This window comes from Microcoleus sp. D3_18_C2 (assembly GCF_036702395.1).
In the GTDB taxonomy this organism is placed as follows: domain Bacteria; phylum Cyanobacteriota; class Cyanobacteriia; order Cyanobacteriales; family Microcoleaceae; genus Microcoleus.
This window is the reverse complement of the sequence record NZ_JAUBTG010000006.1, coordinates 57,672-173,014: the sequence shown is the minus strand read 5'-3', so window position 1 is coordinate 173,014 and position 115,343 is coordinate 57,672. Positions and strand designations below refer to the sequence as shown.

99 protein-coding genes, 3 tRNA genes and 1 pseudogene (2 of these 103 cut by a window edge) are annotated in these 115,343 nt (G+C 45.8%); 56 read left to right on the top strand and 47 right to left on the bottom strand.

Features of this window, described 5'->3' with window-relative positions; all coding sequences use genetic code 11:
• On the bottom strand, positions 1-48 hold the beginning of the coding sequence (locus QUA88_RS06880; protein WP_333053721.1) for a hypothetical protein. It extends 366 nt beyond the left edge of the window; 48 of the gene's 414 nt are visible here — the first part of the coding sequence; the start codon lies at positions 46-48; its stop codon lies off the left edge, out of view.
• A gap of 102 nt (positions 49-150) precedes the next feature.
• Between QUA88_RS06880 and QUA88_RS06875 the strand changes: the two genes are divergently transcribed.
• Entirely contained in the window at positions 151-1,197 is a 1,047-nt protein-coding gene (locus QUA88_RS06875; RefSeq protein WP_333248116.1) for a M42 family peptidase, read from the top strand.
• 87 nt (positions 1,198-1,284) lie between these two features.
• Positions 1,285-1,357: transfer RNA gene (locus QUA88_RS06870), tRNA-Glu, on the top strand.
• An 84-nt stretch (positions 1,358-1,441) separates the two neighbouring features.
• Here the strand turns inward: QUA88_RS06870 and QUA88_RS06865 are convergent.
• A complete protein-coding gene (locus QUA88_RS06865) occupies positions 1,442-1,615 on the bottom strand; it encodes a hypothetical protein (RefSeq protein ID WP_333259250.1) in 174 nt (57 codons plus the stop codon).
• The gene (locus QUA88_RS06860) at positions 1,602-2,093 is read right to left on the bottom strand and encodes a helix-turn-helix domain-containing protein (protein WP_333259253.1); all 492 of its coding nucleotides are present in this window, start codon (positions 2,091-2,093) and stop codon (positions 1,602-1,604) included. Before QUA88_RS06860 ends, QUA88_RS06865 begins: the two co-directional genes overlap by 14 nt.
• Before the next feature lie 222 nt (positions 2,094-2,315).
• Between QUA88_RS06860 and QUA88_RS06855 the strand changes: the two genes are divergently transcribed.
• Complete coding sequence (locus QUA88_RS06855) at positions 2,316-3,167, top strand: hypothetical protein (protein WP_333270946.1); 852 nt, start codon at positions 2,316-2,318, stop codon at positions 3,165-3,167.
• A 64-nt stretch (positions 3,168-3,231) separates the two neighbouring features.
• Positions 3,232-4,677, top strand: a complete 1,446-nt coding sequence (locus tag QUA88_RS06850) for a hypothetical protein (RefSeq protein ID WP_333270944.1) — start codon at positions 3,232-3,234, stop codon at positions 4,675-4,677.
• Positions 4,678-4,770: 93 nt separating this feature from the next.
• On the opposite strand, the gene QUA88_RS06845 is transcribed toward QUA88_RS06850, so the two are convergent.
• The 6 genes from QUA88_RS06845 to QUA88_RS06820 form a co-directional block, all read right to left on the bottom strand.
• Positions 4,771-5,889 (bottom strand): beta-glucosidase, encoded by a 1,119-nt coding sequence (locus tag QUA88_RS06845; RefSeq protein ID WP_333270941.1) that lies wholly within the window; start codon positions 5,887-5,889, stop codon positions 4,771-4,773.
• A gap of 345 nt (positions 5,890-6,234) precedes the next feature.
• Positions 6,235-8,118, bottom strand: coding sequence for a glycoside hydrolase family 2 TIM barrel-domain containing protein (locus QUA88_RS06840; protein ID WP_333231748.1), 1,884 nt, complete (start codon positions 8,116-8,118; stop codon positions 6,235-6,237).
• 199 nt (positions 8,119-8,317) lie between these two features.
• A complete protein-coding gene (locus tag QUA88_RS06835; protein WP_333053731.1) occupies positions 8,318-8,674 on the bottom strand; it encodes an STAS domain-containing protein in 357 nt (118 codons plus the stop codon).
• 104 nt (positions 8,675-8,778) lie between these two features.
• Positions 8,779-10,008, bottom strand: coding sequence for a UDP-galactopyranose mutase (gene glf, locus QUA88_RS06830; RefSeq protein ID WP_333053733.1), 1,230 nt, complete (start codon positions 10,006-10,008; stop codon positions 8,779-8,781).
• Positions 10,009-10,137: 129 nt separating this feature from the next.
• On the bottom strand, positions 10,138-11,439 hold the full coding sequence (locus tag QUA88_RS06825; protein WP_333053735.1) for a glycosyltransferase family 1 protein: 1,302 nt from the start codon (positions 11,437-11,439) through the stop codon (positions 10,138-10,140).
• Positions 11,440-12,271: 832 nt separating this feature from the next.
• Entirely contained in the window at positions 12,272-13,309 is a 1,038-nt protein-coding gene (locus QUA88_RS06820; protein ID WP_333053736.1) for an aldo/keto reductase, read from the bottom strand.
• 422 nt (positions 13,310-13,731) lie between these two features.
• On the opposite strand from QUA88_RS06820, the gene QUA88_RS06815 reads away from it, so the two are divergent.
• From QUA88_RS06815 to QUA88_RS06800, 4 genes are all read left to right on the top strand, one after another.
• Entirely contained in the window at positions 13,732-14,133 is a 402-nt protein-coding gene (locus tag QUA88_RS06815; protein WP_333053794.1) for a fasciclin domain-containing protein, read from the top strand.
• Between the two features lie 535 nt (positions 14,134-14,668).
• On the top strand, positions 14,669-15,808 hold the full coding sequence (locus QUA88_RS06810; RefSeq protein WP_333270951.1) for a GTP-binding protein: 1,140 nt from the start codon (positions 14,669-14,671) through the stop codon (positions 15,806-15,808).
• Positions 15,809-15,963: 155 nt separating this feature from the next.
• Positions 15,964-16,419 carry a D-aminoacyl-tRNA deacylase gene (gene dtd / locus QUA88_RS06805; protein ID WP_333270936.1) on the top strand — a complete coding sequence of 152 codons (456 nt, stop codon included), beginning with the start codon at positions 15,964-15,966 and terminating at the stop codon, positions 16,417-16,419.
• Between the two features lie 162 nt (positions 16,420-16,581).
• Positions 16,582-20,682: an AAA domain-containing protein gene (locus QUA88_RS06800; RefSeq protein ID WP_333270933.1), complete on the top strand. Its 4,101-nt coding sequence runs from the start codon at positions 16,582-16,584 to the stop codon at positions 20,680-20,682.
• 378 nt (positions 20,683-21,060) lie between these two features.
• On the opposite strand, the gene QUA88_RS06795 is transcribed toward QUA88_RS06800, so the two are convergent.
• Positions 21,061-21,312, bottom strand: coding sequence for a hypothetical protein (locus tag QUA88_RS06795; RefSeq protein ID WP_333053739.1), 252 nt, complete (start codon positions 21,310-21,312; stop codon positions 21,061-21,063).
• 43 nt (positions 21,313-21,355) lie between these two features.
• Here QUA88_RS06795 and QUA88_RS06790 point away from each other — a divergent pair, with 43 nt between their 5' ends.
• The 3 genes from QUA88_RS06790 to QUA88_RS06780 all read left to right on the top strand — a co-directional run bounded on the left by QUA88_RS06790 (position 21,356) and on the right by QUA88_RS06780 (position 25,517).
• The gene (locus QUA88_RS06790) at positions 21,356-22,591 is read left to right on the top strand and encodes a HetZ-related protein (protein WP_333053741.1); all 1,236 of its coding nucleotides are present in this window, start codon (positions 21,356-21,358) and stop codon (positions 22,589-22,591) included.
• A gap of 895 nt (positions 22,592-23,486) precedes the next feature.
• Complete coding sequence (locus QUA88_RS06785) at positions 23,487-24,398, top strand: DUF2382 domain-containing protein (RefSeq protein WP_333270929.1); 912 nt, start codon at positions 23,487-23,489, stop codon at positions 24,396-24,398.
• A gap of 300 nt (positions 24,399-24,698) precedes the next feature.
• The gene (locus QUA88_RS06780) at positions 24,699-25,517 is read left to right on the top strand and encodes an ion transporter (protein ID WP_333053743.1); all 819 of its coding nucleotides are present in this window, start codon (positions 24,699-24,701) and stop codon (positions 25,515-25,517) included.
• 18 nt (positions 25,518-25,535) lie between these two features.
• On the opposite strand, the gene QUA88_RS06775 is transcribed toward QUA88_RS06780, so the two are convergent.
• The 5 genes from QUA88_RS06775 to QUA88_RS06755 all read right to left on the bottom strand — a co-directional run bounded on the left by QUA88_RS06775 (position 25,536) and on the right by QUA88_RS06755 (position 31,402).
• The gene (locus QUA88_RS06775; protein WP_333053744.1) at positions 25,536-26,504 is read right to left on the bottom strand and encodes a TIGR03885 family FMN-dependent LLM class oxidoreductase; all 969 of its coding nucleotides are present in this window, start codon (positions 26,502-26,504) and stop codon (positions 25,536-25,538) included.
• A 238-nt stretch (positions 26,505-26,742) separates the two neighbouring features.
• The gene (locus QUA88_RS06770; protein WP_333053745.1) at positions 26,743-27,597 is read right to left on the bottom strand and encodes a DUF1206 domain-containing protein; all 855 of its coding nucleotides are present in this window, start codon (positions 27,595-27,597) and stop codon (positions 26,743-26,745) included.
• Positions 27,598-27,809: 212 nt separating this feature from the next.
• Positions 27,810-28,862: an AI-2E family transporter gene (locus tag QUA88_RS06765; RefSeq protein WP_333270925.1), complete on the bottom strand. Its 1,053-nt coding sequence runs from the start codon at positions 28,860-28,862 to the stop codon at positions 27,810-27,812.
• Between the two features lie 13 nt (positions 28,863-28,875).
• Positions 28,876-29,739: an HAD hydrolase-like protein gene (locus QUA88_RS06760; protein ID WP_333053747.1), complete on the bottom strand. Its 864-nt coding sequence runs from the start codon at positions 29,737-29,739 to the stop codon at positions 28,876-28,878.
• A gap of 241 nt (positions 29,740-29,980) precedes the next feature.
• Positions 29,981-31,402, bottom strand: a complete 1,422-nt coding sequence (locus tag QUA88_RS06755) for an Nramp family divalent metal transporter (RefSeq protein WP_333053748.1) — start codon at positions 31,400-31,402, stop codon at positions 29,981-29,983.
• 69 nt (positions 31,403-31,471) lie between these two features.
• Between QUA88_RS06755 and QUA88_RS06750 the strand changes: the two genes are divergently transcribed.
• From QUA88_RS06750 to QUA88_RS06720, 7 genes are all read left to right on the top strand, one after another.
• Positions 31,472-31,594 carry a hypothetical protein gene (locus QUA88_RS06750; RefSeq protein WP_333053750.1) on the top strand — a complete coding sequence of 41 codons (123 nt, stop codon included), beginning with the start codon at positions 31,472-31,474 and terminating at the stop codon, positions 31,592-31,594.
• A gap of 572 nt (positions 31,595-32,166) precedes the next feature.
• Complete coding sequence (locus tag QUA88_RS06745) at positions 32,167-33,027, top strand: formate/nitrite transporter family protein (RefSeq protein ID WP_333259151.1); 861 nt, start codon at positions 32,167-32,169, stop codon at positions 33,025-33,027.
• A 93-nt stretch (positions 33,028-33,120) separates the two neighbouring features.
• A complete protein-coding gene (locus tag QUA88_RS06740) occupies positions 33,121-33,735 on the top strand; it encodes a hypothetical protein (protein ID WP_333270920.1) in 615 nt (204 codons plus the stop codon).
• Between the two features lie 247 nt (positions 33,736-33,982).
• Positions 33,983-35,023: a hypothetical protein gene (locus QUA88_RS06735; protein WP_333211187.1), complete on the top strand. Its 1,041-nt coding sequence runs from the start codon at positions 33,983-33,985 to the stop codon at positions 35,021-35,023.
• Positions 35,024-35,370: 347 nt separating this feature from the next.
• Positions 35,371-36,210 carry a hypothetical protein gene (locus QUA88_RS06730; RefSeq protein WP_333270917.1) on the top strand — a complete coding sequence of 280 codons (840 nt, stop codon included), beginning with the start codon at positions 35,371-35,373 and terminating at the stop codon, positions 36,208-36,210.
• A 185-nt stretch (positions 36,211-36,395) separates the two neighbouring features.
• Complete coding sequence (locus tag QUA88_RS06725; RefSeq protein WP_333053759.1) at positions 36,396-36,962, top strand: DUF3611 family protein; 567 nt, start codon at positions 36,396-36,398, stop codon at positions 36,960-36,962.
• 422 nt (positions 36,963-37,384) lie between these two features.
• Entirely contained in the window at positions 37,385-39,016 is a 1,632-nt protein-coding gene (locus QUA88_RS06720) for an alpha-amylase family protein (RefSeq protein ID WP_333270915.1), read from the top strand.
• A gap of 23 nt (positions 39,017-39,039) precedes the next feature.
• Here the strand turns inward: QUA88_RS06720 and QUA88_RS06715 are convergent, their stop codons facing one another.
• On the bottom strand, positions 39,040-40,005 hold the full coding sequence (locus QUA88_RS06715) for an S-layer homology domain-containing protein (protein ID WP_333270913.1): 966 nt from the start codon (positions 40,003-40,005) through the stop codon (positions 39,040-39,042).
• 50 nt (positions 40,006-40,055) lie between these two features.
• Positions 40,056-40,979, bottom strand: coding sequence for a DUF2382 domain-containing protein (locus tag QUA88_RS06710; protein WP_333053762.1), 924 nt, complete (start codon positions 40,977-40,979; stop codon positions 40,056-40,058).
• Between the two features lie 505 nt (positions 40,980-41,484).
• Between QUA88_RS06710 and QUA88_RS06705 the strand changes: the two genes are divergently transcribed.
• The 7 genes from QUA88_RS06705 to QUA88_RS06675 all read left to right on the top strand — a co-directional run bounded on the left by QUA88_RS06705 (position 41,485) and on the right by QUA88_RS06675 (position 48,223).
• Positions 41,485-42,096 (top strand): hypothetical protein, encoded by a 612-nt coding sequence (locus QUA88_RS06705; RefSeq protein ID WP_333053763.1) that lies wholly within the window; start codon positions 41,485-41,487, stop codon positions 42,094-42,096.
• Positions 42,097-42,350: 254 nt separating this feature from the next.
• Positions 42,351-43,622, top strand: coding sequence for an RNA-guided endonuclease IscB (iscB, locus tag QUA88_RS06700; RefSeq protein ID WP_333053764.1), 1,272 nt, complete (start codon positions 42,351-42,353; stop codon positions 43,620-43,622).
• Between the two features lie 135 nt (positions 43,623-43,757).
• The gene (locus QUA88_RS06695) at positions 43,758-44,309 is read left to right on the top strand and encodes an SH3 domain-containing protein (RefSeq protein WP_333053765.1); all 552 of its coding nucleotides are present in this window, start codon (positions 43,758-43,760) and stop codon (positions 44,307-44,309) included.
• A gap of 14 nt (positions 44,310-44,323) precedes the next feature.
• Positions 44,324-45,445, top strand: coding sequence for a hypothetical protein (locus tag QUA88_RS06690; RefSeq protein WP_333211180.1), 1,122 nt, complete (start codon positions 44,324-44,326; stop codon positions 45,443-45,445).
• Positions 45,446-45,615: 170 nt separating this feature from the next.
• On the top strand, positions 45,616-46,620 hold the full coding sequence (locus QUA88_RS06685) for a mechanosensitive ion channel family protein (protein WP_333053768.1): 1,005 nt from the start codon (positions 45,616-45,618) through the stop codon (positions 46,618-46,620).
• Positions 46,617-47,942, top strand: a complete 1,326-nt coding sequence (locus tag QUA88_RS06680) for a DUF2254 domain-containing protein (RefSeq protein ID WP_333270908.1) — start codon at positions 46,617-46,619, stop codon at positions 47,940-47,942. Before QUA88_RS06685 ends, QUA88_RS06680 begins: the two co-directional genes overlap by 4 nt.
• Before the next feature lie 2 nt (positions 47,943-47,944).
• On the top strand, positions 47,945-48,223 hold the full coding sequence (locus QUA88_RS06675) for a hypothetical protein (RefSeq protein ID WP_333270906.1): 279 nt from the start codon (positions 47,945-47,947) through the stop codon (positions 48,221-48,223).
• 84 nt (positions 48,224-48,307) lie between these two features.
• On the opposite strand, the gene QUA88_RS06670 is transcribed toward QUA88_RS06675, so the two are convergent.
• The 3 genes from QUA88_RS06670 to QUA88_RS06660 all read right to left on the bottom strand — a co-directional run bounded on the left by QUA88_RS06670 (position 48,308) and on the right by QUA88_RS06660 (position 50,094).
• The gene (locus tag QUA88_RS06670; protein WP_333148509.1) at positions 48,308-48,520 is read right to left on the bottom strand and encodes a type II toxin-antitoxin system HicB family antitoxin; all 213 of its coding nucleotides are present in this window, start codon (positions 48,518-48,520) and stop codon (positions 48,308-48,310) included.
• Between the two features lie 230 nt (positions 48,521-48,750).
• Positions 48,751-49,356 (bottom strand): hypothetical protein, encoded by a 606-nt coding sequence (locus QUA88_RS06665; RefSeq protein WP_333270903.1) that lies wholly within the window; start codon positions 49,354-49,356, stop codon positions 48,751-48,753.
• 192 nt (positions 49,357-49,548) lie between these two features.
• Positions 49,549-50,094, bottom strand: coding sequence for a hypothetical protein (locus tag QUA88_RS06660; RefSeq protein ID WP_333270900.1), 546 nt, complete (start codon positions 50,092-50,094; stop codon positions 49,549-49,551).
• 193 nt (positions 50,095-50,287) lie between these two features.
• Between QUA88_RS06660 and QUA88_RS06655 the strand changes: the two genes are divergently transcribed.
• From QUA88_RS06655 to QUA88_RS06640, 4 genes are all read left to right on the top strand, one after another.
• Positions 50,288-51,670 (top strand): NB-ARC domain-containing protein, encoded by a 1,383-nt coding sequence (locus tag QUA88_RS06655; RefSeq protein WP_333270897.1) that lies wholly within the window; start codon positions 50,288-50,290, stop codon positions 51,668-51,670.
• Between the two features lie 164 nt (positions 51,671-51,834).
• The gene (locus tag QUA88_RS06650) at positions 51,835-52,224 is read left to right on the top strand and encodes a hypothetical protein (RefSeq protein ID WP_333053777.1); all 390 of its coding nucleotides are present in this window, start codon (positions 51,835-51,837) and stop codon (positions 52,222-52,224) included.
• A 76-nt stretch (positions 52,225-52,300) separates the two neighbouring features.
• Positions 52,301-53,086 carry an exodeoxyribonuclease III gene (xth, locus tag QUA88_RS06645; protein ID WP_333053778.1) on the top strand — a complete coding sequence of 262 codons (786 nt, stop codon included), beginning with the start codon at positions 52,301-52,303 and terminating at the stop codon, positions 53,084-53,086.
• A gap of 147 nt (positions 53,087-53,233) precedes the next feature.
• On the top strand, positions 53,234-54,109 hold the full coding sequence (locus tag QUA88_RS06640) for an SDR family oxidoreductase (RefSeq protein ID WP_333053779.1): 876 nt from the start codon (positions 53,234-53,236) through the stop codon (positions 54,107-54,109).
• A gap of 75 nt (positions 54,110-54,184) precedes the next feature.
• Here QUA88_RS06640 and QUA88_RS06635 read toward each other — a convergent pair whose 3' ends face one another.
• Positions 54,185-55,306 carry an EAL domain-containing protein gene (locus QUA88_RS06635; protein WP_333053780.1) on the bottom strand — a complete coding sequence of 374 codons (1,122 nt, stop codon included), beginning with the start codon at positions 55,304-55,306 and terminating at the stop codon, positions 54,185-54,187.
• A gap of 652 nt (positions 55,307-55,958) precedes the next feature.
• On the opposite strand from QUA88_RS06635, the gene QUA88_RS06630 reads away from it, so the two are divergent.
• From QUA88_RS06630 to QUA88_RS06580, 11 genes are all read left to right on the top strand, one after another.
• Positions 55,959-57,392 carry a hypothetical protein gene (locus tag QUA88_RS06630; protein WP_333053781.1) on the top strand — a complete coding sequence of 478 codons (1,434 nt, stop codon included), beginning with the start codon at positions 55,959-55,961 and terminating at the stop codon, positions 57,390-57,392.
• Between the two features lie 231 nt (positions 57,393-57,623).
• A complete protein-coding gene (locus QUA88_RS06625; RefSeq protein ID WP_333053782.1) occupies positions 57,624-58,496 on the top strand; it encodes a hypothetical protein in 873 nt (290 codons plus the stop codon).
• Positions 58,493-59,002: a hypothetical protein gene (locus QUA88_RS06620; RefSeq protein WP_333053783.1), complete on the top strand. Its 510-nt coding sequence runs from the start codon at positions 58,493-58,495 to the stop codon at positions 59,000-59,002. The genes QUA88_RS06625 and QUA88_RS06620 overlap by 4 nt, the downstream gene beginning before the upstream one ends.
• The gene (locus QUA88_RS06615; RefSeq protein ID WP_333053785.1) at positions 59,003-59,266 is read left to right on the top strand and encodes a hypothetical protein; all 264 of its coding nucleotides are present in this window, start codon (positions 59,003-59,005) and stop codon (positions 59,264-59,266) included. It abuts the gene before it with no gap.
• Positions 59,257-59,802 carry a hypothetical protein gene (locus QUA88_RS06610; RefSeq protein WP_333053786.1) on the top strand — a complete coding sequence of 182 codons (546 nt, stop codon included), beginning with the start codon at positions 59,257-59,259 and terminating at the stop codon, positions 59,800-59,802. The genes QUA88_RS06615 and QUA88_RS06610 overlap by 10 nt, the downstream gene beginning before the upstream one ends.
• Positions 59,795-60,067: a hypothetical protein gene (locus QUA88_RS06605; protein WP_333053787.1), complete on the top strand. Its 273-nt coding sequence runs from the start codon at positions 59,795-59,797 to the stop codon at positions 60,065-60,067. The genes QUA88_RS06610 and QUA88_RS06605 overlap by 8 nt, the downstream gene beginning before the upstream one ends.
• 377 nt (positions 60,068-60,444) lie before the next feature.
• Positions 60,445-60,885: a hypothetical protein gene (locus tag QUA88_RS06600; RefSeq protein ID WP_333212844.1), complete on the top strand. Its 441-nt coding sequence runs from the start codon at positions 60,445-60,447 to the stop codon at positions 60,883-60,885.
• 142 nt (positions 60,886-61,027) lie between these two features.
• On the top strand, positions 61,028-64,003 hold the full coding sequence (locus tag QUA88_RS06595) for a DUF5906 domain-containing protein (RefSeq protein WP_333053790.1): 2,976 nt from the start codon (positions 61,028-61,030) through the stop codon (positions 64,001-64,003).
• A gap of 140 nt (positions 64,004-64,143) precedes the next feature.
• A complete protein-coding gene (locus tag QUA88_RS06590) occupies positions 64,144-64,437 on the top strand; it encodes a hypothetical protein (RefSeq protein ID WP_333270890.1) in 294 nt (97 codons plus the stop codon).
• Positions 64,438-64,528: 91 nt separating this feature from the next.
• Positions 64,529-64,822, top strand: a complete 294-nt coding sequence (locus tag QUA88_RS06585) for a hypothetical protein (protein ID WP_333270887.1) — start codon at positions 64,529-64,531, stop codon at positions 64,820-64,822.
• Between the two features lie 32 nt (positions 64,823-64,854).
• Positions 64,855-65,178, top strand: coding sequence for a flagellar alpha dynein (locus QUA88_RS06580; protein ID WP_333231460.1), 324 nt, complete (start codon positions 64,855-64,857; stop codon positions 65,176-65,178).
• Positions 65,179-65,256: 78 nt separating this feature from the next.
• Here QUA88_RS06580 and QUA88_RS06575 read toward each other — a convergent pair.
• Positions 65,257-65,330: transfer RNA gene (locus QUA88_RS06575), tRNA-Pro, on the bottom strand.
• A gap of 91 nt (positions 65,331-65,421) precedes the next feature.
• Here QUA88_RS06575 and lipA point away from each other — a divergent pair.
• The 3 genes and pseudogenes from lipA to QUA88_RS06560 all read left to right on the top strand — a co-directional run.
• Positions 65,422-66,297 (top strand): annotated as a pseudogene (gene lipA / locus QUA88_RS06570) (lipoyl synthase); the annotation flags it as partial.
• A gap of 871 nt (positions 66,298-67,168) precedes the next feature.
• The gene (gene sigC, locus QUA88_RS06565) at positions 67,169-68,434 is read left to right on the top strand and encodes an RNA polymerase sigma factor SigC (RefSeq protein WP_333057963.1); all 1,266 of its coding nucleotides are present in this window, start codon (positions 67,169-67,171) and stop codon (positions 68,432-68,434) included.
• Positions 68,435-68,898: 464 nt separating this feature from the next.
• A complete protein-coding gene (locus tag QUA88_RS06560) occupies positions 68,899-69,426 on the top strand; it encodes a transcriptional repressor (protein WP_006632310.1) in 528 nt (175 codons plus the stop codon).
• A 174-nt stretch (positions 69,427-69,600) separates the two neighbouring features.
• On the opposite strand, the gene QUA88_RS06555 is transcribed toward QUA88_RS06560, so the two are convergent.
• From QUA88_RS06555 to QUA88_RS06505, 11 genes are all read right to left on the bottom strand, one after another.
• Entirely contained in the window at positions 69,601-71,178 is a 1,578-nt protein-coding gene (locus QUA88_RS06555; RefSeq protein WP_333057962.1) for a peptidoglycan-binding protein, read from the bottom strand.
• 657 nt (positions 71,179-71,835) lie between these two features.
• Positions 71,836-72,012 carry a hypothetical protein gene (locus QUA88_RS06550; protein ID WP_242724391.1) on the bottom strand — a complete coding sequence of 59 codons (177 nt, stop codon included), beginning with the start codon at positions 72,010-72,012 and terminating at the stop codon, positions 71,836-71,838.
• A 447-nt stretch (positions 72,013-72,459) separates the two neighbouring features.
• Positions 72,460-72,921 (bottom strand): SH3 domain-containing protein, encoded by a 462-nt coding sequence (locus tag QUA88_RS06545; RefSeq protein ID WP_333057961.1) that lies wholly within the window; start codon positions 72,919-72,921, stop codon positions 72,460-72,462.
• 204 nt (positions 72,922-73,125) lie between these two features.
• On the bottom strand, positions 73,126-74,634 hold the full coding sequence (locus QUA88_RS06540; RefSeq protein ID WP_333270882.1) for an AAA family ATPase: 1,509 nt from the start codon (positions 74,632-74,634) through the stop codon (positions 73,126-73,128).
• Between the two features lie 115 nt (positions 74,635-74,749).
• Complete coding sequence (locus QUA88_RS06535) at positions 74,750-75,262, bottom strand: YceD family protein (RefSeq protein WP_333057959.1); 513 nt, start codon at positions 75,260-75,262, stop codon at positions 74,750-74,752.
• Positions 75,263-75,359: 97 nt separating this feature from the next.
• A complete protein-coding gene (locus QUA88_RS06530; RefSeq protein WP_333039170.1) occupies positions 75,360-75,833 on the bottom strand; it encodes a R3H domain-containing nucleic acid-binding protein in 474 nt (157 codons plus the stop codon).
• Between the two features lie 11 nt (positions 75,834-75,844).
• On the bottom strand, positions 75,845-76,993 hold the full coding sequence (gene yidC / locus QUA88_RS06525) for a membrane protein insertase YidC (RefSeq protein ID WP_333240900.1): 1,149 nt from the start codon (positions 76,991-76,993) through the stop codon (positions 75,845-75,847).
• Positions 76,994-77,197: 204 nt separating this feature from the next.
• Positions 77,198-77,590, bottom strand: a complete 393-nt coding sequence (locus QUA88_RS06520; protein ID WP_333057957.1) for a PH domain-containing protein — start codon at positions 77,588-77,590, stop codon at positions 77,198-77,200.
• The gene (rnpA, locus tag QUA88_RS06515) at positions 77,562-77,966 is read right to left on the bottom strand and encodes a ribonuclease P protein component (protein ID WP_333057956.1); all 405 of its coding nucleotides are present in this window, start codon (positions 77,964-77,966) and stop codon (positions 77,562-77,564) included. Before rnpA ends, QUA88_RS06520 begins: the two co-directional genes overlap by 29 nt.
• A 42-nt stretch (positions 77,967-78,008) precedes the next feature.
• Positions 78,009-78,146 carry a 50S ribosomal protein L34 gene (gene rpmH / locus QUA88_RS06510; RefSeq protein WP_015174196.1) on the bottom strand — a complete coding sequence of 46 codons (138 nt, stop codon included), beginning with the start codon at positions 78,144-78,146 and terminating at the stop codon, positions 78,009-78,011.
• A 687-nt stretch (positions 78,147-78,833) separates the two neighbouring features.
• On the bottom strand, positions 78,834-78,968 hold the full coding sequence (locus QUA88_RS06505; protein ID WP_333231454.1) for a MarR family transcriptional regulator: 135 nt from the start codon (positions 78,966-78,968) through the stop codon (positions 78,834-78,836).
• Between the two features lie 137 nt (positions 78,969-79,105).
• Here QUA88_RS06505 and QUA88_RS06500 point away from each other — a divergent pair, with 137 nt between their 5' ends.
• The 8 genes from QUA88_RS06500 (at position 79,106) to QUA88_RS06465 (ending at position 88,021) form a co-directional block, all read left to right on the top strand.
• Positions 79,106-79,768, top strand: a complete 663-nt coding sequence (locus QUA88_RS06500; RefSeq protein ID WP_333209826.1) for a class I SAM-dependent methyltransferase — start codon at positions 79,106-79,108, stop codon at positions 79,766-79,768.
• Between the two features lie 124 nt (positions 79,769-79,892).
• Positions 79,893-80,117 (top strand): DUF433 domain-containing protein, encoded by a 225-nt coding sequence (locus tag QUA88_RS06495; RefSeq protein WP_333057949.1) that lies wholly within the window; start codon positions 79,893-79,895, stop codon positions 80,115-80,117.
• A 45-nt stretch (positions 80,118-80,162) separates the two neighbouring features.
• The gene (locus QUA88_RS06490; protein WP_333270877.1) at positions 80,163-80,873 is read left to right on the top strand and encodes a M15 family metallopeptidase; all 711 of its coding nucleotides are present in this window, start codon (positions 80,163-80,165) and stop codon (positions 80,871-80,873) included.
• Positions 80,874-81,307: 434 nt separating this feature from the next.
• Positions 81,308-82,378: a glucose-1-phosphate thymidylyltransferase gene (locus QUA88_RS06485; protein WP_333209822.1), complete on the top strand. Its 1,071-nt coding sequence runs from the start codon at positions 81,308-81,310 to the stop codon at positions 82,376-82,378.
• A gap of 304 nt (positions 82,379-82,682) precedes the next feature.
• Positions 82,683-83,216: a hypothetical protein gene (locus tag QUA88_RS06480; RefSeq protein WP_333057946.1), complete on the top strand. Its 534-nt coding sequence runs from the start codon at positions 82,683-82,685 to the stop codon at positions 83,214-83,216.
• Positions 83,217-83,469: 253 nt separating this feature from the next.
• On the top strand, positions 83,470-85,599 hold the full coding sequence (locus tag QUA88_RS06475; protein WP_333270873.1) for a glycosyltransferase: 2,130 nt from the start codon (positions 83,470-83,472) through the stop codon (positions 85,597-85,599).
• 170 nt (positions 85,600-85,769) lie between these two features.
• A complete protein-coding gene (locus QUA88_RS06470; RefSeq protein WP_333057944.1) occupies positions 85,770-86,840 on the top strand; it encodes a glycosyltransferase family 1 protein in 1,071 nt (356 codons plus the stop codon).
• Between the two features lie 98 nt (positions 86,841-86,938).
• Positions 86,939-88,021: a glycosyltransferase family 1 protein gene (locus QUA88_RS06465; protein WP_333057943.1), complete on the top strand. Its 1,083-nt coding sequence runs from the start codon at positions 86,939-86,941 to the stop codon at positions 88,019-88,021.
• Between the two features lie 106 nt (positions 88,022-88,127).
• Here the strand turns inward: QUA88_RS06465 and petG are convergent, their stop codons facing one another.
• Positions 88,128-88,247 (bottom strand): cytochrome b6-f complex subunit V, encoded by a 120-nt coding sequence (gene petG, locus QUA88_RS06460; protein ID WP_006632329.1) that lies wholly within the window; start codon positions 88,245-88,247, stop codon positions 88,128-88,130.
• Positions 88,248-88,427: 180 nt separating this feature from the next.
• Between petG and QUA88_RS06455 the strand changes: the two genes are divergently transcribed.
• On the top strand, positions 88,428-88,808 hold the full coding sequence (locus QUA88_RS06455; RefSeq protein WP_333057942.1) for a cytochrome c: 381 nt from the start codon (positions 88,428-88,430) through the stop codon (positions 88,806-88,808).
• A 64-nt stretch (positions 88,809-88,872) separates the two neighbouring features.
• Here the strand turns inward: QUA88_RS06455 and QUA88_RS06450 are convergent, their stop codons facing one another.
• The 5 genes from QUA88_RS06450 to QUA88_RS06430 all read right to left on the bottom strand — a co-directional run bounded on the left by QUA88_RS06450 (position 88,873) and on the right by QUA88_RS06430 (position 98,777).
• Complete coding sequence (locus tag QUA88_RS06450) at positions 88,873-94,245, bottom strand: DUF4347 domain-containing protein (RefSeq protein ID WP_333270869.1); 5,373 nt, start codon at positions 94,243-94,245, stop codon at positions 88,873-88,875.
• 982 nt (positions 94,246-95,227) lie between these two features.
• Positions 95,228-95,587 carry an NIL domain-containing protein gene (locus QUA88_RS06445; RefSeq protein ID WP_333057940.1) on the bottom strand — a complete coding sequence of 120 codons (360 nt, stop codon included), beginning with the start codon at positions 95,585-95,587 and terminating at the stop codon, positions 95,228-95,230.
• Between the two features lie 214 nt (positions 95,588-95,801).
• Positions 95,802-96,680: a sulfate ABC transporter permease subunit CysW gene (gene cysW / locus QUA88_RS06440; protein WP_333057939.1), complete on the bottom strand. Its 879-nt coding sequence runs from the start codon at positions 96,678-96,680 to the stop codon at positions 95,802-95,804.
• Positions 96,670-97,530 carry a sulfate ABC transporter permease subunit CysT gene (gene cysT, locus QUA88_RS06435; protein ID WP_333057938.1) on the bottom strand — a complete coding sequence of 287 codons (861 nt, stop codon included), beginning with the start codon at positions 97,528-97,530 and terminating at the stop codon, positions 96,670-96,672. Before cysT ends, cysW begins: the two co-directional genes overlap by 11 nt.
• 101 nt (positions 97,531-97,631) lie before the next feature.
• Positions 97,632-98,777, bottom strand: a complete 1,146-nt coding sequence (locus QUA88_RS06430) for a sulfate ABC transporter substrate-binding protein (protein WP_333270864.1) — start codon at positions 98,775-98,777, stop codon at positions 97,632-97,634.
• Positions 98,778-99,299: 522 nt separating this feature from the next.
• Between QUA88_RS06430 and QUA88_RS06425 the strand changes: the two genes are divergently transcribed.
• The gene (locus tag QUA88_RS06425) at positions 99,300-101,456 is read left to right on the top strand and encodes a WD40 domain-containing protein (RefSeq protein WP_333270861.1); all 2,157 of its coding nucleotides are present in this window, start codon (positions 99,300-99,302) and stop codon (positions 101,454-101,456) included.
• A 338-nt stretch (positions 101,457-101,794) separates the two neighbouring features.
• Positions 101,795-101,867: transfer RNA gene (locus QUA88_RS06420), tRNA-Thr, on the top strand.
• A gap of 493 nt (positions 101,868-102,360) precedes the next feature.
• On the opposite strand, the gene QUA88_RS06415 is transcribed toward QUA88_RS06420, so the two are convergent.
• Together QUA88_RS06415 and QUA88_RS06410 are read right to left on the bottom strand one after the other, a co-directional pair.
• The gene (locus QUA88_RS06415; protein ID WP_333056754.1) at positions 102,361-104,274 is read right to left on the bottom strand and encodes an aminopeptidase P family protein; all 1,914 of its coding nucleotides are present in this window, start codon (positions 104,272-104,274) and stop codon (positions 102,361-102,363) included.
• A 16-nt stretch (positions 104,275-104,290) separates the two neighbouring features.
• Complete coding sequence (locus QUA88_RS06410) at positions 104,291-105,460, bottom strand: pyridoxal phosphate-dependent aminotransferase (RefSeq protein WP_333270857.1); 1,170 nt, start codon at positions 105,458-105,460, stop codon at positions 104,291-104,293.
• A gap of 95 nt (positions 105,461-105,555) precedes the next feature.
• On the opposite strand from QUA88_RS06410, the gene QUA88_RS06405 reads away from it, so the two are divergent.
• The gene (locus QUA88_RS06405) at positions 105,556-106,131 is read left to right on the top strand and encodes a Uma2 family endonuclease (protein WP_333056752.1); all 576 of its coding nucleotides are present in this window, start codon (positions 105,556-105,558) and stop codon (positions 106,129-106,131) included.
• A 32-nt stretch (positions 106,132-106,163) separates the two neighbouring features.
• Here QUA88_RS06405 and QUA88_RS06400 read toward each other — a convergent pair whose 3' ends face one another.
• The 4 genes from QUA88_RS06400 to QUA88_RS06385 all read right to left on the bottom strand — a co-directional run bounded on the left by QUA88_RS06400 (position 106,164) and on the right by QUA88_RS06385 (position 112,125).
• Positions 106,164-109,205, bottom strand: coding sequence for an SMC family ATPase (locus QUA88_RS06400; protein WP_333209813.1), 3,042 nt, complete (start codon positions 109,203-109,205; stop codon positions 106,164-106,166).
• A 250-nt stretch (positions 109,206-109,455) separates the two neighbouring features.
• Positions 109,456-110,631, bottom strand: a complete 1,176-nt coding sequence (locus tag QUA88_RS06395; RefSeq protein WP_333270852.1) for an exonuclease SbcCD subunit D — start codon at positions 110,629-110,631, stop codon at positions 109,456-109,458.
• A 193-nt stretch (positions 110,632-110,824) separates the two neighbouring features.
• On the bottom strand, positions 110,825-111,172 hold the full coding sequence (locus QUA88_RS06390) for a DUF433 domain-containing protein (protein ID WP_333209808.1): 348 nt from the start codon (positions 111,170-111,172) through the stop codon (positions 110,825-110,827).
• Positions 111,173-111,231: 59 nt separating this feature from the next.
• The gene (locus tag QUA88_RS06385) at positions 111,232-112,125 is read right to left on the bottom strand and encodes an ion channel (RefSeq protein WP_333056748.1); all 894 of its coding nucleotides are present in this window, start codon (positions 112,123-112,125) and stop codon (positions 111,232-111,234) included.
• Positions 112,126-112,237: 112 nt separating this feature from the next.
• On the opposite strand from QUA88_RS06385, the gene QUA88_RS06380 reads away from it, so the two are divergent.
• Positions 112,238-112,555 (top strand): hypothetical protein, encoded by a 318-nt coding sequence (locus QUA88_RS06380; protein WP_333056746.1) that lies wholly within the window; start codon positions 112,238-112,240, stop codon positions 112,553-112,555.
• A gap of 81 nt (positions 112,556-112,636) precedes the next feature.
• Here QUA88_RS06380 and QUA88_RS06375 read toward each other — a convergent pair whose 3' ends face one another.
• Positions 112,637-114,523, bottom strand: coding sequence for a PAS domain S-box protein (locus tag QUA88_RS06375; protein WP_333056745.1), 1,887 nt, complete (start codon positions 114,521-114,523; stop codon positions 112,637-112,639).
• A gap of 484 nt (positions 114,524-115,007) precedes the next feature.
• Positions 115,008-115,343, bottom strand: the 3' portion of a protein-coding gene (locus QUA88_RS06370; protein ID WP_333056743.1) for a hypothetical protein. The gene runs 999 nt beyond the window's last position; the window shows 336 of its 1,335 coding nt (coding positions 1,000-1,335); its start codon lies beyond the right edge, outside the window; the stop codon is at positions 115,008-115,010.

Genomic DNA, 115,343 nt, shown 5'->3' with positions numbered 1-115,343 from the left:
TTCATTCCTAAGCTCCTCAAAAAGCTCAGCAGGAAGATGTTTTTTCAAGTGGGAAAATGCCTGAATTGAAACTAAGTGTACCGCCGGGAAAGAGTGAGTAAATGTGCTTTAATATATGTCAAAATTCGCTCCTAAAAACGAAAATAAAAAATGTTAGAGTTCGATCGCCTATTCCAAACAATCGAAGAATTAGTAATGCTGCACTCACCCAGCGGTGCGGAATCGGAAATTAACCAGCGGTTGATGGAAAAATTCGCCGCCCTGGGAGTGAATGCTTGGGTCGATCGCGCGGACAATGCGATCGCCCTAATTAAGGGTCGCAATCCCGAAAAGTCGATCGCCATTACCGCCCACAAAGACGAAATTGGCGCCCTAGTTAAAACAATAGGCGAGAGTGGCCGCGTGGAAGTCCGCAGATTGGGCGGCTCGTTTCCTTGGGTTTACGGCGAAGGCGTGGTGGATTTGCTCGGAGACAAGCAAACAATTAGCGGCATTCTCAGCTTCGGTTCCCGCCATGTTTCTCACGAATCTCCTCAGAAAGCTCAGCAGGAAGATGTTTCTTTAAAGTGGGAAAATGCCTGGATTGAAACTAAGTGTACCGCCGAGGAATTAGCCGAGGCCGGAATTCGACCGGGCACGCGGATGGTGGTGGGAAAGCACCGCAAGCGCCCGCTGCGGTTGAAGGACTGGATAGCGAGCTACACTCTGGACAACAAGGCTTCAGTGGCGATTTTGCTGGCTCTGGCGGAATGTTTGAAAGAGCCTGCGGTGAATGTTTATTTGGTAGCGTCGGCGAAGGAGGAGGTTGGGGCGATCGGAGCTTTGTATTTCACCCAGCGCCAGCCGTTGGACGCGCTGATCGCTTTGGAAATTTGCCCTCTGGCGCCGGAATACCCGATTCGTGACAGCGAAAACCCGGTTTTGCTGGTTCAGGACGGCTACGGAGTCTACGATGAAGGATTGAACGCCCAATTGCGCGCAGCCGCCGCAGCAGCCGATGTAGAGGTGCAGTTGGCGGTAATTAGCGGTTTTGGGAGCGATGCTTCGATCGCCATGAAGTTCGGCCACGTAGCCCGCGCCGCTTGTTTGGCTTTCCCCACCCAGAACACCCACGGCTTTGAAATTGCTCATCTCGGGGCGATCGGCAATTGCGCGGCCATCCTCAAAGCCTACTGTGACGTGCTTTGGGACGAGTAGAAAAAAAAGTTTCGCAAAGTAGTTGACAGATTGGGAAAGATTAGTTAAGGTAATAAAGGTGCGGAACACAAGCAAACGCAAAGACGCGCCCCCATCGTCTAGAGGCCTAGGACACATCCCTTTCACGGATGCGACGGGGATTCGAATTCCCCTGGGGGTATTGAAAATTTAAGTCTGATATCAAATTGATATCTAGTATGTGGGGTGGGCATCTTGCCCGCCCTTATTGCTATTAGGACTAACATTAAGTTGATGCGTTCGATCGCACATCTTGCACCATTCTCAAGAACAGGCTTTTCGGCCTGTTCCACAAAGAGTGAATTTTCTTGTGGAACAGGCCGAAAAGCCTGTTCATAAACAAGTAATTGAGAATGGTGCAACATCTCAGTTCGATCGCACTTTCGTTAGTTTGCACCATTGCTATTGATATCAAACTTTTCTATAATGGGAATCTCTGAAGGTGAGGAGGCGACTATTCGCAGGTTTATATCAACTATGATTTGATTTTTATCAAGAACTACATTTGCTTTTTTTATTATAATTTTTGCGGATAAACAATCGCCTGATTCAGGTTCGGGAGATGGCTGAGTTTTATATCCTGCGTCCTCCAGCCATTCACAAATCTTCCTCCAGTTTTCTACCTTTTCATCAGCTTTACCTACAAGATTTTTTACGTATTGGTATAAAGTATTACAGAAATCTACGGCAATTCCCTTGGGGTTTTTACTGAGTCTTTCGGCAATTTCGGCGGGACTGTAGCCGCAGAGTAGACCCCGTAGATGTTGTTTCTCTGTGGGCGTGAGCCGCTTTCCCTTGGCGGATGCTAGGTCTGTGTAAAGAGTTTCTAAGTCCCAGTCGCGGGCAGCTTCGGAGAAGCGATCGTTAGAGGATGCCATTGCAGGGGATAGGTTTCTGGATTTTTTATAATCAAAGTCTAGCACAATTCCTAATGCTGATTAGTTTCTTTGTTAAAGGTAGTTAGATTAGTATCAATGAAAGCAGGATCGTGATTAATTTTACACCTGGAGTGGGGGGAAGGCTCACTGCTTGGGCGGTAGAGTTTTCTGCTCGACAGAGTTATCAACACAAACTCCTCATAATTAGGTATTTACCCGTAAATGTTTAACCACGAATACAAAAAAGAGGCACAAGATAGACTGCGCCGTGCAGTAGAAAAGTACCAAAGAGATTGTGAGTATTTACAAAATGCCGCTGGAAGTCTTTATCAAACGCGAGTCAATCGTGGGGTTGAGATTATCCAACTATGCGAAAATTACATTAACACGTTGGCCAATTCGCCAAAAGAGTTTAGCAAAGTCGTTACAAAACTGAAGTTTCAGCTCAAGGAAATTACTGGCAAAGATTGGGATCTAATTTATGCGGCTCATAACAGCAATGTAGCAGCAGCAGGTGGTGCAGGAGTCATGGCTGGAGCAGGAGTTGCCTGTTTTGGGCCAGCAGCAGCAATGGCAATTGCTACAACTTTTGGAACAGCCTCAACAGGTACTGCGATTGCTTCTCTTTCCGGTGCAGCCGCCGTTAATGCTGCTTTAGCCTGGTTAGGAGGTGGCGCTCTTACTGTGGGTGGTGGCGGTATGGTGGCTGGAAATGCACTGCTGGCACTAGCAGGGCCGATTGGCTGGGGGATTGGTGGTGTAGCTTTGGCTGGTAGTGCTTTTTGGGCAAGTAACGAGAATGAAAAAATTGGTGACGAAGCCAACAACCGCGCTCTTGAAATTGAAGGTGACACAGCTAAAGTCAACATAACCAAGAAAGAAGTCAATCTTCTTGAGGGGGAAACTGTCAAACTAGCTAAGTTGATTCAAAGTGAACTGCAATACTTCAAGCAGAATGCACCTTTGAATTACCTGAATTTTAGCCAAGCTCTCAAACAAAGACTGGGGACTTTAATCAATGCCATTACTTCCCTGAGCGAGTCTATTAAAAAGACCGTAGACCTGAAAATGTAATTATAATTTGGAGTGCAGCATTATCCTCTAGCAATTAGGGAGTAATGCTGCAATTTTTTTAAACATGGAAAACAGAGAAGATAGACATCTGACAACTCAATTCGTTGCTGCAATAGTAGCAGAGGAAAATCTGCGCCATGCAGAACAGCTTGCAACGGAACTCAGTAAACAAGACCGAGCGTTTTTTGCAGCGGTCGGAGAGATTGATAAAGTTCGTGATTTTGTAGGTAGCCCCGAAAAAATTCTGGGAAACACAAGCACAAAACACGGTGAAATAGCTGAGCAAGTGGAAGTTGGTATTCGCAATGCAAAATCTCTTTTGAACTCCTCTGAAACTCGCGCTACTTTTGAGGGAGTGGGTAGAACAGCACCGGAAGATTATTTAATTGATGGTATTAAAGTACAGTCTAAATTTGTGAATGGGGTTGGCAATAATTTAGACCACGTTCTCGACCACATGAAGAAATACGAAAACTTTGGCAGAGATGGGTCATATTACCATATCCCTAAAAACCAATATGAAATTATTGATAAAATATTGAAAGGGCAACAAGTCGAGGGAATAACAAGTCGTACTGCTCAAAAAATACAAGAAAAAGCTCAAGAAATAGAGCAGATGTCGGGTCGTCCTTTCAGTCAGACTGTTCAAGCTGGATCGTCTAACTATGAAGATGTGCAAATAGGCAAAGTTGACGATACGCTAGACCGCAAAGAGCATGAATTAAAGCAAGAACACAAACAAATTAAGGATGGGATACGCTACGAGGCTCAACCTACTCTGGCTGATTTTGGTAACGTTGCTGTTAAAGGCGCGGTTATTGGTGGTAGTATTCGATTTGCTACTAAGCTTTACGCTAAGTATAAGCAAGGTAAAAACGTTTTTAAGGGTGAGTTAACCCCCGAAGACTGGCAAGAAATTGGAATTGATACCGCAAAAGGAGCTGCACTTAGTGGTATATCGGCAACAGTTATTTATGGGTTAACCAATTTTACCCAAATGTCTGCACCCTTAGCTGGTGCTTTTGTTAGTGCCGGCTTGGAAGTTGCTAGTTTAGTCGGTAGTTTGAACCGAGGGGAAATTACTGCCGATCAATTCGTTGAATTAAGTTTATTTGCTTGTGCTGATTCAGCCATTGTTGCTGCTGGAGCTACTATCGGACAAGCTTTGATTCCGATTCCTGTTGTTGGCGCTGTCATTGGTGCGATCGCGGGTCGAATCGTGACTGGTTTTTGCAAGCAGTTATTGGGACAAGATACTCATCTTGCTCGACAAGTGGAACAATATTATCAACAGTCCCTCGCTAAAATTGACCGAGCTTACAAGGTAGCCGTTGCTAATCTTCTTGCTACCTATGAACGACTAGGTAATTTAGCAGAATCAGCTTTTGATCCTAACTTAAACCTCGAAGTGAGATTACAAGCTAGTATCGAATTAGCTGAAGCTTATGGCGTTTCTGATTCCAAGATTATTCACAATGTAGATGAGCTTGACTCTTTTATGCTGAGTTGAGCGAATAAAATATTAGGAAATCATCGGGAATTTTTAACGCAGATTTATTATAAGGTGCGCCACAGCGCACCCTACAGAATTAGATCGCAGCTATCAATCCTGCAACTTCAGCAACGGTTCAATCTGCTGTCTTTGAAACTGCAATTCATCCGCCAAAGGCTGGTAAATTTCCCGATCGCCCGATTCATTGCAATAATCCCACAAACCATTGTAACAGTGCCTGTCGTCGTCCCAACCCGGATGGTTAACAATCGGATACAAGCAGATTCCCTCGATCGGAACCCCTGCTTTCATCGCCGCCGCTACCTCAGTGCACACATAATTAAACCAGACAGGTCTAAAATCGTCTTCAGTGCCTGTTTCTGCTATGAATAAGGGGCGGCCGTAGCGCTCAAACACTTCTTGCAGCAGTTCGCGAAACGGGCGGTACAGCGGATCGGTGTATTTCATGGGCTCTTCATTGTGAATCCACTGATTGCGATCGTAATAATTCACCCCAATAATATCGAGATATTTTTCCTTACCGCCGAGTTCCGGGCGAAAACGTCCAGCCAACATATCCCAAGCTTGATATTGAGATAAGCGATAACCTTCCGCCGCGTCCCGATCCTCCGGTTTGTCAGGGTCAGCAATAATGTTAATTGTGGGGTCGATTTGAACGATCCGGGTGTTGGGATTGACTTCCCAAACTGATTCTATCGCGGCGATCGAAGCTTTGATTAACTGGATTTTTAGCTCGTCTCCCCGCCCTTTCGCAAACGGATTGATGTAGGCGACATCGCCGCCGGCCCAAGCAATAAATGAAATTTCATTGACAGGTGTTACAAAAGGTGTTTGGTCTGTTTCTTCAGTTAGCACTTCCATAAAAGCGCGCACCATGCTTGCAAACCTGGACACAAATTCGGGGCTGAAAATATCAATATCGTCTGGCCAGCCGTAGTGAAACAAATCCCAAATTACCTGCATTTTCATGTCGCGGGCGGCCCGGATAATTGGCAGGGAACTGGAAAAATCATATTTTCCGGGTGTCTGTTCAATTAAGTGCCAGCGGAGGCCTTCGCGGACTGTGTAAATGCCTTGTTCCTGCAAGCGTTGGTAGTCGGCTGCTGCAAATTTATCGTGACCGGTGGCGGCTGTGACATCGAGGCGTTTTCCCGATCGCAATTTGTGGGTAGAGCACTCAAAACCGCCCATGAAAAAACTTTGAAACATCGTTGTTAAATAGTTGATAGTTGACAGTTGACAGTTGACAGTGAGGTTTTAAGGTTCGTAGTAATGACTTTAGTATCGTAGGGTGCGTCGCCCTCGACTAGCTTCAACTCAAAGCAAAAATCTCAGTAGCGACGCACCAGACTAAACCTTAAGTTACGTCAGACTTATGGCGTTATGGTGCGTCGCTAAGGAATCTTTGTAAATAGCTGAGATTGTCGCAGCGACGCACTCTACTTTTAGTTATGGCGTTATGGTGCGTCGCTAAGGAATCTTTGTAAATAGCTGGGATTGTGGCAGCGACGCACCCTACTTTTACTTAAATACCCTCTTGATTCTTTAGTCTATTTAGCATTGAGTAATAGCTTGCGGCTGTGAACTTTCTTCGGGAATATCCCAGCCGAGAGTTGCCGCCGCGATCGCCTCTAGGGGAAACTTGGGAGTGCGATCGGCATACAGCAAACCGTTAGCTTCTTGGAAAGTATCGGTTAACTGCGTGTAACAAAATCCGCTGAACATTTCCACTCGGTTTACCACCTTCAACAACGCGCAGTAGCGCCTTTGCAGTTCCAGCGTGTCCGACGCGCGCACGTAGCCCCAAACCCGGTAAAAATCAGGGTTTTCGCGACCGGCGCAGGCGATGCCGCCGAATTCTGTCAGCATCATCGGCTGTCCTTGGTGCGGGTGGCCGTCGAGGGTGAGGACTCGCCCGCCGGGACGCCCCCGATCGAACAAATCGGCTAGCTGGACTTCGGGCCCGTAGCGCTTGGCTAGGGTTTGCGGGTTGTTGTCGTAGTCGTGAATCGCCAGGATGTCGGTATCGATGCTTTCCCAGCCGTCGTTACCGATGACGGGGCGAGTCGAATCCAGGGTTTTTGTCAAGAAATACAGCGCTTGCACGTAGTTGCGATGGGCTGCCGCTTCGACTAAATTCGGAACTCCCCAGGATTCGTTGAACGGCACCCAGACTACGATACAGGGGTGGCTGGCGTCGCGCTCGATGACTTCTGTCCACTCCCGCGTCAGCCGTTGCACGGCTTTGGGAGTGAAGCGGTAGGCGCTGGGCATTTCTTCCCAAACTAGGAGCCCCAGCACGTCAGCCCAGTACAAAAATCGGGGGTCTTCGATTTTTTGGTGCTTGCGGACGCCGTTGAAACCCATTGCTTTGACTAATTCGACATCCTGCCGCAAAGCTTCGTCTGAAGGGGCAGTCATCATGGTGTCGGGCCAGTAACCTTGGTCGAGCACCAGTCGCAAATAGTAGGGGCGGCCGTTTAGCATGAAGCGATCGCGCTGGATGCTAACCGTCCGCATGGCGGTATAAGATTTAACCTCGTCGAGTAGTTTGCCGTCGGCCCACAACTGCACTTGGGCGTTAATTAGCGTCGGTTTTTCGGGACTCCACAGCAATTCGTTACGGTAGTCGTCGATACCAGGGTCGGAGAGGGCGATGCGACGGTGGATTTCGCCGTTGAGGACTTCGTAGGTGTCGTTGACTAGCAGCAAACAGCCGATCGACAGTTTAACTTTAATCTGGATTCCCGACTGGCGATCGCCCGCGACAAACGCTTCAAAACCGATTTCCCAGCGTTCAAACTGGGGAGTCCAGCGGATGCGCTCGATATAAGTGTGAGGCACCAATTCTACCCAGACTGTCTGCCAAATGCCCGTCGTGCGCGGATACCAAATACTGTGGGGCTCTATTTGCCAGTCTTGCTTGCCCCGCGGTTGCTCCAAATCTTGGGGGTCGTCGTGGGCCCAGACTGTCACCCGCTGCATCCCGTTGAGGTTCACAATTGCTGTAATGTCTGCGGTGAAAGGAGTGTGTCCGCCTTCGTGTTCGATGACAAACTGACCGTTCACCCAGACGCGGGCGCGGTAGTCTACGGCCCCAAAGTGGAGGAGAACTCTGCCTTCTGTGTGGGGTACGTCAAATTCGCGTTCGTACCAGCAGTTGGGGTGAAAATTCGTGTCGCCGATCCCGCTTTTTGCCGATTCTGGAGCAAACGGCACTTCTATAGTGTGAGTCCACTCAGAAATATCGATCGGCTGCACGCAGTGGCCCGCGTCATCGTAAGCAAACCTCCACTTACCATTGAGACAAATCCAGTTGCTCCGGCGCAGTTGGGGGCGCGGATAACCTGTTTTGCGTCCTTGAACTGTCACCTTACTATCAAGAGTTGCAGACTCTTCTATCTCGCAATTTTCTAGTTCTCTACCTAACCAACTCATCGGCACATCTACCCAAAGTTATATTTATAGGTTAGCTACAATTACCCCCACTTTGACAAGTTTTTTGCTAATTAATTTGCCAAAGTTCTGCACATTAAAACAGCCTCATCTAAAGGCTGTCTTGTGCTGAAGTCATTAGTCAGAAGAAGGAACAATAAACCAGGAAGATTTTTCCTATCCCCCCTCTCTCCCTCTCCCTCTAGCTAGCAAGACTTGGCAAACCTCCTAACTGTTCAGTTAGCTCACTTGTGAGAGAAAATTCTTCGGCAAACGGCAAACACTGAAATATTTGCTGTAGTCCCGTGAGTTCAAATAGAATTCTAACTTGTTCGCTCATGGCAGAGATCAAAAGTATACACTGGCTGTCTCTCACTAATTTCACGATCGCCACTACAGCCATTAACTCGGAATTTTTCAGGAAATTTATTTTTGAGAAGTCCAGCATCAGAATTTTGCCACCGCTTTCAATGAGGCGCTGTATTTCTTTCTGAAACTGAGCAAACTGAGAAATTTCCAAAACCTCATGAGACAAAACAATTTTAACTAGAACGTTCATTTTTACCTCAATGCTTGTTTGAATTATTAAATAACTTTTGATGAAAACCGAGTAAGGTGCTCTATGAGCACCTTACCTTTTTACCCGTAACTCGCAGCTTCCAGCTACTTACTAGGAGATTTGCCGTTGCCGTTGTTGACAGCAGCGACTTCTAGAGAAGCTGCGGCTGGGCGATGGGCGACTCCATTGGATGAGCTGACATTAGAGGCAGAACCGTTAACATTTTCTACCAATTCAATCATCGGCTTGGTAGTAAGTTGCGTGTAAGTTGTTAGAGCTTGAGCGACTACTTGATCCATGTTGTAATACCTGTAAGTCGCCAGCCTTCCCACGAAAGAAACTCCCGGAGTTGCATCAGCCAAAGCCTTATATTTCTTGTATATTTCGGCATTTTCTGGACGCGGAACCGGGTAGTAAGGGTCTCCCTCAGCTTGGGGATATTCGTAGACAATGCTAGTTTTTAGATGCTCTTGTCCGGTGAGGTATTTAAACTCGGTGCAGCGAGTATATAAATGCTCGTTGGGGTAATTTACCACCGGTGCTTCTTGGTGTACAGGTACGTTCAGTGTTTCGTGCTTAAATTCCAAGGAACGGTAAGGAAGTTTGCCGTAGCAATAATTGAAATAGGAATCGACTGGCCCGGTGTAAATCATTTCCCCGTAAGGAATAAAACCCTCAATCTCCCGGTAGTCGGTATTCAGCATCACCTTGATGTTTGGGTGAGAAAGCATCTTTTCAAACATCCGAGTGTAGCCGTGCAGGGGCATTGCTTGATAGGTATCGGTAAAATAGCGATCGTCCCGGTTAATGCGAGTGGGTACGCGCGCAATCACTGAGTTGTCGAGTTCCGACGGATCCATTCCCCACTGTTTGCGGGTGTAGTTGCGGAAGAATTTCTCGTAAAGTTCGCGGCCGACTTTGCTGACAACGACATCTTCGGAAGTGCGAATATAATCCTTTGGTTCTGCTACTTTCGCGAAGAAATCTTCTACTTCAAATGAGGTGAGATTCAGTCCGTAAAGTTTGTTTACGGTGTTGAGATTGATCGGAATTGGCAGCAGTTGACCGTCAACGCTGGCGAGGACGCGGTGTTCGTAGGGCCGCCACTCGGTGAAGCGCGAAAGATACTCGAAAACAGGGCGCGAATTGGTGTGAAAAATGTGGGGGCCGTATTTGTGTACGAGGATGCCATGATTGTCGTAGTGATCGTATGCGTTACCGCCGATGTGGTTGCGGGTATCAATTATCAGAACTGTTTTTCCGGCTTCATTTGCTAGTCTTTCGGCAATGACGCTACCTGCAAATCCGGCTCCGACGATTAAATAGTCAAACATGGAAACACCTCTGATTGTGGGTAAGGGTAAGGGTAAGAAATAATTGGTAATTGGACATACAGCGAGGAGTGTTGAGTGTTAATTTTTGAATCCGTAACGTGTAACTCTTTAACTTCAACCTCAACATTCCTAACTTAAAACTTTCATCCTGCCTTCAGCTTTCTGCTTTTTATCGTCGATCGCACTTTCGATCAACCCCAGCATTTCGCCCCAGGTATTGTCCCAAGAATTGTCTGCTAAAAAGGCATCTACTTCACTCAGCCACTTGGTGCGAACGTCCGAACTTTCGTTAAGGATTTCTTCGGCACAAGCAACGAATTCTTCCCAATTGCTAGCAATCCGAACCAAGCCGTTTTCTCCGTAGGGCCGCACCACGTCGCGGATAGGAGTAGAAATGACAGGTTTGCCGGCAGCGAGGTATTCTGGAGTTTTCGTCGGACTAATAAACTTAGTCGATTCGTTAATCGCAAAAGGCAGCATGGCGATATCCCATCCGCCAAGATACGCTGGCAATTCTTGATAAGATTTGCCACCGAGATAGTGAATATTGGGGTGAGTTGGCAGAGTTGCCGGGTCGATTTTCACCACCGGGCCAATGATGACTAAATGCCAGTCTGGCTTTGCTTGGGCCATGCCCGCCAGCAGTTCGATATCCATGCGTTCGTCTATGACGCCATAAAACCCCAAACGCGGGTGAGGAATGTCTTTTTGATCCGCCGGTTCTTCTGAAAGGTTCCTGGCTGTCGCAAAGTGTTCTTTTTCGATGCTGCTGGGGAAGGGGTGAATGTTTGGGTGCTGGTGCTGTTTGGCTTCGTAAAGGTTGTGTCCTCCGGTAAATACTACGCTGGCGCGCTTTAATAGTTGGTTTTCATTGGCTTTTAAATCGGGGTGTGCGCCTTTGAATGCTGACAATTCATCCATGCAGTCGTAGACTACAGCTAGCGGCTTTAAGTGGCTTGTGAAGCTGACAGCCATTGGTGTGTAATACCACAGAATGTACTGGCTAATTTCTGCCGCTCTAAACAAATCATCTAGCATGGCTTGCTGAGCAGTTTGTGCTGTTGCTTCGCTGGTTCCTTCGCTCAGGTGCGGTACTATTACCCAGACTCCGCTTTCGTGGATGCTGACATCAAGCCACCAATCTGTAGCTGCGCTAAAAACAGGTTCTTCTACAAAGAATACGCGACGAGTTTTGGCACAACGACTCAAGAGATGTTGCGGACGCTGATAGACAAAATTCCACCGCAAATGAGACAAGCAAACTAAATCTGGTGCTTCTACAGCCTCAGTTTTTGATAAGTTGGCGCGCACTGCGGGCGAGGGAGCGAATTGAGAGGGGGATTTGGCGGGATCTATAGAGGTAAATCGGATCTCCCATGCTCGCTCTTTATTGCTATAATTATTGTTGACTGAGTTTTCTGGGGGCGACATATTAGCCTCTGGAATTTGTCAATGAAAAATTGTCAGTTAAAATTGGTCAAGAGGATATATTTCTCAGCAGGGTCTTACTGAAAGTCGCAAGCATAAATGTGAGAAGTTTTACGAGCAAGCGCCGCATTCAGTGAGCCAAACAAAGAAACTGTTTAGCTGCGGGAAAAACCGGCTTATCTGCTTTTTTCAGAATTGAAACTTTGAGATAAGTTAATATTGTTAGATTTGCTATTGTTGTTAAATGTAACCCAGTTTTTCTGCCATAACTTCTATCTGAAGGATGACTTTTCTCTCAGGAGACACCTAGCTTGCACGCTGGGTTCAAAAGCCTTTAAAATGCCGATCGACCTTGTAAAATGACTCTTAACTGGCAGGTACGGGGTGAAAAAAGAGCGAGTTTTATTGCTTTATTTGAAGATGAGAGAAAATTTGCCATCAAGTTTATGTTGCTTTTTGATTTGACAAACCTTGCTTTTTTTTAACTCATCCGATCGCTCTTAGGGAAAATTTGTGTCCTAATATACACAGTTTCGTCAAAGATTTCTAACTTCCGATAGATTAACAATTAACAGTTTATGCAGTGGGGTTAAACTGACAAAATATCACCTATCTCAACAATATCAAATAAAACAGGTAACGGCAACGATAAACCTAAGATTTTGCGCGAGTATATGCCAAGAAACCAAGATGATGACATTTGCGCTGTGGGCGTCAGTTTAATCTCGCGCCCACAGCACCAATGTCAATCATCCCTCTAAGGGCGGGTTCGCCGATATCTGCAATCAAACGCCAAATATCCACGTAAACCCGCAACTAGAAAATAGCAGCAACTTTACAGTCGGCGGCTGTCAATTTTGGCCATTCCTCCTCCAAAGGCAAAATCTTGCACCGTCGAACTCTTTAAGAAATCGTGAGGGAAACCCAATTCAATTGCACTTACTTTGTCTAACTGCTGCATTTGTTCGGGGGTTAATTTAAACTCCAAACAAGCCAGATTTTCCTGAAGTTGCGAGAGTTTGCGCGAACCCACAATTGGAATAACTTCGACTGGCTGTTGGATCAGCCAATTTAGGGCTACTTGAGAAGCAGGTTTGCCAATTTCGGCTGCTATTTTGCTAACTTGGTCAGCTATTTTGAGGTCGCGTTCGTTAATTTTTCCCGATTCAGGTGAATTCAGCCGTTTAGCTTCGCTGGCTGTTTCTGAAGTGTTGTATTTTCCTGTTAGCAAACCGCCTGCTAGGGGACTCCAAGCTGTGACGCCAATATCAAAGGCTTTTGCCATAGGGATCAAGTCCCGTTCAGGAGTTCGCTCTTTTAAAGAATACTCGATTTGCAAGCCGATAAATGGTGTCCAACCGCGCAGGTGGGCGATCGTATTTGCTTGAGAAATAATCCAAGCCGGCGTATCGGAAATGCCGATGTAAAGAACTTTGCCGGCGCGTACCAAATCGTCAAAAGCGCGCATTACTTCTTCGACGGGTGTGGTAAAATCCCAAGCGTGCAGCCACAGCAAATCTATGTATTCGACTTGCAATCGCTTCAAACTGGCCTCTACTGCTTGCACCATATTTTTGCGGTGGTTGCCAAAACCATTGATTTCGCCATTCTTCATGTTGAGGCTATACTTAGTGGCAACTACCCATTTTTCGCGATCGGCTGCGATGAACTCACCGACATATTTTTCGCTAGTACCGTTGGTGTAGAGATTCGCGGTATCAATGAAATTGCCGCCCGCTTCTGCAAAGGCGTCGAACATTTTCCGGCTTTCGTCGTAGGAACCGCCCCAACCCCAATCTTCGCCAAAAGTCATGGTTCCGAGGCAGATTTCCGAAACGCGAAGTCCGCTGTGACCTAGTAGTTTGTATCTCATGTCACCCTTCCGCTAGTTAGTGGTTGTTAACAGTTTAGATCGGGATTTCCCAAACTGTTGCCATCAGTCGGGGTGGCAGGCTTTTGTAATGTGTTAGCGCTGCGCTGAAGGTTGAATGTTTTGCCAAGTCAATCAAAATGTCGTAGCAGGGGCGATGCTGTCTCGCCCCTGCGTTTAGTTTAAACAGCGCGCAGGGGCGATCGGCTTACCAATGTATTTAGGATTACATTTCTAAATTAAAATACAGTAAAATCGGTAAATTATAATCTACCTTTAGGTAGGTATTTACTGACATGAGTTATATATAAAAAAATGTTCTATTTTATATAAGAAAACCAAACTGAACGAGAAAAAATATCTGTAGCTAAATTAACTTTTTAGCGTTATAGTGATTTACAGATTACAAAAACTAGGTGACTCACTTGGCTGACATCGTTGATACCGCCGTTTCGGCAGGCTCTTTTACTACCCTAGTTGCTGCCGTCCAAGCCGCTGGTTTAGTAGATACTCTTAAAGGCGCTGGCCCCTTCACTGTTTTTGCGCCTACTGACGAAGCTTTTGCTAAGCTTCCCGCAGGTACTGTAGAAGCACTGCTTAAGGACATTCCTAAGCTGACAAAAATCTTGACTTATCATGTCGTTTCTGGCAAAGTTATGGCCGCTGATGTGGTCAAGCTGAAATCTGCCAAGACAGTGGAAGGTTCAGAAGTTAAAATTGATGCTTCCAATGGTGTCAAAATCAATGATTCTACCGTTACAACAGCCGATGTTGCTGCTGATAATGGTGTCATCCACATTATTGATTCAGTCTTGCTTCCTGCGTAAGCACAGATTTAGATAGCGCAATACTATCTTGAGGGCGGTGGCTGTTGTTAGCCACCGCCCTGTTTTCGTTGAGGTTTAAATATTTTAGGCTGCTCAATAATTAAAACTATTATATAGCCATCCTTGCAGGAGTCGTAAATTTTTTACCCCACCCCAACCCTCCCCTTGGTAAGGGGAGGGAGTAAGAAATTCACAAATGATTTAGGATTGCTATAGAGTAGGGGGAATTGGCCGATCGCACTGGGCTTGAGTCTGTCCCAAATTTGTCGCTGCTGGAGTTAGTGGCAAAAACTGCGACAGGTACTCTGGACAAAATTTTATCAAAAAAATAAAAAAGTGCGATCGCGTTAGCAATTGCCGATAATTAGCGGCCCACTTATTTTGCACTCTCGGGCTGATTCCCGGTTGATGCGTAGATACCATGCCACCAAACCCAACATTTCTCCGAGAAACTGGGTTTACCAGGCCTTGTCCTAATTAAGATACAATAAGAGCCACAAAGAAAGTGCGATCGACATTATTTGACATTCAAGCTATGCAATCTACAACTCAGTCCGAGACAGAACCGGCGATGGACGCTCCCAAACACGGCTTACCCGTTACCATCATTACAGGATTTCTCGGCAGCGGCAAAACAACCCTGCTCAACCACATCCTGACCAACCAGCAGGGTTTGAAAACAGCAGTTTTGGTAAATGAATTTGGCGAAATCGGCATCGACAACGAACTGATTGTCACCACCGACGACAACATGGTTGAGCTGAACAACGGCTGCATTTGCTGCACTATTAATGAAGATTTAGTTAATGCAGTTTACAAAGTTCTGGAACGTCAAGAAAATCTCGATTATCTGGTAGTCGAAACAACCGGACTCGCCGACCCGCTGCCAGTAGCAATGACTTTTTTAGGAACAGAACTGCGCGACCTGACTCGTCTCGATTCGATAGTTACAGTAGTAGACGCAGCCAACTACAGCTTAGATTTATTCAACTCTCAAGCAGCTTACAGTCAAATAGCTTACGGCGATATAATTATCCTCAACAAAACTGATTTGGTTGAAGAAGCAGATTTAGATTTGTTGGAAGTTAAGATTCGGGATGTCAAAGAAGGTGCTCGAATTCTGCGAACAGTAAAATCGCAAGTTCCCCTACCGCTTGTCCTCAGCGTCGGATTGTTTGAATCCGACAAATATTTCCAATCTGAAGAAACTCCTAGCAGTCACGACCACGAACATCACGACCACAGCCATCACGAACATCACGAACATCACGAACATCACGACCACAGCCATCACGACCATCACGACCACAGCCATCACGACCACAGCCATCACGACCACTCCGACCATTTAGAAAATGACGGATTTACCTCAATTTCTTTCCTGAGTGACAAGCCGTTTTCTCTGAGAAAATTTCAATATTTCTTAGACAAACAAATGCCAACAAATGTGTTTCGCGCGAAAGGGATTATGTGGTTTGAAGAAAGTCCCAAACGGCATATTTTTCACTTGAGCGGCAAGCGATTTACGATGGACGATGACCAGTGGAAAGGCGATCGCAAAAACCAGCTTGTTCTCATCGGTCAGGGTTTGGATACCGAGACTTTGCGATCGCAACTCGAAAACTGTCTTTGTATGCCTTCAACCAATCGCGGCAAAGGTTTTGGGAAAAACTAAAGGTTACTGGTTCCCAGGCTCTGGCCTGGGAACCGATGTAAGCGAGGCTCTGCCTCTCTGGTACTTAGGAAGATAGGAGGCAGAGCCTCTGGATCTGCGTTACCAGGCCAGAGCCTGGTAACGAGTAATTACCTATTACCAATTACCGATTTCCCATGCGAGTCATCATCCAGCGAGTAAAATCATCTCAAGTCGAAATTGACGATCGAATTATTGGCAAAATTGGCCGCGGACTTAACTTGCTTGTAGGTATTGCAGACACCGACACCGAAACAGAACTCGATTGGATGGCTCGCAAATGCCTGGAATTGCGTTTGTTTCCCGACTCTGCCACGGATACCGGGCGCTGGGACAAGTCAGTACAAGACATTGGCGGCGAGTTGCTGGTTGTCAGTCAGTTTACGCTCTACGGGGACTGCCGCAAAGGTCGGCGACCTTCCTTTGACCGAGCAGCGGCTCCTGAACGAGCCGAAATTTTTTATGATAAATTTGTCGAAAAGTTGCGCCAGAGCGGCTTAAAAGTCGAAACAGGCTTGTTTGGAGCGATGATGCAAGTCTTTATAGATAATGACGGGCCGGTGACTTTGGTATTAGAGAAAGAATCAGGGTGAATTGTGACTTTATAATATAAATAGTTGCCGTGAGTATGGTCACAATTAAAAGTGATTATTGTCATGTAACTCCTAAGTTAATTGTGAGATGATTACTAAAATTTAGTCGTTCGGCATAGGTTATGCCAGTCAGACTCAGACAAAAATATTATTTTTACATTTATGTTAACCCCAGTAACTAAACCATCTGTCCGAGTTACCGAAATCGGCGAGTACATCCATTATCAATCTTGCGATCGCCGCTTTAAGCTAGAGCATAATAACCGAAAGCTTGCCCGAGAGCTTCCGTTTGCAGAACGCCTCTTCAACTCGTTAGATCCAGTTCTCCAAGAGGCGGGGCGATTGAGGGAGAACGAATGGGAAACTTCTCTCCAAAAAAATGGTCTCATTGACCTCACTTTGTACAGCCAAAAGTCCGCTGACGAAAAGAAGACACCCTGGACTACCTTTGTCGCACAATTGCAAGGTATAAGTTCAGGACAAAGAGCATATGGACGCGAAATTTCTCTTGAAGCAGACGAGGGAGCTTTCCAGATCAAAGGCCAAATTGACTTTGTACTAATTCTGTGGGAAGCCGATCGACCAAAGCTGCGAATTGTTGAATGCAAAGCCAGTCGTCGAGACCGTACCTACCACCGCGTGCAGGTTGCTCTATACCGGATGCTAGTACGGCAGCTTATTCAGGTAAGTCCAGTGGCTATTGGCGGCGTAGAACTCAGACCAGAAGATATCGAGTGCGTGGTTGCTAGGATTGATGAGAGTACAAATAAAAGTCAGCTCATCCTCGATCTAAAACCCTTTAAGCTAGATACAGAAGAAGCGGACATTAATCGCCTCCTGGCATCTGAGGGTGCGCTAAACCGCGTAGTTCAGGCTGATTTAGCTGATTTGGACTATCAAATCGATCCTAAGTGTGATGGCTGTGTTTTTAATATTCACTGCTTATCAGAAAGCGCCAGATTGCGTCGCCTTGAACTAATAGGCTTAGATCCATCAGCAGTACGAGTCTTGCGAGAGGCCGGGATTGATAAAATCGATGACTTGGCTGAACTTGACTTAGACGGACAGCAGGCAGTTCAAGTGCGGCAAGATCCAAGCTTTAGCGATAACCTAGAACTTATCCAGTTAAAAGCAAAAACTCGCAGGCGTACACTTCCAGGCAGAAATATCAAGCCAGATTCCTATGAAGTAATGCCCCTACCTTATGCAGGTCAAGGTCAACTTCCAGAACACATAATTAATGCTGAACGGCTGATTCGCGTTTACCTTTCTGTGGATTACGACTATGTAGAAAACAGGATTGGAGCGCTTGCAGCTCATGTGACCAAGAGCGAGGGACAATTACATACAAGCTTCACGCAGGTAAATGGACACTGGCAGCCAGACCCCACAGTCAAGGAACGGTGGGAGGTAGAGCGCGATCGAAATAATCGCCCAGTCTATGAAGAGCGTTCTCTGCAAAGTAAAGAAGTTATTGAGTTTCAAACCTCTCCGTGGACGGGGGAATACAGAGAAGACACAGGGGCTGAGAAACAGCTAATTCAAGGGTTTCTAATGAAGCTGGTTGAGGCTATTGATGAAGTAGCCGAGACCGAAACGGCTCCCATTCACTTTTATGTCTGGTCTCGATCGGAGATGGATCAGTTGCTGGAAGGATGCTCCCGCGTCAGCTCGCAGTTGCTCGCCAACCTCCGAGAACTTCTAGGATGCCGTGAAAGTTTAGAGCAACTCATCTACTCTTGCTTGCACGATGAAGTCGATCGGCGTTTTGCTTTGGGATGGACAGGGAGAGGCTTAGCTGTCGTTACTTCTCTATCGTGGTTTGGGAGGCGTTATCACTGGCGGCGGCGGGTGTCTGGTGCCGAGGTCGATCTAGAGCAAGCTTTTACACAGGATATTTTCGATTTTAAGACTGATTTGGATTTAGATGCTCAGGGGCAGTGGGCCGATCGAGATTCTGAGCAAGTCAGCAGGCACAAGTTTGAAATCCGCAGTCGCTTTTATGATTCCTTAACCGCACCCTACTGGCGGGCTTACTGGCGAAAATTGCCAGATCCAAAAGACCCAAATCTATCGCCCGCAATTGCTAAGGCAATTGAGCGCTACAACAGCGCCCGGAAACCTAACTATCTCAAGGATTATTTTCGTGCCCGCGTACACGCGCTGCGGTGGGTTGAAGAAAGCATTCGTTTCAAGAACCCAGAGATAGTAAAACCATCTCTTGTCATCGCTGATTTACTGGAATTCACGCTTGGGGTAGATAATGCCGCTCAGGCGGGGATTGACTATCTCCGACTGGATCAGCACGTTAAAGTGACAAACTGGATTGCTACTCACCTAGTCCCGCCTGTCTATCGCGTCCCTCTAGGGCGCACTATTCCTATTAGTGATGTTGTCTCGCACGGCCACAATAGGCTGACAGCCACTATCAACCTTGATCGGTATGGTATTAACTATGAAGTTTTGGAGACTAACTGCACGATCGAAAAAGGCAACTTTGTAAGGATTAGCCCTTGTTTTAACGCTCCACATCGCGGTCAAACATTCGGTCAACTTCTACGCGGTGGAAGTACGTGTGTTGTGGATAATATTGACTGGGAGACTCGACAGATTGAGCTTTCAGTAAGACAAACAAATAAACAAGACCGCTATCAACTCCCCGGTCGGTTTTATAAGCAAGAGGAAGAGATTTTTTCCTATGCTACTTTAGATGAAAGTCCTTCTGATTTTGTAGCCGGAAAGGTTGACGACAGACTAATAAGTGGTTTCGGAAATCATGTATGTCAGTGGTTCGATCCTGAGCGTCCTCAGATTCCTCCACAACAGGCTCTAGCAGCACAGAAGCTAGAACAATATCAGAATCTACTGGAGTCCTTGACATTGCCTAACGGACAGAAATTGGCTACCGATCAAGTAGCTGCTGCTGTCAGCGGCTTAACCGCTAGAATTCAACTTTTACAGGGGCCTCCAGGAACTGGCAAGACCCAGACAACTGCGATCGCTACTTTTTTAAGAATTTTGGCGCGTTGTTCGATCGGAGATATCGTTCTCATAGCAGCACCTACCCATACCGCTGTAAACAACTTGCTTTTGCGCCTCGATAGCCTCTTGCCAATCCTTCAGCAACAAGCCGATCAATTAGGATTAACAGTACCGCCAATAAAACTTAGCCGAGTTGACCCTAAAGAGGATGAGTCTTTTTTTGAAAAAAATGTTGAATGTTTTCGATCTAAGGGGGATGCGACAAGAGTAAATCAAATGCGCTCAAATGCTGTCTTGGTCATCGGCGGTACAACCAGCGCTCTTTTGAAATTATCGCTGGAAATTAAAGCTATCCAAGTACCTATACTAATCGTTGATGAAGCAAGCATGATGGTGTTCCCGCACTTTTTGTCAGTGGCTACATTAGTAAAAATTGACGGGGAAATCATGCTTGCCGGAGATCATCGACAGCTATCACCAATTGTTGCTCATAATTGGGAGCAGGAAGACCGTCCGCCCATTCAACTTTACAAACCTTATGTGAGTGCCTTTGAGGCAGTTAAAAATATTAAAATTACAGGAGTTACTGATTCAGCTATTCTGAGTTCTGCGTTGAGTTTTACTTTCCGTTTGCCACCTCTGATTTGTGGCTTAATTTCCCGTATTTACAGAATGGATAATATTGAACTAAAAGGAAGGTCGCTGGATTCAAATAGTCTTTTACAGGAGGAGCTAGGTGGCTTACTTCTTGTTCTTCATTCTGAGCGTCAGTCAAAACGCAGCAATCTGCTTGAGGTGCGAATTATTAAGAAAATTATTGAGGCTGCGAAAACTAACAGAGCAATAGAAAACAAATCTGTTGCTATTGTCACTCCACACCGAGCGCAGCGAACACTGCTTAAAAATTATTTGAATGACTCCCGCGACCTCATCGATGTAATTGATACTGTTGAAAGCTTGCAAGGTGACGAGCGACCTTATATAATTGTGTCGGCAACAGCCAGCGACCCCTCAGCAATCAGTAAAAATGTGGAATTTATCTTAGACCTCAATCGGTCTAATGTGGCTTTTTCTCGGGCTCAGAAACAACTGATTGTGGTCTGCTCTAAGACGCTGCTAGATCACATTCCAGCAGAATTAGAACATTACGAGGAGACAATGCTTTGGAAGTCTTTACGATCTGTGTGTTCGCAGCTCATAGGTACTGAGATTGTTGAGGGGCATCAGGTACAAGTTTTTATGCCACCACCCGATATTCTAGAAAACCTGTCGTGCATTTAAATTGCATATTTCAACTTGAAAGGATTGATCACCTTTAATATTTAATTCAATCGACTCCGCATCGCTGTTGTCAATTTGGCGGTCTAAACTTCTGTAAGGACTTACCCGCGGCCATCAAAGCAACCAGGCTTATTTAATAAAATACATCGCTTCCAGCCTCGCTTTGGAGCTAGAAATCTGGCTTCGGTCGATCGACCTGCCTTCTTGGATAAGATCAAATTTTCAGATTAACCGGGTTTCCTAACTGCTGTTGCGTAGGTTCTGAAGACATTGCAGATAGCTACACTCTGCCAAGTCTCGATTCCACAATCTCTAACGGCCAAAACCCCCTCAAATAGCCAGTTATTAGATTGTCCACTCAGCGGCCTGGCAGCACCCTCAGTTTTCCTGGCGATCGCCCCACGCACATAACAGCTCAGAATGCTTGTAAAGTAAGGCTTTAACGGCAATAAAACCAATCTTCCACAGCCAGCGATTAGAATCAGATTCAGCAGCCAAAAACTGTTGCATGAGAGAGTGGAACACTGGCATAACTACGGTTATCTCTACTTCCGTAACATTCAATGTATAGAGAGTTGAATCAGCACAGCAAGCGAAACCGCCAGCAACTGCCGCCTCACACTCTGACAAATGTCCTCGCACACCCGCTGTGCCCTACCACCCGATAAATGCCATGACTGCCAAAACTGCCACCACCGTCAACTGCAACACCGCTTCTGGCTTCAACTGCATTCCGGCTACCTCCAGCGAACCAAACGCCGAAATCAATACTGTTCCCAGCATCGATATCCTCGCTTTGGCTGACTTCGCCCTCAAAGAATTGCAAGGGGAAATGAAAACTGCCAGCCGCAGCGCTCAAGCAGTGGCGATGCGGATTGCTAAGGAAGTTGAACGGATTTGCCAAAAAAGCGATCGCATCCAAATTTCCGGCGAAGTTGAAGCTTGGCAAATCACCTTGGCCGAGCACCGGTTGCAAAAAACCCTGCAATACTACCGCCTCGGTTCCAAACAAGGCCGCGTCGAACTGCATTCTCACCTCGCGGCGATGATTTACCGCCATGTTGCTTCTTTCCGATCGAACTTGAACTTCCAAGCTCGCTACAACATGATTGAAGACTTTTTGCAAGGCTTTTACATCGAATCTCTGCGAGCTTTCCGTCGCGAACATCAACTCGATGTCACCTACCAGCCCCGCACGCAGCTAGAATTGGCTGAGTACATGGCTTTTACCGAACACTACGCCAAGCGCCAAATCGGTTTGCCCGGCCGCAACCGCCAACGCCTGATCGTGTTGCGCGCTCAAGGATTTGCCAAGGGCCAGCCTCCCGAAACTGCGATCGACATTGAAATGGCTGTAGAATCCGGCAAGGGAGAAGATGCGGAAATTTACAGCCGCTCTCCGGCGCTGCAACAAGTGCGCGAGCAAATGGTATCGGAAACTGTCGATCCTGCTGATGCTGTGCTGCGCGATCGAGTAGTCTCGGAATTGATCGCCTATCTGGAATCGCAAAATCAGCCAGAATGCGTGAATTACTTAACTTTAAAATTGCAAGACCTTTCGGCTTCGGAAATTGACCGCGTGCTCGGTTTGTCTTCCCGCCAGCGCGACTACTTGCAACAACGGTTTAAGTACCACGTCGAAAAATTTGCCCGCACTCAAAATTGGAAACTCGTCCACGAATGGCTGGGTGCTGATGTCGATCAAAAGCTGGGAATGACTTCGGACAAATGGGAAGCTTTTCGCGCTCAACTGTCGCCGGAAATGCAGCAATTGTTAGAAATGAAGCGGAATCAAGAAAGCGACAAGGCGATCGCCACCGCGATCAAATGCACTCCCAAACAAGTCCAAAAACGCTGGGCGCAACTGTTGGAGCTGGCTAGCCAGACTCGCAACAGCAACCAAGCTTAAGTGGTACTCAAATATGAATGCAACTGTTTTCTTGAGACTGGAAAATGCGATCGGGTGCGGCATCTACACAGGACAGCCCGCCCCGGCGTCCGCTCTCAACTCAACAAGGGCTGCTACTAATTTATCGCCGCTTATTGGCAAATTCAATTTATTAAAACAACATTACTTTTTTTAATATCTTTCCTTCCCTGGTTAGGCCGGGGAATTTGTTTTTATTAGTCATTAGTCATCAGTCATTAGCCATTAGTCATTACTCATTAGTCATTACTCATTAGTCATTAGTCATTACTCATTACTCATTAGTCATTACTCATTAGTCATTAGTTAGGACAAATTGCTTGCTAAAGAGGCGACCGGGCATATATTCATAATGATTTTAAACATAGGGTGTAGCATAATCAAGGCAAAGTTTTTCAAATGTGTTTGCCCCAAATATCTCACCTAAAAGTCTATTTTTAAAGTAATAAATTATGTATATAGCAATCCTAAATCATTCATGTAAATTTGTAGGGTAGTGCTACCCCTACTCCCCGTGCCTACCCCCTATCTATCGGGGCAACCACGGGGAGTAGGGGTCGGATTGCCCCTACAATAATTACGCGAATAATTTAGGGTTGCTATATATTTTTTTGCTCCGTTAATGTACAGTATCAAAGTCTAATTTCTAAAAGTATTTTTCTATAAAAATAGTTAGAAACCGATTGTGAAACTTGAGGGTGCGGAAGGTGGATGAAAAATTAAAAAGTCATCTATCCAAAGACAGAAAAAGTTTAAAATAAATATAGTCATCCTACTATTTTGTTTCACTTAATCCTTCATAAGAAGGAAGCATCAAATTTGAGATATATCTAAAATGGGGTCATAAGTTGATATAGATAGAAAAGGAAGGACTGGTATGTTACTTTACAAAATTGAAGATTTTAATCCCAACTACCGCGAAGCTGCTTTTAATGGCGAAGATATCAAAGGTCTGGATATCTATGCTGGAAATACAGATGAGAAGATTGGCTCAATTGATACAGCGCTAGTTGATGAGACAGGACGTTTCCGATATTTTGTGGTTGACACGGGTTTCTGGATATTTGGCAAGAAGGTATTAGTTCCAGTTGCACTTTGTCGAGTTGAGGTTGATGCAGAACGCATCTACGCGACGGGTTTGAGGAGTAAAGACCAAGCAGAAAGACTACCCAGGTATGAGGATGGGATGGTGGTTGATTACGATTATGAAGAACAAGTGCGGGGTGTTTATCGTACTCGAACTGTAGAAGGGTCTGCACCTGTAGAAGCATCATTGCCTTTAGAAACCTCATTGCCTGTACAAGCATCTGCACCAGTTTCTATGCCGCGTTCTGTCTCTAACCAAGCTAAGGCTGCTGGTTATGACCGCAACACATACACTTACGAACAAGAGCCTCAATTGTATCAGATGAACGATCGCGAGCATCACAAGTTCCGACTCTACGAAGAACGACTGGTTGCAGAAAAAAGCCGTCACAAAGCTGGCGAGGTAGCAATTGGCAAGCGAGTTGAAACCGAAACGGCACGAGTTTCCGTTCCTACAGAAAAAGAGCGAGTTGTAATTGAGAGTATAACTCCAGAAAAGGCAGGTGCGCCAGTAAATCGAGATACTCCCTTCCAGCAGGAAAAGGTGATGCGTATGGAAGTTTACGAAGAAACGGCTGATATCAAAAAAGAAGCTTTCGTCCGCGAAGAAGTTAACATCAGGAAAGAAGTTGAAACGGAGATTGTTGAGGCAAGGGAAACACTGCGTCGTGAAGAGTTGGACGTGAAGAGGGAAGGGCGTTAGAGTGCGAATGAATTTAACAAGGGTTTGTAGTTAGTTGCGCTGTCTTCGCCCACATGAGCTGGGTCAGCTAAAAAGCTGGCAGGATACTTTGTTTTTAGGATGGTTTGGTTCAATGGGTGTGGCAGCGATTTTCTATGCCATGCTGGCGCTACGTAAAACGGGGTTAGAGTCAGCTTGGGTCATTGGTAGCCTAATTATTTGCGTGTCAATAATAGCCCACTGGTTTACTGCTGTGCCATTGGCGAAACCTTATACTAAAATGCAGCGTAAAAGACAAACTTTTAATGATTTGGTAGGTAGATGAACAACCCCAACCTAGCCAAAAAACAAGCCATAGAACAAGAGCAAGGCGAAATTTTGCAACAGCTAGAAGATTGGCTGGAAGCTCCCATGCTGGTGCTGGCATTTGTGTGGCTAGCCCTATTTATTATTGAATTAACTTGGGGATTAAATCCACTGCTAGAAGTCGTTAGCACTACTATTTGGATTATCTTTATTGCCGATTTTCTAGTTAAATTTGCCTTAGCTCCGCGCAAAATTTCCTATATTAAAAGCCATTGGATAACGGCTTTTTCTCTGCTGTTGCCTGCTTTGCGTACCTTGAGGATTGTACGAGTGGTGCGAGCATTCAAAACAGCACGGGCTGTGCGAAGTTTGCAGTTGTTGCGAGTTATGACTGGTACGAATCGAGGGATGCGGGCATTAGCTGCGAGTGTTAGCCGTCGCGGATTTGGTTATGTCGTAGGACTAACGATAATTATTACCTTGGTAGGTGCAGCAGGGATGTATGCTTTTGAAAAAGATGTCGCCGATGGTTCCTCCGGGTTAAATAATTACGGCACAGCGTTATGGTGGACGGCAATGCTAATGATGACAATGGGTTCGGAATATTGGCCCAAAACGCCAGAAGGTCGCATACTTTGCCTTGTTCTGGCACTCTATGCGTTTGCGGTTTTTGGTTATGTAACTGCGACCATCGCCACATTTTTTATTGGTCGCGATGCAGAGGATGACGAGGCAGAATTAGCAGGAGCGAAATCAATTGCAGCACTTCAAACGGAAATTGCTGCCTTGCGGGCTGAGATTCAGCAATTATTAAATCAGAATTCAAAGTCTTGAATTAGGTAGATGCCAACATCAAGTTTTTGTCAGCACTGGCACTACTTTTTCGCCAAACGCCTCAATAAACTGCTCTTGCGATCGGTTAACGTTGTGCAAAATTAGTTCATCAAACCCCAATTCCATATCTTGTTGCAACCACTCAATATGCTGCTCTTGGTCTGCCGAAATGCGGACGTGTTGATATAACTCCTCTGGTTGCACAAACTCCCCGGCCGCATCAAATTGATCGGGTGTTATCAGTTCTGTCAGCATTTTACTTTTGAAGATATTACTACGCCATTGATGATGAGCGCCTTGTAGTGCTTTCTCTGCATTACTGTTATAGGAAAGCTGCACTTTCAAAATCATTGGTTTCCCTTCTCCGCCACCGCGACGAAACGCATCGACGACTTTTTTTAACTTTTCAGGTGGGCGAGAAGTAGTAATTAATCCATCTGCCCAACTGCCCACCCATTCTGCGGTTTCTGGCGTAACTGCGGCGCCGATAATTAATGGGAGAATTTCCGGGCGGGTATAGAGTTTTGCATCTTCTACGCACACTAAACCGCGATGGGTGACGGTTTCTCCTGCCCAAAGGGCGCGGATAATATCGACACATTCTTTGAGGCGCGCGTTGCGATCGCTCTTAGTAGGCCACTTATCCCCAGTAATATGTTCGTTCAACGCTTGACCGCTGCCAACCGTTAGCCAAAAACGATTGGGAAACATTTCTCCCAACGTTGCCGCAGCTTGGGCAATAATAGCCGGATGATACCGCTGTCCGGGAGCGCAAACAACCCGATAGGAAAGCCTCGCCGTTGCTTGCATTGCTGCACCCAACCAAGACCAAGCAAAACCACTTTGTCCTTGCGCTTCACTCCAAGGATGAAAGTGATCGGAAGAAAGGGCATGGGTAAAGCCAGCTTGTTCTGCCATTTGGACATATTTCAGCAGTTCGCTGGGCTTAAACTGTTCGTGGGAAGCATGATAACCAATTTTTGCCATAAGTTTTTAGGAGTTTTGAGTACAGTAGGGGCGGTGCCAAGAGTGCCCGCCCTGAGTTTTGAGTACAGGGCGGTGCCAAGAGTGCCCGCCCTGAGTTTTGAGTTAAAATATCCAGACTTAAAAGCAGGTGATTTAATCAGGACGCCTTGTAAAAGTTTTGAGCTTTGAGTTAGATAAGTTTTTAATTCAAAAAAATTGTTGTACTCAAAATTCATAACTTTCTGCATAACGGGCAAGCTTATGAACCGAAAATTCGCCGATAGCGAGCTTCAATTACCGAGTAGATGCCATAGGCAATTAAACCCAAAGGTACTAGAGCCAAAATCACTGGACTAAAAGGCTGTTGTGCCACAATTCCCAACACATCGCCCAATCCTTTCGTTTGACTGGCATCCGATAGCCTTGCTGCTTGAATTAAGAAAAAACCGATTATAACGAAAACAACTCCACGGGCAGCAATTCCGAATCGACCCAACCGTGTCGCCCAAGTTTGCTCGGTTTGGCTCATTTCATTTAGCTTGAAATGGCGGCGAAATTTGGCTTTATATGCTTGGTAGAAATAAGAAAAACCGACACCAATAACAATTGAGCCTGCCAATCCTACCAGCCATTCTCCAAACGGTTGCGCTAAAATTTGGGCTGTCAAATCTTCGGTTGTATCGCTCTTACCGCCGCCGCCTGAACCCATTATCAGTTTTACAGCCGTTAAAGCTAAACCTGCGTAAGCTAAAGCACTTAAGGCGTAGCCAATGCGTTGGGCAATTCGCTTGGCATCCATTTTCTGTCCTTGGTTTTCTGGGTCGAGAATTGCCTGAACGATACGCAAAAGGGCATAACCAATAATGCCAATCGTTACAAGAAATAGCAGAAATTTACCGAAGGGTTGGTTAACAATTTCTGATAATGCACCGCTAGTATCGGTTGTCCGGCCGCCCATACTGAAGACGGCTTGTGCTGCTAAAAAACCGACAATAAAGTAAACTAAGCCTTTGGAAGCATATCCCAATCTTGCCAGTCGCTCAAACCAGGGATGAGAAGCTGCCTGTCCAATTGAGTCTTTAATGCTGTCGGTGGGTGAGTTGTCCCGTTTCATATTTTTTGACAATTTAGTTGTTAACGACTGCTGCCATACCCAATAGTGCATTCCTGTCCAGCTAACTGAGTTCTTAAACAGATAATTTATGTGATTATTTATTAATTTAAAGATTAGCTTGTTTAGATTTTTTTAAAATCTGTCTTGAGCGGGAGTCTCATCGGTTGATTGAGTAATAAATTTCACATTTATTGGGCTTGACAAATATAGCTTTAGGGGCTATGAGATGGCTTCCATGATGGAGGAGTCTGCCAGCGGTCTAGTATATCTTTGATTAAAACTTCTTTAACCCAAATTTGAATAACAATTAGAATTGGTAGCGCTAAAAATAATCCCAAAAAACCAAAGAAAAATCCGAATGCTGTCACGAGAGCTAAGGTGTAAGCGGGAAGCAGAGATACCTGCTTTTCCATAATGATAGGTGTGACCAAGTTGCCTTCAATTTGTTGAATTAGGAAATAAAGCAACAACACCGCGCCTGCTTTTGAAGGCGAATCTAATAAAGCCAGCAGCAACGGTGGAATTACGCTTAAAATTGCGCCCATATAGGGAATTAAGGCTAATATGAATGCCAGAAGCCCGTTCACAAAAGGCAGGGGAACTTGCAAAACCAACAAACCAATAATGCTCGTAATACCAATAAAACTCATGCTTAATGCAACGCCGGCCAACCAACCCATTAAACCCTCTTCGCATTTTGAGAGAATTTCATCGGCTCGCTGACGGTAAAAAGCCGGAAAAAGGCTGATAATTGCGTGGCGGTATGGCATCGGATTTACCAGAAGCATGATTGTCAAAACGGTAATTAATAAGGTATTGATAATCAAGGTTAGATAGTTGGAAAACCACAGATAAATATGCGAACTTGTCCACCGAAAAAGCGTTTTAATTTCTTGGGTTAAATCGTCAATACTGGGAAGGTTATCAACTATTTGTCCGGGTAATCTTGCTTGCAACCAATTGCTCCAAAGTCGCAGTTGTTCTATTCCTAGCGGGACGAGTTCGGACAACTCTTGAAATTGATTGCTCAGGCGCGTTACGATGAGAGTTAGCAAGACAGCGCTCGCTGTGACTAGAATCGCCGCTGCTAAGGCGATCGCCACTCCCCGCTTCGCACCCGACTGCTGCAATCTTCGCACTAAACGGTTGAGAGCGATCGCTAAAATTACGGCGGTAAAAAACAGTAAAACAATCGTTCTAATTTTCCACAAAATATAGAGCGAGGCTACCAAAGCAAAAAAACCGATCCACTTTCCTAAACCCACAACAAAAGCCTCTCTATTCACCAACACTTAACTGGAGCAGGGAGATTTTTTTGGCTAAACTTTCTACAGCGAGAGTGAGCGATCGCATCAATTCCGAATCCTCACTGTATTCTGCAGAAGCCAAATTCATCAGCCGCTGACTTTGGCTAATTTCTATTTCCTGGCTCCAATCTTGTGCGGTACTATCTTTATAAACCCCAATCGTTATTCCCTGTTGTTCATTCAAAAGCGAAAAACAAGGAATATCTGATGCCCCATCACCCACATAAATGACTTGTGTTAGCGGGATGTGCAATTCTTCCGCCGGAACATCCCGATAAACAAATGTTTTGCCATCGTCTTTTGGATTGTTGTCAACGCCTTTGGCAAGTTGAAACAAATAGCGAGTTTTTTCCGTGTGAGTTACAATTTTTTTGACAAACTCAATCTCGCCCTCTTTACCATAATGGAACTCGCAACCCCACATCGCCTTAAACTTGGGGGCGATGCAATTATTACGGGCAATTTCCACCATGCCGCAGCTAATTATATAAAATTCAACTTCCACTTTGGGGTTGATTGCATAAGCGCTTTGGCGTAGGCGATCGAACATTTCTGCAACGCCATCAAAGGGCGCTAATTTTTTCCCAAAATTTGCTATATATTCCTGGGTTATTTTGTTCCCTTGACGCTTAGATTCCTCGATAATTGCGTAAAATCTGGCTAGAATATTGTCCCAACCGCTATCAATTAAAGGTTGAATTCGCTCGCGACGAAAGGCGAGGGCATCAATATTGAGACTTTCTAACAGACTATCGACGGTATCCGGGACAAGGGTATCGTCGAAGTCAAACACGACGGCGATATAGTTAGATAAAGGTTTGGTTGCGAGAGTCATAACAATTTGAAAGTGAAGGTTAACTAACAACAGCAACTTGATAGTTGCGATTTTCCCAATTTTGGGAAATAGTTCCCAAACAGGTAAAGTGTAAAAACTGAGATATTGCACCAATGTCAATAATGGGATTTTTCGTGGAGTCGGGCGGGTTTATTTAACCTGTTTGCAAGCTTTAAGACTATTGGTGAACCCGCCCCTACAGATCCGGCACGAATGCTGTAATATCTGAGAAAAACACTGTTTAACTTCCTCCTCCACTCGTGCCAATTATCCCGGTCAGTTGTAAAAGATAGATAACTGCAAAGCAGGCAAAAAAGATCCCTGCAATTACCGTTCCACCCCAGATAAACTTCGAGGGTCGCAATTCCTTGGGCAGCATTCGATGATTCACATAAAGCGTTAATCCAGTCACAATGGGAATGTGAGCTGCTTCAATGCCTCCAGCCATTTGTAACAAGGAAACGGGTTCGCCGAAAATCAGATAAATCGCAATGGGTAACGCAGCTAACAGCACTATAATATAAAATCGCTGCAAAAATTTTTCATTCGTCCAGCGACCCTGCACGCCAAATCCTTGCAGTAAAATTTGCGTGCCATCGGCAAACATCCGCCCAAAGCCATCTTGGACTGAAAGCGTGGTGCTACAAAAAGTAATAAAAACAATTGCCACCATAAACCAAAAGCCAAATGGCCCCCAAAGGTTGCCTAGCAAACTACCCAAAATTTCTGCTACTTGTTGTTCTTTTGGCACTAATCCTTGGGGACGCAACAACTCGCCACCGAGAATCAAAAAAGCGAGTGCCGCTAACAGCGCACCCACGACTGCTAAGGTGTTGGAGAAACTCATTAAAGTCACCCAACCCTGCAACCTTTTTACTTGTTCGTGGCTGATTTGATCAAAATCAAGGGGTTGTTCTTGTTTGAGGGAAGCAGCACCGTATCCTCTGGCTTCCACCCAATAGGAATACCACATCAATCCTGCTGCCCCTGCTAGCATAAAACCCAGCCAAGGTAGGATTTCTTGATATTGCACGTTTTGGGGAATTTGAGGTACTAACCCCGCTGCGAATTGTCGAAGGTTGGGAAAAACAAAAATCGCCGCGGCTACCACGGCCAACGTGCGGCCGATGCCGATAATTGAGGAAATTTTTTCAACAACTTTATACTGCCCCATGAACACAATTGCTGCCGTCACAGCGATAATAATCACCGTCCAAAGTTTAACTGTTCCTCCTGTTACTAGAATCAGTGCTGTAGCGGCGGCACCTGCAAGTCCGGCAACTGTGGAAATTGCTACTACCACCTGCGGCAATAAAATCAGCCAAATCGTCCAATTTTTCGGTCCAGGAATTTGCTTAAAACCTTCTAAAATTGTTGCACCCGTACAAACCGAAAACCGCCCGACTTCGTTGTTGATAAACCACTTGAGGATAACAGCCGCTAGCAGCGCCCACAACAGCGAGTAGCCGTAAAGTGCTGCAATTCGAGGTGTAAATAGTAACTCACCAGAACCAGCAGCCGACAGCATCCATAAAAAACTCGGCCCCAACCATTTAAAGCGATCCCAACCCTCTGGTGGCTGCGGGATTTGTTGATTTGTATTTTCACCCTGTTGGTTAGTTATTTGTGCAGAAGAACTGCGATCATCGCTATCTCTATTCATTGTTATTACTAGATTAGTAACTGGTCAACACCGATCGATTTACCCACGATTTATGGTGAGGTTGAAATTGTGGATTTTCATATTCCGGTGCTTCACACTTCGTTAAAACGACGCTTGCTGGTGGCTTTTCCCCAAAGCCCGATTAAACCAAAGACAATTGCGATCGCCAGCAAAAACGTTACATTGAACTGAATGTCAAAGCCACTTGCATGATTGTGCCAACGTAAAACTCACCGCAGGTCTTTGCCAATTGCAAATGAGGGTACGCGCAAAGCCAAAAAAACTGCTGCTAGTCCCAAAAAAACGGCAATCTCCACGACGAATGCGATCGCACTCAGGCTTGACTAGGTTCTCAAATTTGAGAGAGGAGTTTTCCTTCCCAATTACAGCGATCGAACCAGCTAGAAGCCTCCACAATCGCATTCGTGGTTGAATTTTTGAATGGGTCAGGTTTTCTTGTACTCAAGGAATTAATTTTGTACAAAGATGCCTCCTAACACTGCCACTCTTACATTTTCACCCTACACCTCTGTATGGCAAAGATTGTGCAAAATTAAAGCAAATAGCGGAATATCTTACTTAAGATATATTGCTTTTACATTCAATTTTAAAATCACCAAACTTAAGATAGATGTTGCACAACTATTTTTTCTCTACAGACACTTTTTAGAAAAACCCAAAGCTCATTCTCAGGTTAGGCGCGTCGCTATTGTTTAGTTTGTATGCTGAGAACTACGAAGTTCATATAATTTAACAAGAGCGAGATGACACAAAATAGCGATCGAGCCAGCCAAGCAATAGAATTGCTGGGTCAACAAAAGTTGGAACTAAGCGATCGCGATCGTGAAGAGATCATTGAGCGAATCCGTCCCACTGCCTTAATCATTCACGAAACGATTAGGATTGAGGGTGAAAGTGAGTTGTTGCGTCCAGTTTCAGCCCTAGCTTGGTCTGGATTAGCTGCAGGACTATCTATGGGATTTTCCCTAGTGGCTCAAGGTGTACTCCAAGCAAATTTACCGCAGCAATCTTGGAGTTCCATCATTGTCAGCCTTGGGTACAGTATCGGCTTTGTCATTGTGGTGATGGGGCGTCAGCAGTTGTTCACTGAAAATACCCTGACTGTCATTCTGCCTTTGTTAAACGATCGCAGACCCAAAGTTTTTATGCGAGTGCTGCGATTATGGGGAATTGTGTTAGCAAGCAATTTGTTAGGTGCATTCATATTTGCCTCAATAGTTGCACAGGTTGGAGTCTTCCCGCCTGAAATTCAAACAGCGTTTGGCGAAATAGGTTTAAGAGTTATCGATGGAGGATTTTGGATAACTTTATTGCGGGCAATCTTTGCGGGTTGGTTAATTGCTTTAATGGTGTGGCTTCTCCCCGCCGCTGAGTCTTCCCAACTGTGGGTAATTGTTATCATCACTTCCCTGGTTGGGCTAGGTGAATTTCCTCATATTATTGCCGGATCGGTGGAAGTTTTCTATGCAGTGGCAATTAAAGCTGTTTCGTGGCCCGAATATTTTGGCAAATTCATGATACCTACCCTAATTGGTAATATTTTAGGCGGAGTTACCTTAGTGGCTGCCTTAAACCATGCCCAAGTTGCTCAAGATGACCTCTAGAAATTGAGCTAAAATAAACCACATTAAGGGCATGGAGAACCCCGATTTCTCTAAGAAGTCGGGGATGTGCGATCTTAAGATAGAAGGAGAGTGATGATGACTACAAACTGGCGTGGCTATCGAGTTGCAGCTTGGGTAGGACAGGCGTTATTAACAATAGCAGTAATAGCTGCTCTGAGTCAGGGAAAATGGCAAAATGCCTTGGGGTTAGCCTTATTCTTAGTAGCATCCCTGGCGTTTGTGGTGATGGAGGATCGCTTGCCAACGCTGTTTGATTTCCTGTTTGTGCTTGCTGCCTTACTCAACGCCGGAGGCTGGGTCTTGGGGCTGTTTTACCAACCGGGACCTTATGATGAAATTGTTCATGCTTTCACGACTTTTGCCGTGACTTTAGCATTGAGTTTTTTAGCATACAGTTCAATGCTGACTATTTTTCGCAACCATAAACTGCTGTACTTGCTAACAATAACCAGTTTTGGGATTGCGATTGGTGCTTTGTGGGAAGTTGCCGAGTGGACGGCTGGTATTGTTCTCTCAACCGAAGTGATTGAGAGTCTGGATGATACGATTATTGATTTAATTATGGATAGTTTGGGAGCTGCAATAGCTGCCATAACGGGCTTATGGACGTTGCAAGAATGGATGCGCCCCAGTGCGACAGTGGGGAATCAAGCATCTATCGCCAATAGTCCGAGCGATCGCACTTAACTGAACTGAAAGGAATATTATCATTTTTTCTTCAATCATCTTTCATCAGATAGATATTTTCTTATTGCCTCCGACAGATGGCAAGCTTTGGAGACTTGAGGTTAAATGGATATATAAGCAACATTTTGAAAGAATGTAGAACGTAGAACACAGACAATCGACCTTGAGCCAAAGTAAATTTTTAATAATTTAAATTTTCTTTTCACATTACTGCAAGAGGTTGGTTGTTGCGATTTAGGAGGATTTTATGAAAATAAAATCATTTTCAACGGCAATTGGACTGGTTCTGTTGGGTTCAACCATTTATTTACCGGAAATTGCCCTAGCTAGCGCCAAACCCTCTATCCAAGTAGCTCAACGAAGAGTAGTCGGCTCGGATATAGACAGTTTTACCGCGTATCCAGTACAGCGATTAGATCCGGGAACTCAACTCTTTTTCGTGCTGCGAGGAACCCCGTATTCTAGAGCTACCTTGACTATCCCAAATGCAGTGCAAAATCTGCCGATGCGGGAGGTTCAACCCGGAGTTTACGAGGCAAACTACATGATTCGCGAGGGCGATCGTATTTCCGAAAATACAGTTGTGCGGGCAAATTTGCAACAAGGCGATCGCATCAGCAGCACCCGCTTGCAACAACCTCTAGTAGCTGGTTATAGCGATCGCCGCTTTCAATCTTTGTCTATTAACCGCTTCACTGCTCAATCCGTACCGCAGTTAGAGCCGGGAACCACGCTCAATTTCAAATTGCTCGGCACTCCCAACGCTACAGCTAATTTCTCCATTGAAGGAGTTGCTTATAACATTCCCATGCGGGAAGAATCCAACGGCGTTTACACAGGGGAATATACGATCCGCAGCCAAGATTATTTCCCCCCTGCAGGTGCGGCGGTTACTGCTAGTTTGCAGTCGGGAAATCAAGTTATTCGTTCCCGTTTAGATCGAGAACTAATTGCTGGCGATGATGGCAGTTCCAACACTGCCGAAATCCCGCTAGAAATTATCACTCCCGAAGAAAATGCTCGCGTCAGCGGGACGGTTGAAGTGGAAGGACGCAGCGCCCCAAATGCGACAGTTAATGTCAACGTTCAGGCTACCTCTTCTGTGGCAGGTTTATTTGGAGTTGAACGAAATATCCTCGAACGCACAATTCGGGCGGATGAACAAGGTAAATTCAGCTTTGCTTTTAAGCCGACCATTTCTTTACCAGGAACCCGATACGAGGTGAATCTCACTTCTAGCAGAGGCGATCGCACCAGCGAAGAAACTTTGGTACTGTTTCAAAATTGAGCGGTGACTCGCGACTATTTGCCCGCGCAAAATCGGGCACACCTGACTAAATTTGAAAGATTCCATCAGGAGATATCTATGTATCAACTAAAAAATCCCTGAAAAAAAACGCCAGGGATATTACAAATCATCTCTGGCAGTTTATTAATCGGTATGCCAACCATGCCTCTTGTTGCATCAGCAACTCCTCAGATGAAACGACTAAATAGGATGGCAATTAAGGAGTTTTAAGAGTTCACCCTGACGGTCAAGTGTTTTTGAATTAGGTTATAAAAAGACCCGGTTTTGAGTACGAATTCTGTAGCTTCATCAACAAAATAAACAGAAAAAATCAAGGAGGTTTTTCAATGGTTAATAATCGTTTGAACAATTCCACTCAAAAGCTCTCGAATGCTAAGGGAGGAGCGATCGCCCTCGCACTAGCAGCTATCCTGCTTCCGGCTTGTACTACCCCACAGCGACAAGCAACGGCACCTGCACCTGCACCTGCAACACCCGGTACGGTTCCCACGACAACCGAGAATGTGGTTGATAACACAGCACAACTGCTTGGCAAAACTGTGACCATCAGAAGCGAACCAGTCAAAAAATTGGGGCCATCGACCTTTACAGTTAGCGATAAGGAGTTTTTTAGCACCGAATCGATTTTGGTTGTCAATGCCACCGGCAAGCCCTTTGTGCTGCCGACTGAATCAGATCAAGAAGTTCAAGTAACAGGAACAGTTCGCAATTTTGTCCTTGCAGATATTGAGCGCGAGTACAAATTAGGCTTAGAGCCAAACTTGTACGCTGAGTACGAAAGTAAACCTGCGATCGTTGCACAATCGATGGCGCTAGCCCCCACACCGGGTGAACTCACCTCAAACCCCCAAAAATACTACGGCAAGACACTGGCGGTGAGCGGTGAAGTCGAAAGCCTCAGAAGTCCAAACTCGTTCACTTTGGATGAAGACAAATTAATTGGCGGACAAGACTTGTTAGTGATACACACAGTTCCAAAACCAACCGTGCAAGAAGGTGAGAAGGTTGCCGTAACCGGCGAGTTGCGTTCGTTTGTCGTCGCTGAACTTGAGCGGGACTACGATCTGCAATGGGATTTGACCTTGAAGCAGAAGCTAGAAGCCGAGTATACCAACAAACCTGTCTTAGTTGCTACAGGAGTATATCCGTCAGCCATTCCTCAGTAACCAATACACCTCTCTCATAACTACTGCGGGGAGTAGGGGTTAGGCATCCTGTCCTGCCCTTAACCGAGTTTTCTGCAGAAGTCTAATAGCTAACCACCAGGCGATCGCTTGCGACAGGAAGACAAGCAGAACCTCTTTCTTACCTCGTTTATTTTGATGCTCAATTCAGCAATAAGGTGGATATAATGAATCAACCAGAATCCGTGCCGCAACCGCTGACCCAAAGCGAATTCGTCGCAACTTTTCGCTTGTTTAGTAGATTTAGCTTCTGGATACAGTTATTCTTGGGTGCTGTTTCCGGCATTGTTTTATTATTTGCTATGTTGGGTCGCAACATGGGCGAACAAACCAATAATGCAGGTATTGGTTTCGGGGTAGTTTTAGCAATAGTGGGCCTGTTATTGCTGGCGTTTAGAATATTTTGGGATTTTCGCTATCGGCTTTTAGGCCGACTTTTGCACGCCGAAAATTCCCAGGTATATCCCAGCAAAGAACATATTACTCACACCTTACGGATTGGATTAGTTTCTAGTTTGGTGGGGGTATTAATCGCGTTTGTCGCATCTGAAGAAACAGTGGCTGTAGTCCTAGCAAAAACTCTGAGTCAACCGCAAGCGCTCGCAGCTTATACGCCAGAAAATGTGATTCGTTCTCTAGATATTTTTGTGACGATGGCCAACGTCAATCTGATTGGCGCTCACTTTTTTGGAGCTGTTACTTCTCTTGGGTTACTCAATTGGGTAGAAGAGTAGTTGGCACCATGGGCGATCGCTAAAGGCAAACACAACTTCTATGTCCTTATGATTGACAAGGCCTGGCCGATTTAACTAAGGTTGGTGGCGAAAGCACTGCCTTGGCTCCCAGAGAGCGAAGACAGTGCAGCTACAAGCTAAACAAGTTGGCTATTTGCATGAACATCTAATCGGAAATAGCGATCGCTCCTGCTAATGGTAGTCAGTCTGAGCAACCATTTTTTTTCGTAATTGATTTATTATAGCGACAGATATTTCATCGAGCTTGAGATGGATAGATTTTGAATCTGGACAAACAAAACTTAGGCTCATATTCCTAAAAATGAGCTATATCGGTGGCATTCAGCTTCCTAAATAGCCCTGTGGCAGGGTTTCTGAACAAAGCCATTTCCAACAGTTTCTCTATTAAGAAATTTACTGCAATGAAAGACCTCTGGTATAAAAACGCAATTGTCTACTCCCTCGATGTTGAAACCTTCATGGACTCGGACGGCGATGGTGTCGGCGACTTTCAAGGACTGATCGACCGTCTAGACTATTTATCCGCGCTAGGAATTACTTGTTTGTGGTTGCTGCCGTTTTATCCTTCCCCTAACCGGGACAATGGTTACGACGTGATGGATTACTACAACATTGATCCGCGACTGGGAACCCTGGGAGATTTTGTCGAGTTCATGCACCAAGCAAGGGAACGAGGCATTCGCGTACTGATCGATATGGTAGTAAATCATACGTCCAATCAGCATCCTTGGTTTGTGGCAGCCAAAAGCGATAAAAACTCCAAGTATCGCGATTACTATGTGTGGTCAGAAAATCCACCCAAAACTGATCCAGAACAACTGATATTTCCCGATGTCGAGGACAGTATTTGGGAGTACGATGAACAAGCAAAAGCTTACTATTTGCATCACTTCTATAAAGAACAGCCAGATTTGAATATTGGCAATCCGGCGGTACGAGAAGAAATCTGCAAAATTATGGGTTTCTGGCTAGAACTGGGCGTGTCTGGATTTCGCATTGATGCTGTTCCGTTTTTAATTGAAGGAATTGGCATCGAAGGTGCAGACCCCGAAAAGCTGCGAGGTTTCTTGGAAGAAATGAGAGATTTTGTGTCATCGCGTCAGGGTGATGCTGTGTTGCTGGCAGAAGCAAATGTCGATCGCGAGCAAATTTCTATCTACTTTGCTAAGGGCGACAGAATGCACATCCTGTTCAACTTTTTGCTGAACCAGCATCTGTTTTTGGCCCTGGCGCGTCAAGAATCCACAGCATTGCGCGAGGGACTAAAAACCTTACCGGATATTCCTGATATTTGTCAGTGGCTTAATTTTGTGCGCCACCATGATGAACTGACGCTAGATCGCATTACTTCATCGGAACGAGAGGAAATTTTTGCAGCGTTTGCCCCTGAGAAAACTATGCAAATTTTCGGGCGCGGGATTCGTCGCCGCTTACCACCGATGATGGGAGGATCTCGTCGCCGGATTGAACTTGTCTACAGCTTGCTTTTCACCCTGCCTGGTACACCCATGCTGCGCTATGGGGAAGAAATTGGCATGGGGGATGACCTTTCGCTGGAAGGTAGAGACAGCGTTCGCACGGTGATGCAATGGTCAGATGCAGCGAATGGTGGCTTCTCGACGGCTGCAACTGATACTCTTGCCAGACCTGCGATCGCCAACGGAGAATACGGTTACAAACAAGTCAATGTCGTCGCAGCGCAGCGCGATCCTGGCTCATTAATTAACTGGATGGAACGTGCAATCAGCATCCGCAAGCAATGTCCTGAGTTGGGTAGGGGCAAGTGGCACCTTCTGGAAACCGACTGTCCCTCGGTGTTAGCCCACTGCTGCGACTGGGAAGGCAGGACGGTGATTGCTGTCCACAATCTCGCCGACAAACCTTGTACCGCTACGCTCAAATCTAACGAATACAGCAATCTGTGCGACTTATTTGGCGATCGGCTCTATGAATCTCTCGATGCCGAATCGCCATCTATTCCCTTAGAAGCCTACGGCTATCGCTGGTTTCGAGTCAATCGAATCCAGGGGTAAAAAAGTTAATGTTGAGGGAAGAACTAGCGACGTGGGCTCGTAGGAATGTACTTAGCAGTATTCTTGTCTGGAAGCGGTTGTATCTGACCTTGATTGACCAAAGCTTGATGAATTAGGGCAGTAGCACTACCCCGACTCAGCAACTCGTTCGGATTAAGAGCTCTGGGATCTGGATAGTTGACCACTATCTTTGCCTTTGTCGCTGCTGCCACTGGCTCAACCGCATATTTAGGAAGTTTATCGGCATCTTTATAGTACGAATTGAGAAAATCTAATGCCGAATTTTTAGCAGGCGCAGTTGCAGCTTTTGTCGTTGTTGGTGGAACAGTCTTAGCCGATTTAGATGCGGGCGCAGCCGCAGGCTGCAGCCTTGCGACTACAGGTAATAACGGCTGCATCAAAACAGTCGCTGCGAGGGGAAATGCCAAACGGTTCCTAGCAATTCGACGTTTATTTACTGGAGTTTGCCTTGCTGGAGTTGCAGCAGATCGATCGGTTTTGACAACAGGGGGATTGTAATCCATATTTAAACCCCTCATTAACACAACTAATGCTTGTGCCTTAGTCAAGGACTGCTTCGGACGAAACTCATTTCCGGGAAAATCATTCATAAATCCCGTTTCATAAGCTTCTTGAATCGGAGTTTCTGCCCAGTAGTTTTTAGGCACATCCTTAAAGTAACTTCCACTCGGTATCTTTCTAACGCTGGCTCGATTAAAAGCTTGGCGGATCATCGCCGAAAATTCATCCCGATCCACAGCCTGTTTGGGTCTAAAAGTTCCGTCTAGATATCCGGTAACAATCTCTTTTTCAGCTAAGGAATCAATAAACGGACGCGCCCAGTAATTCGGCGGTACATCAGGAAATTTCGATTTAGCTTGTTGAGCAGCAACTTGCTGGGAACTTAGCACAAAGCCAGTGCCACTGACACTAACGGCTAAAGCTAAAAATGCTACGCTGATTGATGGTAAATGCCTGCGAGTAGACATGATAAATTTCCTCCTGATTTTTGCATTTTTAACGATACTCTTTGGCTGAGTTAAAGCGGATTACGTTTTTTTCTATCCGATTCCCATTCTGTTTTTACAACATCTAACTCTTCGCGACGTACTGTGTCTGTTGCCTCAACCGTATCTTGCTCAACTTCTTTTCTGATTTGCACTTCCTCGCGCACGAACGCTTGCTTTTTGATATTGACGGTTTCTTCGTAGATTTCCAAATGTGCCATTTCTTCTTGATTGAAGGCGGTATCTGGAGTTACGCGACTCCCTACATATTCGGGAGTTGTGTGCTCAATCACAACTCGCTCTTTTTCTACAGGAACTTCCAGTTGTACCGTTTTGGTCTCAACTTGTTTGCCAATTATTACCTCGCCTGTTTTGCGACGGGTTTTATCTGCAACTAATCGTTCTTCGTACAGTTTGAGTTTTTGATGATCCTGTTCGTTCATCTGATACAATTGGGGCTCTCGCTCGTAAGTATAGGTATCCCGGTCATAAGCAGGATTACTAGCTTGAGGCAAGACAGAATGCGTTGTAGAAACTGGAACGGGTGCTTCTAAAGGTAATGATGCTTCTACTGGTACAGACGCTTCTACTGTTGAAGTTCGATAAATACCCCGCACTTGTTCTTCATAATCGTAATCAACTGCCATCCCATGCTCATACCTGGGTAGTTTTTCCACTTTGTCTTTACTCTGCAAACCTGTAGCGTAAACACGCCGCCCATTAAAATCAATGTGACAAAGAGCGATGGGAAGTAAAACTTTTTTGTCAAAAATCCAAGAACCAGTCTCTACCACAAAATAGCGGCAACGTCCTGTCTCATCTACCAGCACAGTATCGATCGTGCCAATTTTATCATCGGTACTTCCGCCATACACATCCAGCCCTTTGATATCATCGTCCTCAAAAGCGGCTTGGCGGTAGTTGGGATTAAAATCCTCAATTTTGTAAAGTAACATTGTTGTTTCCTGTACTATCTACATCAACTTGTGTACCTACTTTAGATAGATATCAGGTCTAATACTTCCTTCTTATGAATGATTCAGCAAATTGAGAATCATCAAAATAGCGATAATTTTTTATATTTTTCTATCTTTAGGTAGATGAATTTAGGATTCCTGTACTCAAAAGGGTGAATTTATCTAATCATTCGTAGGTTGGGTGGAGCGAACCTACAACGTTTCTGCCAGCAAATATCACAAGGATTTATTAGGTTTTATTATCACCTTAACTATCACCTTAACTAGGGGATATCCTAGAAAATCAAGGGCATCTCTAAAGGATCTGCTGGTTTTTTTTTAAAGGAAATTTCCATTTTAGGATCGAAGTTACTACTTTTGATATTTAAAAATTTTAACTTAAAAAGATTATGCCCATCGGTAGATATTTTGGTAATGATGATTAAGTAAAATTAAATTACCTTCAAGAAAAAAAATGCTCACGTAACGCAGGGGTTAATCTTTTATGACTTATCCAGATCGATCGGGCAGTCCACTCACTGAGCCTACAATCGTCAATCCGCTGGTGGATTACCACGATCGAGTGAGGTGGGGGCCAATTTTGGCAGGAATTGCGATCGCTCTGGGTACTCAACTAATTTTAAGCGCTTTGGGAATGGCGATCGGATTAACCGCAGGTGCAACAGGCGCGGATGCAGGTTCCGTTGGTATTGGGGTCGTAATTTGGTCGATTATCAGTTTGCTGATTTCCCTTTTTTTAGGCGGTTGGGTGATGGCTCAAAGCTGCGGCCCGATGACCAAGAAAACAGCATTTTTGAATGCAGCAATTCTTTGGGGAGCTACATTAGCACTTAGTGCTTGGTTATTAGGAAGCGGGATATCGGGTGCTGTTGGCGCTGCCGCTGCTAATGCTGGAGAAATTGCCAATCAAGTACAACAACAGGGCGGCGTTAATATACCCAATCAAGCCCAGAATGTAGGCCCAAATCAAGTTCGCGATATAGCTGGTAATACAGCTAAAGCTACTTGGTCTTTTCTACTTGGCTCTTTGCTGAGTTTGGCAGCGGCAATGATGGGTGGTGCTGTTGGCGCTCGCAAACCTCGCGTTTATGCTTGATTAGCGGTCAACCACCCACCACTAATCGGAGTACCGATATAGTGGGGGCACAGAAATTGCCAAGTTGACCAGTCTAGGTGTTAAATCACTACGTTTAAGGCAAGTGTTAAAGACCTACCAGAGAATGCGTTGCTAGTTCTCTGCTCTAGAACTTAAAAGTTAAACAGGTGTAAGGGTTAAGCCAGTGCTTTTAAGATAGTTACCGACCTTAAACATTGACGAAGCTAACATTACCCCGAAAGGGAGGACTTAAAATGTCTAACTTTGTTTTTGTACTAGATACCCAAAAACGACCGCTCAATCCAATCCACCCAGGAATGGCCCGTAAATTGCTAACTAATGGCAAAGCTGCTGTTTTTAAAGGGTATCCATTCACACTAATTCTCAAGGTAGAGGTAACAGCAACCCAAAAACCAATCACTCTCAAAATAGACCCTGGCTCTCAAACCACTGGGTTCGCATTACTGCAAGGAGAAAAAGTAATCTTTGGCGCAGAACTGACTCACCGAGGTCAAGCTATTAAAGCCAGCCTTGAATCTCGTCGTTCATTACGTAGAGTCCGGAGAAATCGCCATACTCGTTATCGTCCAGCTAGATTCCTAAATAGAACTCGCCTTAAAGGTTGGCTAGCCCCAAGTTTGCAACATCGCGTTGAAACAACTATAACATGGGTGACTAAATTGATGAAAGTAGCCCCCATTGTTTCTATTGTTCAAGAACTTGTGCGGTTTGACTTACAACAATTAGAAAACCCGGAAATTTCTGGAATTGAGTACCAACAAGGCGTTTTGTGTGGCTACGAGGTTCGGGAATATTTGCTCAACAAGTGGGAGAGAAAGTGTGCTTACTGTGGTATTACAAATACACCATTACAAGTCGAACATATTCATCCCAAAGCTAAGGGTGGTTCTAATCGCATTTCTAATCTTTGCCTTGCTTGTGAAAAGTGCAATATCAAGAAAGGAACTCAAAATATAGAGCAATTCCTGTCTAAAAAGCCAGATGTTTTAAAACGGGTTTTGTCTCAAGCAAAGCGTTCTTTAAAAGATGCGACAGCCGTCAATTCAACTCGTTGGGCATTATTTAATCGGCTTAGCATGATTGGTTTGCCTGTTTCTACTGGCAGTGGTGGCTTAACAAAGTTCAATCGCACTCGATTAAGTCTAGCTAAAACTCACTGGTTAGATGCAGCTTGTGTTGGGAACGTTGAATCGCTGAAAATTTTAACAAACAAGCCGTTGTTAATTAAAGCTACTGGGCATGGGACGCGCCAAATGTGTCGTACCGATAAGTTTGGATTTCCATGTCGCTATGTTCCCCGGCTTAAGTTTGTTAAAGGTTTTCAAACTGGAGATATTGTCAAAGCAATCGTTACTTCTGGCAAGAAAGTTGGTAAATATGTTGGGCGTGTTGCCGTCAGAACAAGTGGTTCGTTTAATATTTCCGCATCAGAATTGGTGTCGGGGGTTAGCCACAAATATTGTTCAATTATTCACAGAAAGGATGGTTATTCGTATGCAGCATAAACCTTGCCCCCCTTGGACTCCCACCACGCTCCCTGAGTACAGGTGAGCGTGGGGGTCTCCAAGGGGGAAGACAGATGAACAAGCTAAAAACCTTTTCTAAGGTTTTGGCATAGAGATTTAAAAGGAGATAAAGCGATGCAACAGCAGAGTATCTGGCAAAAATATACCAGGTTAACAAGTTCGATCTTGTTAACGGCAACGGTATTAGTTGCTCCCTCGTTCGCCGCTAATACAAATCAAAAACAGATTCAAGGTGACTATCTACTAGCGCAAGCTTCAGACAACTGTCGCCAGGTTATTGCGAGGAATGGCCTTAATGTTCGGCGACAACCGACGGCTAACAGCGAAGCGGTTGGTATCATCGGTTCCGCACGAAATGTGACGATTCAAAATCTTGGTGAGAATGGCTGGGTACCAATTTCAGCCCCGCTACAAGGCTACGTATATGGTGGTTTTCTCGGAGCGTGTGAAGCCGCAACCGCCCCGCCTCCTACTGACTGCCGCCAAGTTGCAGCAGCCAGAGGAATTAATGTACATCAAGCACCTTCCACTGATGGGGAAAGGGTTGGAGTCGTCGCGAGTGGACGAAGAGTGACGATTGAAAGTATAGGAACAGATGGTTGGGTGCCGATTACAGTGCCTCTGAGAGGCTACGTCCAAGCTGAAAACCTGGCGTATTGTAGTTAATTGAAAAAACAGTGATGGATGACCAATCAAACCCCAAAAAAGAAACTAATTCACAGCAAAAACCTGGTTTGTTAAATTTCATTGCCGAGACAACAGAATCTGCACTGAATACAGGCAAAGCGGTTGTTGATACAGCAGTTGATTGGGGGGAAGCTGCTGCTAAACAAACTTATCGATTGATTGGACAAGCGACGCAAGGAACCGGAGATGCGGTAACTTATGTTGGCAATCTTCCCTTTGTTAAACAAGTGGCGGGGGTACTCAGGCTTGATTGGTTAGTTGGGGTCAGCGATCGCATCGACTTAGCCAAAGCCGAAGCTCAAGTCAATGAACTCCAACAAAAGTATCCCAATGAATATCCCAGCGAAATTGCCCATCGCATTATGGTGGAAAAAGCGATTCAAGCCGGTGGTGTCGGATTTGCTAGCAGCATTTTACCGGGTGTCGCGGCTGCACTGCTGGCGATCGATTTAGCGGCGACTACTGCGATTCAAACCGAAATGGTTTATGAAATTGCCGCCGCTTATGGGATGGATTTGCAACAGCCAGCCCGAAAAGGTGAGGTTTTGGCAATTTTTGGGTTAGCGCTCGGCGGTAGCAACGCCATGAGAGCTGGTTTGGGCTTTTTACGCAACGTACCGCTGGCTGGCGCGATGATTGGTGCGAGTACGAATGCTACGATGCTGTACGCGCTGGGATATGCGGCGCGCGAGTTTTACGAAGCCAAAGTGAGGGAAGAGACTGAAGAACCTGGAACCGAAACGCTGCAAGCGATTCAGCAACAAAGCGAGAAATATCTTGATGTGGCGATCGCCCAGCAAGCAGGAATGGATCAAATTATGGTTCACATGATTTTGGCAAGTTATCCCAACAAAAACTGGGAAGATATTCTGCCAGAATTGAAGGCATTGCAATTAAATGCCGATTCTCTCCAAAGGATTGCTGCTAACATCAAGTCCCCCAAACCATTGGGTGCATTGTTAGAGCAACTTAACCCGGACTTTGCAGTACCGCTATTAGCTCAATGCCGTCGCATTGCCGAAAATAGCGGAGAGGTTTCTGAAGCAGAACAGAGGGTGCTGGATGCGATCGCACAAAAACTCAACGGTGAAGATGTGGCTTCGATATCCACTTGAAAAAAATTGTTGGTGCGTTAGCTTTCGGCCTAACGAACCATCCCCAATATTTACTGGGGCTGTGTAAGTCCTAAATTAGTCTCACGTTAAAGTAATCTACAGCCTTAAGATAGAGTTTGACGTGGCTAATTTCACTACTATCAATAACGACTGATGCAAGAGGAACTTTTATGACAGCAGAAATATCTGGAGTCTGGGACAAGATTGAGAGCATGATCAATGACTTCATTGTCCTGCTGCCTAATATGATACTAGCGTTCCTTGTTTTCGGAATCTTTTTCTTTGTTGGGAGGTCAATTAAGAGAGCGGTCAGGCGGCTTACTCGCAACCACCGCCAATCCCGGAATTTGGGACTGGTTTTGGGAAGGTTAGCGCAGGGTATTACTGTTTTGGTTGGTCTGTTTATTGCCTTGTCGATTGTAATTCCCACATTTAGAGCAGGCGATTTGGTGCAACTGCTGGGAATTAGCGGGGTAGCGATTGGTTTTGCCTTTCGCGATATCTTACAAAACTTCCTAGCTGGTATCCTAATTCTGTTGACGGAACCGTTCCAAATCGATGACCAGATTGTGTTTAAAAACTTTGAGGGAACGGTAGAAAATATTGAAACTCGCGCTACAACAATCCGAACCTATGATGGTCGCCGGATTGTAATTCCCAATGCGGAATTGTTCACCAATTCTGTTATGGTGAATACCGCGTTTGATAAACGCCGGATGGAATACGACGTTGGTATCGGCTACGGGGATGATATTCACCGAGCCAAGGAGTTAATGATGGAAGCCATGCACAGTGTGGATGAGGTTTTGAATGACCCTGCTCCTGACGTGCTGCTGATGGAACTTGCAGGAAGTACCGTCAATATCCGCGCTCGATGGTGGATTGCTCCGCCGCGACGAATTGACGATTTGCGATCGCGCGACAAGGTACTTTCTGCGATTAAGGAAAAGCTGACTGCTAATGGCATCGACTTGCCCTTTCCTACGCAGCAAATTTTGTTTCACGACCAAACCGAAGAGACGGATGGCGATCGCAAACGTCAACGCGAAGGATGGCCCGCTGGTAATGGCGAAGTTCCCAAACCCCGCAGCATCAGCGGTTCTCTGCGACAACTAATTGAACAGCGATCGCAATCTGACGGCAACGGACAATCGCCACCCCACCACAACTCATGAAAAATGTCAAGTTAAGCAAAATTTGGGACTCGCTGCACTCTAGCTACTGGTTTATCCCAACCTTGATGGCGCTGGGGTCGATGATTTTGGCGATCGCCATGCTGACAATTGACCGCACGGGTAATATACCAAACTGGAGGTGGATTTACACGGGTGGAGCCGATGGTGCGCGAGCGGTTCTTTCATCGGTTGCCGGTTCAATGATCAGCGTTGTTGCTACAGCTTTTTCCATTACTATTGTGGCGCTTCAGTTGGCGAGCTCCAATTTTGGGCCCCGATTGCTGCGTAGTTTTATGCAGGATACGGGCAATCAAATCGTGCTTGGCACCTTCATTGCCACGTTTATTTACTGTTTACTCGTACTGCGAACCATTCATGCAGAAGGAGAAGGATACAGTCTCTTTGTACCCCAACTCTCGGTTACAGTTGGTACCGGATTGGCAATTGCCAGTATCGGCGTACTGATTTACTTTATCCATCACGCATCAACCATTATTCAAGCCTCCCATGTAATTACTCAGGTTAGTGGCGATTTAGACAAAGCTCTAGATCGTCTGTTTCCCGGAAAAATCGGAGAATGTAAACCGAACAACTCGCGAAAAGTGGGAGAAATTCCGGCAAATTTTGACTCGGAAGCAAGTCCAATTAAAGCCACTGGCGAGGGTTATTTGCAAGCAATCGATGACGAGGAATTAATGAAAATTTCCCGTCAGTACAATCTGCTTGTACGTCTTAAAACTCGACCGGGAAAGTTTATCGTCAAGGGTAGCGATGTAGCGATGGTTTTTCCGGGAAAACAGGTGAATCAAAGCCTGAACCAAAAAATTAATGATGCTTTTATTCTGGGCAAAGAACGGAATGAATATCAAGATGTAGAATTTCCCATCGATCAGTTAGTTGAAATTGCCTTGCGTGCAATTTCTCCTGGTATCAACGATCCGTTTACTGCGATTCGCTGTATCGATCGACTCAGCGCCGGATTATCCCGCCTCGCTGAAAGGGATTTTCCCTCCCCCTATCGCTACGACGATGAACATAATTTGCGCGTCATTGTTGAAGGAGTGACGTTTGAAGGCTTAGTCAATACTGCATTTAACCAAATTCGCCAATACAGCAAATCAGATGTGGCGGTAACAATTCGCTTATTGGAAGCTATAGCTTGCATCGCCACTTACACCCGCAATTCCCAACAACGAGAAGCTTTACGCCGTCACGCGGAGATGATTTTAAATAGTAGCCGCGAACAAATCTCTCAGGAGCAAGACCAGAAAGATGTCCAAGAGCAGTATCACCAAGTCATTAAAGCTTTAGGAGAGGATTAATTTTGTTGAGCAGAATTATGGTAATAGCAGCAGCTTTGCGATCGGCTCCTAATACTTTAGCTTTAACCGCGCTGAGTGGCATTGGTTTAGCGCTGACACATTTATTTTGCGGCAAGTTGCGGTTTGCCCCTATTCCTCGCAACCGCTGGCTTTCAGCAGCAAGTGGGGTTTCGGTAGCTTATGTTTTTGTGCATATTTTACCGGAATTAAATCAGCACCAAGCGGTATTAAAGCAAGTAGAATCAGGAGTTATTTCCTATTTAGAACACCACGTTTATTAAATAGCTTTGTTAGGATTGACTGTATTTTAAAGTCTAAACGCTCTAGTACGCGAATTACTTCGCTTACTTGATATTCTGGGCAACCTAGGCATAGCTAACCTCTATGCTAGTTACAAACCTGGGAGTGATTTCGTCGGGTAAAGGACACTCTTCGAGATAGAGCCTTGTAGCTTCTTTGAGATTAGCGATCGCTTGTTCTATGGTTTCGCCTTGGTCAATTGTGCCGACTTCTGGACATTCGGCGATGTACATATCTTCTTCTTTGTAAATGATGACTGTGAAGCTTTTAGTTTTCATTATATTTTTGCTTTCAGCATCAGAGGTTGCTTAGTTTCTATTTCCTAGTTTATCTTGGATGTATTTTTTTTGCAAGTACAGGGGAAGAGGCGCGATCGCGCTTTTTGACAAATTGGGATGTAAGGGCGATCGCCTTTCCATAAAAACAGTCTTTTGATTAAGTAATCATCAGGTTAGCTTTAACAGTGAGAAATTTCTCTATATAGCTATGATAGGAAATTTTGTTTTTTTTAGCTCCAATATCTTAATGCTTTATCGTATGCTTTTATTACTATTTCAGACTTGCTATGTAGCGAAAATTGATGGGTATAGCACTCACATGAAAAAATATAATTAATACCGTAACCTTCTCGTAGGTCTTTGGCAATCCCTAATTTTCCGCATTCACGGCAGGTAGCCCAATAATGGTTCTCTGAGTGATATATCCAATCTCCTTGAACAGGATCTGTGATATAGAAAAAAAGAACTGAGTATACCTCGGCACCCCCTGGAACAAAGGCATTTGAGTATTCCCAGTCTTCAGAAATAGGCCAAGCGAATCCACCCTGGTCTAAGTATACTCGGTCGCCAGTTTCATAAGCTAATTGTGAACATTTGCACTCTGCTTCCTCTTCGCGTGCAATTTTTGCATTAGGCTTAATCTCGACCCATAAAGCTAAATCAACTATCCAAAAATCAGGTGTATATTGCTTTCCATCTGAAAGCAGAAACGTCTGTGGTTCGTACTTCCATTCCACTCCTAGCTCATCCCAGAAGACTGCCCATTGAGCCTCCAACCTGGATCTGAATCTAACTCCCTTGTACATAGTTGGTGTTGCTTCTATATCTCTAGCCATCTTGTCTTCCCCTTAGTATTCTATAGGACTGCTATTTTCTATCCTGTCTCCATTGAACTAATTTCCCTAAAGAGAGGGTAGTTTTCCATACTACAATTAGTTCATAACTTCCCAAATTAGTTCAGTTAGCTTTACGCTATTGAGATGATAACATCTAAAATGACAATAATCGCAATCAGGTTTACCAGTACCTTATCGATCACAAATTAGACTATCACCACCTTTTGCATAGCACTCTTGTATCATTTTTTGCCTTTGGTTCTCAAGTTGTTCACCCCTTCGCATTTCATCTTCAAATGTCCAACCTTGTGAATTTTCCAAGGAAATAATTCCCGAATCAATAGCCCCCCATCCAATAATTCCCATCAATATTATTCCAAATATAAAAACAAAACCAGCTCCTGAATCTTTGGGGTCATTTGAAATCATCCATAACATTAAGACTAAATGACCTAAAATACCTGATGATAAACCTCCATAAGGGACAAAAATTAGAAAGAAGTTTAGAGCTATATAAGCTATGCAAACCTTTACTAAAACCTTATATTTTTTAGGCTGTTGAGATAATGGATCTGAATATTTTAAGGGATCTTTATTACTTACTAGGCAGTTAAGCAAGTAAAAAAATAAAAAAAATCCCAGGATCCCTACTATCATTCCGACTAAAAGATACCCAACCATTACATATTCTAAACCAGGGAAACCTGAAACTATCCACTTACCAAGCGCTCTTTCCATAAGTATTTTTAATTTATGATTAGCCTAAATTATTTCCTAAACGCTAAAGTTTGTCAAGCCATATAAAGTCATATTTAGTAGCAACTTTATCTTAATAGCCTGGTCATAAAAAGTCACATTTAGGTGGTCAAGTTTGAAAAAGTTATGTCTAGTTGGGTTACAATTAGCTCAAACACTACCATCTGACTCACCAATGGACGTTGAAGAGGCCTTAGAATTTGTTGACCATCTAGCTTTGACTACTACGGGAAAACACTTAGATAGTCTGCAAAAAGCTATACTACGCGGCACTTGGAACAATCAGAAATATAAGGAAATTGCACAGCATCACAACCGTTCAGAGAAATATGTTAAAGAAGTTGGTTTCAAATTATGGAAACTTCTATCAGTTGCATTAGGCGAGGAACAAGTATGTAAAGCAAATTTTAGAGCAAAGCTGGAAAATTTACGAGTTGGAAATATCTCGCTTTTTGGCAACGGCTGTATTCATATTGGTAACATCTCTGCTGATAGTTCGCAATCCTCAAAAAATTTACAACCTGAACCTCAATATAACGATAAGTTTAACGAACCAACAAGCAATGCTAAACCAAAAGTATGTCAAGACTTAGGCGACGCACCAGAACCCAACCTATTCTATAACCGCACATCCGAACTCACCACCCTCGAAAACTGGATTTTAGGCCGCACCCGCGTCATCACTATTTTAGGCTTATCCGGTATTGGCAAAACCGCCCTTACCCTCCAACTAATCCCACAAATTCAACACGAATTCGATCGCATCATCTGGCGAAGTCTCCGCAATTCTCCACCCCTAGCATCACTCCAAACTGATTTAATTAAATTCCTGTCCCAGCAGCAAGAATCCGCATCACCTTCACTTATCGAATGCTTTAGATCGCACCGTTGTCTCATCATCCTCGATGATGTGCAAACCATCTTCAGCAGCGGACAACTCGCAGGAAATTACCAACCTGGATATGAAAATTACGGCGCATTCTTCAAACAAATAACAGAATCATCCCACAACAGTTGCTTAATCCTCCTGAGTTGGGAAAAACCCAGAGAAATCGCCGCATTAGAAGGCGAAAACCGCCCCTGCAAATCTCTGCAACTCAACGGTTTAGGCCCGGAAGCACAAGAAATATTCAGAGAAAAAGGATTAGCAGAACCGGAGAAATGGTCAGAATTAATCGACCTTTACCGAGGCAATCCCTTATGGTTAAATATAGTTGCCACTTTGATTCAAGACTTATTCGGCGGTAGCGTTTCCGAATTCCTCTCCTATGATACCCTATTCTTAGGTGACTTAGAATCACTCCTAGACCAGCAGTGCGATCGCCTAACCGCATCCGAACAACAGGCGATCGCATGGCTAGCCAATACCCCCGAACCAGCCGACATCTCAAAAATACCAGAAAACCTGCAATTATCACCGCCCGAACTCTTGAAAGTCATGCAATCTTTAGGACGACGGTCATTAGTTGAAACGGTAAAACAAAATGGGCGATCGCACTTTACGATCGGGCCAGTAATCAGAGAGTATATAATCAACAAAACCCGACACAAAAACTGATAAACTTATCAATTTTAGTCGTGGAGGCAGAAACCGGGTTTTTTACGAAAATACTGCATACCTGCCTAGAATTTGGTAAAAAACCCGGTTTCTTTGATATTGATGCGTAAGTCTTGAATCTGCATTTACTTAGCAATTACTGACCCCACTCACGGAGTTTTACAATGGCTACAGCAACATTATTAAGTCACGAAATAGCAGAAGGTCAAAGACTAATAGACGCTCTAAATGCAGCAAATCTATCAGTTGACTCTGCTCTCTGGAACTACGCACCAGAACCAGAAAGATGGCGGCTGATGCTCACCTCACCTCTGTACGATAGCGAAGGGCCTCTTAAAACTTATGGGGAAATTCTGTCAGTCTTTCGCGAAGTTAAACCTGAATTGAAAATCGATTGGACAGCACTTGTAGCAGTAAGCCCAAAACATGACTTAATTGAGGGCTTACGTCAGATACAACAAGATTGGAATTTAGACTTATCAGGCAGAAGAATGACGAATGATCGGATTAATCAGACGTGGGTCGAAGATGCTTACATTTATCAAATCAAGTGAGTTGACACGGCAAAAAATAGCTTAAAATAGGTGTGATCGCTCTCCCTCTCACCTAACCTTTAGGATTACTATATTAATGAAAATCGCCACCTGGAACGTCAACTCAATCCGCACCCGCATAGAACACGTTACTAGCTGGTTGCAAACCAACTCCCCAGACGTTCTCTGCCTCCAAGAAACCAAAGTTACAGACAAAGACTTCCCCCTAGAACCCTTCACCAACCTCGGCTACAACTGCTACATTTCCGGTCAAAAATCCTACAACGGCGTTGCCATTTTTAGCCGATCGCCCCTAACGCAAATCACCACCGGATTTGCCCCCATTCTCGGCGACGAAACCACAGGTATTTTTGACGAACAAAAACGCCTCATAGCGGGGATTATAGACGATATTTGCATTATTTGCGTATACGTTCCCAACGGTTCCGAAGTCGGCAGCGAGAAATATGAGTACAAGCTAAAGTGGCTCAAACTGCTGCAAGAATACCTCAAAATAGCACTAGATAAATCCCCCAACTTGTGCATTTGCGGCGACTTCAACATCGTCCCGGACGATCGAGATATCCACAATCCCAAAGCCAATGCTAACTCCGTCGGCTTGTCTGTTGCCGAGCGCCTCGCACTAACAGAAATCATAGAATTAGGATTAAACGACCCCTTTCGCAAATTCACATCAGAAGGCGGTCATTATAGCTGGTGGGACTACCGCGCCGCCGCATTTCCCCGCAACAACGGCTGGAGAATCGACCACCATTATCTCAGCCCTCCCCTGTACGAACAAGCAAAAAACTGTACAATAGACATTGCTCCCAGAAAATTAATCAAACCCAGCGACCACGCCCCCGTAATTGTCGAAATTTGATTTATGAGTTATAAATAAAACTAAGGCAAAAGAAACCGGGTTTCTACCATAAATCTTAGGTTGAGCAACGATAAATTTAAGAAACCCGGTTTCTCGATCCTATGCGTAACTCCCGATCCAGTTAATAACAACCAACAACCAAAAATCATGTTCTTAGTAACCGGAGCAACAGGCGCACTAGGCCGCCGAATTGTACGAGAAATCAGACAGCAAGAAAAGCCTGTCCGCGCATTCGTTCGCCTCGCATCTCGCTACTCTGAACTAGAAAACCGAGGCGCTGAGATTTTTATTGGCGACTTGAAACAAGACAAAGATATTAAAAAAGCCTGCCAAGGAGTGCAGTACATCATCAGCAGCCACGGCACCGGGGGCGACGTTCAAGCAGTACACTACCGCGCTAACATAGAATTGATCGACTGTGCCAAAGAAGCCGGAGTGCAGCACTTTGTCTTTCTTTCGGTACTGGGAGTCGATCGAGGATACGAAGATTCCGCAGTATTCAAAGCCAAGCGAGAAGTAGAAAAATACCTGCAAAACAGTGGATTGAATTATACAATCTTGCGGCCTGCCGGTTTTGCTTCCAGCTTGTTACCCCTAGCAGAAAGATTTCGAGAAACCGGACTTTACCTGCTGATTGGCGACGGCAAAAACCGCACCTCTGTTGTCAGTACCGACGACTTAGCTCATATTGCCGCAAACTCGCCAACAGTCGAAGGCGCACGCAACCAAATTCTGCGAGTCGGTGGCCCGGATGTGCTGACAAGGGATGACATTCCCCGCATTTTCGGACGATTATTCAAGCGCGAACCGATGGTAATCAACCCGCCACTGGTTGTGTTTGACGGTTTGAGAAATGCCTTGGGTTTATTGAATCCTCAAGCTCAAAAAGACTTAGGAACTTTGCGGGTATTGCTGGGTAATGAGTATTTCTGTACTCCCGAAGAAGTGCAAAACTTGGAATCAATCTACAGCATGAAAATGGAATCCTTAGAAAGCTTTTTGCGGCGCAATTTGAGCGTTTAAAGTGCTAGTAATTCTCGTTACCAGGCTCTGCCTGGTAATGAGCAAATGTAACGCAAAATCGCACCTGAAAACCATTTAAGCAGAAATAGGTAGTGGTTGAGCACCAATATAGCTTGTAAGTGCGATCGGCGGAGAAGTCGGCTTAGCAATCAAATAACCTTGAACAAAAGTTGCTCCCCGTTCCCGCACCCACTCAAACTCCTCCAAAGTTTCCACACCTTCAGCAACAGTTTTAATCTCTAATTTAGACGCAATTTCTAACATCTTTTCAGTAATTAGGGCCTTATAATAATCTTGATCGACGTTGCGAATTAATTGCATATCCAACTTAATAAAATCTGGACGCAATTGGTGCATCAAATTTAAATTAGAAGAACCGCTGCCAAAATCGTCTAGGGCAATTAAAAATCCCGCCTCTCGGTAAAACCTCAGAATATTAATCAAGTGATCGATATCGGGGGGGTGCTGAGATTCCGCTACTTCAAAAACAATATTGCTGTGAGGAATTCCCGCTTCATCAATAGCCTGTACAGTCATTCGCAGGCACGTAGCGGGATCGTAAACTGAAGTCGGAGAAAAATTAATAAAAAGTAATTCTTTGAGCTCGTACACATGGGCTTCCCGGATAGCGCGAGTCCGGGCTAAAGCATCTAGTTGAAAAATTATGCCTGCTGATTCTGCTTGGGCAAAAATCCGACCCGGATAAATTAAGTTTCCTTGCTCGTCAATTCCTCGGAGTAGGGCTTCATGAGCAAAAATTTTAGAAGTATCTGAAGTATAAACAATGGGCTGAAAATGCGTAGTAATTCGTTCTTCGGACAATAAATCTAACAGCCAATCAGACTTGCTGAAATTAATAAAAGAGTCTAAGGAAGTGCTGCGATAAAAATCGCTAAATTTAGGCTGTTCAACTTCCCGCATCCACAAAACTTTAGTCTCTTTCAACTCTTGACTTGTCAGCACCGATGATGCTAGTGCGCTAAAATTTTCTCTCGCTATTCCCTCAAGCATAACGTACAAACACTTGCTCTCTTCTAAAAGCTTGAATTCAAGTTTAGCCTTGGTTAGTGCAGAAATAACCTTTTTGAGCGTGTGCGATACTGGAAACCACAGGTATAGACCTCCGCTGCCCTCTATTTTTGCGGGTACTGTTTCGCAGCGAGAGCAGGAGCCGAAGGCTTTGCCACTTATTTGCATTGGAATATCCTCCGGTTTTCGGGTTAATTTTAGACCCGCTAAGAACTATCTTTTATTATAAGCTCATTCAGCTATTAATTCATCTATCTCAAGATGTAAATCTTAATTAACTTGTATTTAAGAATTATTGCAGTATTTATACTTGCCTCCGGTTTCAAACCTTGCTCAAAGTTCTCAGCATTGAGTAAGTACCTGCGATCGAACACAGTCCCAAATCATCACAGAGGGAGAAGGCAAAGACTTGTTCTCTACTCTCTACTGCTGCTCTGATTGTTTACGTTTTATTCTATAATTCCGTCTGCCAAAACAGTCGCTAGAGTTGATTTTTTGGCAAAGGAAAATTAACCCGCCCGTGAAGCGCAGCTATCCCGTAGGGAATCGCCCGATTCTTTAATTTATCCCAACCAGAAATATACACAGCCGGACGATCGCCCAAAACAAACTCACTTGCTGGAGCATATCCAATTTAATTTTATAATCGGGATGACAGGATTTGAATTAAGCTCTCGGAACTATTCTACCACTTTCCGCCATCCTAGCCCATTTTTTCGCTCAATCTAGGCAACCTGTTTTGCATCTGAGCGAAAACTGAGCAGCTTGCTGTATTCTTTACACAGTAGGCGACTTAGCACTATGGAGGATTGAGCGAAAGATGAGCGAAAAATCTAATTCAGTCACACTCAGCACATCTGCTGACTACCTTATTGGGTATGAGCGGATTTTGGACTACTTCAAGCAAGCACAGAAAGAATGCCCCAAAGGGGTAGGACTAAAGAAGGACAGTAAGGCTAAGGGGTCTTACATCACCCTTCAGTTCAGACTAGGTGACAAGCGGGTCAATAAAACCTGTGGGTGCTACCTCACAATGCAGGGCATCACCGATGCCTTAAATAAAGCTCACTTGGTTGCTACCGCCCTAGAGTCGTTCTCTAGTGAGACTCAGTTTTTAAGCTGGTATGATGATGTTATTTTGCAAAAAAACATCATCAAAAATGACTTAATAACGTTTGGCGAGGCAATTACAAAAGTAGAGAAAGAATACTGGGATGGACGCACTAAACGCCGCCAACAGCGTGACAGAAGCAATATTAGTCAGCAGCGTTCTTGGAATGTAGTTTACGGCCACTATTACAGACTGTTGCCACAAAACACGGTTGTCAATTTGGCAGATATTCTGTTGGCAGTTAACAGCAAAAAAAAAGGAACTAAATGTTTCAAGAACTGCTTGTGCGCTATGCGTAAGCTCGCCGAAACGATTCAAAACACTGACTTACTCAGTCGCCTTAAAGAAGTTGATGGTACGCAGACAGAGTTTAGACAAGACCTTCAATCTATATCGGTTGATGAATTCTTGAAACTTCGGGAGGAAATTTTAACAATTCCTGATGACAAACGATACCATTTAGAATCACGCAAGCGGTGGATGTGGGTGCTGTCAATGCAAGTGGTGTATGGCTTTCGGGTTCACGAGGTCTTTGCTGTTCAGAACATCGACAAACCATTTACAGCAAAGGATGGCGTTATTATCCCGGCACTGATTGAGCCAAACAATATAAAAATGATTGCTGTAGTGGGTGATAAAACGTTGTTAGACACCACAACCAAAACTGGCTACAGATTGTGTGTGCCGATGCTTCCTCCTACCCATCCCGATTTGGTAAAACGCTTAGAACTCAAAGCAGGACAATTGCCGGAGATTCATTCAGTTTCAGATAATCCAAATACCATTGGTAAGGCTTACGCTAGGAGAGCGCGTCAATTTTTAACCAGACTAAACAAAGGTCTATCACAAACTCACGCACTGCGTCATTTAGCTAACCTTAATGGTCAAATGGGAGGGATGTCTCAGGAGACGAGAGCTAAAAGTTTAGGGCATTCAACACAGATGAATGAAGGGATTTATAAGAGACGAGCTAACACTGAAACAACAATTAACCTGTTGACTCAATCTACAAAGGAAACTATTCCTCTAGGTAGCGCAATTGGGGTGCTCAAACGGATAGGAAGTAACACACAATGTGTTGATTTGTTAGCTGCTATTTACGGCCTTACATCCGACAAAGTGATGGAGTTGCTTGCCGAATAATTTGAAACAAAACTTTACAGTCCCTGTGTTGACAAGGAAGTGTAAGTCTGCAATCGTGAGTAACTAAGGAAGATTGTTGCGCGGTTGACGAGCACTTGCAATGCTAGCCAAACCACGACTTCCCCAAACCGTAGAGTTAGTACGTTTGGAGCCTATAAATTATGCCACTTTCAGCCGATTGTCCTAACGGACGATCGCAACTCTTAATGATTGAGTTGGCGGGGTTTTGTCATGACTAAACCTACCGTCAGCTACCGTCGCATTGACCAATTAAAGGCGATCGCCTTTGACCGTGGCTTCACCAATGAAGACGCCAGACAGTTTGGGAAACTCAGCAAAACTGCTACATGGGAAGCGCTGCTAGAACTGTACCTGGTTGACGGTGAATCGCTTGACACAGTGCTAGACGTACCACTAGACACAGTTCTAGGAAGTGTAGACGCAGTGCCTGAACTGCTTGACACAGCGACTGTAGACACTGTAGACGCAGTGCTAGACATACCACTAGACACAGGTGAAACAGTCGCAAACAGTCGCAAGCAGTCCGACTGCTTGTATACCTTGACTGCACCACTAGACACAGTTCTAGGAAGTGTAGACGCAGTGCCTGAACTGCTTGACACAGCGACTGTAGACACTGTAGACGCAGTGCTAGACATACCACTAGACACAGGTGAAACAGTCGCAAACAGTCGCAAGCAGTCCGACTGCTTGTATACCTTGACTGCACCACTAGACACAGTTCTAGGAAGTGTAGACGCAGTGCCTGAACTGCTTGACACAGTACCCGAAGTTATACAAACAGTCGCAAGTAGTCGCAAGCAGTTCGACTGCTTGTATACCTTGACTGCACCACTAGACACAGTTCTAGAAAGTGTAGACACCCTAGATTGGACTAACGACGGTTCGTTCCCTGTGTGCGGTTTCACCCGCCAGAATTCCACCAGCTTTTTAGACTGGGTTGACCTTGGGCAACTCATCGCACTCATACTCGCATCGACGGGAGTGTTTGTGCTGGCTATGTCTATGTGGCGTCAAATCAATCCCCTGAATTTATTTCCCTCCCCAGTTCGCATCAACATTCAAATCGGGACAAAATTATGAGCTTACAACTACGCCTATTCGGCGGCAATTCTGATGCTGGAAAACTCACTGCCAGCAACGACGGCGGACACGCAATCGACAAATCCAAAGTTTTGGCAAGCACCGACGCAAGTGTTATCACACCGCTAAATCCTGGTAACTTTTCCAGCATCCGTAGTGTTCCAGTTGTGCCAGCACCGCGCTACTTCACCAAAGAAGAAGCGGACGCCATGAAGGATTTAGCAAAGGAGAAAACAGACGGTGCAAAACAGTCTAAACGCGCCTATGAAGCACTGGCAAAAGTTGAAGAAGCCGATGCTAAAGTTCACCGGCATCACCGCAAATATGAGGGTGTTGTGGCAGATAATGAACTGGGCAAAAAACGCTCAGACACTCGACTGGCTAAGCACTTGCACAGTTTGCGTCCCGGCTATGCCCGCCTAGGACTAGGTATCGACAAAGCTGACAGCGATGCTCGGACTCGCATTGATGAAATCAAGGCAAAACTCACAGGAGGGACTAACTAAATGAAAGCGATGTATCTGGCAAATTACTTCCTTGCCGGATGCGTCGCTTTCACCCTTCTGGGGTGGATAGCGAGTCTGCATCCGATGGCAATGAAAGCAGTCCTATTCTTGTTAGCAGCGATGGCAATTGCGTGGGGGCTGAGCTGGTTGCTGGACTATTCCCTGAGCAAACTACTTAAGATTACAGTTGCTGATTTGCAAGCAGTTCTCATCGGCGGTCTGGCGATGTTGCTGATTGGTTTGGGGGTGTTTCTATGCAGCTAAAACTGTTTGTGTTGAGTGCGTCCTCTGTCGTGCTGTGGTTGGTTCCACTAGCAGCACTAGACAAAAAGCTAGACATTCACAAAGCACTGCAAGGTGTCAGCTTGTGTGCTGCAATTGCTTGTGCAGTTTCTGCTGGCAACATCGCCCGTCAATTAGCAGACGAGGGAGAGATTGAGGAATTGAAACTGAGGGCAATCAAGGCAGATGTAGAGGATGAAATCAGCACCAGCGTCTACGTTTCACAGCAACAAAGACAGCAGGAAGCTGAACTTATCCTGACTTCCCCTGGTGTTGACGTGGAAGCCAGCCGTCAAGCACTGGAAGCTATATACAGCAGTGACTTACAGGAAACCGCTTCCCCTTCCGACTCTCCTGATTACCCTATATACTTGGAAGTTTGTAAGTCGATGGAAGCGGGTAAGTCTGTGACTTGGATTGTTGAGAATGTACTCAAAATGGGGGGACGTAAATTCTCAGAAGGCAAGGTCAAATTGCAAAATCTACTCAATCAGTTTGAGGGGAAAAGTAATGACTAAACAGCCAAACATCCCAACCACAGCAGCCCTAAGATTGACTGGTACCAAGTCAGAAATAGAGTTAGTTTTGGCAGTTCTGCGAGGCAAGGACTTCTTTTGGAAAACTAACGGCAAGTTCTACCCGCAACGGGGGGAGGACAATCAGTACGCTTACTACCTCAATGACCTGCAATTGCCTCAGCTTGGGGTAGCAGTCCCGGCAACACCAGGGGAACCACAACCTCGACCGTGGGATGCAGTTTTAGGTGGTCAGGGCGATAGGTAGTAGCCGAACAAATTCATCGGTGTAAGGTTTTGCCGAACCCTAGGGCTCGGCAAAATATTTTACTTCTCAAAGCTAGACTAGAAGAGACTTTGACGCTACTAGGTATACGCACAACCCTAGGGTTGGTTCGTTGCACTATCACCTATGAACTTAATCTTTTACCCCCAACTGGGAACTCGCAGCAAGCGGGCCCTTACCCGCCGCACTCGGCAAACTCATAAGGGCTCGCAGTCTCACACTTACCGACCCAAGGGAACTCTACTAACTAGACTTGCCCGTGAATCTGGAATGACTATCAACCAGGTACACTCTCAGCTCCAGAAAGAGCGGGAATATCTCTTAAGCCAGGACTCTCTATCCCTGTAAAATTGGTTCTCATGAACAAGTGGTTGATTCGACAAATCCGCCCATCAACTAGAAATATGGCTCCGCAATCGGCAGCCGCACTTGTTCGCATGATTGAATCCCGAACGCGAGGGGCAAAGACTAGGCAAGAAGCGATAGAGAAAGTAGCAGAGCTTGTACAGGACACCATTAATGCCTTCCGGAAGCGAGGACTCTCTGAAGAGCGTATTGTTGCCCGAATAGAAATAATTGTTACCTTTGCAAGCAATTGGATTGACCTTACCTTCGCCCTACTGCTAGCTTCCTTCAGCCCTGCAATACTTCTGCTAATTTGTCTAGCATCAACCCTAGACAACAATCTAGTACCTGAACGCCGGGACTTTACCTTTGAAGAGATAAAGCAAAGTCTCCTAGACCGACATTGGCCGCCACAGAGACAGCGTTGTGATTTCGTAGCTGCGTCCGCTTACTAAAGTTTGCGGAGCGGTACCTCCTATGCTCTAAATTTTCAGCAAATTCTAGACACCAAAAAACCGCTGCCTTCAATTGGTACCTGAGCGCAACGGTTTTGAGGATTCATCCACATTCAACTCGCCGTAGGGGCGAGCCAAATTTATGTACGACAATTCTACTCCGAACAACGACCAAACTTCAAGCACCCCCAAAAAATTCGACATCCGCGACCATCTGGACAAGCTGGAACCAGGCAAAGCCAAAAATTACTATATTTGCCCTGTCTGCGAAGGTCATAGCTTAGGGATTGACCACAAGAACGGTAAGTACCAGTGCTGGACAAACGCTTGCTCAACCGCTGATATTCGGGAAGCTATCCGACCACTGGCTGAATTTTTGGCAGAGTGCAAAAAAGAGGACAATCCCGCGCCACCGGCAAAAAAACCAAAAGCCAAAAAGAAGGAATATCGACCCGTACCAGTTCCGATCGGCGCGAAACTTCTGAGATTACCCGCACCCGGAAAACCACCTCGCACCGAACAACCCAAATACGTTCCCAAAGGCGTTCCCGACAGTGCCACACAAATCACCTACGCCTACAGCGACACTCAAAAGGTTTTGCGGTTTGATTGGCCCGATGCAAGTAAGCCAAAGGGACGCGACAAAACTTGCCGCCAAATTCACATAGACCCTAGCGGCAAGGAAGTCTGGAGCAAGGGTGATGCTCGCTGGCCAGCATATCGGATTGATGAAGTTATCGAACTACTAGAAGCACTACCAGACGGTGAACCCGTTCTCGTTCTGATGCTTGAAGGGGAAAATAACGTAGAACTTGCACGGGGCATCGGCACAGCGGCCCTGACTCTGCAAGGTTCCAATTGGAGTCATCCCGAAATTCAGATAATGCTCGAAACTCTGCAAGCGACAGGCAAAAACGTCAGTGTTACAGTGTTGCGCGATAACGATGACGCGGGTATCAAGAAGGGTCAAGAAGTTTGGCTGGTTGCCCGTCACATCCAGTTCCCTTGTGTGGTTGTTGACCCATGTGACATCTACTCAGACATCCCAGAAGCGGGAGACATCAGAGAAATCTTGGAAGCCATAGATAGCGAGGAATTCATCCGACTGGTAGAGGAAGTAGTCAACGACGCTGCAACGGAATTAACTCCTAATATTTCTTTAACTCCTCACCCGCGCACGCGAGAAGAAGTAGTATGCCAGAAGTATGACAGTAGTGGAAGCGACTACATCCCAGACACTGCACCGACTCCAGAGCAAAACTACGTGCAGAAAGCTGTGGACGCGCTGTACTCTGACACGCCCTGGGCCTCAATAGCAGGACAACTTTTTGAGTTCATCGGGACTCATTACGAACTGCGCTCGGAAGCTATTGAGAAGCGGCGTATTCTTGACTGGCTGAGCACTTACTCTGAATTGGTCAAAGGGAAATATCGCTGCAACCGTGCAAACACTGCCAGTGTCAATGAAGTCTACAGTTATATGCTCTTAGCTGTGGCCGTAGACCCTAATACCATCAATCCTGATGGGTTGAACACGACTAAAGGGGTAGTGAAAATTAACCCTGACGGTTCTCACTCGCTTGTTCCACATGACCCTAACCAGGTCTATACCTATGTTGGCTGCACGTATGACCCTGACATTGACGCGACGGACTGCGATCGCCTTTTAGAATGCTTGGAGCCGTCGCAGCGTGAGGTATTTTTGCGGACTGCTGCTGCTGCGTTGAATTTGAAGCTTGTTCGCTCCAAGCTGACGGGACGGGGCGTTAAAGGTTTGCTATGCCACGGCGAGGGGTCTAATGGCAAAGATACATTGCGAGCTGTGTTGGCCGCTGTTTTGGGGAGGGGAATGACTAACAAGTCGTTGTCAGACTTCAAATCCTATGACAATGGCCGCAAGTTCAATCTGTCCGGTCTGCTAGGGGGGCTCTGTAATTGGGCTTTTGAGAACACTGCAAAAGTAGACCTCGACAATATTCAGAGTCTCAAACAGTTCATCACTGGCGACCCGATCGACATTGAACCTAAAGGTAAGGACAGCTACGAATACAAACCTGCGGCCATCTTTTTAGCCAACTGCAACAAACTACCCTCTATCACTGGAGGGACGGCCGCTATTGATGACCGCTACGGCATCCTGAGTTTCAAGAAAACTTACAAGCATAATGCTGACCCGTCTCAGGGTGAATTAGAGGCTGACCCGCGCTTTAAGGATGATGAGAACTTTATCCTTGAGCGGATTGCGCCGGCGATGCTCAACAAGATGTTGGAGCGGTTGCCACTGCTACTGAAAGAGGGGATTGACTACAAGGCAACTCGTGAGGCGATGCGGGAAGCTCAAGAGGAAAGCCGGCACTTGTGGCAGTTTGTGAGGGACTTGGGGTATGAAGCTGGCAAGGGCGATCGCGTTTATGCCAAAGACTTATGGAGCGAGTTACAAGAGTGGTATCAAGAGGCGGGGATACTTGAGATTGAGTGGAACGAGAAGGGCAAGGACAAACTGGTTTGGAATGATTTACCTAACCAGTGGGACAAACCTGTGAAAGCTATCAACCAGTTATATGCCCGCCTTTGTGAGATTTTTCCCAAGCTGGAGAAGCATCGGCACACAGAACGGGGCTTTGAAGGTCAGCGGACAATGGGTGATTTTTACTATGTCGGCATCAGCAAACAAAAGTCTGAAAGAAGTGGAAAAAGTGCTCCAGCATCTCCAGCAGTAGACACAGCAAGGATATCGTCTCCAGCAGTGCTCCAGCAAGAAATTTCTGCTGGAGCACCGCTGGAGCAAACAATCCTTACGCAGAGCGCTGCTGGAGATGCTGGAGCACTAAACCCAACTTTGTTAGACTTTTGTAATTCTTTCTCCAAACTCTCGGATTCCGACAAGCAAAAATTGACAGAACTACTCACTGGCATCCCATGTTCTGACCCGCTCAAAGCATTCAGAGTCGGAGACAAAGTGGCTGGCAATAAGCCAGAGGACTCTAGCTACAACTGGCACGGCCGCATCGTTGAGATTCATACGAGCATCAGTTGCAAGGTTGACTGGCAAGAGCGCGAAAAACACAAGGGCGGCCGGATAATCTCCATGCTCTTCTGCGACCTGCGGAAAATTTAGCCACTGCCTGACAACTAACGGCTCAATTCCTCTCCCCCTTAATTGGGGGATTTTCGTGTCTACAAGTTTTGTAGACAAACTGTTGACACTGTAGACAGACATCAGTTATTGTAGACAAATACTGTATACAGGTGTCTACAATGAGTCAGAGTCAAGTCGTATCATTCAGGGCATCCGGTCACTTCCTGAACTGGATAGAAGCTCAGAAGCTAGACGGTGAGTCGCTTAGTCAAGCTGCACAACGCATTCTCAAGGAAGTCTCAGGCACGTCTACAGCGGTGGCTACAGAGAGTGACACAAGCCTCGTGTCTACAGTGACCGCCAAAAGTGTAGACCTACTGATATCCGATCGCATTGCCCCACTAATTCAACGAATAACTGTCATTGAAGAACGTCTGGAACAACTCGGTGCTAACCAACTAGACGACTACTAGACAGGTGCTAGCATCTAACTAGACAATCACTAGACAATGACTAGACAAGGTGCTAGTATCTAACTAGACAATCACTAGACAGGTACTAGACATGACAGACAGATGCCAGCTTAACTTGAGATTGGACGGCCGCCGAGACTTGCTCGAAACCATTAAAGATGTCGCAGCCGCAGAGGGTTTGAGCGTCAATGCTTGGGTAGTGCGAACTTTAGAGCAAGCGGCCAACCAAGCAATAGCGGCGCCGCTAACCCAACCTCAAACACAAGTGTCCGAAATTTTGGACATCGAACCAGTGCTAGACAAACTGCTAGACAATAAACTAGACACTCTGCTAGCAGCTAAGTTAGCAGGGATTGAAGAACGCTTGGGAAAATTGAGTGCCTGAGTGACGGCAACGATGAATCACTCAGGCAGGAATTGAAAGCGGCCAACAAGCAGCTTGCAGAATGGGATAAAGAACTGAATCAGTTACACGAGCGCAACGGCGATTTAGGGCTGAAGGTGCAGATGTTGGAGCAAGAGCTCAAGGAAGTGCGGCGCGATCGGGAGGGACTTGAGACAGAACTCTCCGACCTGAGACAAAAATCAAAAAATGATGCAGCCAGGAAAAATTTTCCCGATTTCCCAGAGCCGGCCGACTTGCTCAACCAGTTGAAAGCGCGGCGCAAAAAGTCGAGGGCAGACTTGGCTGACATGGAGGCACTGTTGGAGATACTCAGCTACTTAGAAGAGTCGGACTGAGCGAAAGATGAGCGGAAAGTCAAATGTCCAAGAAGGTAATAAATCTGAAACCCGTTACCCGTGAAGAGTTAAAAGCAATCGGGATGACAGGATTTGAACCTGCGACCCCCTCGTCCCGAACGAGGTGCGCTACCAAGCTGCGCTACATCCCGAAATTAGTCACTAGATTTTAAGCTTATCACATTCAAGTAAAAATTTAGCAACCTCGTATATAATTATTTGTAAAACACTACTCAGGCGGAGACAGACGTGACAGTTAAGCCCCAGTGGTTGCGAGTTAAAGCCCCCCAGTGGGAGCGCGTCGGCAACGTCAAAGAAATTTTGCGGGATTTATCCCTGAATACGGTTTGCGAGGAGGCGTCGTGTCCGAACATCGGTGAATGCTTCAACGCAGGTACTGCGACATTTTTGATTATGGGCCCGGCTTGTACCCGCGCCTGTCCTTACTGCGACATCGATTTTGAGAAAAAGCCCCAACCTTTAGATCCCACAGAACCCCAAAGATTGGCCCAAGCGGTGCAGCGGCTTAAACTCAACCACGTCGTGATTACCTCTGTCAACCGGGACGATTTGCCGGATGGGGGCGCGTCTCAGTTTGTCGAGTGCATTCAAGCAGTGCGATCGGCGATGCCCGATACAACTATAGAAGTTTTGATTCCCGACTTGTGCGGCAACTGGCAAGCTTTAGAAATTATTCTCGCAGCCGGGCCAGAGGTACTCAACCACAATACCGAAACCGTAAAGCGACTTTACCGGAAGGTGCGGCCGCAAGGAAAGTACGATCGCACCTTGGAACTATTGCAGCGAAGCCGCGAACTCGCACCTGGGGTTTACACCAAATCCGGCATCATGGTGGGACTCGGAGAAACAGACGCCGAAATTCGGGAGGCGATGCAGGACTTACGGGCTGTCGGCTGCGATATTTTAACAGTTGGACAGTACCTGCAACCGACTCAAAAGCACTTGAACGTCGAAAACTTTGTGCCTCCAGAACAGTTTGATGCTTGGAGAAAGTTTGGCGAATCTTTGGGATTCTTGCAAGTTGTCGCTTCTCCCTTAACTCGCAGTTCCTATCACGCCGAACAGGTGAGGGAACTGATGAAACTTTACCCACGCTAGCAATTTTAATTTGAGTTGACTCGCGCCCGTTAGCGAAGCCCTCGAAGAGGATCGCACCATTCTCAGTAAGATAGGATTGAGCCACTCGCCCACAAAGAAACCGGGTTTTTTAACCGAGATTTAGGGCTTTAATCAAGTATTTTGGTGAAAAAACCCGGTTTCGACGCACCCCTACGTCCAGGGCTTTAAGACCCGATCGAGTCAACAGCAACGAAAAACCTGCGCTTTCTGTGACGGCATGGTGCAAAAAACCCCGTTTCTGATGCTGGGGTTCTCGGCCTGATGTTAAGCCCGAAGCAGCAGCCCATAGCAAAACAATTATCGGTCGATCGCCCCCTCAAACTCATGACTTACGCAAAAGACATCGAGAAACCCGGTTTTTGCGTCAGCCAATAACTCGGTACAGGGGACTCTAGCAACTCTGAGACCCATATTCTATAATGGATTAAACTTCCGCGCTCACGGCAGCGTATTTAATCAAGAGCGCCGAGTTATATAAAGTTTTATTAAAAAAATGGCTAATTTTCCGAAGTGATCGGGAACCAGGTAATCGGTGATGAAGATTAACTTAACTTCTGACTAACGTCACTTGTTTATAGCGAGTCACTATCTATACTAGCTACATAAACAAAGAAGTACAACACACTTTTCGGGCCTTCAACCTGTTACATCAGAAAGTTCTTAGCGTTTTCCAGAATCTTGGTAAAACAAGTGGGGCAGCAAAAGTTCGATCTCTCCAACAGCAAAAAAGTCAGGAAAGTTACTAAAGAAACACAAAGCGGTGATGCTTCGTCTTAACCAAGTGGGCATCTTAATTATAAATAACCGCCAAGCGTAGCATCTTTTCACCGGAGCCACTGAGAAAATCACTATGCCAGCCACCTCTTTTTACGCTGAAGCTGAATTCGACGAACAACTGCGAGTCAATCCCTTGCCAGGTGATGTGTTGGATGAAGATGTTGAAGAAGCTGGAGACGAACTGCTCGACCAAGACCCAGCAGAGACAGAAGATGCAGACCCAGCAGCCAAATTGCAAAAAAATGCCAACCGTCGCACTACAGATTTAGTGCGCCTGTACCTCCAAGAAATAGGTCGGGTTCGTCTCTTGGGTAGAGACGAAGAAGTCTCGGAAGCTCAAAAAGTTCAGCGCTATATCAAATTGCTGGAATTACGCAACACCGTCGCCTCCCAGGAAGAAGGGCTAATTGCGCGTTTCGTGCATTTAATTGAAGTGCGCGATCGCTTGTCCGCACAGTTGGGACACAAACCTTCCTTGGAACGCTGGGCATTAACTGCCGGCGTCGGTGACGTGCCAGAACTCAAGCGAATTATGGCCGAAGGCAAGCGCCAGTGGGCCGAGTTAGCCGAGATGACGGTTGAGACGATCGAAAGAGTTCAAGCTGAAGGCATCGAAGCGAAAGACCACATGATTAAGGCGAACCTGCGCCTGGTGGTTTCGGTGGCGAAAAAATATCAAAATCGCGGTTTAGAATTGCTCGACTTAATACAAGAAGGTACTCTCGGACTGGAGCGAGCTGTAGAAAAGTTTGACCCGACGCGGGGCTATCGGTTTAGCACCTATGCCTACTGGTGGATTCGGCAGGGAATTACGCGGGCGATCGCCACTCAAAGCCGCACCATTCGCCTCCCCGTCCACATCACCGAAAAACTGAACAAAATCAAAAAAGCCCAGCGCAAAATTTCTCAAGAAAAAGGTCGGACAGCTACGATCGAAGACATCGCTGTTGAGTTGGACATGACGGCGCCCCAAGTCCGAGAAGTTTTGCTGCGAGTCCCCCGTTCTGTTTCTTTGGAAACTAAAGTGGGCAACGAAAAAGATACAGAGTTGGGCGACTTGCTCGAAACCGACAGCATCTCCCCAGAAGAAATGCTGATGCGAGAAGCTCTGCACCGCGACTTGCAGCAATTGCTGGCAGATTTGACCAGCCGCGAGCGAGATGTAATTCTGATGCGCTTTGGTTTGGGTGACGGACACCCCTATTCGCTGGCAGAAATCGGTCGCGCCCTCGACTTGTCCCGCGAACGAGTGCGTCAAATTGAAGCCAAAGCTTTGCAAAAACTCCGCCAACCTAAGCGTCGCAACCGCGTCCGCGACTATCTGGAGTCTTTGACTTAAATTTGGGCGGTCAGTCAGCGCGATTAATCAGGGATCAAGGCATTTGGCACTTGTGCAGAAGGCATGAGGCATTCGGCAGAAGTAACAATATTTACTTCTCAACAGCTTCTCTGTCCTCTGCAGCAAGTCAATCGATTTTAGATTTTAGATTTTAGATTTTAGATTAAAGAATTGACCCCACGGATGAATCCGGGGGCTTGTATCCTGGATGCTTTCATATCGTTTCCGGTTCTATCGGAATGATTTAACCGCAGAGGGCGCAGAGAACGCAGAGGGAGAGAATACAGAGAGGAATAATTCCGATGCTACCGGATTTGATATCATTCATAAAGCTGGTTAAAAGTCAATAAATATCATAAACCAAATTTTTTCCTCAATCTTTTTTCAATAAGCTGCGATATTTGCAAAATATCTCGATCGTTGTGTATTATTGTCAATAGGCAGACTTTCTTGAGAGGGTCACTATGGCACTTTATACCGCGTCCTCATTCAAATCCGAACTCAATGACAAAGGCTGGCGGATGACTCCCCAACGGGAAACCATCTTGCACGTGTTTCAGAACCTCCCCAAAGGCAATCACCTGAGTGCGGAGGATTTGTACACTTTGTTAAAAAATCGCGGCGAAAACATTAGCTTGTCTACCATTTACCGAACTTTAAAGTTAATGGCAAGGATGAGCCTCCTCCGCGAACTCGAACTAGCAGAAGGTCACAAACACTATGAAATAAACCAGCCTTACCCGCATCACCACCACCACCTAGTCTGCGTTCAGTGCAACAGAACGATCGAATTTAACAACGATTCGATTTTGAAAATTGGCATGAAGCAAGCTGAAAAGTCTGGGTTGCACCTGCTAGACTGCCAGCTAACCATTCATACGGTGTGCCACGAAGCTTTGCGGATGGGATGGCCGTCTTTGGTTTCTAGCAATTGGTCTTGTCCGAGGTCGATCGCCCAAAACGGCAGCAGCGCCCCGGATTCAATCGAGTGACGGTACACTATTTTCGCATTTTAAGTACGGCTTGTTACAATTTTTAACAAAAATCGGTAGCCCAAGTGCGATCGCAGTTACGCGGAAACCGGGTTTCTTAGGAAAAATACATCATTTCAGGAATGAGTCGGAAAGCAGAAACCCGATTTCCTTGATGTAGCCGCAAGGCTGGGGCTAAAAAGTTTGGCTCAACAAATCGTCGCTGCTGACCCCGTAACTGCGCTGAGCTCGATCGAGGGCGTCTCTCGTGGGAGTATCAAAAACTCCGCTGATCGAGCCTGTGTAAAAGCCGAGGTCTTGCAGCCGCCTTTGTAATTGCTGAATGCTCGATCGACGAGAGTTGAAACTGCTGCTAATTGGAACAGCAGGAACAGCTAGCCGCCCAGCTAATCCGTTTTGGAGCGCAGCCCAAGTCGCCGGAGTGGCAATACCCGTCGCCGGTGACAAATTGCGTTCCTGCTGAAACGACAGCACGGCAAACTCGGTTTCGGCTCCAAATACTCCGTTCACCGGGCCGGGGTTTTTGCCCAGACTTCTGAGCGCAGACTGAAGTTGTCGGACAGCAGGCCCAGTATCGCCCCGTCGCAAACCAGCGGCAATTTGCGGCACAGGCGCGGAGGCCTGCCTGTTGCCTTGCCACAAAGCCGATCGAGTGCTGCGATCGACTCTTCCAGTCCCGAACATCCCGCTATCTCTCTGAAAGCGGATCAAAGCTGCTTGAGTTGGTCGATCGAACCAACCGTGAATCTGGCTCCTGTAATAACCCAATTCTTGCAGCCGCCGCTGGACAAATTCTACTTCTCGGCCTCTGTCGCCCAACTCCAGAAAATCTCCGGCATTACTCTGTTGATAATCTTCCTCAGTCCATGAGGTAATTTGAGCTTGCCTCATCTGGGCATCTATAGCAGTCAAAGTAGCAGTGTCAGCGCAGCCGTCAGAAACGAGATTGTAATCTTGCTGAAAACGAGTCACAGCGTAGAGAGTGCGTTCCCGAAACTTGCCGTCAACGCCGCCTTCAAAATAGCCCAAAGCTTTTAATTGCCGCTGGATCAAGTCTACCGTCGCCCCTCTGTCCCCGAACCGCAGCCCCTTGCAACCGCCATTTCCCGAAATATCCCCCGGAAGAGTAACGGGGGGAATCGGCCGGGTGGAACCAAACAGCAAAGCTAAAGTTTGCCTATTGGCAATTCCAGTCACCCGCAGTCGATTAATTCGCTGGAAGTATCTAACCGCATTTTGAGTAACTTCGCGAAAACTCCCTGTGGGATGGGCGCTGAAGTAGCCTAGCTGCTTTAACCTGCGCTGGAGAGCTGAAACATCTGCACCCGCGTCTCCAAAACGCAGCTCCCGATAATTTGTATAAATAGTATTAAAAGGTCGATCGTCCCCGGCAAAACTGTTGAGTGCGATCACAGTAGCTCGATCGGGCCTACCAGTCAGCGACAGTTGATAGTCTCGCTGAAAGTTAGTCAGCGCCTGTTTTGTTACCGGGCCGAGTTGACCTGTCGATGATCTGGGAAAATAACCGAGTTCCCGCAACCTGTCTTGAACAGAGCGCAAATTTGGATATCCCGGATCTATTTGAGCAAAAGCCGAACCGGCTGCACTCAAAACCGACAGCATCAAAGCCACAGACAGCAAACGGACGTAAGTCTGACTCGATAGGTTTTGCCACTTGGGCTCATCAAAAATTTTCGACTCGGCGGGTGCTTCGCAAACAAGAGCAAGTTCGAGGTAAGCAAGAGATTCCATAATTTTTTAGTGTGAAATTGTGGGTGGGTTGTGTGAGCAAACTGCCAAAAATCATTTTTAGCACGCTTGGCTTGGATTTTATCAACGCTAAGTTCTACTGGGAAAGCGCGAAGCACCCGTTTTTCTAAAAAATTTACTGTCAAAAATAATTACAGGTAACAACCAAGATAGCATTGCTGCTTCTAGAGACGCGAGACTCAGCAAAAAAGTTTGCAGGCATAGTCTTAGCCTTTAAGGTCAAAAGACAATTAAGTTCTGGGGTAGTGCTGGCTAATATTTTATCTGGCTGCCGCAGAAATTCCCACAAGACTTGGGCGCAGGTTGTCCTCACCTTAATTTGTTGTCGGGTAAAGAGCCTGAAATCGCAGGTTTTTTGTTAAGAAACGCGGCTTCTTCATGTGGCGAGTGCGTCTAGGAAAGTACCGCTGATTAACCAAAAAACTAGCCACTAAAAATCCCCACTTTTGCTAGTTGCAAATAGAACGGGGATTTTTTGATAAGCTCACATCTTGCATCATTCTTAAGAACAGGCAAGATGCCTGTTCCACAAAGAGTGAATTTTCTTGTGGAATAGGCTTCTTGCCTGTTCATAAAAAGCTTAGTGAGAATGGTGTAACATCTCGTAAGTTGACTGTGTATTAAAAAATCGACGCTCGCTTAAATTAAGCCGAACCGATCGCAAATTACAGCTACTCCCGCTGCAAAAATAGTAATTGCGATGGCTACTAGCGGGTTTTGGCCTCTGCTCACCGCAAAAGAGGTAACGACCCCAGCTCCCAAAGCTGCAGTAACAGCAGCAGTCGCCAAATCTCGATCGGGACGTTTGTCGTACATATTTTTTATTGTTGCTAGCTCAATAGCAGAAAACTTACATCTTGTAATCCAAGCTACCACTCTTACCTGTTCAGCGGTGACAACAGCCTGGGTTTTGCAACTAACCTTAAAATTTTGCTAATTTTCTTAACATACTCTCCTGAATTACATAAGTTAAAATTATGTTTTTTCAAGTTTTTATGTTGACTTTGATCTCTTGAAACCTTTTGTCTGCTGGGCTTTTATGTCAAATTCAGGATGTTGCAGGGGCGATCGCACCCGCAGTCTCAGCGCATCAAACTGCAATCTCAAATATCGAAAATAAATTTAACTTGACTTTTTGCAATAAATGTGTATATAGCCCTTGGCAACAATACACAGGAAAAAACCCGGCGTTGGTGAACAATTTTCACACTGCGATTGGTTCGCTGCCCTCACAATGAGATGAGTATATTTGTTATCTAATTCCTATTCGCCCTCAATTCTTTCAGTATTGCCACCTTTGACCCAACCTTCGCGATTGCCATCCTCAATGCGAATTCGCTGCCACTCTTTGTCGGGCGACTCTTCCAAAACTACGACTCTTTCCTTGTAAGCAACACCGCCAATGCGGTTCGAGTCTCGGCTACCAGTATCGCGGAGAATTAAGCCGATCGGCTGAGTCACCATCGCGCGGTAAGCTCCCGGTTCCAGCGGTTTGGGAGACGGGGCATCGCTAGATGTAGAAACAGGGCTAGCCTGGGCTGTTGACTTCGGCGCAGCGCCCGCAACCTGAGCTGGTGTTTTGTCGTTGGAAAAAACAGGTTTTTCGGGGATAGTAGTTAGCTTAGCGGCAAAGTAAAGTGCAGCAGCCACGCTAGCACCTGCCATCAGGACGATCGCGAGCAGAAAACCCACTAAAAATTTGAAAACGCTATATACAGTGTTCATAAAACCGCAAATGAAGGAAGTTCGGCAACGGATGCTGTAACGGATGTAACGGATGTCAGGCAGAAGGCAGAAGGCAGAGGGCAGAAGGAAGAAGGAAGAAGGAAGAAGGAAGAAGGTTGAGTGTTGACTGCTGAATATTGAGTAAAATCTGGTAACTGCCCACTGACAAGTGATTACGAACTACTGACTACTGACTTCAAAAGGTTAGCCTTGAATCCGGCGGCTCAGACTGCCGTATCTAGAAGCAAGGCGAGCTTTCCCAGCAGCGGCCCAATCTTGGAGAAACTGGATTTGTTCTTGAGCCGTTCTGGCTAAGGGCACCATCTGACTAGCTGATTCTAAAATATCATCAGTGGTAAAGTCTCGATTTTGGCTAAACCCAATGTGCATTGCTTCAATCAAAGTTTGCTCGATTTCGGCCCCTGAAAAATCGGGAGTTTCGTAAGCCAAGCGCTCTACATCGTAATTTTTGATGCTGTGCGATCGCAACCGCAACAAATGTACCTCAAAAATCGCCCGCCGTTCCTCCTGGCTGGGCAAACCCACAAAAAATATTTCGTCAAACCTGCCTTTTCTCAGCATTTCTGGCGGCAAAGACTGGATGTTGTTGGCTGTTGCGACTACAAACACCGGCGAAGTTTTTTCTGCCAACCAAGTAATAAATGTCCCGAACACCCGGCTGGTTGTCCCGGAATCCCCTTTACCGTCTAATCCGGCAAAAGCTTTGTCAATCTCGTCAATCCACAACACGCAGGGGGCCAAAGCTTCGGCTAGCTGAATCATTTGCCGGGTGCGGGATTCCGATTCTCCGACTAATCCGGCAAACAAGCGCCCGACATCCAACCGCAGCAAAGGCAAATGCCAGTGGTGGGCGATCGCCTTTGCTGTTAAGGATTTTCCGGTTCCTTGAATTCCGACTAACAACAAACCTCTGGGATGCGGCAAACCGTATTGGCGGGCTCGATCGGAAAAAGCACCGCCGCGCCGCAGCAGCCATTCTTTGAGATTGTCCAAACCGCCGATATCGGAGATATTTTCGCGGGCTGGGTAAAAATCCAGAATTTGAGTTTGGCGAATTGTTTGGCGCTTTTCTTCTAAAATCAGTTCCGCGTCGTCGGAATGGAGTTCGCCTCTGGTGGCGATCGCCTTTGCCAAAACTCGGCGGATTCGTTCGATCGACAGCCCTTGACAGGAGCGCACCATTTCATCCAGCAAACGCCCTTCAATGGCTTGTCCGGTAGCCCCTAACAGTCTTTCCACCTCAATTTTGATTTCCGCCGCCGCAGGCAGGGGAAACTCCAAAACAGTCATCACTTCGCTGAGGTCTTCGGGGATCGAAACTAGAGGAGATATGATGACAATATTTTTGGGTACTGATTTGAGGAGTCTCGCCAAATTCCGCAGCTTGCGGGAAATCGAGACATCTTCCAAAAACCGCTGAAAGTCGCGCAGAATAAAAATTGCCGGCGCGCTGGCGGGCAATTTTTCGAGAAATTCCAAAGCTTGGAGCGGGTTGCGCTTGCCAAAACCTGTATCGTTGGGATTGCCTTGGTAGCCATCAACAAAATCCCAGATGTAGACGGCGCGAGAACCTTGTTTTTTGGCACTTTGGGCGATCGCGGCTTCTACGCGCTCTTCTTCCCGTGTGGGAATGTAAATTAGGGGGTAGCGCGATCGCAGGAGTAGTTCAAACTCGTCGCTAAAAATAGTCATTAGTCAGTTGTCAGTGGTTAGTTGTTAGTTGTCAGTGGTTATTTGTTATTTGTTCTTTGTTATTTCTTATTAGCTAATGCCAACTGCCCACTGCCAACTGCCCACTGCCAACTGACTAAGGCAATTGCCGTTTAAGTGCTTCCAGAGACGCCCAGCGACTGTCTGAGACTGTTTCGGTGCTTTCTGTATTGGCATCATCAGTTAAAGAAATTCCCGGACATTCAATATCGCATATCTGTTTGTGCGGCAGTTCCAAACACATTTGCTCGTACACCCAATCGCCCGGAGAGAAATAGCCACCTGGGGACAAATTTTCCACCAAATCTTCTAAAGCCACTTCTATTTCTGCTGAACTGGAATCTGTTTGATTTGCTGTTTCTTCGAGCCAGATTAGTTCCGATGAGTTGAGTGCCAAACGATGATTGTATTGTTTCAAGCATCTGTGGCAGGTGAGAGTAACTATTGTTTCTGCTTTCGCCTTCACCTCAAGATAATTCCCTTGGTGAGTCACTTGCAGTCGTCCTCGCACCGGAGTAAGAGTTTCTAAATCGGGGATAAATTCTTCAAAATCAATGACCTCTTTCCGCTCACTTTTTGTGAGGAGATGAGGGATATAAATTGTCTCCATAATCTTTTGCCTTCCTACTTCTTGAATTCAAAGGTCAAAAGGAATAGTTAATTTTTAACTTCTTCCTTCTTCCTTCTTCCTTCTTCCTTCTTTAGCGTCAGCGCAGCCGCACTACCAAACGCCGATCGGGTTCTTGTCCTTGACTGTAAGTTTCTATATCCTCACATTCGCTCAAAAAGCTGTGGACTTGACGGCGTTCTGCCGAAGACAGCGATTTTATTTCAACTTCAACTCCCGTCGATCGGGCTTGATCTGCTGCGTACTCTGCCATCGATCGCAATTCTTCTTGGCGGCGGATGCGATAGCCATTTAGTTCAACTGTATAAGGAATTGACTCCTCTACTTCCTGACCTATATTCTGAACCGTGTTACAGAGGTACTGAATGGCATCTATTACATTACCGTTTGGCCCGACTAAGATTGCAACTTGTTCGGGAGTCAGATTGCTTTCATCTATTGTCATCCAATAGCAATCTTTTTGTTGTTCGCATACCACTTTTGAAGGAATTGCGGACAGTTGTAGCAATTCTTCTAACCATGCCTGTCCGCGCTGCATTTGAGAGTCTTTCATTGTTGTTAAAATCAAGCCTTTTTCTTAGAACGCTTGGGCTCAAAGGGAAGTGCATCTAATCCTTGTTCTTTTTGGGTTTTCGCCTCTGCTTCGTCCACTATTTTTTGGAGGTTTTCGGGCAGCGGTTCTCGCGACAAAATAAACGATTGAACTGTTTGGAAGATGTTAGCAATCAGCATATACATCAACACGCCGGCGGGCAGCGGGAAGAACAAAAACATCCCTGAAAATATGACTGGCGTCAGTTTGTTAACTGTAGCCTGTTGGGGGTTGTCGTTTGGCCCTTGTGCTTGTCCTGAAAGGGTTTGGTTGATGTACAAACTGATGCCGAAGCCCAGGATCATCACCAAAATATCCCAGTGGAGTGTACCGTCTGAGTCGATCGCGCCAACGCGGCCTAGAGCTTCAATAAACAGGAATCCTTTGTTACTAGCCAATCCGGGGATTGTGCCTTGAACTGTGGCTTCACCGGGCGCTAAGGCTGTGATGTTGCCCTGTTCATCTACCTTGACCACTTCTTCGCCTTTGATGACTTTCCAGCCGGGTTCAAAGTCGATTTCGCTCTTATTTTCTGCAGCTAAAACTTTTAGAGGTTTGCCCTCTGGGGTTTGAAAATTTATCTTTGTTGTGTCGCCGACTGCGATTTTGTCGCCCCCTGGAATTACCCCCACAACTGGAGCATGAAAAGTACCTGTGACGTAAATATTTTGGGGCGGTGTAGCAAAAGCTTGCGGTTGAACAGTTTCGATTTGTTCTTTGGGCAAAACTTGAACGTTAACGCTGTAATTTATGTCAGAAAACGGCGAACCCCTGAGCGTTGCAAACAGTGCAAACAGCACTGGCATTTGCAGCACTAAGGGGAAGCATCCTGCTAGAGGATTACCAAATTCTTTGTATACTTTGCTCATTTCCTCCTGCTGTTTGGCAGGATTGTCTTTATAGAGTTTTTGAATTTGATCTACTCGCTCTTTCATCAATGGCTGCGCTACTTTCATGCGCCGCATATTGCGAAGAGAGCCTGCGTTGAGAGGATAAAGAGCAAAGCGAATCACGAGCGTCAGAGCTACGATCGCTAAACCGTAGCTTGGCACGATCCCGTAGAAAAAATCTAGGATCGGAAGCATGAGGTTGTTGGAGAGAAACGAGATACCGAAATCCATTCGCTTTGAGTTAATTTAGGTGCTCTATGTTTGCTGTTGAGAACTATTTTTACCCGCTGAAGGCGAGCCGCCTCAATTTTTAGGGTTTTGTCTCTATCTTAGGACATTGCCCGTCGATCGACCGCCCGGTCTGCGGGTTTGTTTTAATGAGTTTGCCAATACTCGCACTGAATTGGGCCTCTAATCTGGGTGAAAGCGGTTCGGTTATTTAGCTTGGGCCGCGTTTGCTTTTTGAGCGGCTGCGGGCAGTTTTTCGTTAATGTAGTCATACATTGCTCGAAATTTCGGCATAGCTCTGAGTTCCAAGCGGCTGCCATTTTTCATGGTGAGCACCATGTCTCCGTAAGTCCCGAAACCGCGAGGTACTGTGACGATTTTGACTATATCTGAGTAGATAACGTCTGTCTGTTCGCCCCCCATCCAACCGCTAGTTACGGACACTCGGCGGCTCGTGATCCGATACCGCAGCCACAGAGCCCGGACAATTGCTCCTACTGCTAGGGGGATTCCCACCACAGTCAGCCCCAGGAGTAAATTGAGGATCAAGTCTCCGGGCGCGGGGCCGCCTTCATAATATACTTCCTCTCGAATTCCCATCTAGTACCTCGGCTTCTACCAACAACTGCTCTAATTCTTGCAGAATTTCTGCATAATTGCACTCTTGTGCGATCGGACGCACGACAATTACTAAATCCCACCCGAATTTTAATCGGGGCAATAGCTGTCGCAAAGCTGCCCGAATCTGACGCTTAATCCGATTGCGGACTACAGCGCGTTTGCTGACTTTCAGGCTGATGGAAATGCCTGTGCGAGTTGGCTGCAAGGATTTTTCGGCTGTCGGTTTCGCAAAGTCGGCGCTTTTTGGTTTACGCAGAGCTTTTAAGCTGAAATGGGCCGAGTTACGGCGCATTCCCTTGCGGTATACGGCGCTGAAGTCTTTTCGGTGCTTAAGTCGGTTTGTATCGGGCAACATGGCGTAGGGCGATCGTTGAGGCCTCTCAACCTTGATGCAGTGCTAGACTGCGAGGCGGTGGCGACCTTTGCTGCGGCGAGCTTTGATTACCAATCGACCGGTTACGGTACGCATTCTGGCGCGAAAACCGGATGTTCTTTTTCTTTTGCGGCTGGTTCCGTGCAGGGTTTGCTGTGTCATTTTGATTTCTCCCGGCTTGTTACTTTACTTTTGATTAATATTCACAATCTTCTAGTATACCATAGAAGGGTTTTCTTGGCAATTAGATTTTTCCGATTTGAATCGATCGCCACTCATCACAAAGCAACAATACGTTTTCTAGCTGGTGAACGAGATTTCGGTTGGGTTTTCACTATAGCAATCCTCGCATCATTCATGAGGATTTGTAGGGGTAGTGCTACCCCTACAAGAATTATGGAAATGATGCGAGGATCGCTATACCAGATACCTAACTTTTTAAGATGATATTGCAAGGGCGATCGCCTTTAACCGAAAATAATCAAATTCCCGACTTCTCAAACTTCTCCAACTCCCAGAAGTCCGGGATTTCTGCTGCTAGTCGGCCTTAACCCTAAACAACTCAAATCCCCGACTTATAAATTCATCCGTGTATCCGTGTCCAAGTATTTATTAAGACTGCTGTTTTTAAGAGTGCGTAGTATTTTGCGGTTATTTATAATTTAGTAGAGGTAGAGGCTCCTGCGTTTCATCCAAAAGAGCGATTTGTCGGTTTAGGAAAGATTGACGATCGCCCGATCGATTCTCAGAAGCGTTCTTGATCGGGCTGTGAAATTCCAGTCATTGACTTGTCTCGGATTTCAGCTACTAGCGGCGGTAGGACGTTTTGCAGTTCCCTACCTGCATCTGTCAGCCGCGCGTGGATCTCTCCCGGCGGACTAGGCCTGTTTCTTCCATGCGATCGATCGCGCCTGTCAGCGTCTGGCCTACCTCTTGCAGTTTGTCGCCAATGCTGGAAGTCGGCAAACCGTCTTCTTGCCACAAGCCCCAAAGGGTGCAAGTCAGTTTTTTGGCGATCGAATGCTACGCTAAAAGCGGGAATCCACCCTCTGCCGGATATGTTAACAATTCTTAATTGTTCTTAAACTAGAAAGAGTAAATCTAGTTCGCGATCTGAATTTATGTTGCTTCCAGCCGACCAGCGCACCAAGTTAGATGACACCGACGACAATTTGTTCTACTCCTATCCTCGGTTTGTAACGCACGTAGACGATGGATTCATTCAGCAACTAACCGATTTGTATCGGGAACGGCTGAAACCGAATACTCGGGTCTTTGATATGATGAGCAGTTGGGTTTCTCACTTGCCCGACGAGATGCAATTTGCCCATGTTGAAGGGCACGGCATGAATGAAGAAGAGTTGGCAAAAAATCGCAGACTGAATCATTATTTCGTGCAGAATTTGAACGCAAATCCCAAATTGCCACTGCCGGATGCAGAGTTTGACGCCGTTGTCAACTGTGTTTCGGTACAGTATTTGCAGCACCCGGATGCGATTTTTGCCGAGATTCACCGCATTTTGAAGCCTGGTGGCGTAGCAATTATGAGCTTTTCCAACCGGATGTTTTATCAAAAGGCGATCGCGGCTTGGCGGGAAGGTTCCGAGGGCGATCGGGTAGAATTAGTCAAGAGTTACTTTGATTCTGTCAAAGGAGCGAATATACCCGGATTTAGCAAGCCGGAAGTAATTGCTCGCAAGCCTAACTTGCCGAGTTTTATGCAAATGCTGCGAATACCAAGCGGCGATCCATTTTATGCGGTAGTTGCTTACCGCCAAAGTTAGGATTTTTTGGCTGTAAGGACTTTAGGACTTTAGGTGAAGATTGAAAGCACTAAAGTCCTTACTACAAACCGATCCAAAGCTACGCTCTTTAGGTTAGGATATATTTAATATGTGCTCCTAAAATATGGAAAACGAACTTTTGCAGCGCATCACACTCGATCCAAATATCTGCCACGGAAAACCCTGTATTCGCGGTCTCCGATATCCAGTAGAGTTAATTCTTGAATTACTCAGTTCTCGTATGAATGCTAAAGAAATTGTAGATGACTATGACGATTTAGAACATGAGGATATTCTAGCTGCTTTGCTATTTGCCGCGCGGCTGACTCAAGTGAAAAGCATATACTGAGTATTGTAGTTCATCAGTAATCATAAAGTAGGGTAACACCTTGATATGAAACCATACCAGCAAATAGCGATCGACGAATGTGGCGAACCTTTAGTCCCTATTCCAACAGAACATTTTGTCTTTGAAATGCCGCACCCTTATCAAAAGTTGGGTGCTCCCTATCACAATAGCAAAGCAGATTCGCCTTACTATTTGCGGCAAGGAGTTGTAGATAGTTTAATCGCAGCTCAAACCCAGCTACAGCAAAATCATCAAAATTGGAAAATTCTGATATTTGACGCTTATCGACCCGTGGAAGTGCAGCAATTTATGGTAGATTATACTTTTAATCAAATTGCCATAGCTCAAGGCTGCGAATTTCCGGTTTCCGAAGACAAACGCCAAGTGATTATAGAACACGTATATCAATTTTGGGCACTACCCAGCCTCGATCGCGCAACGCCGCCCCCTCACAGTACAGGTGCAGCTTTAGATATAACTTTAGTGGATGAAAACAATCTGCAAATTGATATGGGTTCTCCGATTGATGAAATATCAGAACGTTCTTATCCAGATTACTTCTGTAATAGTAAGGATCCGAAAAAACAAGAATATCACCGTCGCAGGAAAATATTAAAAGATGCGATGATAGCTGCGGGTTTTCAGCAGCATCCAAACGAATGGTGGCATTTTTGTCTGGGCGATCAGATGTGGGCTTGGTTGACAAATCAAAACAATAGTGGTAGTCAATTGATTGCCCGATATGGCCGCTATTAAAAGGGTAGACAATTAAATCGGGACGGGCGCACTTGCAACCTTAAGAAAGGGTTTTTTTGACAAAAAACTCAGCTTTTAACTGCTTCCTGTGGCAATAAACCTGGTTTCTGACCGAAAGCATCGAGGATACCCGCCACGTGATTCATCCGTCCAGAAATAAAAAACCTGTATCCGATGAAACTTGCCGAACGTATTTATCTCGCGCAAGTCAATTCTAAAATCTAAAATCTAAAATCTAAAATCTAAAATCTAAAATCGATTGAAACTCTGTGTGTCCAGCACTATAAAAGTATGAGCAAAATAAATCATTGGTGTCAGGAGACACTGCAACTATTGCCAGCGGGGTAGCGGTAGTTTAAAATCAACAAGAGCAACAAGTGCAGGCAATAGTTGCCAGCACCGCAAACCCTAAAGCATAACTCAGAGTTCACCCAATGAAAGCACTCATCCTCTCTGGCGGTAAAGGAACACGCTTGCGTCCCCTCACCTATACGGGTGCTAAGCAGTTGGTTCCTGTAGCAAATAAGCCGATACTGTGGTACGGAATTGAAGGAATTGTGGCGGCTGGGATTACGGATATTGGGATTATTATTAGTCCCGAAACCGGGGAAGAGGTGAAGACGAAAACAGGAGATGGATCTCGCTTCGGTGCGAAAATTACTTATATCTTGCAAGCAGAGCCGGCAGGGCTCGCTCACGCGGTAAAAGTTGCCAGACCGTTTTTGGGCGATTCTCCATTTATTATGTATTTGGGAGATAACTTAATTCAGAATCAGTTAGATCCGTTTTTAGAGATTTTTAACACGCAGAAACTAGACGCTCTGATTATGCTGCGTCCCGTTTCCAATCCCTCTGCTTTCGGTGTGGCAAAAGTTGATGAGAAAGGCCGAGTTTTGCAGTTAGTAGAAAAGCCCAAGGTTCCGCCGTCCAATTTAGCACTGGTGGGGATTTACTTTTTTGCTCCTACTATCCACGAGGCGATCGATCAAATTCAACCTTCGCCCCGGGGTGAACTCGAAATTACCGATGCCATTCAACAACTCATCAATAAGGAAAAACAGGTAGAAGCCTGCAATTTAGAGGGTTGGTGGCTGGATACGGGTAAAAAAGATGATTTGCTGAGTGCAAACCAAATCATTTTAGATAGCTGTATCGTAGCTTCAACTGAATTAAAAGTAGATGCGAAAAGTCAAATTATCGGGCGAGTGCAAATAGGAGAAGGAACGGAAATCATTAATTCTACAGTTCGCGGGCCAGTGGTAATTGGGGAAAATTGCCGCATAGAAAATTGCTTTATCGGGCCTTACAGCAGTATTGCCGATCGCGTGACGATGATTGATGCTGATATCGAACACAGTGTAATATTGCAAGGGGCGAAAATAGTTGGCATTCACCAGCGAATTGTTGACAGCGTGATCGGGCAGCGAGCTCAACTCACCAATGCACCGGCTCGTCCAAAAGCTCTGCGGTTTATGATTGGTGATGACAGTCAAATTGAGTTATAGCAATCCTTGCAGGAGTCGTCAACTTTTTACCCCCCCCCAACCCTCCCCGCGGGTTCGGGGAGGGAGTAAGAAATTCACAAATGATTTAGGATTGCTATAGCTTAAATTGAGATATTGCCAATATCGGAAGCAATAATCCTGATTTAGCAAGAGATAAATTTTCTTGTGGGGAGTAGGGGTTGGGCATCCTGCCCGCCCTTGAACAGGCTTTCCGGCCTGTTCCACAATTAATTACAATGATGGAAACAGCAAAGATTCCTGTTCCATAATAAGTCATAGTAAGTTATCTAAAGGAGAGGAAAGTTTGCAGTACGAAGAAATACCAACTCAACAGATAATACATAAATTGCGGCAAACTTTGGAGCCGCGAATTGGTATTGCTGAGCTGTCGCTGTTGGGAACAGAAAATAGTGCGATCGCCCAAAATGAAGATGACGAAGATATCGCCCTTTTAAAAGCAGGTTTCGACATTTATAATATCCCCATTACCTCTTACCAAAGGCGACTCGGTTCCGCAGTCATCGTCGTTAGGAAAATAGTCCGAAAATTGCTCAGACCGGTACTCGAACGACAAGTAATTTACAATTTTGCTAATACGCGGGTCGTGCATACATTAAGCACACAATTGCAAAAATTGCAAGAAAATCAACAAACTATCTTTGAAAAAATTGAATCGGAATTCAGCAGCGAATATCCCGAAGTTACAGCACAGCTTGAGACTCAACAAAGAGCGATCGCAACTTTTCAGTCTGAAATAGAGCAAATTAAAGCAGTGCAGCAGCAACATACTGCTATTTTAGAGAAGATTACCGCTCAATTGCTCGATCGACAAAAATAAAGCATCAAAGATGACCCAAAATAATTTGGTCACAAGGCCCCAGATTTATTCGCGAGAGCAATGCTTCAATGCTTCAATCAAAAATCGAAAATTATTCAATTCCTCAATCTAAAATCCTAAATCCCAAATCGAAAATTCCTCAATCCTTCAAATTTTCAATGATTCAAATTTTCAATGATTTAATCCCAAATCGAAAATTCTTCAATCCTTAAATTCCTCAATCTAAAATCTAAAATCTAAAATCTAAAATCGAATGACTGCACTGCCCATATGCTCGTTAATTATAGTCAACTATAACGGTCTGCGCCACACGAAAGATTGCTTAAAATCTCTACAAAAACTTGCGTATCCCGAATCGCAACTTGATTTAATTGTAATTGATAATTGTTCTCAAGACGATTCCGTTAATTCCCTGCGCGAACTATTTCCCAAAGTTCGGATTTTTGTCAACTCCGCCAACAACTTTGCGAAAGCCCTCAACCTCGGCATCAGCGAAGCAAAAGGGCAATATATCGGGTTTCTAAATAACGATGCTACCCTTGACAGTCGCTGGTTAGAGATTCTTGTAAAACGGCTAGAAACTAATAAAGAAGTAGGTGCGACTAGCGGCAAATTGTTGTTTAAAGACGGGCGAATTAACAGCGCTGGTATTCAGCAATTACCTAATTTTTATTGGCAAGATGTCGGTTTTGGCGAAAAAGATGCGGGACAGTACGATACAGAACGGGAAGTCGAAGGACTTTGTTGGGCGGCGGTGCTTTTCCGCAGGAAATGTCTGGAAGATGTGGGGCCGATAGATGAAGATTTTGTGATGTATTTTGAGGATGTAGAGTTTGCCAAACGCTGCCACAAACGCGGTTGGAAAATGCTTTATACTCCCGCCGCTATCGCCCATCACGAGTATCGGGGTTCGAGTAAAGGCAGCAAACTCACCGAGTATTTCTGCAACCGCAATCGGTTTTTGTATTTGGCGAAACATGAACCGTTGCAATTAGTATCTTCAATTCATACTTCAGATTTTTTTACCCATAAGCAGTACGATTTGCTGTTCGAGAGTTTATTTGTAGCGATTAAAAAACTTCTAGATTATCAGAAACCAGAAATCATCGAAACTGTATTGCCACAGTTGTCGGAAAAGTTGGCGGTGATTTACAGTCGGATGAAGATCGATCGCATTTTGTCTCGCTTACAGGTGGTTCGGGGCGATCGCAAAATGTCGATCGCCATTTACGATCACGGACTGCATTTTATCGGCGGCGGTCAAAAATACGTCGCTACCCTCGCCTCGCTGCTGCAAAATGAATTTGACATTACTTTTATCGCCAACAAACCAGTTGCTGTTTCCGATTTAGAATCCTGGTACGGACTCAACCTTTCAGGATGCAAAATTAAAATTATGCCCTTGGCGTTTTACGATAAACGCGGAATGCAGTGCATCGATTCCAGCATCATCGTGGAAGATATGGAAAATCCCTTTGATGAAATTGCCAGAGAAAGCAAAAACTACGATATTTTCATCAACGCGAACCAACTGGAAAAAGTTAAACCACTGTCGCCAATTTCAGTATTTTTCTGTCACTTTCCCAATACCTTCCGCAACCGTCACTTTGCTGTAGATGATTACACTTTCATTATTGCCAACAGTCAATTTACCGTCAAGTGGTTGGAGAAACGCTGGAACCTACAGCCAACTTTTCTGCTTTATCCGCCCGTAGAAATGGCAACAGTTAAAGTGCCGAAAGAAAACATCATTTTAGCTGTGGGACAGTTTGAAGCTGGGGGAACAAAAAAGCAAATTGAACTAATTAAAGCTTTCCGCAGTTTGCTAGCGGATTATCCCGAAGATTTTCAAGGATGGCGACTAATCTTAGTTGGCAGCAGCATTCCGAAAAATCCTTATTTAAAGACTGTTCAGAATTTATTGAAGCAAGATTCAAGGGCGATCGAGCTAAAAGTCAATGTTGACTTCGATGAGGTAAAATCGCTTTATGCTAGAGCAAGCATATTTTGGCACGGCTGCGGTTTGGGTGAAGTCAATCCTCAAAGATTTGAGCATTTCGGGATGGCGACTGTGGAAGCAATGCACAACAGTTGTGCTCCGATTGTTTTCAACGGTGGCGGCCAACCGGAAATTGTGGAACATGGGCGATCGGGCTTTGTGTTCAATACCGTTGAGGAACTGTGCCAGCATTCACATCAACTAATTGTTAATCCCGATTTGCTAGCAGAACTTCAAGCTGGTGCACAGCAACGCAGTCAGAACTTTAGACTTGCACATTTTGAGAAAAAAGTCAATAGTTTTTTTGATATTATTCACCAAGAGTATGCTACAATTCGGCTGCCAAATCCTGCCGATATAGCTCAAATGCTCGATCGAACTTAAAGGCTAATTAAATAGTCCACCAGGGGTTAAAACCCCGGGCTCAAAGCTAAAGTCCTCTTGCATAGGACTAATATCAAAGTCGATTTTATTAGCGTTTTCTTTAGTCCGCGTAGGCGGACTTTGTATGTGTAGTCGCGACTTCCAGTCGCCGGATATCTTTCCCTAAAATCATGTCTAATTCACTGTTAATCAATTTGTCCTTCTTAACACCCGAACCAACTGGAATCGGGACTTACGCCGCTAATCTTTTCCCGCAACTGGAACCGCTAGAACCAACATTACTGACTTCCCAGCAAATTAACAATTATACTTGCTATCAAATCCCAGAAACTCTGACACCGGATCGAGGGTCAAAAGGACAAATTAACAGGCTGCTGTGGACTCAATTCAACTTGCCAAAAATTTACAAAAAATTGCAGTCAAGCCTGATATTTTCCCCAATTCCCGAAGCACCTTTATATTCCGGCTGCCGCTACATCGTCACAGTTCACGATTTAATTCCTTTGCGATTTCCCCAACGGTTTTCTCGATTAACAGCTTATTTCCGCTACTACATACCGCAGGTTTTGCGACAAGCAGAACACATTATTTGCGATTCTCAAGCAACGGCGGCAGATGTTGCTAACTTTTTCCAGATTCCGTCTAAGAAAATGACCGCCATTCCCCTAGCTTGCGATAATATTAATTTTAGATATCTCGACTTGCCCGCCAAAAATTATTTTCTTTATACCGGCAGACACGATCCTTACAAAAACTTGGAGAGATTAATTGCTGCATTTGCGAGTTTACCCGATCGCGCAAACTACGAATTGTGGCTAGCAGGGCCTCCCAATGCCTACACGCCGCAGTTGACAGCACAAGTTGAAGAATTAGGTTTACAATCTTTGGTAAAATTTCTCGGTTACGTTTCCTATTCTCAATTGCCCGTACTGATGAATCAGGCGATCGCCCTAGTTTTCCCTACACTTTGGGAAGGATTCGGCTTACCAATTTTAGAAGCAATGGCTTGCGGCACACCAGTCATCACATCCAACCTGTCATCAATGCCAGAAGTAGCCGGAGATGCCGGATTATTAGTCAATCCTTACAGCATCCCAGAAATAGCCGAAGCCATGCAAACAGTAGCCACAGATTCAAAAGTGCGATCGAACTTAAAAACTGCTAGTTTAGCCAGAACATCTCAGTTTAGTTGGCACAAAACCGGAAAAGCAACCGCCAACATCTTACAACAATATCTTTAAATCTTCCCTCTCTTCCTTTCTCCTCTCTGCGTCCTCTGCGCCCTCTGCGGTTAAATAAAAAAAATCCCACCCAAAAACCGCACTCTACATATTATCCCATGCCCAATCCCCAATCCAACCTGCTCATCAACCTCTCCTTCCTAATTTCCAAACCAACCGGCTTAGCCATCTACGCCAAAAACCTATTTCCCCACCTAAAACCCCTCAACCCAACATTACTAACAGCCGAAAAAATTCCCAATAACAACTGCTACCAAATCCCCGCCAACCTAACACCCGAACAAGGAACCAAAGGACACATCAACCGATTGCTGTGGACACAAACCCAACTCCCCAAAATTTACAAACAGCTAAAATCTAACCTGTTATTTTCCCCAATTCCCGAAGCTCCTCTATTTGCAGGTTGCCGCTATATAATTACAGTACATGACTTGATAGCGCTGCGATTTCCCCGCCGCTTCGATCCTCTGACACCTTACCACCGCTACTACATTCCCCAAGTGCTGCGGCAGGCTCAACACGTCATTTGTGACTCTGAATCAACTGCCAAAGATATCGCTAATTTTTGCAATATTCCTACTAATTTAATTACGCCAATTTTCCCCGGATACGATACCAGTTTTTTCCGTTTTTTAGACTTGCCAACAAGCAATTATTTTCTTTATATCGGCCGCCACAATCCGTATAAAAACGTGCAGCGAGTTGTAGCAGCCTTTGCTGCTTTGCATGATAATTCCGAGTACGAATTGTGGATAGCAGGTTCGGAAGACAAACGCTATACCCCGCTACTGAAGGCGCAGGTTCAAGAATTGGGATTGGCCGATCGAGTAAAATTCCTAGATTACCTCCCCGCGGCAGACTTACCCAAAGTCATCAACCAAGCGATCGCCCTGGTTTTCCCCAGTCTTTGGGAAGGATTCGGGCTCCCCGTGCTCGAAGCAATGGGGTGCGGCACTCCTGTCATCACCTCTAACCTGTCTTCAATGCCCGAAGTGGCGGGGGACGGCGCGTTATTAGTCAACCCCTACAGCGTCGAGGAAATTGCCTCTGCTATGCAAGAGCTTGCAGTCGATGCCAAAGTTCGATCGCACTTGCGGGAGCTCGGTTTGGCTAGGGCAAAACAATTTAGCTGGGAAAAAACAGGCTTGGAAACTGCTGCTATTCTCGATCGATATCTTTAACAAACAAAGGCGAATAGCCCAACACGGATTTGGACACGGATACACGGATGAGTCGGGGGGCACTCAAGGCAGGGCGGGCACTCAAGGCACCGCCCCTACAAGCCTTTTACTTATTGATACCCAACTGATCGCCGCGCTTGTACTGCTGATAAGCAGCAAAAAACAGCCCCGCCAGAGTAACAAAGATTAGACCCAGAACAATACCTGAAAGTAGCGGTTCTACCATGAGAGCTCCTCAACGTTAAGATTTAACAACCTATTTTTAATATTACCAGCACTTACACAGATGAATTTTCCCAAAAGCAGCCTTCCGTGGGTCTCAGACCTTGCTCTCCCCGCTGCGAACGATTAAGCTATGTTATGAGAAATAAATTTTCTTGTAGATACTATTTTTAATTGAACTCCTTTGAATAACCAACTTGCCAGGAATGAAATTAAAAACCCGATCGAGCGACTTGCCATATTTGCGCTAGCGGTGTTGCTTGCCATCATCTTGGCAATTATCACAATACGTCAATTTCAAGTCGCCGATCCTTACGTCAAAAGCGTCCTATCCCTCACGGGCAACCCGTTTCAGGGTTCCGCCATCTTTCAAATGAACTGTGCGGGTTGTCACATCTCCGTTTCAGACAGTCAAGTCGGGCCCAACTTGCACGGAGTTTCCGAGCGCAAATCCGAATTGGATCTGATCCGGCAAGTCACCAGCGGGCAAACCCCACCAATGCCGCAGTTTCAACCGAGTCCGCAAGAAATGGCCGACTTGCTGAAGTATCTCGAACAAATTTGACCAAAGAAGGGGAACGGAATTCGTTCCCCTTCTTTGGCTGACACTCGAAACTTTGATCGGCAGACTAAACCAGCAAGTTAAAACTCTGAGCCGATAACTGGCTCGGCTGTACGCCCGTCAGTATAGCCAAAATCTGGTCGCTGTTGGCAATTCCGATCGCCGTCGAGCCATTAGTTTCGGTTAACGACAGTTGATTGAAGTCCAAGCCTCCCACCAACTCGATCGAATCAACTCCTGCAGTGAAGTTGAAAATCGTGTCAATTCCTCCCCCCGCTGATAAGACAAAACCATCGCTGCCACTGCCACCGACGAGGGTATCGCTGCCAATGCCACCAAAGAGCAAGTTATCGCCGGTGCCACCAAAGAGCAAATCATCACCGCTGCCGCCAATTAAGGTATTGTTACCGTCGTCGCCGCAGAGAGTGTCATTGCCTTGATCGCCAAAGAGCACATCGTCGCCAGCGCCTCCCAAAATTACGTCATCGGCTTTGCCCCCGTACAATAAGTCATTGCCTTCGTCGCCAGAAATAGAGTCGTTGCCACGATTGCCATAAATCGTATCGTTACCGCGATCGCCAAAAATCAGGTCAAACCCTTTGCCACCAAAGAGAGTATCGCTATCGATGCCTCCATAGACAGTATCGTTGGCCGTATTGCCATTGATATAGTCACCGCCCCCTCGACCAAAGATCAAATCGTTGCCGCTCAACCCGAAGATAGAGTCACTGCCAGCACTACCCACGATCGTATCGTCCCCGTTAGGGCCATTGATCACATTACCCGCGGTCGGAGTACCTGGTTCAGTGGGAGTAGCTATCCTGGGGAAGTTCTCAGGGCAAACCAAATCTGTCGGTACAGGTTCCGGTGTCGGTGTCGGCGTCGGTACAGGTGCAGGCGTCGGCGTCGTTACAGGTGCAGGTGCAGGCGTCGGCGCAGGTGCAGGTGCAGGCGCAGGTGCAGGCGTCGGCGCAGGTGCAGGCGTCGGCGCAGGTGCAGGCGTCGGCGTCGGTACAGGTGGCAGTGGCACTGGCGGCGGAGTCGGCGTCGGAGTCGGAGTCGGCGTCGGAGTCGGCGTCGGCGGCGGCGGCGCTGGGAAGTTCCCGAAGTTGATGCCCGTAACAATAGCGCCTGAAGTTAGGGCGATGTCGGCAGGGTCGGGTGTGCTTTGGGTAAACCCAGTTTGGTTGACTTCCCTGACGCGGTAGGTTCCCGGCGTTAGGTTCGCGAACAGGTAGTTGCCACTGTTGTCTGTGGTAGTAGTAACAGGAGCAGGAGCAGTTCCAGCTACGACATTGGTTAACTGAATTTGGAAATTGGGTAAACCCGGTTCTCCAGCATCCTGAGTGCCATTGTTGTTGGTGTCTTGGAACTTCAGACCTCGGATCGCCCCCGGTTGGGGCAGGAAGTTGCCGAAGTCAATGCCTGTGATGTTATCCGAGGGATTAACCGTAACGGGAGCGGGGTTAGGGGTCGTCTGCGTCCAGCCGTTTTGCTGGACTTCCCTTACCTGGTAAGTACCTGCAGGTATATCTCGCAGAGTGTAGTTGCCCGCTGCATCAGTGATGGTAGTCGGTTCGCCCTGCTGAAAGATGCCATCGGGAGTGATACTGTCGAGGAATATTTGCCAGTTAGCTAGCCCCAATTCTCCGGCATCCTTAACGCCGTTGTTGTTGAGGTCATTGAATTTTTGACCGCTGATAGTGCTCGACTGGAAGTTGCCGAAGTTGATATTAGCGATATCTTGACCGCTGGTGACAGTGATGTCCGCCGGGTCGGAGGTAGTTTGCGTCCAAGTAGGCTGCAAGACTTCCCGCACCTTATAGGTTCCGGCTGACAAATCGAGGAATTTGTAGTTGCCGGTGGCATCGGTGAGGGTGTTCGGTTCCCCAGTGTCGAGAGTACCGTTATCGTTGGTATCGAGGAAGAATTGCCAGTTGGGTAGTCCTGTTTCTGCTGGCGCATCTTGGATGCCATTTGTGTTGAGGTCATTGAACTTCAGACCGCTAATCGAGTTGGGCTTGAAGTTGCCGAAGTTGTTGTTTTGGGAGTCTGTGCCGCTGGTGACGGCGATCGTAAACGCGCCGGGAACAGTAGGCCTAGCTGGGTTGACGGGGGGTACAGTTTGCGTCCAGCCGGTTTGTGGCACTTCCCGCACTGTATAAGTGCCGGCTGGCAGGTTGGTGAACTGATACTTACCGGCGACATCGGTGACGGTGGCGTTGGTGCCTGTTTCGCCTGGTATTGCATCTTGGCTGCCGCTGTCGTTGGCATCCAAGTAAATTGTCCAGCCTCCTAGCGGTGGTTCTTCTGGCCCATCTTGGATGCCATTTTTGTTGAGGTCATTAAATTTGATCCCGCTGATTTTGCCTAGTTGGAAATTGCCGAAGTTTTGAGCCGTAATGTTTGTGCCGCTGACCGGGTTAATTGGATAAAAAGTCGGGCCGGCGGTTTGTGAGAAACCATCCGGCACGTCTTCTCTCACAAAGTGCCGACCGGAGCCGACGTTGGCAAAGCTATACGTCCCAGGCGCCGCTGGCGCTGTACCGGTAACTTGAGAGGCAATTTCCGTATCACCGCTATCTAAAGTGCTGTTATCGTTAGTATCTTTGAACAAGCGAATGGTAGTGCCGTTGAGGGGGGTGTCGTCAGCAGAGAAGCTATTACCTGTGAGGTCGGTGAATTTGGTGCCGCTAACGGTGATGTTTTGGAAAATGCCGAAGTTTTGACCGGTGACGGGAGTACCGCTTTGGGCGGTAACGGGAAGTGCGGCAGCGGGGAAAGAGATAGTGGAGTTGGCTGGGGCAGTGGCTTGTATCAGGTAATTGCCGGGGCCTATATCCGCGAATGTGTAATCTCCGGCTCCCGCAGTGGTTTGTGGAGTGCCCACAACCGTATCTGTGCCGACTTCTAGCGTGTTGTTGTTGTTGGTGTCTTTGTATAAAGTTACCGTGACGCCGTTTAATGTGGTGTCGGTGCCAAGGTCTAAGACTTTGTTGCCGACGAGATCGGTGTAGGTTTTGCCCGCGATCGATGTCAGTTGGAAATTGCCGAAGTTAGCACCCGTAACATCAGCAGTACCAGTCGTCACCGTTGGTGCTAAAGTCTGCACCCAATCGGTTTGTAACGTTTCTGCGATCGCTGTATTGGCCTTAGTATCCGTGAGAGTGTATTGGCCGAGAGTGGCAGCAACCGCAGATGTTACATTAGTCTTCGTACCTGCGGTAATAGTCCAGCCACCTAGACCTGGTTCAGTTGCCGCGGCACCTTGCAGGCTATCCCCGTTCAGGTCGTTGAATTTCTGACCCACGACCACTGGGCCGTACTCGTAAGCACCGATGTCAATATTCGGTTTGCTGACAAGAGTATTGTCAATTTTTCGAGGAAAGCCAGTACCTCGTTGGTCAAAAGCTGTAGCGCCCACTGCCGTTATTGTCGGGTCGCCCCCACCAATTGCAGGGTTGCTGCTAGTTGTGACCGGGCTGTTATCAACTAGGGCAAGGGTGAACGGGCCGGTAGTTGCACCGTTGAGTCCGGCAGAGGCTGCTGGAGCTAATACATTTGCCAAAGGAACCGTTAATGCCTGATCTGTGAAACCAGTGCTAGTGCCGAGAACCCCAATCAGGTTGTTATTTCCTGTGAATGTCCCTGTAACATCAGTGTCGGTAGTAGCAACGTTGCCAGCGACGATCGTGTTTTTGACTGTAACTGTACCGCCGTTGTTGTAAATTCCTCCGGCACTAGCAATCAGACTAGCCGGTGTGCCAACTGTGGCGGCTGTTGCAGAGTTATAAGCGATCGTGTTGTTAGTGAGGGTAGCTGTAGCACCTAAGTTGACGAAAATTGCACCACCTGCGGCTGTACCCGCACCTGCGGCAACATTACCAGCATTGCCACCCGTAACTGTGTTGCTATATAAGGTGCTGTTGGTCATGGTCAAAGTGCCACCGCCAACAAAAATCGCGCCACCTAAACCTGCACCGCCGCCGCCAGCAGTAGCACCAGCACCGCCAAAAGTGCCTCCAGCGCTTGCAATATTGCCACTACCGCCACCGCCGCCGAAGCCGCCAATGCCTCCAGCGCCGATAGCACCAAGCACCGCACCTGTACCAGAAGTACCGCCAGCACCACCGCCGCCACCAAAGGCGCCAGCACCGCCAACACCGCCATTGCCACCATTACCTGGAATACCAGTACCAGCAGGACCGCCACCGCCACCGGCACCACCACCACCGCCGCCACTACCGACAACACTACCAGCACCACCAGCACCACCAATGCCACCAGCACCACCGTTTGTGCCGCCAACACCAGTACCGCCAGTGCCGCCAATACCGCCAGTACCGCCAGCATTACCAGTACCGCCAGCCTCGCCATCTTCGCCAACCCCACCGGCAGCGCCATTACTTGGTAGACCATTTCTACCATTTCTACCATTTGTCCCTGCTGTGCCTCCAAAGACAGTAGCCAGATCCGCGCTACCACCCTTGCCACCATTCCCCGCCGCACCTGCACCGCCAACGGCAGAGTTATTAGAAAAAGTAACTCTGTCAACTGTGACTGTACCGCTGTTGATAAAAAGGGCGCCACCTAAGCCTGCGGCGCCACCACCACCGGCGGTTCCTGCGTTGCCTACTGCTTGTGCGGAATCAATGGTGAGGTTTGAGATGTTAAATGTTGTGTTATCAACTACAAAGGCACGGTTGTTATTGCCGCTGATCTTGAAACCACCGCCAACAATAGTGGTGGTGTCGGTAATTCTCGGCAATTGCCCTGCGAGGGTAATATCGGCAGTGAGAGTGATCGTGTCAATGCCACTGTTGATGTTGGCAACATTGATGGCATTTACCAGTCCGTTAAAGTCGCCAGTCCTTTGGTTCAAGTCAGCCAGTACGCCACTGTAAGCTTCCCTCGCCTCAGCCGAAAATGCCAAAGGTGTTTCAATGTTTCCCGTAGTTACTTCGAGTTCCCAATCTCCACCCAACGCAGCATTCCCAGTCAAGTTATCGGAAGCGGCAATATTTGCCCCGGTGAGCTGGCTCAGCCTTTGGACGAAAGCGACACCTGCTTCTGTGGCGGCGACGTTGCAACCGTAAAGTAGAATTTCGGGTTTAGCTGTAATTGAAGAGTTCGAGTTTGTTTCGGCTGCTGGCAAAGCAAACCATGTTTCTAAATAATTGCGGTAGCTTTCAATGTTGCACAGATTTAGTTCTGTTGCTCCCAGTTGCAAGCTGGCTGCTGCGCCGTGAGACAAAATGTGGACGGCTGCAATGTTTTTCCGCTGTTTAAGTGTTTCGGCAATTTGCTCAATGCCGTCGCGATCGGCTTTGAGAATAACAATTTCTGTATCGGAATTGACCGTTTCTGTTAAACTTTCGCAATCTTTAACTTGTGAATCAGCAAAAACTATTTGGTGTTTCCGTTCTTTATAGAGTTCCACGTTCAAATTCTCCTGGTACACGCACACATCAAATTCATATCACAAACCAACCGCAGCAGCGATCGAGCTTTCCCGCTGAGTGCGGATGAGAGTCGTTGGCGAAGCTTGCAGAAGAGGATCGCTCCTAATTTCACCTAACCTAACTTTCACCTAAATTGAATATTGACAAAAACTTTTTTTTATGCTGCCCTGCCATAACTGAGTTAGTTTGATTGTTTAGAAGTTTTATAGGGGGATATTGTTCCGGCTGTTACAACAATGTTGGAGAAGACGTGCGCGCTGTTTATTGATATGCCAGAGATGGAGAAAAAACCAGATTTTATAAAAATTGTCAATCCAATAGTTAATTGATGGCGATCGATATTTTTTAATCAAGAGTCATCAATCACGATTATTAGCTGTAAGCTGGTGTTATTTGGTAGTTGTTCCCTGCTGAATGATCGGTATGTGCGATCCGGGAGCATCTCACCTTTGCAGCCCAGCTATAAATTGGAGTTTTGAGGCAGGAGGCAGGAGGCAGGAGGCAGAAGGAAAGAGGAAGAAGGAAGGAGCCAGAAGAAGTATTTTTACAAATATGAGATGCTCCCTGCGATCCTCTTCTGCAAGCTTCGCTAACGAACAACCGCCATTAAATTGCTTTGTAGGGAGGAATGCAACAAGTCCTCTGAGTTTTATGAAGGCTTGCATTCCTCACTAGAACCTTGATAACGGTTATTTTACAGGAAGAGATAGGCTGACTCATGACTAACATTACTTGAGACTATTAGGCTCAATAAATCGGGTCGAAAAAAATATGCGTGTCAGTCCAGAATATTAGGAATGATAATTAAATAACTTAGAATGCGTGATGGTTCTTGTGGGATGGGCGTCCCGCCCGCCCTTTCTGGACGGGCGGGACGCCCATCCCACTTTCAAGAGTGTAAATTATTTAATTAGCGATCCTTAGCTGATCTTCCAGGTTGGTGCGTCCCAGACTCACTAATTACCAAGTTTCTTCATCGGGATTATTGGAATTGCTCCAGATTTCTACATCCAAATCATTGAGATAAATCAGAGCCGTTTCAATCTGTTTACTTGTACCGTTAAGTTCCAGATCAAACCAACCGTCATCTAAAGTTTTGACACCCAACAAAGCGGCATTAAAATTTACCGTCAAACCGTATTCAGAAATCAGGTTAGAGATTACAGGTTCCTGATGGTATTCTTTAGGAACACGAATGCGAATGCGGGTTTGAGTTGGTCTGCTGTCGCCAATCTCAGATTTGGGAATATCTGATTCTTGGGTTTTGTGAAAATTGTCGATCGGCTCAAATTGAGATTCGCTAGTGTTGTGAGCTAACATTTGGGACTCCTAATTTTTGTTTCAGTTTACATTTTGTACCAATATCTTGTAGGGTGCGTTGCTGCGAGATTTTCGAGCTTCCCACTAGATTGTCGATAGCGCCGCACCTTACTAATGAGTGGTTTGAGGGATGAGGTTCACAGCGCGCACCCTAATGACTAATGACTAATGACTAATGACTGATGACTAATGACTGATGACTAATGACTAATGACTATTCTTCAACTTCTTTAATCCTAGTTTTTCGTTCTAAAATCTCCTTAAGCACGAGAGTAACAACTGCTAAAAGACCGAGAACTACCGCAGCCGAAAATGCGGCTTGCGTCGCGTACTGCTTGTAAGCATCCTCTACAAACAAAGGCAAAGTTTGTGTTTTTTTAGCAATATTTCCCGACACCACAGAGACGGCTCCAAATTCTCCCATTGCTCTAGCATTGGTCAAAATTACTCCGTAAAGCAATCCCCAGCGAATACTGGGAAGCGTGACATTCCAGAAAATTTGCCAGTCATTTGCTCCCAAAGTTTTCGCCGCCTCTTCTTGATCAGTCCCCACTTCTTCCAAAACAGGAATTACTTCGCGCGCCACAAAAGGCAAGGTAACAAAAGCAGTAGCCAGCACCATTCCAGGGAAGGCAAAAATAACCCTGATATTTGCCGCCTCCAGCCACGGCCCGAACCATCCCAGCCGACCGTAAAGCAGTACAATCATTAAACCTGCAACTACGGGAGAGATGGCAAAAGGCACGTCTAAAAGGCTGATTAATAGCGTGCGCCCCCGAAATTTGTTGCGGCCAATTACCCAGGCTGCACACAAACCGAATACTGTATTTATTGGCACAACTATCAGAGAAATTATCAGGGTTAGTTGCGCTGCGTGAAGAAAATCTGGTGAGGTTAAATTAGAAAAAAATGGCTCAAATCCCTTTCTGAAGGCTTGATAAAAAACGTTGAGAGTGGGGATAAATAAGACAAGAGCGAGATAGCCGATCGCAATTCCGATTAAAGTTGGTTTTACCCAAGCTTTTTCCTGGCTCCGACTAGAACCTGCGGGCGGACTTTTGTAACCAGCGGGTGAATTGATATTAGTCGTCATAGCGTCTTCTCCATGCTTGTAAGAGATTAATGGCGAACAACATTGCCAGGGAAATACCTAACATGACAGTGCCGATAACTGTTGCTCCTGCATAGTCGTACTGTTCCAATCTTTGAAAAATTAATACGGGCGCGATTAAATCTTTGAACGGTATGTTAGAAGCTACAATTACAGTAGAGCCGTACTCGCCTACCGCTCGCGAAAAGCCGAGTGCTACTCCGGTTAAAATAGACGGAAATAACGGCGGTAAAACTACTCGCCAGAAGGTTTCAAATTGAGAAGCACCTAAACACCAAGCTGCTTCTTCGATCTCTTTTTCCATCTCGTTTAAAACTGGCTGTACGGTTCTAACGATAAATGGCAAGGAAATAAATATCATTGCTATACCTACGCCTAAGCGAGTAAACGATATCTTGATTCCCAAAGGTGCAAAAAACCAACCAATCCAGCCGTTATCGCTGTAAACTGTGGCGAGGGTTAAACCGGCGACGGAGGTAGGGAGCGCAAAGGGTAAATCGACGATTGCATCTATAATCCGTTTTAAGGGAAAGTCGTAGCGGACTAATACCCAGGCAATTAATGTGCCGAAGACTCCGTTAATTAATGCCGCAATTAATGCCGTAAAGAAGGTGACATCGTAGGCGGAAAGGGCGATCGGACTGGTGGCAATTGCCCAAAATTCGGCGGGGTTTGCTGTGCTGGCTTTCAGCAGCAATGCTGCAACTGGGAGCAATAGCATTAAGCTGAGGTAGCCTAGGGTGATTCCCCAAGGTAATGTGATTTTGCCGATCGCCCTTTTGATATTTTCGATCGGAGATTGAGGGTTACTGATTGCAGATGATTCAGCCATAAGTGAATAGTTTTGAGTTGGAAAGAATAATTGCGATCGGGGGCTGGTTTTACCAAAAATAATTGCCTAAAACCAATCATCTGGTAAACCCGCCCCGGCCACTACTGTCTAATTGAACCTTGAATTTTGTCAAAAATAGCTCCGTCATCGAAGAATTTCTTCTGAATCTCTCCCCAACCTCCTAAGTCTTGAGCTGTAAATAGGGTTTTGATGGGCGCATATTTTTGGACAAATTCTGGTTCCGCCGCTACTGTCGCATCTACTGGGCGGAAGCCTACTTTGGCAAATTCTCGCTGAGCTTCTGGGGTGTACAGAAACTTGACAAATGCTTCGGCGACTTCGCGAGTACCGTGTTTATCAACGTTTTTATCCACAATGGCAATGGGATTGTCGATCGAAACATTGACTTCTGGAATAGTATAAGTCGGTTTTTCGCCTTTCTCACCGGCCAAAATAATCTCGTTTTCGTAGTTAATTAAGGCGTCGCCTTGCCCTTGTTTGAAAAATACATCGGTGGCTTCGCGGGCGTCTTTAGTCAGGATGGGGACGTTTTTGTAGACTTTAGTAGTCAAGTCTAATGCTTTGGCTTCGTCTCCTCCGGTTTTAACAACCGAACCCCAAAGTGCGAGGAAATTCCAGCGGGCAACGCCTGATGTTTTAGGATCGGCAGTAATCACTTTTACTCCGTCTTTGCTTAAATCTTCCCAGGTTTTGATGCCTTTGGGATTGCCTTCGCGGGTGACTATTGCTCCTACGGATTTGCTGACTATGCCTTCGTTGGGGACTTCTTTTTCCCACCCAGGTTGAATTAGTCCGGCTTTTTCGATTTTTGCAGTGTCGAGGGCGAGGGCTAGGTGTACGATGTCTGCTTCTAAACCGTCAATTACTGCGCGAGTTTGGGAACCGGAACCCCCGTAGCTTTGGTTGAAAGTGACGGTTTGGCCTTTTTCTTTTTGCCATTGTTCTACGAATTTGGGAATTATCGCTTCGTGGGCAGCTTTGGTGACGGCGAAGGATACTAGGGTTAATTCTACGTTGCCTTTGTTGGCTGCTGGGCTAGCACCGCCTGGAGTGGCTGCAGGGTTGTTGCTGGTTCCCTGGCCGCAGGATGCAACGGCCAGACTTAAAGTTATTCCCACTAAAAATAGCGATACAAATCTTTTCATGGCAGTAAATGATTGATTTGTGCTGGCTGATCGCTGTTGCGGCCAGTAAAGGTGTTGAGTTAGGCGTTGCCACGGGCTCATTATATTTGTTCCTCTAGAGAAACTACGGTTCTTGGGTAGGAATACCGTAATTATGGTTGTGAAGTACGATTATAGACAAGAGCGAGTCAAAAGGCAACAAAAAAAACAAATTGGGGGAACTCAGGGTCGATCGCATATCCTGAAGTCTTTTCCGTCGGTGTTTTCTATTCAGATTCGGGGTAAAATGTAAAGTGTATAAATAAATATTATTATTAAGTTAAGGTGCTAGCTGGCGCGGCTGCACGATTCGCCTGCACGATACGCCTTACATATAGCATCGGCCGATCGCCCAAATCTAATAGCCCTGCCAAGAGTCCCCGCCCCAGCGAGATATGCCTGACCGAAAGCATCCAGGATACAAGCCGCCGGATTCATCCGTGGAGAAATAAAAAACCTGTATCCGATCAAGGAGCCCCCGAATTTATCCGTGGGGTCAATGCTTCAATCTAAAATCTAAAATCTAAAATCTAAAATCGATTGACTCGCGCGATCGCCCTTAACTAAGAAAAAGTTTTAACTGGTATGTCCCTACCCCGCCCCGTCTCAGACACCCTAATTGAACTGTTGAAGCCTGTAGCCTCTGAATTGGGAGAAAGATTGGGAGCAAGCGCTGTCAACGAACGCTATGCAGAAATTGAGCCCTCTGGTTCTTCAGCTTTGAACCAGCAAATCAAAAAAGACCCCCGCTGGATTAAAGCACAAGTGAGATATTTGCAGCGACAGCAGGCCAGAGAACAAGAATTAATCGCGATCGCCAGCGCAGAAGAAAGGGTAAAGGAAGAACGGGCTAATCGAATTAAGGCACAAGAAGTAAGAGATAAGCGGGCCATTAGCCGACTTTGCCGCGACTTAATGCGGGAGTTTCAATCAGAAGCAATTCGAGTTAAGCTGAACGAAATTCAAACTATTTGGGACAGGGACAACTGGTTTTCTAATTTGAGCAGGCAGGAAACTGAACAGATTTTGCAGCAGCAACAGCACCGATTGCTGCTGTTAGTTGCTCCCGCAAAAATTAGCCAAGATTGCCCCGATTCGTTTCGCCACAATCTGAATATCGAGTTGCCGGCTAAGTTAAGAGCTTTTTTGAACCAGCACTACCCCCCGCACGGAGATTTGTGCCCGGTTCAGTTTTACGGAGACTATTTCAAAAAATCCATTTCTGATATTGATGTGGAGCGGTTGCAGACTGTGTTGTCTCCCGTACCGACAGCTATACTGTACAGCGATATCAGCGATTATGAAGTGAATTTTCATGTTGGTTTTTGGGGAGTCATCAATCAGAGCGTTTCTCTAGTAGCGATGCAGCCTTGGAATTGGGAAGAGGTTTATCAACAGTTGGAGGCAGAGGGAAAAGATAGAAAGCTGAGCCTGCGAATTATTCGGCAAATAATTGTGACTATTCACAAGTTATTGGCCGCTTTTTTAGCGGATTTGTATTATTTAAATATCGATTTTACTCACGAACCTCAGTTATTTACATTAGAGGCGGAATTTGCTCAGGAATGGTTTTCTAAAGATTGGGCAAAACCGTATATTGAAACTCTTAAAGAAATTCAGGAGCAGCAGCGAATAGTCTCTAAGGGAGAGATGCGGCGGCTGGCGCTGCGAGAGGCGAAAGCTAGGGCGGAACGCCAGCGTTTGGAGGAGGCTGAACTCAAACGCAGAGAGGAAGCTGAGGCTGCAGCTAAGCGGGTGAAGGAATTAGCTCACAAATTAAAACATCAGAAATGGCGGTGTGTATATACGCTGCCGGGACATTCATCGTTTGTGAATTCTCTGGCGATTAGCCCTGACGGCAAAATTTTGGCTAGCGGTAGTTGGGATAAAACTATTAAGATTTGGAATTTAGAAACAACGGAATTAATTGGCACTCTGACGGGACATTCCGATCGCGTAAATTCGGTTGCTATTAGCTATGACGGAAAAATGTTGGTCAGCGGCAGTTCGGACGAAACAATTAAGTTTTGGAATTTGCACAATGGTGATTTGCTGTGTACTTTTCCGGGACATTCTATGGAGGTGAATTCGGTGGCGATTAACCCGAAGGGCCTGGTAATTGCTAGCTGCGGCGGGGCTGATAATACGATTAAGCTGTGGAATTTGCGGAGTGGTGAGTTGCTGCGGACTTTGAGGGGTCATTCTGATAATGTGAATGCGGTGGTTTTTAGCCCGGACGGTAAAATATTGGCGAGTGGCAGTTCGGATGCGACGAGCAAGGTTTGGGATGTGGAAAGTGGTAAGTTGCTGCGGACTCTTTCGGGGTTGAATGTTGGGGTGAATTCTGTGGCGATCGCGCCGGATGGTCAGATTCTTGCTAGCGTCAGCAATGATTATACGATTAAGCTGCGAAATTTGCAGACGGGCAGTTTGTTGCGGATTTTAAATACTAATTCTGGGAGGGGAAACGGTGTAACGAATTTAGGAACGAATGAGGCGCTGCATATTTTGCAGAATTATGTGAGTCGGGGCGAGTCGGTTGCTATCAGTGGGGACGGTTTGACTTTGGCTAGCGGGTGCGATGATAATACGATTAATATTTGGAATTTGCAGACGGGGGAGTTGTTGACCAGTCTTAAGGGACATTCGGGTACGGTGTACTCGGTGGCGATCGCACCTTCGGGCAATTTGCTAGCCAGCGGGAGTGCGGATCGGACGATTAAGATTTGGCGCTGCGATTAGTTAGGATCGCGAATTAAATAACTTACAATTTTAATTGTTATTGTGGGATGGGCGTCCCGCCCATCCCACAATCTTGTGGAAGTTATATCGTTTCCGGTTGTATCGGAATGATTTAACCGCAGAGGGCGCAGAGAACGCAGAGGGAGAGAATACAGAGAGGAATAATTCCGATGCTACCGGATTTGATATTATTTAATTCTCATTCCTTAATTGGCAGTCGGGTGTGGGCAGACTATTCCGGTTTTACCCTTACGGGGAGGGGTTTTGAGCGAATTTGAAAAAAAATTGGCTGGGGGGGTTGCGCTAATGACTATAAGTTTGCTATATTAAGTTTCACTGCTGGTGTAACTCAGTTGGTAGAGTAGCTGATTTGTAATCAGCCTGTCGCAGGTTCAAATCCTGTCACCAGCTTTACTCTAAATTCTCTAAATGTTTGTATCTTAAATCCCCGACTTCTTGGAGAAGTCGGGGATTTTGGTATTCTGTTTTTTAAGAAATCAGGAGACTGCACGTGCTGTTTCCCTACAATATTACAATATTATTTTGGGGTAGGGACACCGCACTGTGCCCAAGGCGTGTCAACTTAAGCTGTCAGCCAGCCCAGCCCGTTAGTCAGCCCGCGAGTCCGCCAGGGAATGAATTCCCTGTCTAATAGCGAAAGTCCTCTTAAGAGGACTAAGCTGTTCTGCATTTAAATTGTCTGTCAAAAAACAATCTAACTCTTGTGGGGAGTAGGGGTTGGGCGTCCCGCCCGCCCTGAATATGCAATTTAAAGGCGCGACAGCTTAATGAGTTCTTCAGTCCTCTTAAGAGGACTTTCGCTTTGAGACAGGGGTTTCAACCCCTGTCGGACTTTCGGGCTGACCTTAAGTTGACATCTATGAGCATTGCAGTGTCCTCGGTATCATTCCGGTGCAACCGGAATTGATATCACACAGGGTGCGGCGGCTTTTTTCAACCATTCAATTGTTGCTGCATCAAGTACGGGTTCCAGTTTCTCGACTACAGCAGCATGATAATTATTCAACCATGCTAGTTGAGTCTTTGACAGCCGATCGACATTTATTAATTTGCGCTCAAACGGAATATACGTCAGCGTTTCAAATCCGTACCAAACAGTACCATTTTTGGATGGCATTTCCCTGACAACATAGAGATTTTCGATACGAATTCCGCCCCATCCCGGTTCGTAATATCCCGGTTCGATGCTAGTTACCATCCCGGCTTCCAGGGGATACTGCACAGATTTACTGATGCCGTTTGGCCCTTCGTGACCGGCTAAAAACGCGCCGACTCCGTGCCCTGTACCGTGTCCGTAGTCTAGCTGTTGTTGCCATAATACCGCACGGGCGATCGCATCTAATTGCGCTCCCGTTGTTCCTTTGGGGAATTGCTGCATTGCACAGTTGATGTGCGCGATTAAGACTGTTGTGTAGTGTTCTATTTGTAGCGCCGTCGGTTCTCCGATACTTACTGTTCTCGTATCGTCGGTTGTACCTGCTAAATATTGCGCGCCTGAGTCAAGCAGCAGCAGTTCTCCCGGTTTTAACGTTATTTCAGGGCTGGGGGTTCCGTAATGTACGATCGAGCTATTGGCTCCCGCACCGGCGATCGTTCTAAAAGTTAAAGTCTGAAAATCTGTTTCTTGCTGGTAAAAATGTTCGATGCTTTCTTTGACATCAAACTCGGTAACTACCTTACCATTTTCTAGCTGTTCTGTCAACCACTTTAAAGCCAAAGTTTTCGCTCGACTTGCTTTGAAATTGGCTGATTTCATCTGCTCAATTTCTACGGGATTTTTGCGAGCTTTCATCCCTTCTACCGGATGTGCCTTAAAAACTATTTCGATGTTGTAAAACTGCGCTTCTTGATGGTTTAATATTAACTGGTACGTGCCTGCTGTGCTGTGTTTTGGGTCTAAAAGTACCCGAACTTTATGTGGCAAATTTACGCAAGTTTCTAATGTATGCGGATAGTCTGCGTAGGGAAGCAAAGTTACATCCGCCCGCAATTCTTGCTTTATTTCTAGTGAAATTCGTTCGGGATTTGTAAATAAAAACGCTGAATCTGTGGTGACAATGGCATAGGATATAAAAATGGGAATGTGGGGGATATCCGAGCCTCGGAGATTGAACAGCCACGCTATTTGATTCAGGTTGGTAATCGGAAGCACATCAATGTTGGCTTTGTGCATCGCTTCCCTGACTCTGGCTAATTTTTCGGCGGCGGTTTCTCCTGTCAGGGATACAGGTAAGCTAAATATGGGTTCTGCATCAATCGCGGGTAAAGTCTCTGTTGTTTGCCAAGGAGTTTGCGATCGCACTTTGTCTGTCAAATTCTCCCGGATTGGTATGAGCTCAATCTCCGCCGTTGCAAATTTTTTCACCCAATTTTGATATTGCTCTGTCGCTACGGTAAACGGGTCAAAACCCAGGCGAATTTTCCTTGATTTTTCTGCCGATTCTACAGCCAGTTTTTCTAAAGTTTCAATTAAGGTTAAATTTCCTTCTAACCCGAGTTTCGATATTTGAATAATTCCAGTATCGACTTGCAATTCGGCTTGTTCGTAATAGCGGGAGTCCACAAACAACCAAGCGGAATCTTTGCCAACCAACAAATCGCCAGCGGAACCCGTAAAACCGCACATCCAAGCCCGCCGCTGCTTCGCTGCTGGAACTGATAAATTTAAGTGTTCGTCAACCGCTGGGATGTAATAGCAATCTAATTCATAATCTGCCATCAAATCGCGCAAGTCTGCCAGTCTTGCAGCGGAGGTATCTTGGATATTTGTATTTGCTTTCAAGTTCGTGGCAACCATTTTGAAATTTCCTATTTTACTTGTTTAAAATTGTCTTCAAACCTTTAACTAATCTCCTAATACCTGCGGTGGCGGTTGCTTTCTCCAAAGCACCGTAAGCAACGCGCAAATAGCAGCCGTTATCCATGCCGAAAGTTGTACCGGGAAGCACTGCTACGCGATATTCGCGAATTAATTGTTCTACTAATTCCATTGTATCGAGTTCAGTATCAACTTTCAAGAAAAAGTAGAAAGCTCCAGCGGCTGGGGAAATTGTACACAAGTTTTGGATAGTATTGAGTTCGTCTAATACGAGTTGGCGCACGGATGCGATCGCCCTTACATAATTATCGCAGTAACCTCTACCAACTTGCAAGGCTCCCAGGGCTGCATACTGAGAAATTACGGGCGGACAAATTAAGATGGTATCTTGAATCTTTCTCACAGAAACGAGCAAGTGTTCTGGTATTACCATATACCCGATCCGCCAACTCGCAAAACCATAGGCTTTCGAGAGGCTAAACAGAGAAATTGTATGTTCGCTGCTGTTGGGAAAAGCGGCGGGCGAACAGTGTTTGACGCCGTTATAAGTAAAATATTCGTAAGCTTCATCGCTGATGTGATAGATGTTGTGCTGGCGACAAATTTCGTTCACTTCTTGGAGTGCTTCGGCTGAATAAACAACACCAGTGGGATTATTTGGTGAAATGGTAACTATGGCTCGCGTTTTGTCGGTAAGGGCTTTTTTTATAGCATCGATATTAAGTTGATAGTTTGCGTCGGTTTCTACTATCACTGGTTGGCAATTTGCCATAATAGCCGCCATTTCGTGGTTGAAGTAATAAGGTGATTGGATAATAACTTCGTCCCCCGCCGAAGTGATGGCTAGAATGGCGTTGGTAAATCCCATGTTGCTGCCTGCGGTAACAACAATGCAGTTTTTGCTATTAATTTCTATGTCGTTATCAGTTTTTAGTTTGGCTGCGATAGCCTCCTGTAGTTGTGGAATTCCTTCGACAGCTTTGTATTTGTGATTGTCAGGATTTGCGAAGAATTCGGGGATTTTGTCAAATGATTCTTGTGGCGGATTGTAGTAAACTACGCCTTGTCCTAAAGATATCGTTCCGGGATTTTGGCGAATCAGTTCGCCAACTACGGGAATTATGGGCGACTGTACCGATTGCATTCGAGTGGGGTAATTTTTCATATAATATTTGTTTCTTGGGGGTTTGACTAAATTATAGATTGAAAATAGCGATCGTGCTAAAATGAAATATCAGCTCATAACAGGAGAAAGTTCCTATGTCAACGATGACTGTCAAAGATGTTGAGCAAGTTCAAACCGCTTTTTCCGAAGCTGGTTTAGATTACCAAATTGAACTAGAAGACGGGAGACTTTCAATTATGGGCCCATCTGACATCGTATCCAGTGAAATCAGCAGCCGTCTCATTGCCTTTCTTTTCGCTTGGGTAAATCCCCGCCGTCTCGGACGAGTTTTTGACTCCGCAGGCGGCTTTATTATGCCAGATACTAACGTCAAAGCGCCCGATGTTTCCTTTGTGCGCGCCGCACGATTGCGCCAAAGTCCGCGTTATTTTGGACAGTTGGTTCCCGATTTGGTGGTAGAGATTAAGTCTCAAAGCGATCGCACGCAGCCTATCGAAACCAAGGTTTTGAAGTTTGTTGAGCTCGGAGCGATTGTCGGAATTGCGATCGATCCTGATGCAGAAACAGTGAAGATTTATCGAGCGGCTGGCGAACCACAAATTTTACAAAATGGCGATATCTTAACATTACCAGAACTTTTCCCCGGTTGGGAATTGCCCGTTTCAGAATTGTGGCCTCCTATCTTTACAGAAGAAGAAACACAATTCTAGAAAAACTACCATATATCGCAAAAAGTAGAGACTTAGACTCTTTCAACTTCTATTTTAGAACCTTGGGGGGATTTAGACACTTTAACTTGTGCTGGCAATCTTTCGCCCAATTCTCGAACGTGGGTAATCACTCCAATCAGCCTGTCTCGCTGCCGCAAAGATTCTAAAATTTGAGTAACGCTTTCGAGAGTTTCGGTATCTAAAGTACCAAATCCTTCATCGAGAAACAAGCTGCCCAAGTGAGTTCCTTGAGACAGTTTTTCTGACAAAGCTAAAGCCATTGATAAGGAAGTTGCAAAGGTTTCGCCACCGGAAAGGGTTCGCACTCGTCTAGCTTCGCCGCCGTTCCAATTATCTGTTACCCAGTATTCGCCGTCTTGGTTTTTTAGTTTGTAGCGATTTTCGGTTAATTCTTGCAAAATTAAGGTGGCGCTGCCGACTAATTCTGCTTCTAAATGTTCTAAAATGTACGATTGAAATTCGTTGGATTTGAGATTCTGCGCTAAGGTGTGATAAGTTTGCTCTTGTTCTGTGAAGTTTGTGATTTGCTGTGACAGTCTTTCGGCTTGTTCGAGATTTTGGGCTGCTACTTGAATCCAAGCTAAAAGTTCGGCGCGGTTGTTGTTGGCTTGTTTGAGGTTTTCTTGGGCGGTATGTTTTGCTGATCGCACTTGTGCTAAAGTATTCTCATCCGTAGTTCTGCCTGCGATCGCCTCGCTCAAATCTTTCGCCCGCGTCTCTAACTGAATTTTTGATTCGCGGTGAGAGCGAATAACATTTTCCCATTCTGATTGTTCCTTAACTGTCGCAACCGCTGCTAAAAAAGTATCTTCTGTGAAATCAGCCGCTGTTAATTTTGCTGACCAATCCAGATTTAGCTGCTGTTTCTGGGCTTGGGCTTGCCCAAAAGCTTCTCCAGCTTGTTGCTCTCTCTCTGCTGCTTGAATAACCTTATTTTGAGCAGTTTGATAGGATTTTTCGGCAACTTTCAGCAGATTTGCCAAGTCTTGCTTGTCTTGCTCTAAGACTTTTGCTAAATTAGCATAAGGTTGATATTCGGTAATTTGATAAAGCGCATTTACACAACTTTGGAACTGTTGCTGGCGGCGGTCTGATTCGGCGATCGCATCTTGATATTCCTGCTGTTTAGCTGCTTGAGTCGCCACCGCCAAATTAAATCTTTCCTGAAAATTATCATATTCCAATGATGCCAGTTGGAACTGCTGTTCGGTTTCCCGGTATTGGCGATCGCTCTCTTTAAGGATTGCCAACTCCTGCTGCAACCCCAAGCTTTCCCACTGAGGATTTTCCAGAACTTGAGTGATTTGCTGCTGCAATTCGGCAACTCTATTCGCTGTTAATTCCAGCATTTGAGCAATTTCCGACTCTTTTTGCTGGCAAGCTGAAGCTGTACTTTTTGCCTCAGCAGCCAACCTTTGAGCATCTTGAAAAAGCTGATTTGCCCCCGCCAATTTCTGCCGCAAATCAGCGACATCGACAATATTAGAATCTGGCAAAGGAGGGAGCCGATCGCTCTCAGGATGCACCCCCCCGCACACCGGGCAAGTATCGCCAGAATTCAGCGACATTCTGACAGCAGCAACACTCTCTAAACGTGCCGCTTCCGCATTAGCGGTTTGGGCCGCTTCTAACTCGCGATCGCACTCTTTTAGCCTGAGTTCAATGGCTTCTAAATTAGTGGTAGCCTTCACATAATTTTGTTGAGCTTTTTCCCGATCTGCCAGAGATTTATCCAACTGTTCTTGCTGAGTCTTTTGCTGCTTGGTAATTAGCTGCAATTCCATCAATAAGGGTGAAATTTGCTGCAATTGCTCTAAACGCTTTCCTCCCGGCGCATACTGTTCGAGTTGTGCCGCTGCTTGAGTAACTCGAAAACCAGCGCCTTGAATTTTAGTGTTAGCAGCTTGCAGGTCTTTATCTGCTGCCATAAAAAAGCGCAGTTTTTCCTGTTGAATTTTTTGGGCAAGCGCAACTTCTTTTTCTAATTGAGCGCGCTGTTCTTCATATACTTTAGCAGCAGCTAGAGCATCTTCGCGAGCCTTAATTTGTGGCGCTAGCACCTCTTCTTTGGCTTTGGCCGCGTCAAGTTGCTGCTGCTCTACTGCCAGCTCAGAGCGAGCTTTAATTAACTGCTTTCGCGCTGCCACCGAGGCACTTTCGGCAGTTTCATACTGACGGCGAGCCGATCGCACTAAAGCCCAATCTCCCTGTAAATGATTGGCAGCTTGCGCTCTTTCTAAACGCTGTGCTAAAATTGCAACCTCAGCAGAATTAGCATTTAATTTAGCCAGTTGTTGTTGTAACTCTTGCCAGCGAGCGATTTGCGAAAATAGCTGTTCCTCTTCATCTAGAGCCTTCTGAGCTTTCATAACAGCGCGATCGAACTCAGGCAACTGTTGCTCTAAAATCAAAAGTTGCGATCGTCTTTGATCCACCTCATCAGCCGTCGGCGCACTCAAATCCGCTAGCTGCCTTTCCACCATTTCCCGTTCCTGTTTCAGCAACTTTGCGAGTTCATTTGTTTCCTTCCGCATCTGCTCAAAAATCTCAAATCCTGCTAGCTGCCGCAAAATTTCCCGGCGTTTTGAAGTATCCCCTTTAATAAACTCATCAAACTTGCCTTGAGGCAGAACAATTGCGCGCGTAAAAGTATCAAAATCCATTCCTAAAATCTGTTCAATGGTATTTTGAACAGCAACGATACTCGTCCCCAAAGTTTCCCATTGGCCATTTTGCCAGTTGTCCAAAATCACCTTATTTTCGGGAGATTTCGGACGGAAACGCCACCGTCTCGTCACCCGGTACTGTGCCGAACCCACAGCAAAACGCAACTGCACTTTTAAATTTTCGCTACCTTGGCTCGCCAAATCACTTACTTGTTTGCCGCTGCGAGTAGTAGTGCCAAAAAGAGCGTAAGTCATGGCATCTAGCAGTGAAGATTTGCCCGCACCTGTAGCACCAGTAATGGCAAACAAATCGAGTTGAGAAAAATCTAAACGCTGTTCGCGGTGGAAGCTGGTAAATCCTTCGAGAATAAGTTCGAGTGGACGCATACTGATTTTAGATTTTAGATTTGGGGTTTTAGATTGTTATATTCCGGTCTAGTGTCTTCCTTCTACAGTCTTCCCGATCCCCCCTAACCCCCTTAATAAGGGGGGAACAAGAGTATTATCCAAGTCCCCCTTCTTAAGGGGGATTTAGGGGGTTCTAGACTCGACTACAAGCGACATTTAGCGTGGGTTTCAGTCTTAAAACTATTTGAAATTTGAGATTTTGGATTTTGGATTGTATCTTTTTACGCATTTAATTATTAACTGTTTCCTTAAACTTCTTGTACAAATTTTTAAATTCCTCCAATACTGCCGATTTAGGTGTCGTTCCCAATCGGTTTTGATAATAGTTGCAAAACTCGGCTGCCGGATCGAAATTATTGGGATCGATAGTAGTTATTTCTGTTGGTTCTAGCGCTGCATCTGGATAGCGCGGTTCAATTAACAGCGCTTGAGAACAGATTTGGCGCACTCGATCGGCAAGTCCGATTTGCGGACTGTCCAGTTCGACAATTACTTTCAAGAAACCCGGATGGTACTGATGAGCTTGTAAAGTTTCATCGAGATTGTCGTTATGACATTTAAGCACTTTTAACGGCTTGTGGCAAGCCACAGGCTTAAATTCCACCTTTGCCTGACTTCCCGGCTCAACTTCTATCAAGCAAAATCCTTTTTCCTGTTCCGCTTCTCCAAAATCTAACTGAATCAAAGAACCGGAATAATAAGCGGGAGAAGTCTCAGAAATTCGCTGGTGAATGTGGATGTGTCCGAGGGCAACATATTGAGCTTCCGGGGGCAGAGTTTGCGATGATAGGAGGTATTTTTCTCGCGTGTAATAAGCGACTTCGGATTTTGCCAATCGAGCGCCGTCAATGCTCATATGTCCCATGAGAATATTGACAGTATTGTCTCTAAACTCTCTGGTTAAATCTTCGAGTAAATATGCTACAATTTCGCGGTAATCTTTTCGGCGATCGGCATCGCCAGACTGCCAGAGAGAATTAGCATCTAACAGTCTTTGTTCGGAAGCAAAAGGCATCGCGCCCACACAAAGTTTACCGCTTTTTGTATTGAGAGTAATTGTGCCGCCGTCGGCGGAAAGCCTGGGTTTGCCTAAAGCGCGAACACCGGCGAGGGAAAGCAATTGCGCGATGCTGTCGATGCGGGATGCCGAATCGTGATTACCGGCGATCGCAATTGCGGGAATTCCTGCTGCTTGGAGTTCGCAGAAAAAGTTATAAGCAATGCGTTCGGCGTAAGCGGGAGGGTTGGGCACGTCGAAAATGTCGCCCGCAACGAGCACAGCATCGACATCCAATGCTTTTGCTTGCTTCAAAATCTGTTCGAGGGCGATCGCAATTTCGGAAGTGCGATCGATCCCTCGAAAACGTCGCCCTAAATGCCAGTCAGCAGTATGAATTATTCGCATAGTACGAGGAGTATTTTGTTTATGTTAACTGAGATGTTGTACCATTTTCAAGAACGGGCAAGATGCCCGTTCCACAAAGAATGAATTTCTTGTGGAACGGGCATCTTGCCCGTTCATAAAAGGCTGATTTAAAATGGTAAAATATTTCATTTTTAATGCTTTGTGCGATCGCGCTATAAATATCTGCCACTGTTTATGCCTCTTCCTGTTCTTGAATTGCTGTTTCAATCTCATCAGAATATGCCTCAGCATAAGCCCAAGCATTCGCCAAATCAGCGGCACGCAGAGTCGGATAGTCTTCTAGGAGTTCAGCCTCAGAAATACCTAAACCGCGAGCATTCACCAGTACCCAAACAGGAATTCGCGTTTGTCTGATGCAAGCATCGCCGCCGCACACGCCGGGAGTCTTTTGAATTCCAGACCAAAATTTTCTTAAACTTTGGGCTAGTAATTCTATAGCTTGAGCCTTCTCTTCGGGAGTTAAAGCTAAGAGTTGCGCTTGCAATTCTTTCAGTGTCGTATTTGCAGTTATTGAGTTCATAAATATTAACTTTTTTTGGCCATACAGGTATTCTAGCACTGGTGGCTAAATCAAAACTTTCATTCAACAGGCTTCACATCGTGAAACCGAGTATAATCAACCACCCGCCCTCCCGTCGCCGATTGCAAAAGAATATCTACAAACCGCATATTACACATAATTTCAGATGCCACAAAAGAATGTCGCGCATGAATAGTTTGCGAAACAGTTTCGTCAATTCCTGTTAACGTAATTACAATTTCTGCTTGCTGTTCCATCAAGTCTTTTGCAGTAAGTTGGTACAAAGGACTGTTCTCATCAATTGCGTGCATAACCGTCCAAGTTAATGCAAAAATCGGAGAGTGACTTCGCACTAATTGCAAATCGTAAAAACGCCGCATAAATTCTCCTTCCGCTGTTACCTCGTCACGGATCAAAGTAGCTCGCTGCTGCGCTTCTAAAATCTGGTTAAAACGCTGATTTGCAGTGCGGTACATCAGAGTCGGAACGCCGTTGAAAGGAGCGATTACAGCTACGCGGCTGAAGATAACTCTGGCTGTTGGTCGAGAAAATCTCGAAAAAGCCAGTCCCGTCACCATTGCTACTCCCCACAAACCAAAAAGCGCTTGGATCGCAACTATAGTATTAGCGTAATCCGTGCGCGGATACATGGCGCCGTAGCCGATCGTCGCCATTGTTTGGATGCTGAAATAAAAGGCATCTGGGAAAGAACCCGGCCGCGCGTTAGCAATGCAATCTCCTCCCGCCAAGTAAGCTAAGGCAAATAAAGAATTCGCGACTGTATAGGAGAGACAAATCAGGATGAAAAATCGAGGCCAAGAAAGAGTTAGCAGCCTGTGGTAGAGGTCGGCAAAATGCAGGCGAGGTACTCCCAACTTGACAATATTTAAGGGGAATTGTCCTTGGCGGCTGACTAAACGAGTCTGTGGCTGCCGATCGCGATTATTTTTCATTGAGATTTGTAACTACCGCTGTGTCAATTTGTAACTATTGTTTTGACTGGGAAAACTTATCCTTTAGACTGATGTCAGATTCTAAAAATTAGGATATCAAGGAAGTTTGAAAATGGTTGAGCTTAACTGGCATGACTATCTCGTTATGGTTTCTTGTGTGGCTTCTATTGCGGGTCTAATTTTGCTGAGCGATCGCAAATCGCAGCCAAGGGACGATCGCACTTTAAGCGAAGAAATCCTAATTAAGATGAGTTTTGTTTACTCAATAGTCTACTCCATGTCTGTCTTTGCCCTAAAGATGCCTCTGCCGGAGGACAACTGGTTGTTGGCAAGTCTGAAGCTGACCACGGTTCTATCTTACTTGTTGACAGTTTCCAGCATACTCAGTCTGCCACTGCAACGCATGGCTGTTCGGCAAGTCGAAGATTAAAAAACGTGAAGCTAAGGTGTCCCGCATCTAAATTGTATTTTTGGGGCGGGCTAAGAGTGCCCACCCCACAAGACTTTGGTTTCAGGTTGTTTGTAAATTTTTAATTCCCGCAGGAAGCTTGACATAACGCGCCCAAAATGGTTCTAGTCGATCTCTGCGGGATTGCAACCAGCCCATATTTTCCTCCATTCCGTTTGCTTCTGAAATCTGAGAAACTATCTTGATAGTGCCAGAAGTCAAGCCCTCAGAATCTCGCATCGGTGCAGTCCAAATACAGACATCAATTGATGAACCGTCTTTCCGCCGCCGCCGACATTCCCTAGCAACTTGCGCTTCCCCTGCCAATTCTGACTGAAACATCGCATAAAAATTTACGTTTTCATCGCTAGGGACGATCGGCAAAAGCTCCCCCACAACCTCAGACTCCTTCCAGCCAAAAACTCGCTCCGCCGCAGAATTCCACACCGTCACCAAAGCATTACTATCAACCCCGACAACTGCCAGCGGCAAAGCTTTAATTAAGCCTTGTAAAACTTGATTGGTTTCGCACAATTTAGCCTCTACCAGCTTGTGTTGTGTGATGTCCTGACAAGCACCATAAATGCCGACAGCGCGGTTCTCGACTTCATCCCACACAACTTGCCGACAATCCCACAGCCACCGGATTTCACCGGATTTGGTGACAATTCGATACTCGCTTACTTCCTTGCGGCTAGATGAACGAAGCTGCATTTGTTCCAGCAGCATTTCTAGGTCGTCGGGATGAATGCAGTCGAATTGTAAACCGCCGGAAGTTGCGATTTCTTTGGGAGTATAACCCGTAATTTTAGTAAAAGCTTCAGTCATCCATTCGCAGGCCCAGGTATTGTCAGGCAATACTTTAAAAGAATAGGCAAAATCTGAAGTCATTTGCGAGAGAATACGGTAGCGCGATTCTGATGCTCGCAGTGCGTTTTCTGCATTTTTGCGATCGGTTATATTTTGAAAAAACACCGACAAACCTTCTTCCGAGGGATAAGCCTCGACTTCAAACCAAATATTTAGCTGCGGGTAATATCCTTCAAATTTAACATTAACGTTCTCAGATACCGCTCTGTAAAACTGCTTGAAAAAAATCGTGTCGGCTGTATCAGGAAACTCATCCCAAATATTTTTACCTATAAGTTCTTGACGCCCTCTTTGCCAGCACTGCTCTGCTTTCGCGTTGAGGTAGGTAAACTGCCACTGGCGGTTGAGCACATAAAAGCCGTCTGTGATTTTTTCTAAGATATTAACGATTTGCTTTTGCGATTTTTCCAAAGCTGCTTCTGAGAACTTGCGCTCTGTGATATCGCGGGAATTGATGACTATGCCGTTGATGCTGGAATCGTGGAGTAAATTGTTACCAATGACTTCTAAATACACCCAAGAACCGTTAGCGTGCCGTTTCCGATATTCTACAGGCGGTGCAATCCCTGGCTGTTTGAGTAATTTTGCCAAATATGCTTGCCAAACAGGTAGATCGTCTGGGTGGATCAAATCGTCTTGGAATTCGCCAATTCTTTGTTCGAGATTGTAGCCTAACATCCGCTCTGCTGCGATCGAATTTTGGTCTCGGATGCGTCCGTCTGCTTCGAGAATTGTCATCAAATCGGAAGAATTTCGCAGGAGACTTTGCAGTCGGGATTCCCCTTTTGTCAGTGCCTGAGTCACCCTTTTGTACAGCATCTGGCTTTGCTCTAACTGCTGCTCTAAATGTCTGATAGTAGCAGCTTGCTGGGCAACTTTAATCTCTAAATTGCTGTTAATTCTTTCTAACTTGACTTGGGATTGTTTAGACAACAAAAGCGACTGAAACTCTGCAGCCAATTCTTGTAAAGATGCGGACAAATGCTCGAAAGTGCTTGTTAAAATCGCCTGTTTATCTACAGGTAGTTGCTCAATATGTCCCTGCAATTCCCGCACGTGTTTCAATAGATTTTGCATCATTGTAGTCAGCGCTCAAACTTATGAAGACTATTTTTTTATATTTCCCATCATAACACCTTGTTTGAGTCAAGTGTCAAAAGAAATAAATCTTGAAGTTTAGCGGTAGAGTTTTAATTTCGATGCCAATCCCTCGGCGCTGACACAGATGGATAATTCCACCAAGTTTGAGCGAACAAAAAAATATTGAGTTCAGTTATATTACTGAAAATAGTTGTGATTTTTAAAGTTTGAATTAAACAGGACTGATATCGTTTCCGCGCTTCATCGGAATCATAATTTTTCGAGTTGCAGCGCGAGCGGGGGCGCTCGCACTGCAACTCGCGAGCGGGACGATCGCACTAATATTCCGGGTTTTTCAACTTCGGTCAATCGATTTTAGAGTTGAAATTTTAGATGGGATAGAGTAAGTAATTTTACGGTGAAGTGCAGAGATTGTGATGCCAGTAGGCAGATTAGGAACAGGCTTTTCGGCCTGTTCCTAAAATCAGGATTTAAAGCCCTTAGAGCTTTTCTTTTTCTCCTGTGGCTTGGATTTTGACTTATTAACTTCGCCTAAAGCTTCCTGAAATAAGTTGTGCAGGTGCAGGGGAACGCTGGCAATTTCCGGGAGTTCGGGTTCTAAGGGTTTTTTAAACTCTTGCAGCAGGGCATCTAAATCGCGATCGATCTGAAAATTAGTCCGCTGCAATACAGTTTGCAAAATTTGTTCTAATTTCGCTGGATTAACTTTAGCTAACCGTTGCCAAATCCAGACATTAATTGCAGGATCTTCGAGATAGTTACGCACCAGCTTTTCGTAACCGGGAACGGTTGAAAAGTC

Bases quoted from the DNA above. Each gene is read 5' to 3' on its own strand.
- QUA88_RS06395 (WP_333270852.1), bottom strand. From the start codon at position 110,631: ATGCGAATAATTCATACTGCTGACTGGCATTTAGGGCGACGTTTTCGA.
- QUA88_RS06865 (WP_333259250.1), bottom strand. From the start codon at position 1,615: ATGGTGCAAACTAACGAAAGTGCGATCGAACTGAGATGTTGCACCATT.
- QUA88_RS06500 (WP_333209826.1), top strand. From the start codon at position 79,106: ATGTTGCTTCCAGCCGACCAGCGCACCAAGTTAGATGACACCGACGAC.
- QUA88_RS06415 (WP_333056754.1), bottom strand. From the start codon at position 104,274: ATGGTTGCCACGAACTTGAAAGCAAATACAAATATCCAAGATACCTCC.
- QUA88_RS06550 (WP_242724391.1), bottom strand. From the start codon at position 72,012: ATGTACGACAAACGTCCCGATCGAGATTTGGCGACTGCTGCTGTTACT.
- QUA88_RS06555 (WP_333057962.1), bottom strand. From the start codon at position 71,178: ATGGAATCTCTTGCTTACCTCGAACTTGCTCTTGTTTGCGAAGCACCC.
- QUA88_RS06690 (WP_333211180.1), top strand. From the start codon at position 44,324: ATGGATGACCAATCAAACCCCAAAAAAGAAACTAATTCACAGCAAAAA.
- QUA88_RS06725 (WP_333053759.1), top strand. From the start codon at position 36,396: ATGAATCAACCAGAATCCGTGCCGCAACCGCTGACCCAAAGCGAATTC.
- sigC (WP_333057963.1), top strand. From the start codon at position 67,169: ATGCCAGCCACCTCTTTTTACGCTGAAGCTGAATTCGACGAACAACTG.
- QUA88_RS06755 (WP_333053748.1), bottom strand. From the start codon at position 31,402: ATGAATAGAGATAGCGATGATCGCAGTTCTTCTGCACAAATAACTAAC.
- QUA88_RS06520 (WP_333057957.1), bottom strand. From the start codon at position 77,590: ATGGGAATTCGAGAGGAAGTATATTATGAAGGCGGCCCCGCGCCCGGA.
- QUA88_RS06685 (WP_333053768.1), top strand. From the start codon at position 45,616: ATGACAGCAGAAATATCTGGAGTCTGGGACAAGATTGAGAGCATGATC.
- QUA88_RS06595 (WP_333053790.1), top strand. From the start codon at position 61,028: ATGTACGACAATTCTACTCCGAACAACGACCAAACTTCAAGCACCCCC.
- QUA88_RS06760 (WP_333053747.1), bottom strand. From the start codon at position 29,739: ATGACTCTCGCAACCAAACCTTTATCTAACTATATCGCCGTCGTGTTT.
- QUA88_RS06470 (WP_333057944.1), top strand. From the start codon at position 85,770: ATGTCTAATTCACTGTTAATCAATTTGTCCTTCTTAACACCCGAACCA.
- QUA88_RS06735 (WP_333211187.1), top strand. From the start codon at position 33,983: ATGAAAATAAAATCATTTTCAACGGCAATTGGACTGGTTCTGTTGGGT.
- QUA88_RS06670 (WP_333148509.1), bottom strand. From the start codon at position 48,520: ATGAAAACTAAAAGCTTCACAGTCATCATTTACAAAGAAGAAGATATG.
- QUA88_RS06615 (WP_333053785.1), top strand. From the start codon at position 59,003: ATGAAAGCGATGTATCTGGCAAATTACTTCCTTGCCGGATGCGTCGCT.
- QUA88_RS06775 (WP_333053744.1), bottom strand. From the start codon at position 26,504: ATGGCAAAAATTGGTTATCATGCTTCCCACGAACAGTTTAAGCCCAGC.
- QUA88_RS06490 (WP_333270877.1), top strand. From the start codon at position 80,163: ATGAAACCATACCAGCAAATAGCGATCGACGAATGTGGCGAACCTTTA.
- rpmH (WP_015174196.1), bottom strand. From the start codon at position 78,146: ATGACACAGCAAACCCTGCACGGAACCAGCCGCAAAAGAAAAAGAACA.
- QUA88_RS06800 (WP_333270933.1), top strand. From the start codon at position 16,582: ATGTTAACCCCAGTAACTAAACCATCTGTCCGAGTTACCGAAATCGGC.
- QUA88_RS06485 (WP_333209822.1), top strand. From the start codon at position 81,308: ATGAAAGCACTCATCCTCTCTGGCGGTAAAGGAACACGCTTGCGTCCC.
- glf (WP_333053733.1), bottom strand. From the start codon at position 10,008: ATGTTTGACTATTTAATCGTCGGAGCCGGATTTGCAGGTAGCGTCATT.
- QUA88_RS06475 (WP_333270873.1), top strand. From the start codon at position 83,470: ATGACTGCACTGCCCATATGCTCGTTAATTATAGTCAACTATAACGGT.
- QUA88_RS06650 (WP_333053777.1), top strand. From the start codon at position 51,835: ATGGCTACAGCAACATTATTAAGTCACGAAATAGCAGAAGGTCAAAGA.
- QUA88_RS06425 (WP_333270861.1), top strand. From the start codon at position 99,300: ATGTCCCTACCCCGCCCCGTCTCAGACACCCTAATTGAACTGTTGAAG.
- QUA88_RS06655 (WP_333270897.1), top strand. From the start codon at position 50,288: ATGGACGTTGAAGAGGCCTTAGAATTTGTTGACCATCTAGCTTTGACT.
- QUA88_RS06785 (WP_333270929.1), top strand. From the start codon at position 23,487: ATGTTACTTTACAAAATTGAAGATTTTAATCCCAACTACCGCGAAGCT.
- QUA88_RS06585 (WP_333270887.1), top strand. From the start codon at position 64,529: ATGACAGACAGATGCCAGCTTAACTTGAGATTGGACGGCCGCCGAGAC.
- QUA88_RS06730 (WP_333270917.1), top strand. From the start codon at position 35,371: ATGGTTAATAATCGTTTGAACAATTCCACTCAAAAGCTCTCGAATGCT.
- QUA88_RS06535 (WP_333057959.1), bottom strand. From the start codon at position 75,262: ATGGAGACAATTTATATCCCTCATCTCCTCACAAAAAGTGAGCGGAAA.
- QUA88_RS06410 (WP_333270857.1), bottom strand. From the start codon at position 105,460: ATGAAAAATTACCCCACTCGAATGCAATCGGTACAGTCGCCCATAATT.
- QUA88_RS06545 (WP_333057961.1), bottom strand. From the start codon at position 72,921: ATGAACACTGTATATAGCGTTTTCAAATTTTTAGTGGGTTTTCTGCTC.
- QUA88_RS06495 (WP_333057949.1), top strand. From the start codon at position 79,893: ATGGAAAACGAACTTTTGCAGCGCATCACACTCGATCCAAATATCTGC.
- QUA88_RS06375 (WP_333056745.1), bottom strand. From the start codon at position 114,523: ATGATGCAAAATCTATTGAAACACGTGCGGGAATTGCAGGGACATATT.
- QUA88_RS06745 (WP_333259151.1), top strand. From the start codon at position 32,167: ATGACACAAAATAGCGATCGAGCCAGCCAAGCAATAGAATTGCTGGGT.
- QUA88_RS06770 (WP_333053745.1), bottom strand. From the start codon at position 27,597: ATGAAACGGGACAACTCACCCACCGACAGCATTAAAGACTCAATTGGA.
- cysW (WP_333057939.1), bottom strand. From the start codon at position 96,680: ATGACGACTAATATCAATTCACCCGCTGGTTACAAAAGTCCGCCCGCA.
- QUA88_RS06680 (WP_333270908.1), top strand. From the start codon at position 46,617: ATGAAAAATGTCAAGTTAAGCAAAATTTGGGACTCGCTGCACTCTAGC.
- QUA88_RS06385 (WP_333056748.1), bottom strand. From the start codon at position 112,125: ATGAAAAATAATCGCGATCGGCAGCCACAGACTCGTTTAGTCAGCCGC.
- QUA88_RS06390 (WP_333209808.1), bottom strand. From the start codon at position 111,172: ATGAACTCAATAACTGCAAATACGACACTGAAAGAATTGCAAGCGCAA.
- QUA88_RS06825 (WP_333053735.1), bottom strand. From the start codon at position 11,439: ATGTCGCCCCCAGAAAACTCAGTCAACAATAATTATAGCAATAAAGAG.
- QUA88_RS06560 (WP_006632310.1), top strand. From the start codon at position 68,899: ATGGCACTTTATACCGCGTCCTCATTCAAATCCGAACTCAATGACAAA.
- QUA88_RS06715 (WP_333270913.1), bottom strand. From the start codon at position 40,005: ATGTCTACTCGCAGGCATTTACCATCAATCAGCGTAGCATTTTTAGCT.
- QUA88_RS06445 (WP_333057940.1), bottom strand. From the start codon at position 95,587: ATGTTAGCTCACAACACTAGCGAATCTCAATTTGAGCCGATCGACAAT.
- QUA88_RS06850 (WP_333270944.1), top strand. From the start codon at position 3,232: ATGGAAAACAGAGAAGATAGACATCTGACAACTCAATTCGTTGCTGCA.
- QUA88_RS06640 (WP_333053779.1), top strand. From the start codon at position 53,234: ATGTTCTTAGTAACCGGAGCAACAGGCGCACTAGGCCGCCGAATTGTA.
- QUA88_RS06405 (WP_333056752.1), top strand. From the start codon at position 105,556: ATGTCAACGATGACTGTCAAAGATGTTGAGCAAGTTCAAACCGCTTTT.
- QUA88_RS06625 (WP_333053782.1), top strand. From the start codon at position 57,624: ATGACTAAACCTACCGTCAGCTACCGTCGCATTGACCAATTAAAGGCG.
- QUA88_RS06810 (WP_333270951.1), top strand. From the start codon at position 14,669: ATGCAATCTACAACTCAGTCCGAGACAGAACCGGCGATGGACGCTCCC.
- QUA88_RS06630 (WP_333053781.1), top strand. From the start codon at position 55,959: ATGAGCGAAAAATCTAATTCAGTCACACTCAGCACATCTGCTGACTAC.
- QUA88_RS06430 (WP_333270864.1), bottom strand. From the start codon at position 98,777: ATGAGCCCGTGGCAACGCCTAACTCAACACCTTTACTGGCCGCAACAG.
- dtd (WP_333270936.1), top strand. From the start codon at position 15,964: ATGCGAGTCATCATCCAGCGAGTAAAATCATCTCAAGTCGAAATTGAC.
- QUA88_RS06635 (WP_333053780.1), bottom strand. From the start codon at position 55,306: ATGCAAATAAGTGGCAAAGCCTTCGGCTCCTGCTCTCGCTGCGAAACA.
- QUA88_RS06855 (WP_333270946.1), top strand. From the start codon at position 2,316: ATGTTTAACCACGAATACAAAAAAGAGGCACAAGATAGACTGCGCCGT.
- cysT (WP_333057938.1), bottom strand. From the start codon at position 97,530: ATGGCTGAATCATCTGCAATCAGTAACCCTCAATCTCCGATCGAAAAT.
- QUA88_RS06790 (WP_333053741.1), top strand. From the start codon at position 21,356: ATGACTGCCAAAACTGCCACCACCGTCAACTGCAACACCGCTTCTGGC.
- iscB (WP_333053764.1), top strand. From the start codon at position 42,351: ATGTCTAACTTTGTTTTTGTACTAGATACCCAAAAACGACCGCTCAAT.
- QUA88_RS06540 (WP_333270882.1), bottom strand. From the start codon at position 74,634: ATGACTATTTTTAGCGACGAGTTTGAACTACTCCTGCGATCGCGCTAC.
- petG (WP_006632329.1), bottom strand. From the start codon at position 88,247: ATGGTAGAACCGCTACTTTCAGGTATTGTTCTGGGTCTAATCTTTGTT.
- QUA88_RS06780 (WP_333053743.1), top strand. From the start codon at position 24,699: ATGAACAACCCCAACCTAGCCAAAAAACAAGCCATAGAACAAGAGCAA.
- QUA88_RS06820 (WP_333053736.1), bottom strand. From the start codon at position 13,309: ATGAGATACAAACTACTAGGTCACAGCGGACTTCGCGTTTCGGAAATC.
- rnpA (WP_333057956.1), bottom strand. From the start codon at position 77,966: ATGTTGCCCGATACAAACCGACTTAAGCACCGAAAAGACTTCAGCGCC.
- QUA88_RS06660 (WP_333270900.1), bottom strand. From the start codon at position 50,094: ATGGAAAGAGCGCTTGGTAAGTGGATAGTTTCAGGTTTCCCTGGTTTA.
- QUA88_RS06845 (WP_333270941.1), bottom strand. From the start codon at position 5,889: ATGTTTCAAAGTTTTTTCATGGGCGGTTTTGAGTGCTCTACCCACAAA.
- QUA88_RS06695 (WP_333053765.1), top strand. From the start codon at position 43,758: ATGCAACAGCAGAGTATCTGGCAAAAATATACCAGGTTAACAAGTTCG.
- QUA88_RS06605 (WP_333053787.1), top strand. From the start codon at position 59,795: ATGACTAAACAGCCAAACATCCCAACCACAGCAGCCCTAAGATTGACT.
- QUA88_RS06530 (WP_333039170.1), bottom strand. From the start codon at position 75,833: ATGAAAGACTCTCAAATGCAGCGCGGACAGGCATGGTTAGAAGAATTG.
- QUA88_RS06590 (WP_333270890.1), top strand. From the start codon at position 64,144: ATGAGTCAGAGTCAAGTCGTATCATTCAGGGCATCCGGTCACTTCCTG.
- QUA88_RS06835 (WP_333053731.1), bottom strand. From the start codon at position 8,674: ATGAACGTTCTAGTTAAAATTGTTTTGTCTCATGAGGTTTTGGAAATT.
- QUA88_RS06875 (WP_333248116.1), top strand. From the start codon at position 151: ATGTTAGAGTTCGATCGCCTATTCCAAACAATCGAAGAATTAGTAATG.
- QUA88_RS06705 (WP_333053763.1), top strand. From the start codon at position 41,485: ATGACTTATCCAGATCGATCGGGCAGTCCACTCACTGAGCCTACAATC.
- QUA88_RS06740 (WP_333270920.1), top strand. From the start codon at position 33,121: ATGATGACTACAAACTGGCGTGGCTATCGAGTTGCAGCTTGGGTAGGA.
- yidC (WP_333240900.1), bottom strand. From the start codon at position 76,993: ATGGATTTCGGTATCTCGTTTCTCTCCAACAACCTCATGCTTCCGATC.
- QUA88_RS06620 (WP_333053783.1), top strand. From the start codon at position 58,493: ATGAGCTTACAACTACGCCTATTCGGCGGCAATTCTGATGCTGGAAAA.
- QUA88_RS06380 (WP_333056746.1), top strand. From the start codon at position 112,238: ATGGTTGAGCTTAACTGGCATGACTATCTCGTTATGGTTTCTTGTGTG.
- QUA88_RS06860 (WP_333259253.1), bottom strand. From the start codon at position 2,093: ATGGCATCCTCTAACGATCGCTTCTCCGAAGCTGCCCGCGACTGGGAC.
- QUA88_RS06600 (WP_333212844.1), top strand. From the start codon at position 60,445: ATGAACAAGTGGTTGATTCGACAAATCCGCCCATCAACTAGAAATATG.
- QUA88_RS06610 (WP_333053786.1), top strand. From the start codon at position 59,257: ATGCAGCTAAAACTGTTTGTGTTGAGTGCGTCCTCTGTCGTGCTGTGG.
- QUA88_RS06465 (WP_333057943.1), top strand. From the start codon at position 86,939: ATGCCCAATCCCCAATCCAACCTGCTCATCAACCTCTCCTTCCTAATT.
- QUA88_RS06720 (WP_333270915.1), top strand. From the start codon at position 37,385: ATGAAAGACCTCTGGTATAAAAACGCAATTGTCTACTCCCTCGATGTT.
- xth (WP_333053778.1), top strand. From the start codon at position 52,301: ATGAAAATCGCCACCTGGAACGTCAACTCAATCCGCACCCGCATAGAA.
- QUA88_RS06400 (WP_333209813.1), bottom strand. From the start codon at position 109,205: ATGCGTCCACTCGAACTTATTCTCGAAGGATTTACCAGCTTCCACCGC.
- QUA88_RS06840 (WP_333231748.1), bottom strand. From the start codon at position 8,118: ATGAGTTGGTTAGGTAGAGAACTAGAAAATTGCGAGATAGAAGAGTCT.
- QUA88_RS06710 (WP_333053762.1), bottom strand. From the start codon at position 40,979: ATGTTACTTTACAAAATTGAGGATTTTAATCCCAACTACCGCCAAGCC.
- QUA88_RS06665 (WP_333270903.1), bottom strand. From the start codon at position 49,356: ATGGCTAGAGATATAGAAGCAACACCAACTATGTACAAGGGAGTTAGA.